We start from the raw sequence: 115,343 nt of genomic DNA on the forward strand, positions 1-115,343 counted from the left end.
ATCAATGTCATTCGACGTCCTACAGATAAAAGCGTTTCAAGCTCTTTGATACTTCTTTCCTGCAACAAATGCCGCTCCCGTTTTAAAACGGATTGTGACATATTAAGAATACTATGAAGCGGATTTTTAAATTCATGAGAAGTATTTGCTAGGAATTGATCTTTATGGTCATTCATCCTTTGCAATGTTGTCGCAAGCTCTTTCGTGTTCGCATGCATAATAAAATAATCTTTAAACCATACAGAGGCTAAACAAGCTATCGCAATAATCATATCGAACGGATAGTAGACAAGACTCAAACCGCTATCCAGCAAGATTAACGACCAAAGAGCATAGTTCATCAACGCAAGAAATGAGATAAGCAGTAAAAGATTGCTCTTTAAATCTTTAATTACTTTTTTAAACATCGTAATCAGCGTTATAACTGCAGCAGTACCACCTAATACATAATAAATAGGGAAGAGCATGATCACCTGAGTTGGATTTAAAAACAACGTGATGCCGGCAGTCCCTAGATTCATTATTTTATAGACAGGGTACATCCTACGCCAATATGGAAGCTCGCGATGATTCGTACACTGGAGCAAAGCATAGGCTGCAATAACGAAAGCAATATTAGTCAGCCTAAAATCCCAATCAATTCCAATGTAAAATAACTGATGGAACAACTTCTCATCCGTACTAAAGACACTCGTGATCGTTACACATAATGCAAGCAAACTAAAATAAAGCAGCTTCTTTTCCTTATTTCCTATTAAATACAAAATAAGTGCATAGACAGCATGCATAATAAAAATAATCGCTGCCAAAAACTGCATAAAAATGGAAGCCTTCATCTCTTTGGCAATGGCTTCTTCTGAACCGAATTTTATGGATCGGACAATGCCCCCGCTTCGACTATCCACATAATTTGCCGCCTGAATCACGAGTTCGATTACACCGTTGTCATCTGCTGTAAAGGTTGTAGAATAAGGTAGGTCCTTCGAAATATATTCATCCTTTGTTGTCGCCACCTGTCCGGATTTAGTAAGTAATCGACCGTTTACATATAATTCTGATGCAGTGCGTACACTGGGTACACGAATACTATAATTAAGATGCTTCGCCGGGTCTACATAAAGAAGCAAACGATAAGAGCCATACCCGTATGGAGATGGCTTGTCAGCATGCAAAACTTCACTCCATCCTCCCGGTACCTGAATGAGCCTTGGCGCATTATCGCCTAACAATTGTTGCCGACTACCATCTATCAACCATTGCGAGGGATAAAACTCCCATTCCCCATCAAGTAAGTGAATGCTGCCATCTTCTGCATTCCAATTGCGTAAATCGAATTGCCCATTATGAATTGACGCCTGTTTGGGATATTGAAACGCTTCCATCCATAAAATGCGAAAACCGGTTAAAATAACTAATATGAAAACTAGCAATAATATTATATAGCTCTTTTTCATTTGATATTTGGATGAGTGAGTTTCCACGAAGTATTTCTCCCCTAGTCATTTTCTTCTAAGACATTTAAATAAGCACTCTCCATAATTTACCACAGTTAATATAGGAGAAACAGACGATAAAGACATCTTGATGTCTATTATATAGAAATACCGACTTGGAATTTCGCGAGTTTGTTGTTCACAAGAAAACTATAGCATGTTCTTTTCAACTAAACTGCCAGTTAGTTGAACAAATAAAAAAACGGCTGCCTAAGCAACCGCTGTTCCACTAACGTACCCCGTGAGCTCAATGATCTGAAGAAATTGTTTCACTCAAGCTATTCCTCAGAAATCTCTACGTACTATCTTAACCCAATTTGACGCTGAAATTAGGCATTAACCTTGCCTAGGGCGAATATCTTAACGGGGAAATACATTAAAAAAAATGAGGCGATACACTTGGGATACTTCGTTACTGTGGAACCGGGCGTAAAAGTATTTATAGAGGACATCAATCCGAAGGGAAATAAAACGATACTTTTTATTCATGGCTGGCCGCTAAACCATAACCAGTTCGAATATCAGTTCAATTTCCTTCCTAAGCTCGGATATCGTTGTATCGGAATGGACTGGAGAGGATATGGAAATTCGGATAAACCATTCGATGGTTACGGTTTCGATAGATTAGCAGATGATCTTCGTATGGTCATCGAAGCGTTACAGCTAAAAAACATAACACTGGCAGGACACTCTACCGGAGGAGCGATCTCAATTCGTTATATGGCTCGTTATAAAGGGTACGGGGTATCTAAACTCGTCCTGATCGACGCTGCGTCTCCATCAAGCGTTCCAAAAGAATTTACGAATAAAATCATCGAAGAGACAAACAATGACCGTCCGAAAATGCTGGAAAACCAAACGGAGATTTTTTTCTTTCAGTACATTTCTGAAGCGAAATCCGAATGGTTCTTTCTAATGGGTTTACAAGCTGCGAATTGGTCGACCTCCGCCATTATGGTCACGCTAAGAGACGAGAATGTTTACAACGATCTTGGACAAATCGATGTGCCCACATTAATTATTCATGGAATTCATGATAAAGTCGTTCCGTTTACCCAAGCTCAGGAAACAAATAAACTGATTAAAAATTCGCAATTAGTTCCATTCCAATACAGCGGCCATTGCCCTTTTTTGGAGGAGCGTGATAGATTCAACCAACTATTATCTTCTTTTGCATAACGCCTCGGATTAGCCGCACCATCGCTCCCCATAAATATAGTCCGATAATGCCCGATGATTAAGCAAACCTGCTCGTTAGCTTAATAAAGCATCGTCAATCTAATACCTAGCTTTCAGTTCATTAATTCATCTTTTGGATACAACTGCTCTGCTGACATCTTCACGCCTGTATTCCCCACATCCCGCGAATCGACTCTGCGTCTTTGACCATCCTGCCGACTAGTTCCGAGACTGTAGGGATATCATGGATCATCCCTGTCACTTGGCCTGCCCAGCCGATGCCCTCTTCTTTGACATCATCATATATCCAGCGCTTGTTGGCTGCACCGCTAATATATTCTTTTAAGGCTTCATAAGTCGGAGTCACACGCTCAATTTCGAGAATCTTATCTATGTACTCACTACGCAACACTCGCGCGGGCGCTCCGATAGAGCGTTTGATTACGACTGTATCTGACTCGGAGCTTTCTACTAGGGCTTTTTTATAAGAAGCAGCCGCATGAACACATTCAACCGTAGCAACGAATCGTGTGCCCATTTCAATTCCCTCAGCCCCCAGTGCATGGGCCGCCATCCATCCGCGGCCATCCCCGATCCCGCCTGAAGCAATCACAGGAATATCAACCGCATCAACTACTTGAGGAACGAGCACCATAGTCCCTACATCATCACGTCCTAAGTGGCCTCCTCCCTCCTGCCCAACAACAATAACTGCGGAAGCGCCTAATTGTTCAGCTTTTTGGGCTTGTCTGCGTGAAGAGACGAGCACGAGCGTTTTAATATCAGTCTGCTGTAGCATTTCCAGTATTGGGGCCGGATTCCCACCGGTGAGACTCACCACGGGAACCTTCTCGTCGATGGCGACCTGTACCCGATCTTCATAACCGATACCATGCACACCGATGGCAAAATTAACGCCAAAAGGCTTGTCGGTCATAGTACGGACCCGTTCGATTTCTGAACGTAACGCCTCTGCGCTCGGAAGACTCATCGCTGTAACCTGACCCAATCCACCAGCATTCGAAACGGCAGCGGCGAGGTCTGCGTAACCTAAATAAGCAAGTCCACCTTGAATAATAGGATACTCTATGTGCAATAACTCCGTAATACGGGTGTTCCATTTCATCTTCATCTACACCTTTCCTATCTTTAACCACAGCAGAATCATAGCAAATAAAAGAGCAATTCCCCCTGCCAGATAATCCATTTTCTGAAATTGCAAAACCCTATAAGAAGTTCTTCCTTTACCATTTCCATAAGCACGCGCATCAATCGCATAGCTAAGCTGTTCAGCACGTTGAATCGTCGTGAAGAGCAAAGGAATAATGATCGGGACATAAGCAAATATCCGTTTAGGCAGTGATAATGCTGTAAGGTCATAACCTCTAGCCTTTTGTGCGAGCAGAATACGATCCAGCTCCTCCTTGATGGTAGGAATAAACCGGATCGCAATCACTATCATTAAGGAGAATTGTTCTACGGGTACCCCCATTTTGGATAGAGGTGCAAGTAGCTTTTCAAGACCATATGCTAAGTCTAGCGGTTTAGTCGTTAACGTTAATACTGAGGCTAATAAGATGAGCAATATAATACGCCAAACAAAACGTAATCCTGTTCGCAGTCCCTCTTCAGTTACCTCAATAAAGGACCAAGACCAGAGGATCGTTCCTTTGGTGAACACAGCATTATACAGAAGGGTAAACAGCAAGACAAATAATAACGGCCGCAGCCCCCGCCAGAAGAAATGAATAGGAACCTTCGACAGCAGCAAAATTCCGAATACAAAAACGGTTGCAACTGCATAGCTAAGCCATGTTCCAAGCATCAGAAAGCTAAGCATGAGAATCACGATACTAACAAGCTTTATACGAGGATCTAAACGATGGAAAATCGAATGTGTCTCCACATATTGACCCACTATTACGGAATCAGCCATGTAGACGCCCCCTCGAATGCCAAATTGGCTGAACAGCATCGAAGATATCCTGCTCTTTACAGCTAGCAACCTCTATTTTTTGGCCAGATAGTTCCTCTACTAGCTTCAAAAGCTGTACGGGTTCAGGCATGGACAAGCCCAGCTCCACCAATAATTCTTCCTTTTCCATAAATAGTGTTCTGGGGTCAAAATGTCCTTCTAGCTGACCTTTATGGAAAACCAAAACCTCATCCGAGTACTCAGCAACATCCTCCATCTGATGAGAAACGAAGAGAATGGTGCGCTGATTTTGTTGCTGCCAAGTCTTCAGTAGCTTCAGCAAAGATACTTGGCTAGCTGGATCTAGCCCCGCTGTCGGTTCATCCAAAATTAGCAGCTTCGGATTCGTCATCAGCACGGAGGCAATGGCCACACGGCGCTTTTCTCCACCGCTTAATTGGAATGGATTTAACGGGAGAATGCCCTCAGACAGACCCACTTGCGGTAAAATCCTTTCAATCGCCTCCGTGATTTGCTGGCGTGAAGCACACTGCAGATTCAGAGCAAAAGCAAGCTCCTTATGCACCGTAGTTTCAAATAGCTGATGCTCTGGATATTGAAACACGAAGCCCAGCTCCGGGACCACCTTTAATTGTCCTTTGGCATCTCTGGGAGCAGGCTGCTGATCAATCCAATAGTCTCCTTTTACGGTGGGAATCAAGCCCTTCAGCACTTTGACAAAGGTAGACTTTCCTGCACCCGTGGGACCGATGATCGAAATCCATTTGCCCGCAGTAATGGTGCAGTTTATATTGTGCAAAGCCACATGATCAGCATAGTTTACACTTAAATTATCTAATTGGTAGACCATTGTGATCGAATTATCCCCTTCCAATCGGCTGTTGGCGGCACTTCTGAATGGAGCAATGCATGTACACGCACGGCAAAAGGCAGTTGTAATTGATAGTCCGCAACAGGCATCGTTTCAAAAAAAGCCAGTGGAGCACCATCATACTCAAGTCGCCCTTGATGCAGGAGTAATAATCGTTCTGCTGAAAGCACTTCCTCCATATGGTGAGTGATCTGAATAATGGTCAGACCTTGACGATGCAGCTCTTGCATAATGGCAAGCACCTGCTGCCTTCCCTGAGGATCAAGCATAGAGGTGGCTTCGTCAAAAATAATGACTTGCGGGCGCATCGCCAATATAGCCGCAATAGCGACACGTTGCTTCTGACCTCCAGAGAGCTGATGTGGCATAGCGTCCAGGTAATCCTCCATATGAACAGCCTGCAAGGCATGCTCCAATCGACTGCGCATTTCCTCCCTTGGCACACGAACGTTCTCCAAACCAAAAAGCACCTCATCCATAACGGTTGTGGTGATAAATTGATCCTCTGGATTCTGAAAAACAAAGCCAATTTGCTGATGAATATCTGCAAGATCAGCTGGCTTTGTGGTGTCTAGGCCCTTAAACTGTACAGCCCCTTTTCGCGGTAGCAGCAGTCCGTCCATGAGCTTTGCAATGGTGGATTTGCCAGAGCCATTCGCGCCAACAATCGCCACAAACTCTCCTGCTTCTATCGTAAAGCTGATATCCTCTAGGACAGGCTGACCCTTTTTATAATAAAAATGAACTTGATCGAAGGTAAGCATTTATTCACTCCCCTTTTGACGATGCCAAGTAGCGAAAAATGCCCCAATGCTGTTCTCGGAAAATGCAGGTGCAGGCTTCTCCCATTTCGTCACTTTTGATCCATTCACAGCAAAGATTTCACCGGTTAAATCCGCGTCAGACTCACTCAATAATGCAGTCACAAAGGAAGCAATATCCTCCGGGCCACCTATTCGCCAAAAGTCTGGGAACGGTTCATTACGACTGGCATGTTTCGCTTTCAAATGATCAATGACAGGTCTGGTCATATCTGTTAAAGCGGCTGGCGAAATCGCATTGACTCTAATTTGATCACGTTTCAGCTCCGCTGCTAGTGTCCACGTCATTCCAAGTATTCCAGCTTTGGCTGCACTATAATTCACCTGACCCACAGAACCTGTTAGTCCAGCCGTAGAGGTCATCAACAGGATATCGCCACCTGTCTGGCGCATATATGGGAGTACGCGTTGAATGCTGTAATAGGTGCCATTTAGATGCACATCCAGTACAGCCTTCCACTCTTCATCCGTCATCCGTAGACATTTCTGATCCTGCAAATTCCCAGCGTTAGCTATCAATACCTCAATACGGCCATACCGTGTAATAACCTCATCCACCATTGCAGTGACCGCAACTGGATCTGCTACATTAGCAGAGTATCCTGATGCCTCACCACCCGCCTGACGAATCTCGTGGACAACCTCATCGATTAAGAATTGTTTTGTACCATTTACAACCACTATATAACCGGACTTGCCGAGCTGCACGGCAATACTACGCCCGATCCCTCTGGTTGCTCCAGTAATTAAGGCTACTTTGTTCATCACTACACCTCTTTCACTGAAAAAGCTCCCGAAGCAATAACATCGCCAGCTTCTGTTGTAAGGGTCACTTTAACCAGGCAGTCATCCTCCGAAAAATCAAAAATCACGACATTATCGACCTCTATAGGCTTATGAAATTTCATATCATATTGAGTGATCCACTGTGCCTGATGCTCCTCGATATATAAGGATTGGGCTAATCCCATTAGATACATCCCATGCGCAATGGGCCGCTTAAATCCAGCCTCAGCTGCAGCATCCTCATCTAGATGAATAGCGGCCAGATCTTGGGAAGCTGCTGCATATTGCCTGATAGCCTCAGCCGTTATGCATTTTCTCATCATGATCATCACCTACCCGAATTAACACCGTTTCTGCGGTGACTATAAGCTCGCCTTCACATTTACAAACCAGCGTATGTGTGTAAAAGGTCAGCTTGCCCTGCCGGCCATCTTTTTGCATCTTGCTCGTTAATGCTAATTCACAATCTAACGACATCCCTGCCGTAATCGGAGCTTGATATGAGAATTTCTGAGTACCGTGAAGCAAAGGCTCTCCCTTGCTAAGCCAAGGAATATCGAAGACCTGCCAAAAAATAATAGGCATCGTAGATGGAGCAATCAGATTGCCATTAGTCGTCTGCACGGGTGCCTCAATACTCTGTGCGTAATCCGATATCCACTCAGCAGTCATAAGAATCTGATGTCGGACACTGTTCATTCCGTAACCTCCACAAGCGTTGCCAGCCCCAACCCGCCGCCAATGCCCAAAGTGGCAAGTCCCCTTTTATAAGGCGTATGCTGCATTTCAGCACATAAACGAGTCATTAAAATAGCTCCGGACGCCCCATATGGATGACCGATAGCTAATGCGCCTCCTCCAAGATTGACCTTTTCCTGTGGGATTTGAAGCTCATTCAGTGAGGCTAGAACTTGCGAAGCAAAGGCTTCATTAAACTCTACGATATCTAAATCGGCTATGGTCAGCTGTTGACGATGTAACACCTTTTGTACAGCTGGAACTGGGCCCATACCTAAATAATTCGGATCTACACCTGCTGCTTGCGCATCTGCGACACGCAGTATAGGCTTAAGCTTGAGTTGCCGACATTTCTCACGGGACATCATTAATAGAAGCGCCGCACCATCATTAATAGGACAGGCATTTCCAGCGGTGACAGTACCCTTTTCTTCAAAGATTGAAGGCAGCTTTCGCAGCTTGTCCAGGCTCGTATTAGCCCTTGGACATTCGTCGGTATTCACCCACTCCCCCTCAACCAGAAGAGGTACAATTTCCTGCTGAAACCTACCACTTTGCTGAGCATGAACGGCCTTCTGATGGCTTTTCAAGGCATATTGATCCTGCTCTTCTCGCGAAATCCCATACTTCCGCGCTACATTTTCCGCAGCAATTCCCATATCTGGATCACCGTAAGCGCTAGGTGTAAAATGAGCACGGGTATATAGCTGCGGAACCCCCATCAAGGTTTGGGGCTTAGCCATTTTCCAAGGGGCACGACTCGTGCTCTCAACACCGCCCGCTAAATAAATCTCACCTGCGCCACTTTGAATAAGCCGTGCTGCTATATTAATGGCCTCTAACCCAGAACCGCACTGCCGATCCACAGTAACGCCCGGAACAGAAACAGGCAGTCCCGCTTCAAGCGCAGCTACCCGGGCAATATTTCCACCCGGACCGACCACATTTCCAATAATCACATCATCGATCATATCGACGGGCAGGTTCGTCTCTGCCACAATATGCTGAATAAGCGGCGCCAGTAATGCTTCCGGCTCAAATGTACTTAATAAGCCGCCCATCCTGCCAATCGGTGTACGTTTTGCCATAACAATTACTGCTTCTATCATACCATCGCTCTTTTCACATAGTCTTTCATCGCTTGCCGGGCAATTTTGCCACTGCTTGTATAGATAAACTCATCAACTGTCAGCAGCTGCTTCGGCGCTTTGTAACTTGCTAAATACTGGCGACAATAATTCTTTATTTCGTCTATAGATAAATGCTTTGCACCATTCCATTTCACGAGGACTGCCAGCTGTTCTCCCCAATAATCGTCAGGGACGCCAAGCACCATTACTTCTTGTATTTCCGGAAGATGCTCCAGTACTCGCTCTATTTCCTCTGGATAAACGTTCAGCCCACCCGAGATGATTCTATTTTTCAAGCGACCCGCCAGATATAAATAACCAGCTTCATCCTGATAAACATAATCCTCCAACACAAGCCATCCCTCTCGAAAAGCTGCTGCGGTCTCCTTCGGCAATTGATGGTAGCCTAGAAATATCATATCACTTCGCACATATAACTGCCCAATCTCCCCCGTAGGGACTTCACGGAACTCTTCATCACGAATGGAAATTTGCACTCCGGGATAGGGCTTGCCTACAGAGTTCGGATTATGCTCTTCCAGAACATCCAAATAACTAATATAACTCGCTTCTGAGGAACCATAGGATTCATAGAGACGCGTTCCAGCGAACACTTCTATACTCTTTTTTTTGGACAACTCCGACCACTTTGCACCTGAGCTAATAATCGCATCAATCTGCGTCTGCCCAGGAACAGCCTGCTGCATCATGGATTCAAGCATTGTCGGTACAACAAACAACACCACACCCGGAATCTGCTTGCACAGCTCTAACACCTGTGTGGCGCTAAATTTTTGCGTAATATGAAAGTTTGCTCCACCATACAGACTCTGCATTACAGCGAACAAGGACAGCGAATGCACAAACGGACCCGGTGCTAAAACATCCTTCATAGAGTCCAATTCAAAGGCAGCACTCGATACCTCAAAGCTCTTTAACCACGATAAATGGGTACGCATATATCCTTTGGGTAGCCCAGTTGTGCCTGAAGTAAAACCGATAAATAATAACTCGTTCGTCTCATCCAATTCAGCTTCTGGCTTCTGAGCCTTCAACCACTGATCATAGGAACCTGTTCGTTCATTTGAAAAAGTCAGCGTTGGGATGGCTTGGTCCTTGAAGACCAAATTCTTTGCAGCTTCCGGCTCGGCAAAAATCATTGTCGGCTGGCACTGCTCTATAATAACCCGCAGTTCATTTGCACTCCACTTGGGATCTAAAGGAATGGGAACACAGCCTGCATAAATAGCCCCCAAGAAAACCTCGACAAATTCAATGCGATTCGTAGATAAAATAGCGATTTTGTCATGCTTAAGGCCCTTTTGCTGTAGACCATTGGCAATTCTCCGCATCGCTTGCACTAATGTTGCATAGGTATGAGTTGCTTGGTCATGGGTTAAGGCAATGCTGTCGGGCTGTTCTGCTGCATGACGCAGTATAGGAACTACTAGATTCATCCTTCACCACACCTATTCGTAATTTCTGTGACTACCGATTATGTACACTCTCTTCGCTCGGGATACAATTAGAATGGCTACGATAGCTTATTTTAGCTTTATATTAATTTTATGTACATATTTATATGGAACGATTGAGCCCTCTTACGACTGGAAAAATCAAACAGCGCGCATCGATTATGATCGGTACGCGCTGGCTGTATTGTTGTTTATTCCTTCTTATGAGCGGATGATGGTATTCCATCTTCAGCAAAAGTAAAAGTTCGGGCGATATATAAGATAGGTGTGCTTACTGCGGTTAGTAAGAATTTCGCTAGATACGTTGTAAGCAAAATTTCAAACCACACACTCCAGTTATACAACCCAGCAAATGCAATGGTGCAGAAGATTAGTGTATCCACAAAGGAGCTAACCATCGTACTGCCATTGGAACGAATCCACAACTGACTTGAGGTGCTGTAATATTTGCGAATCCAGGAGTACAACCGAACGTCTAAGAACTGACTAATGAAGTAAGCAGTTAGACTACCCAACGCTAGTCGAGGCATCAGACCAAAGATCGTCTCCAAAGAAGACTGAGCAATATCGGTCTCTTGCGGCTTAAATACTAGTACCATCTGCATAATGACTGTCGTCATAAGCAAGGTGAAGAAGCCAAACCAAACCGCTTTACGTGCTTCTGCTCTTCCATACTTCTCATTAAGCAAATCGCTGGTCATATATAAAGTGACATACATCGTATTTCCGAGTGTCATCACGATATCAAATGGCATAGCAATCGTCTTAGCTACCTGAATGTTTGCAATTACAGTAGCGATACCTACCCAGGCATACATTCCACTTTTGCCGAACAGGCGGTAACAGAGTAGAAAAAAAGCAAAATTGACAATAACAAATAAAACTCCCCACATCAAATTAAACATATTGCTTAAACTCCTCCTAGTTTTGTTTACGCGGGATGGTTACGAACCGCGGCTTACATTAAGTTTTGGAACAAAACATTAATACTCTATCACACTGTCGTCAAACAATCCATAAAAATAAACAATTTATGAAATGGGTATTTATACCCATTTTTATTAACTAAAAATAAAAGTGTCAGTAATAATTCATCTTTTTCAGAAAAATATGCTATATAAACTAAAACTTTCACTATTCATCCAGAGGTTAATTCTATAGAATAGTATCAAACACTTCATTCCCGATCCATTTAGTTGATATATTACATAACTATGGAATATATTGCAGGTTGCCAGTCACTAGCAGTCGGTAGGGATATAAAGAAATGGGGCTTCGCTGCCCATAAAAAGGGGGAGAACAATATGTTTCGTTTCAAGCAGTCGATCAGTCGCAGATTTACGCGTTTATTATTTGTAGTTCTATTACTCACGTCTCTTTTGTTAAGTACCAGCTTCTACTTTATATCCACCAGTATTTTCAACAGCTATGTCATGCCACAAATCAATCAAATTCTAACTGCAGCTGCTCAGGACGTATATAAGAATATAAATACAATGCATGCTCAGCAAGCACTAAAGAAGAACGAACAAGCAGCCACCAATCTTGAATTCTATTTTCAGGATAAGAGAAAGCAGCATGGGGTTGAGACTATTTTTCTACTCAATCTAAAAGGCAAGGAAGCTGAGGTTCTGTCCGTAGATCATGATGCAAAATTAAAGCCGGAGGAAATTGTTAAGGTAACCTCTGCAATGCAGCAAGCTCTTAAAGGAAAGAGTGGACTAAGCGATACATACAAGGACTCGCATGGTGTACATAAGTCAGCTTATATCGGAATTCCCGGAAGTACGATGGTTATCGGAATCAGCAGTGATGTAAGCTTTATTCAAGAAAAAACAGACAGTATTCTGTGGACCAGCGCCGGGATCACTCTGCTAACGCTGATCATAGGCTCAACTGGTGCCTGGTTTATGAGTATGCGGATTACTCGTCCTATCTCAAAGCTTGCAGCTTACAGTGCCCGTCTTGCAGAGGGAGATTTCACAGAGGAATTAACGGTTAAGGGCAGTGATGAGGTAGCTCAACTGTCCAGAAGCTTCCAAGCGATGACCGTGCGCCTAAAAGAAATGATTGGACATGTACTCGTCACCTCAAATACTGTGGTCACCGATTCCAATTCTTTAAGAGAACGTGTTGAGGTCCTAAATGAAATGGCAGACCACTCTAGTACATCTGTTGTAGAAATTGGCAAAGGTAGTACGACCATCGCGAGCAGCGCTCTAGATAATTCAAAAGCTATGGAAGAAATCAATTTCGGTATTCAGCATATTGCTTCAGCAGCCACCGAAGTCACTGAGCAGATCAGTGAAGCTTCCGCTGAAGCGATTGGCGGTAATGAGATTGCCCAAAGTGCCGTTCTGCAAATGCGCCATGTTGAACGTGCCTCCCTGCAGTCGCTGGAGCAATTACAAGTTATGAATGAACGTTCAGTAATGATCGGAGAAGTCGTTCATAGCATTACTGAAATTACGAAGCAAATCCAAATGCTGTCGCTCAATGCTTCGATCGAAGCAGCACGTGCAGGAGAACATGGACGCGGCTTTGCCGTGGTTGCCGGAGAAGTACGCAAGCTTTCCGAACAATCCCGTAATGCGAATGAGCAGATTCGTGATTTCCTACTCGGACTTCAGGAAGATATGAATCGCTCCGTTACTGAGATGAACCATGTGAATTCTGAGGTAGCCTCCGGGGTAGGCAAGGTGGCAGAAGCGGGCGATGCCTTCAATCACCTTCTGATTCTGATCCAAAGCATCAATCAGAATATTCAATCCGTATCTGCGGCGACGCAGCAAATCTCAGCAAGTACAGAAGAAGTTAGTGCTTCCGTTGAGGAAACCGCACAAATCACTTCAAGATCCCAAGAAAGTGCGGACACACTATCCGAGAACTCCGAGCGCCAACGTATAGAGCTTGAAGGACATGCAGTAACCGTGCAGCATCTATATGAGCAGGCTAAGAAGCTTCAGGAAGCTGTGCAACAATTTAAGATCTAAAGCTTAGGCTTAAATAAAAACAACCCGTTCACACGAAAGTGTTGAACGGGTTGTTTTGTTAGTGTCTTGGCGCCCAAAGAATGACTGAAACGCCGATCACACAAATAACAGCACCAACCCAGTCATATACATCGGGTGTTTTCTTGTCTACTAGCCAGCCCCATAACACAGCGAGCACGATAAACACCCCGCCGTAAGCTGCATACACTCTTCCGAAGGATGGAAACTTCTGCAACGTAGGAATAATGCCATAGCTTATTAGAATCAAAGAACCTACCAAACCGTACCAGAGAGGTCTTGATTCTCTTAGCCATAACCATACTAAGTATCCGCCTCCGATCTCAGCAAGGCCGGCAATTACAAATAGTAGTATGGCAGCAACCATGTCATCCCTCTTTCCTATTGAACTCTAAAAATATCAAATGATTCGCAAAATATGATACAACGTCATCACGGTTAGCAAGTATGTGTACAAGCAAGAATCTAGGCCACAAAACAGCTGGAACCACAGGCATCAAAAGAGGATAAAACCAGATTGAACCAGCTGGCTACTATGCGTCACCCGCAGGAGCCACTCACATGAAATTGTGCTGGAGCAGCACTAATACTAGTAGGAGCACAGCCTCTAGCAGCTCATTCAGCGCGCCATACACATCGCCGGTGAGCCCGCCGAGCCGGCTGCTAATCCGCCGCGCAGCAACGGTGCCGCTGGCCAAGGCCGCAGCCGGCAGCAGTAACGCTGCCGCCAGATGCAGCGGCCACGCGGCTATGCCCGCGCCGAGCGCCAGAGGCGCACCGGCTGCGGCAAGCGAGAGCAGCGCGGCTATCGCCAGCGCGCGCCGCTCATGCGAGGGAGCGAGGCCGGCGAAGCTCGCGGCCAGCCCCTCGTTCCCGCGGGCAATGGGATAACGCACCATTGCCCGCACCATATACCAGCGGCTCCAGATCGCTGGCAGCAAGAGCAGTGGCAGCTCGTAATAGGCGTAGCCTTCGATTAATGCTGCCACTAAAGAGGCCTTTAACAGCAAGAGCAGCACGCAGGCGAGCACACCCATCGCACCCACACGGCTGTCCTTCATAATCTCCAGGATCCGTTCCCTCGGTCGGTAGCTTAGCAGACCATCCGCACTGTCCATCCAGCCATCGAGGTGCAGACCTCCGGTGAGTCCTACCCATAGAATGAGAGTAATGACAGCGGCTGGCCAAGCTGGTAAAATCCAACCCGTCAAAGCTGCTCCAGCAGCTACACAAAGTCCGATAGCTGCACCCACCACGGGATAGAACAGCACACTTCGGTGCAGCAGCTCAGGAGAAAATCCAGGGTCACTCTTTACAGGAAACCGGGACAAAAACTGAAAGGCAGCCGCGGCAGCATCCCTGCGCTCCCTCATAAACGATACTCCCTGCTCTTGAGTTCAATTGGAATGCCTGCAGTCACTAAAAAAACCTGCTCGCATTGCCGAGCAAGCAGCGCGTTCATACGTCCTGCCAGATCACGGTACAATCGGCCAAGCGCATACTCCGGAACAATACCGTCTCCAACCTCATTAGTGACCAAAATGAGGTTTCCTTGAAATGTGCGTACACTGTCTTCAAGTCTTGTAATCTCGCTCTCAATCAACTCTTGCCTATCCGTAAATCCTTCCATGGCTAGCAGTACATTCGATAACCATAACGTTAGACAATCTACGAGAACCGCCTTTTCACCAGATAAACGCTTAAGAAGATCTGGCAAATCATAAGGCTCCTCTAATGTCTCCCAAGCATATCCGCTTTGCGAGCGCTGTTGCTGATGCAGTGCAATCCGTTCATTCATTTCATCATCAAATGCTTGTCCGGTTGCAACATAGAAGGCCTGATCTGCCAGTGACGACATCAATTTTTCTGCAAAACTACTTTTCCCGCTACGCACACCTCCCGTTACAAGAATACTCATTGTTTCCCAGCTCCAGAGATGCCTGCATTTTCAAAGGTGGCCATTTCACTCAAAATGCGGCATATCGCCTCTATTAAATGAAGGGACAATACGCCTCCAGTTCCTTCACCCAAACGAAGACCCAGGTTAAACAACGGTTCAAGACCAAGCTGCTCAAGCATCAGCTTATGTCCTTGTTCTCCTGATAGATGGGAGCCTATCATATAAGCAATGGATTCTGGTGCAAGCGCCTTCGCCACAAGAGCTGCCGCGCCCGAAATAAAACCATCCAAAATGACAGGTACCCTGGCAGCAGCTGCGCCAAGAATCAGACCCGTCAAACCGGCGATTTCCAGTCCCCCTACTTTGGACAATACATCCAGCGGATCTGCCGGATTTGGTTGATTCACCTTTAAAGCGCGTTCCACAACTGCAATCTTATGTAGTAGACGTTCATCATCAATTCCCGTTCCTCTTCCAACGGCTACTTCAGGTGGTATTCCTTTTAGAGCACACAGAATGGCTGCGCTAGCCGTTGTATTCCCAATGCCCATTTCACCTGTAATAAAAATCTCCGTCCCGTTCTCAATCGCTTCTTGTGCGATTCTTATACCTACAAGCACAGCACTCATCGCTTCCTCACGACTCATCGCAGGTCCCACGGCTATATTATCCGTTCCTCGGCGCACTTTACGATCAATCAGATTTTCATGACTAAGATCGCCGTTAACACCAATATCTACGAACTTCACCTCAGCCCCAGCTTGGCGTGCCAGTACATTCACAGCCGCTCCTCCGCTGAGAAAATTATAGGCCATCTGCATTGTGACTTCCTGTGGAAATGCACTAACTCCCTCGCAGCATACACCGTGATCGGCAGCCATCACAACTACCGTTCGTTTGGTGAAACTAGGCTGCTCCGTACCCGAAATTCCGGCGAGCTTAACGGCCAAAGTCTCCAATTGTCCCAGGCTGCCTGGCGGTTTGGTTAGAATGTTCAGGCGGTGCTCCGCTTTTAGGAAAGACTGTTCATCAGCCGGTGTGATTCGTTTAATTACTTCTTGAATAGATGAAATCATATTTTAACCTCCAATTAAAGATATCCGTATAACCTATTCTATCTTATCTACACAGAAAAGCCCCCATCTATGATAGATGGGGACCACTAGAATTACAACTTCACTTTCATAAATCCTTCGATTCTCTCCAGCGCTTCCGTCAATTTTTGTAGGGATGCTGCATAAGAGCAGCGAATATACCCTTCTCCACCCGCTCCAAACACATGCCCAGGAACCGCAGCAACACCAACCTCCTTGAGCAGCTGCAAAGCGAAATCCTCTGACTTCATTCCGGTATTAGCGATGGAAGGAAAGACATAAAATGCACCCTCCGGCTCGTGGCAAGGTAAACCAATAGATCGAAATCCACTAACCAGCAGCCTTCTTCGCTCATCAAAGCATCGTTTCATGTGGTCCTTATGCTCCATACCGTTCCGCAGTGATTCAATGGCAGCGATTTGACCTAGTATCGGAGCACACATCGCAGTATACTGATGGATTTTGAGCATCGCAGCAATTAATTCCTGATCACCACAAGCATAACCCACTCTCCAGCCAGTCATCGCAAAAGCTTTGGAGAAGCCACTAATGACAATCGTTCGTTCCAACATCCCAGGAAGGGAGGCAATACTGACATGCTGACTATCATAGGTTAGCTCGGCATAGATTTCATCTGAAATGACAAGTAAGTTATTCTCTTTGACAATCTGTGCAATCGGTAGCCAATCCTCGTAAGTCATTACTGCTCCTGTAGGATTAGTCGGAAAATTAACCATAAGAATCTTGGAACGCGGGGTAATCACCTGCCGCAACGCTTCAGGAGTAAGCTTAAAACCCTGCTCAGCTGAAGATTCGACCTCTACCGTAACTCCACCGTTCAAATGAGTAATCGGCGAATACGCAATATAGCTCGGAGAAGGGACGATAATCTCATCCCCGGGTGTAATAAAGGCCCGCAGAGCCAAATCCACAGCTTCACTGCTCCCCACTGTAACCATAATCTCGTTAGTTGGCTCATAGCGGAGATTGAAGCTTGCGTGCAGATAAGAGGCGATCTCTTCTCTAAGCTCCAACAAGCCGGAATTTGGTGTGTACATCGTCTCCCCATTATTCAAAGCACGAATACAGGCAGCTCTTACATGCTCCGGTGTAACGAAATCAGGCTCGCCTACACCAAGCGATATAATATCCTGATTCCCTGTACTTAGGTCAAAAAAAGCCCGAATCCCCGAGGGAGCAATCTCCCGTACACGCGGAGTAATCCATTCATTATGCATGACTGAGCACCTCTTCTTTCGGACTCTTTTCTGTAAGGGAAAGGGAAATGATCTCGTCCAGCAGTCCGCTGAAGGTGTAACCTGCCGCTTGCGCGCTTTTTGGTAAAAGACTCGCCTTCGTCATGCCCGGTAATGTGTTCACCTCCAGCACATATGGAATACCATCCTTAATGAGCATATCCACCCTTGCGTACACGCTGCATTTTAGTGTTTTGTAGCAAGTTAAGGCTGCATCACGTACTCGCTCATACACCTCAGCTGGTAGATCAATGACCCGTTCGTCTGCCCCGCCATCTTCGTATTTCGCACTGTAATCGAACCACTCCGCATGCGACGAGGTGATTCCCAAAACGGGCAGCATCTCTCCATTTAGAATAGAGCAAGTGATTTCCTGGCCTTGAATGTAGCTCTCGATCAGAATCGACTGATCACAAGCAAAAGCCTTCTCTACTGCGCTCAACAGCTCCTCGCTACTGCTCACCTTTTCCATACCGATACTCGAACCGCCTGAACATGGCTTCACCATAACAGGATATCCAATCCGCTCTACGGCTTCTTGAGAATAATCCTTCATACTATCCCAGCACAGCCAATCCGCCGTATTGACGCCTGAGCAGCGCATAAGCTTTTTGGAAAGATCTTTATCCATACAAATGCTGCTAGACAAAACGCCACTACCCGTATAAGGAATCCCCATCGTCTCCAGCGTCCCCTGAACCGTACCGTCCTCTCCGTAAGCTCCGTGGAGCGCAAGCAGCGCGATATCGATTCCTTTTGCCTGCTCAATGAGCTCTTCACGCTTGGTGATCACTATTGGAGTAACCTCATATTTATTGGGATCTAGATTCTTCAAAATCTCTCTACCGCTATTCATGGATACCTCATACTCTGAGGACACCCCGCCCATAATTACGCCTACCTTCATCTTCATCTCAAGCACCTCTTTATCCCATTAGTTGTCGTGCTGTTCTGCCAATAATCTCGATCCCCTTGCGGATATCCTCATCCGTCACTCTGGAGAAACCGATCCGTATCGTATTTTGACCTTTACCGTCTGTGAAGAATATATCTCCTGCTGTAAAAATAACCCCTTGTTCATGACAGGCCGCTAGCAGCGTCCTTGTATTAAAACCCTCCGCAAAGGTTACAAAAAGATGCAATCCGCCATCCCCTGATAACGCCGTATAAGGAATAAACTCCTTACAGCATTGCAGGGTTAATTCATATTTTCGTTTATATTCCGCTCTGGCTTTTTTCAAATACTTCTCTAAATGGCCACCTAATAAGTACTGATACAAAATGGATTGATCCAGCGTCGAGGTATGAATGGTACGTGCGCGCTTGACGCTTTCGAGAGAATAGATCAGCTCCTGATCTGCCAGCACCCAGCCTACGCGTAGTCCCGGAAATAATACCTTTGAGAAGCTACCTAGATAGATCACGCTGTTGCCGCTCCCTGCTGCTGCGATAAGTGGAGCCACGTGTGAGCCCGAATAGCGTAACTCCTCGTTAAAACCATCCTCGATCACTGGTATTTGGTACCGATTCATCAGCTTCATTAGCCTCTGTCTTTTCTCGGGAGACATTACAATGCCGGTCGGATTATGATAAGAGGGGACAAAGTAGGCACAGTCAAAAGCTTGCTCCTGCAATGCCTTCTCCAGCTCAACCAGATCAATCCCATCACGCTCCATAGGAATCCCGGTGATCTCAAAGCCATTCAGCTTCAGATTTTTGATCGCCGTATGATGCGTTGGATTCTCACAGATGACCGAACCATTCTTTTTGCTAAGTGCAGACAATACAATATCGAATCCCTCTGTAAAGCCATTGGTGATCAATATATCCTTGCCTTTCATTTCAACGCCTTTGTGCTCCATGTACTGCTTCAAATAGTCTATTAAAGGCTTATACCCTTTGGCATATCCATAATTTAGTAAGACGTTGCCTTCCACCGACATACGATCCATAAAGGAGCGTTTCACATTATCTAGATCAAAAAGACTCTCATCAGGTGCGATGCTCGTGAAGGAGATCGTCCCCTTCTCCGCTCGTATGCCGCGCTTCATGATATCCAGATCCTCCGCCAGCCGCGCATGATCATTGATACGCGTCTTCCAGTCCATCGTCCAGGAAGAGATTGTTTCACTGCCGGGAGGTGTAGGTGCCACATAACTTCCCTGACCCTGCACGGCATACGCGAATCCATCATCCTCAAGCTCTGCATAAGCAGAGATTACGGAGTTGCGGCTAACCTTAAGCAATGTGCTGAGTTCTCGTGTGGAGGGCAGCTTTTGATTGCCTTGCAGACCGCCTTTTATGATTAAGTGCTTCATATAGTCTTTAATTTGTATATACACCGGCCGTCCGGCTATGAGCTTAAAATCCTTAAACATCTCTCAATCGCCCCCATGACTATCATGGCACAATCACTCGCTTAAAAAAAGAACCACAGCCATGGGATTTTAATCCGGCTGTGGTTCTATAAGAGGACAAATGCCCAAAAAATCAAGTTATAGATCTATGCTTCGATCACAAGCTCCCCTTCTCCAGCAGGGATCTCAAAACCATTTAAAAACCGGGTTAGTATGTCCTCAGTAATCGGAAATGCGGCATTTGCGTCAAAACGTTCACTCCGGATAAGCAGTCGCTGACGCAATTCATCTGGCTGAATTTTTAAGTGAATCAGCTCCCAATCGCCGCCATGCTCTTCAATTAACTGCTTATAATCGTTCCGTCTCTGACGTTGCCAGAAGCTGAAATCGATGACAACATGATGTTTTGCCTGAAGCAGATTCACCAGCTCCCCCCGCAGCTTCATCTCCGACTCTTCTTTATAGGACTCATAATTCTGCTCTGGATAATCCACCCCGAAACGTCCGTGCGTGGCCCAAATATCTTCATCTATCGAAAGTCTGGCGAATCCCTCTTTCTCCAGCTTTTTAGCAAAGGTTGTTTTACCCGACCCCGCTACACCGCACATCATCACTACGATGGAAGCAACACTCGTACGCTTTTGCTGAAGCAATTTTTCAATAACCAACTTTTCACTCAGCATTATAAATGCATCTTCCTTCCACTTGATCTAGTAAATATATTTTTAATTACGGCGATGATGATGGTATACTCATCGTTACAAAATACTTTCTCAAAGGATTGTGATAAGGTTATGGTGAAATCAGTCCAGCAGACCTCCTAAAATGAAAAACGAAATAATTTTAGGAGGTCATAATAAATGATTTTTAACCCGATTGTCATTGATAACTGGAATAGAAAACCCTATTTTGAACATTATTTAAACAATGTCAGATGCACCTATAGCATGACCGCAAATATTGATATCACCCTTCTACTGTCAGAGCTTAAGCATAAGGGAATTAAGCTGTACCCAGCACTAATCCACATGATAACTACGGTGGTGAACCGTCATAGTGAATTCCGCACATGCTTTGATTCTGAAGGTAGATTAGGTTATTGGGATAGCTTATCACCTAGTTTTACAATTTTCCATGATGATGATAAGACTTTTTCAAGCATCTGGACTTCGTACAGTGAAAAGTTTAATGATTTCTATAACCGTTATCTGGATGATATGAAAATGTACGGAAGCGTAAAACAATTTATCGCTAAAGCAAACGAACCACCGAACACCTTCCCTATTTCTAGTATTCCGTGGGTCAGCTTCACGAGCTTTAACCTGAACGTGTATAACGAGGGAACCTTCCTGCTTCCCATCTTTACTATAGGAAAATATTTTCATCAAGACAAAAAAATACTATTACCAATATCGGGGCAATTCCACCATGCCGTGTGCGACGGTTACCATGCCAGCATGCTGTATAATGAATTGCAGTCACGTGCAAATACCTATAAGGAATGGTTACCTAACATCTAATTATCCACTTTATTCTGCTGAGGGCGAACGATAGTTTAAACATAAAGAGTTCCACATATTAGGTATGACTAATATGTGGAACCCTTTTTTTTATTTGATTTTCTCATCAATCTCCAGAAATATCTGCCGACCATTGCCCGTTCCGCCAAAATAGCCTGAGTACCATTGCTGTTCCCGGAGAAGGTGCAACTGCGCTGTAGAATGTGACACCAGGAATTAACTGTGCAAGGAAATTCCGAATAACACCACCATGTGTGACTACCAATACCCTGTTTGTTATTACCTCAGCCTTTTTTTCACTAATTGCAGCCTGCACAAATGTATCCTCAGCCCCTCGCCCCAGATCTGACAGGAAGCTACGCAACCGTTCGTCAAACTGCGCCCATGTTTCACCATCCGGTGGTGTAACTGTGGAAGGATTATCAATCCAGCTTCTATACAGTGAGTTATCCTTTAATTCCTCATAAGTACAGCCTTCGAAAGCTCCAAAATTCATTTCGCGCAGACGCGGATCGTAGACAGCCACCTTCTCTAAAGAAGGAGAAATATAAGCTAGAGTCTCCCGACATCTAAGCAAATCGCTGCAAAATACACACCAAAAATCATTCGATACTTCAGACTGCTGCTTAAGCTGAGATAGCTGCTCTACTGTACTAGATAGCAACGGGAGATCCGAATGTCCTAAGTAACGATGCTCAGCATTCCACTGAGTTTGCCCGTGGCGAACAAGTACTAATTCTAGCTCTATAGAAGGAAACGCCATGTCTAGCATTAGCCCCCGATCCATATCCATGCCACAACCGCGCATAAGCCTACAAAAATTGAAGAGGAAAGCATCATCATCCGCGAGGTCTGAATAATATCGTCCGGCTCCATCGCTCGTACCGGATCACCCATATAGGCTCGGAAAGAAGCGACACCATGATAGACGTTCTCTCCTCCGAGACGGATACCAAGTGCGCCCGCAACAGCGGATTCTGGATAGCCGCTATTTGGGCTTGGATGGAGACTCGCATCCCTCTTCACCATTTGCAGACAATTGCGCCAATCCAGACGAAGCAGCCATGCACACAGTGCCAAGAGCAATGCCGTAATCCGTGCTGGAATGAAGTTAGCAACATCATCAAGCCGAGCGGATGCCCAGCCGAGAGCTCGGTATTTATCATTCTTATATCCCACCATGGAATCGAGTGTATTTACTGCTCGATAAGCCATAGCAAGCGGCGCGCCACCGATGAGCGCATAAAACAATGGAGAAATAATCGCATCGACGATATTCTCTGCTACAGTCTCTACTGTGCCGCGCACAACTTCCGGGGAATCTAGCGAAGTCGTATCACGCCCCACGATCATCCCCAACGCCTTGCGGGCAGCAGGGATATCGCCCTTCTGCAATTCCACGTACACCGCCATTCCTGCATCCTTTAGTCCCTTGGAGGCAATCGTGGTTGAAATCAACCAAGCCTCGGCTATCCAGACGAGCCATGGTGAGATATATGACAGCAGCCATAGCAGAATGGCTGTCAGTGCCCAAGCACCACCCGCCACACATAGCGGAAGTAACACCCCTGCTCTGCGCAGGCTTTGCGGGTGGGACCATAAACGACGGATCGCCCGCTCCAGAGCCGTGATTGCTTTGCCCATACCGATTACGGGATGGGGCAAGCTACGCGGATCACCTACGATCCGATCAATTACATAAGCCGCAAGCAGTACTAAAGCGATTGTCACAGGCGATCACCTCTGTACATTCTCCAGCAATTCCAGCTACCTATTCTCATTAGCTGTCCTTCCTTGCCTGAACCGATAGCAAACTCCCTGTCACAGCGCTATATACAAGACGCCCGATTGCGCCCCCAAGATCGGTAGCGGTTCCAGCGTAAACATGCTCTGCCTTGTATCGCCCACTTTGGCTCACAGCGAGCACTATCGCATCCGTAGTTGTTCCGGTAGCGATCAGCCCATTCTCGGGATCGGTAATCCCGAGATCGGCCAGAGCAGCAGCTTTTGCTTCGACAGCTGTCTGTACAGCATTGACCATGGCCGCCGGTGTCAGGCAGCCATCAATACCTAGCATTATGTTAATCGTACCCGGGCGATAAACAGCCAGCACATTGCGTTCCACACCCGCGCGCGCAGCATTTCCTGCGGCGGCAGTAACGCAAACAAAAATACCCGCTGAGCCTGTGTCTTCCTCAGCTACCGCTGCATGCTCTAGCGGTACAGCCGTCATCAGACCGGCACACCCAGACATTGAATAACCCCACTCGCGGAGCTTATTCTCCATATCCTGAACAGGATCACTACATTCATAATTGCGGTCAACATATAAATTGACGGCCCTCTCTAGCCGATTCATTCCTCCACCATAGAACGCACTCGATAAACCATCTGCTTCAGCAGGTAGCTCTAGTAGCAGATGGTTTCCCTTCCACTGTAAAGCAAGCCCTGGCCAGATGGCCGAATGGTACTCTTTTACACCTCCTGCGAGGTTAAATGGAATCTTTACTTGCACCATATATCGATCTTGCTCCTTCCACAGCACATTACTTTTATCCATTCATCCAACCAGCTTCGCGGTCGCGCCTGTACTTCCCCAACAGTCTCACTTAGAAACTACCTAATTCTCTATTTCAGCAAATGACTATCTGCTCTAAAATCTACTCCAACACATGCCCCTAATTTCAGGTCTGAACACATACTCAATATCCGCTCCACAGATACTCGATTTCTACTACAACATATACTCCAATATCCACCTAAAAATCCGTCCCTCACCCATCTATTGCACTTTATACAACAGATTCGGCTTTATTCACTGGCAAAAGCCATTCTGCTGTATTTCTTGCAATAGAATGTCACGTAAAAACCTAATTCACATCATTTTCCAAATTTCTATTGTACACAGCGCTATAGAATCGAATTGCTACGCCAGCAAAGCGAGTTCTGTTGTACGAAATACAACGAATGCACTTTGGAGGATGTCCATCAGAAGCTATCTCACCAAACTTTGCCACAACCCTAAGCATGCGAGCTGAAGCCCGCCATCCGGTATCAAATCGCAACTTCTGCGGTACTTGAGTCACTTATTCATTAGAATCCCTGCCTTCTCTACGCCGCGAGTGTCACTTACAGTAGACTCCCATCCCCCTGCGCTACACCAGACACTTTAACAGCAAACCCGCTGCCCTCTAAGCTACACAGGTCACTTATCCGCCAGAATTTCCTTCATCTGTTTTAGCAGCCGGACATTATCCTCATGTCCCTTAACGGCTACTCGGATATGTTCGCCTCCTAGACCGGGGTACATAGCGCAGCTGCGCACCAGTATACCGACACGCCCAAGACGGGTCTGCATCTCAGCCGCACTCCACGGCGAAGGCAGGCCACAGAGCAGAAAGTTGGCTTCGCCTGGCGGCACATCGCAGCCTAGCTGCATAAGGCCTTGCCGCAGCAGCTCCCGTTCAGTGGCGATCAGTTCGCGTGTGCGATGTCCATACTCGTGCCCACACTCAAGGCAGGCTTCGCCCGCCAGCAGCGCCAAACCATTCACGCTCCAGGTAACCTGCTTTCCGGTCATCGCCTTTGCCAGCTCCGGATGCGAAATGGCAAACCCGAGACGCAGTCCGGGAATCGCATAAAATTTCGTCATCGACCGCACCAAAATCGTATGCGGAAACTGATCCAGATCGGGCAAAAGCGTATTTCGTTCTGCTTCTGGAATAAAATCAATAAAGGCTTCATCCACAGCCAAATACGTCCCGTAGCTTTCAGCCTTCTGCGCTAAACAGCGCAGCTCATCCACAGTATACTGAACGCCATTAGGGTTGTTCGGCTGTCCAAGGAACAGCAGATCAACCTTCTCCAGCAGCCCGGCAATCTCATTCACTCCAGCTCGGAAGTGCTGTTCCTTTGTCCCCTGAACAGATAATACTTCTGCGCCGAATTGCACAGATAGCTGCCGGTACTCAGAAAAACAAGGTTCTACGATACCTACCTTTTGTGGAGCAATCGCAAGCAGCAACAATGCCATAGATTCTGCGGCTCCGTTGCCTACTGTCAACCAACTACTATGTATACCAAGGTCCTTTGCTAGCAGACTTTTGAAGCGTCGATGTCCAGGGTCAGGGTAGGCAACCACCGTAGACATTGCTGTTCTAAGTAGCTCTAAGACGGCTGGCGGAGGCCCGATAGGATTGATGTTTGCACTGAAATCAAGAAATGTGCCACCAGCCTCCTCATAAAGTTCCGCAGCTGTTAGCAGATCACCGCCGTGGCCGTATTTTTCAAGCATATTTACACTCCCTTTATCCACTTTCGCTTGTTCGATATGTATCTCATTGCCACCATTATTGCGTCTTTGCCGGGAATACGTCAATGCTTCACTAAAGGAATCACCTGAATAACCGTTTGCCTCAAATCGACATTAAAATCTACGAGATGTCAAAAGATAATAAAGTTCTAGACTGGCAGCCTCATCAGATCTATGGTCACGCAGTCCCGAACCCGCTTCGGCTTGAAGATGGAAACGGGATATCGTTTACATGATCACCTGTACGAATAAAGAAAGATGCTATGCCGAATACGAAAAAAAGAAGTCGACCATTTCGTTGGTCGACCTCTAATTTTTTCTCTAATTTTTCTATTGCGCGGTCAAAATTTGAGGACCTTCAGCCGTGATGGCGATCGTATGCTCGTATTGCGCGGCGAGCTTGTTATCCATCGTCCGTGCGGTCCAGCCGTCCGGATCGATTGTCATGAAGTAGGTACCTTCGGTGATCATGGGCTCAATCGTGAATACCATACCTTCCTTGATACGGGGGCCTTTTCCAGGCTTGCCGACATGCATATAAGTCGGCTCCTCGTGCAGGTCGCGGCCGATGCCATGAGCGAGAAGGTCGCGCACGACGCCGAAACCGTGTGATTCCGCATGCCGCTGAATCGCGCTCGTCACGTCGCCGAGTCGATTGCCGGGCTGAGCCTGCTCGATGCCCAGGTCAAGACATTCCTTCGTGACACGCATCAACTTCTCGGCCATCGGCGAGATCTGCCCGACCGCATAACTCCAGGCCGAATCGCCGAGCCAGCCATCGAGCTCAGCGACCGTGTCGATCGTCACGATATCACCTTCCTCAAGTGGCTTATTGCTAGGGAAGCCATGCGCGATTACATCGTTGGTGGAGGCACAGGTCGCATATTGATAGCCCCTATAGCCTTTCTGGTATGGCTTTGCGCCGTGCTTCAACATAATGTCCTCGAATATGCGCTCAATCTCGTTGGTGGTAATACCCGGTTTGATAAGCGGGGCGATTGTACGATGACATTCAGCCACCACTTGGCATGCCTTGCGGATAGCCTCAATTTCATGCTTGCTTTTTAAAATGACCATGTTCGTATCAGGACCCCTTCGTAATAGCTTGGATAGCGAGTCGGGCGATTCGATCGACGTTCAGATCAGAATTGCTCGCATAGTAGTGCAGCCCACAGCAACCGACCAGCACGGCAAGCATATGGTCGACGCTGTCGTCTTCGCACTGGGCGATCGATTGGAGTGGAACGTACAGGCGTTCCATAAACCGTCTCTTGGCGTGGTGTCGATCCCTTTCAGACAAGCCTACATAATGTTCCGCCGCCATTTTGTAGACGAGATATGCGCGGGCGTCCGACTGCCACAGCTGGAGCAGCGCTTTACAATACATCAACAACTGCCTGTCATCCGGTGGGCTGCCGCTGATGTTCGCCCATTTGGCGATAACTTGCTCACATCGCTCAAAGCCGCTTTCTAATACATCTTCTATTAATAAATGCCGGTTGGGATAATAATGGTATACTGTGCCGTAACCAAGACCTGCCTCGCGGGCGACGTCGCGAATATCAAAGCTGCCGCCCGTGCGAAAGTAGGAGCGAGCGGCGACGTCCAGGATCTGTTCTTTGCGCTGTATGCGTATGAGCTCATTTTGTTCTTTGGTACGGGGGCACATAGCGTATAACCTCCTTATTTAGACCTGCAAATTTGTCAATATAAAAATAGTAACCCATGGGCTGGAGAAATGCAAAAGATTTGTTGATGTTCGATAATAAGAAGTACTGAACAATAAGACAGGGTGCTGGAAATTCTTCAATTTAAAAATCGCATTCATTCAACGAATCCAGTCTAATACTTTATTTCCACCGAAACACGAAGCGATCTCTTTTGTTAAAAAACTGCTTTTGGTTTAAAATGAGAACTGTAATCAATTTTGCTGCAACGGAGGAATTCACTATGATTTTTATTGATAACACAGGGATTACTGACGCTTCCATCAATTTGGCGATTGAGGAATATGCGCTGAAACACTTGCCGATGGACGAGAGTTACCTGCTTTTTTATATTAACAGCCCATCTATCATCATCGGTAAACATCAAAATACGATTGAAGAAATCAATCAGGAATATGTTAAAGAGAATGATATTAAGGTTGTGCGGCGTTTGTCCGGCGGTGGAGCGGTCTATCACGATCTCGGAAATTTGAACTTCAGCTTCATTACTAAGGACGACGGCCAATCCTTCCATAACTTCCTGAAATTCACCCAGCCGGTGATCGACTACTTACAAAGCATGGGTGTAAACGCTGAGCTTAGTGGACGGAATGATCTTCAAGTCGGCGAACAAAAAATTTCCGGCAACGCTCAATTCTCCACACGTGGACGCATGTTCAGCCATGGCACACTGATGTTTGATCTCAATTTGGACAATGTACAAGCCTCACTAAAAGTAAATCCAGAGAAGTTCAAATCGAAGAGCACCAAATCCGTACGTAGTCGCGTAGCCAACATCAAAGAGCTGCTAGGTACAGACATGACCATTGAAGAGTTCCGCTCGGGTCTCCTACGTTCGATCTTTGGCATGGAGCCATCCGAGGTCCCTCAGTATAAGCTGCAACAAGCCGACTGGGACAAAATCCACGAAATTTCCAAAGAGCACTACCAGAACTGGGACTGGAACTACGGTCTGTCTCCAAAAAGCAACGTCAAACACACACGTAAATTCCCTGCTGGAATTATTGATATTCGTATGGATATTGAGGATTCCCTCATTAAGGACATCAAAATCTATGGTGACTTCTTTGGGGTTGGTGACGTAGTAGATGTTGAAAATGCACTTCGTGGCAAACGTTATAATGAGGCAGAGGTTAGAGAAGCATTAGCTGATCTGGATTTGAAGCATTACTTCGGACGTATTGAGCCGGAGGACTTTATCGGACTGGTTTTCTTAGAGGAATAGTTACACAAAAATAAAGGGGCTTGCTTATCCTATGCGCAATTTGCGTAAAGAATAGACAAGCCCCCTTTCATATTCATTTTAGTTCAAGGAGAAAGTATAAATACATAGACAACGAACGCTAGAGTCAGCATGATGCAGATGTTCTCTACGGCTCCACCTTTTTTCGTGCCTGTACTCATTAGCTTTAGACGCAGCTTAAAGGGTATTGGCGGCAATGGTGTAATTCCTCTTTGAGTAAGGGAGTCTGCCAGTAGATGAAGTGCATACGACATACCGCCAGCTATCCACAGACTGCCACCATCATTTATACCCGCTGAGGCAAAATACAATAAGGCGCTCCAGCCCGCGACTCCATACAAGGTATGTGTCAGTCCACGATGAGGAACAACCGATGAGACTACAAGCACGCACGCTGCAATGTAGTTCCATGGATCATAGGCTTCCCCGAACGCAAAGAGTGCTATGGCAATCAAGATCATGACCAAATGGCGCAGCTTTCGACTAGGCAGGAAAGATACACTTCCGACTAGCAGTGCAAGCACAATATTCCAAGGACCTTCCACGATTCCGGCAAAATAGAGATAGATCGCTGCGCCTATCAAAGCAATTTGCAGCGCTCTTAATAGAAATTCTGGAATCGCCTTGCGCACAAGCAGCGAATTCGGTTCATCGATATCAGGCAGCAAAGAGCTTAACGCTGCGACTGCAATAACTGGAATCGTAATCTCGTGTGACATCAAACTCATTACAGATAGGGTAACCCCAGTGCTGATTATTAAATGGGATCTGCCCATCATGGTGAAACCGCTCCTTTCTAAGATGCAAAAACAAGAACAAATGTGCGGTTATCGAAGTATATCAAGACCCTGTTTTTTTGTCTAGCCTAATCCCTTAAATCCCTTTAAATATAAGCCTTTGAGCGATTCCCATCTTGTCCTCCCCATGAATATACGATACAATTTGGACAACTTGACCTTGTCGTTCTTACAAGGACGGCATTTGCCGAAGAGAGGATGACCTAAGAAGTGAAGCGTTCCCGTATGGCCGATTTCAGCCTGCTACTTGTGGCGATGATGTGGGGATGCACCTTTCTGATTGTTCAAAATGCTGTCAAAGTGCTCCCTCCACTCGCGTTTAACAGCATCCGCTTTACAGGTGCTGCCCTGTTGCTGGCTCTAATCACTTTTATTTTTTACCGCAAGGAGTGGAAACAGCTAAGTTTCCGCATGGTACGTGATTCTCTGCTGCTAGGCCTTTTTTTGTTTATGGGCTATGGTTTCCAGACCATGGGACTTCTATATACAACCACCTCCAATACCGGGTTTATTACCGGTCTATCGGTCGTATTGGTTCCGTTTCTCTCTCTGGCGCTACTAAAGCATGCCATTTCACGTTACACTTGGTTCAGCGCGGCGCTTGCCGCAGTAGGTCTTTATCTGCTAACCTTCACCGGCTCTGCTTTGTCCCTGAATAAAGGCGATGCTTTGATCTTGCTCTGCGCCATAGCTTTTGCGCTACAAGTCGCATTTACTGGCGTTTATGCACCTCATTATCCGGCGTTGCCGCTGGCAACCTTGCAGCTCGCCTTCGTTGGACTGTTGAGCATTGTCGCTTCGCTTATCTTTGAAGGAGCTGCACCGCTGGCACACAGCGCAGAGCTTATCAAGGACCCGGACGTTCTCTGGGCACTTTTAATCTCTATCGGTCCTACCAGCGCTTTTGCTTTCTGGATTCAAACCGCTTGCCAGAAGTACACTACGCCTTCCCGGGTAGCCATTATTTATGCCACAGAACCTGTATTCGCTGTTCTGACAGGCTTAGCCTTTGGCGGAGAAACGCTTGGTATGTCCGCTCTGCTCGGTTGTGGTTGTATTCTGGGAGCTATGCTTATGGCAGAGCTGAGCCCGGAACCGAGTCAGAATCAACATAAGAAGAATTATTTTTCCAAATTACATTTATTTAGAAAGAGATAAGGAGAGAGACAAATGTACAAATTGATCGCGATTGATATTGATGACACTCTAATTAACGATGACAAGGAAGTAACACCCGCTACACAGACTGCGCTTGAAGAGGCTGTAGCCGCTGGCGTTGTTGTAACCCTTGCTACAGGCCGAGCTTATGCTTCTGCACAAGCCATTGCCCGTCAAACTGGACTTAACGTGCCAATCATCACTTACCAAGGCGCACTCGTTAAGAACTTGCTCGATGAAAAGGTACTATATGAGCGTTACGTGCCACAAGATGCGGTACACAAGCTGTTCACTTACTGCGTGGAGCATAATCTGCATTTGCAAACTTACATTGACGACAAGCTGTATGCCCGTGAAGACAACCAGAAGATCAAAGATTATACAGACCTGAACAAAACGCCATATTATATTGAACCAGATTGGGAGAAGCTTGTACCACAAAGAACACCAAAAATGCTGATTATCGATGATCCTGCATTCTTGGATGAGCTGGCTCCAATTCTACGTGAATTGCTCGGCGATTCCGTGCATATTACCAAATCCAAACCACAATTCCTAGAAATCATGCATCATGAAGGAACCAAGGGAATTGCGCTTGAATTCCTAGCCAATCATTTTGGTTGTGATCTCTCCGAGACTATGGCTATGGGTGACTCTTGGAACGACCATGAGATGCTGGAAGCTGCCGGTCTTGGCGTTGCTATGGCGAACGCTATTCCTGCACTGAAAGAAATTGCTGATTTCGTAACCCTGAGCAACAATGAAGATGGCGTAAAATACGCGATTGATAAATTCATTCTCAATAAAGTGAACTAAATCGGCTGAACTTAATAGTTTTAGTGATAAAGTTCAGTTGCAACTACGGTGAATATTTGGACTTACGGTCGCTGTTAGGTTTGAATTTCATGATTTAAACCGTTGTCAACGGTAGAAATTCAAACCTAAAGGCGATCGCTTACGCTCCTACAGTTACAAACTTTCCCCTCCATTGCTCCTTCCTTTACCTCAAGTTCTTAAGTTCAATCTATATAAATTCACTTTTTTAAGAAAAGGGTGTTGCTACGCCATATTTTATGACGTTGCAACACCCTTTTGTTATTTCAGCAAGCTCGGTACTCCTGTAGATGCAAACTCTAATGCCTCTTGCTCACCCTCCCCAGCCTCTTCCTCTTCCAGCTGAGAATAGTACAAATCATGATATCTTCCTTCTGCTGCAAGTAGCTCCTCGTGGGTACCACTCTCCACAATTTCACTGTTCTCCATCACTAGAATGACATCAGCGTTCTGAATCGTTGATAGACGGTGAGCGATAACGAGTGTGGTTTTGTCTCCCATTAATTTACGAATCGCTTGCTGCACCAGCTTCTCCGATTCATTATCAAGCGCAGCAGTAGCTTCATCCAGCAACAAAATTGGAGAGTTCCTAAGAATCGCTCTCGCAATCGATAGTCGCTGGCGTTGTCCACCGGACAGGCGTGAACCTTCCTCACCGATATCTGTATCGAGGCCCTCCGGCAACTCCATTACAAAATCATAAGCGTTCGCTTGTCGCAAAGCTTCCAAAATTTCATGCTCATCTGCATCTGGATTTCCATTTCGGATATTATCACGGATACTTCCTGTATAAAGCCCGGACTCTTGCGGCACATAAGAGAAGTGACTCCTAAGTTTAGCTAAACTCATCTCGCTTGTCTTCTCATTATTTATAAATACTTCACCCTCATCAGGTTCATACAACCCAAGGAGTACCTTAAAAAGTGTAGATTTCCCTCCACCGCTCGGTCCCACAATTGCCATTTGAGCCCCTTTGTGAAGCTCTAAGCTGATTTTGTTCAAACTACGTCTCTCCGCACCCGGATAAGAGAAGGATACTGAGGACATGACCATACGCTCAAATTCAGGCTGCTTCTTAACTGCTTCGGGTAAAGCCTCCACTTCTACAGGGCTATCCAACACTTCAAAGATCCGCCCCGCCGCCCCAAGTGATTGCTGCATCGAATTGATCAGTCCTGGCAATGCCGAGAACGGCATCACTAAATAATTCATGAGCTGGATGAAAGCAATCATCGCACCGACCTCAAGTGATCCTTTTGCCACAAAATAACCAGCCACGACCAGCGCCAGAAGAAACGTAAAGTTTCCCAAAAAAGAGGAGAATGAGCCAGTAGCTCCCTCTATTCTTCCCCGTTTTAATTCTTCGGAAGTGATATTCTCACTATGTTCCTGATATTGCTTCATTAGTCTGCGTTCAATGCTAAAGGATTTAAACACCATACTACTGCCTAGAATGTCATGTAAAAAGGAAGTAATCTTGCTCATATTGGTCTGAATCTTCACACTGTTCTCACGCATCGCTGAACCGAAGATTTTTCCCGTAAGGAACATCAAAGGCCCCATTGCAAAACAGATCAATGCCAGTAGCCAGTTAATATAGAGCAAATAACCAAAAGCCGCGAGAGCAAGCAAAGGGTTACGGATTAAATCAATCATTACCTCGCCGGTAGCATTACCCACAGATTGATTATCATTAGTAAAGCGGGACAACAAATCTCCGGAGTGATTACGGTCAAAATAAGACTGTGGAAGAGCTAAAGCATGTCGCATCATATCTAGCCGCAGTTCATTTCTGATCTTGGCTGAGATTTTATTTTTGAGATAGCGATCGAAAAAACCGTTGATTGCACTCACTAATAAGTAGATTAATCCGAATATAACCAGCCCTTTAAAAGCTTTCACATCAAGTCTAACCGCCGCATCCGTAATTACTGAGAGCAGCCAAGCAATCGTTAAATCCAGAACAATCCCAAATAAAGTCGTAAATAATAAAACCGTATATAAGAGCTTGTGCCTTAACATGTATGTACTTAATCTTGAGAAAACACCTTTCTGCTTCAAAAAAAATCAGCCCTCTCCCCTATTAGCTACTTATTACTCCCTTCCTATCGTTGATAATTATTCTATATATGTAAATATAAGACGGCAATACTTTCTGATTATAAAGTATAAACATGATTCTGAATACCGAATGCAATAGATATCACAAAAGGGACATCAACAGGCTGAGATTTACCCGAGTGATGCCCCATAGCCAAATCGCATATATATTGTTGCTGTCTTTTTCATGTATACTAGAACCAGTTTGACTATCTTAGCAAAAATAGAGGAGTAACTTCACAACATGATCAAAGGACTTACTGCACTATTTTCAATTCCCTCTTATGCCTTACTCTTTTTATGTATGCTACTTCAGGGAATGGGGATTTCACTCAGTTCACCCTTCTTATCCATTTATTTCACGGAACAGCTTGGCGTATCTGTCGGATTGTTTGGTGTTTTTCTAGCCACCACGTTAATTGCCGGAATATGGATCAGTACACTAATCGGAAGACGCTCTGACCTCGGCTTAAATCGAAAAAACATTTACCTTGTTGCCACACTCTGTAATGCGCTGGCTTATAGCGGGTACTTGCTCATTCAGGATTTCACGATCTTGTTCATCTACATGATTGTGTTCACCGCCCTCGGTGCACCAGGGATGCCTCAATTGTTCGCCATTGCTAGAGAAGCAGTGAATAAGAGCAATTTTACGGATACTGCGTTTGCTAATTCTACCTTGCGTTCTGCTTTCTCTCTTGGCTTTATTACAGGTCCTTTAATCGGCACCCTGCTAATCGCTGCTGTTGGGTTTAAGGGGATTTTCACGGGTACGATCGGAGTATTCCTGCTTGTTGCCTTACTCGTTTTCTTCTTTCTCAAATCAAATTCAGATACAGAGCTGAGCAGCAACAAGGCTGAAGTAAAAGTGAAAACTTTCCGGCTCAGTCAGAACCGCAATATTCTGCTTCCTTTTCTGATTCTGATACTCATGTATGTAGCTCACTGGACGAGCAGCATCAATACGGCCCTCTTTATTACAAATAATCTAGGGGGATCGACAAGTGATGTCGGTCTAGTCAGCAGTATATGTGCTGCGCTGGAAATTCCATTTATGATTATGCTCGGTCTACTCAGTGCGAAGTACAGTAACCGAGCCTTGATGATGTGTGGGGCCATTTTAGGAGGAGCATATTATCTCGTTGTCATTTTCTCAGGCGAGATGTGGCAGATGCTTGCAGCCCAAGTTCTACTAGCTGTTTTCGTTGCTGTGATATCAGCGATTGGCATTAGCTACATCCAGGATCTGCTCCCAAACATGCCTGGGTATGCATCCACGCTTTATTCTAATTCATCCACGATCGGTAGATTGATTGGGAGTCTTGTTGGCGGGGGCATAGCCAGTATTGTAGGTTACCGGTATTCATTTGTGCTCTGTTTTATACTCATCATTGTTTCCTTAGTCATGCTCGCGGTAAGCGGACGTCACCCTTTAAATGAACCAGAACAATTAACTGTTTAATCCGTTTATTTCTACTTCCCCATTCTCTTCTACAGTGAAGAGAATGGGTTTTTGTATATTGGAATTCTCATACCTGTCTGGGCTAGAGTAACATTCTCCGGTAAAATATATGCTTCTCTCATATCCACATCATGCGACATATGGGTATACACTGCCTTTTTAGGCTTCACGATTTGCAGTAGCTCCGCTGCCTCCGTCATGTCGTACACAGAACGAGTGGATAGCTCCGCTGCTTCGTAATAGAAGCTTGTACCAAGGACCAGCAGGTCGGCTCCATGCATCAGGCGTGTCTCCTCAGCCCCAAGAGATATGGAATCAGGACAATACACCCATGTATAACCCTCCTTCTCTAGCCGAAAGGCGTACGAATATCCATTCTTACCATGGTTTACTTTCCAGGTATCTATCTTCCAGCCGTCCAGTTCTATCCCTTCATCACAGGGAATCATCTCGATGTGATTTCGCAGCCAAGGGTATTGCCGCTCGATAATAGGAATAACTTCTGCTGGAGTATAAAGTTCACCCTTAATGCCCGTCCATCGACAAGCATCTGCCCATTCCGGTAGCCCACCAATATGATCAAAATGAGCATGCGTCACCAGCAGTCTACGCATTTTCCGAACTCCCTGCGCCTCCATCTGACGTCGCCAATCTGGCCCACAATCAATCACTAGAAAGTCAATGCCATTATCTATAAGTACAGACGAACGCAGCCTTGTATTGCTCCCATACTCCCTTGCTTCTGTGCAGGTCTCGCAGCTGCAATATATCCGTGGAACACCCATGGCATCCCCAGTACCCAAAAACACCAACGTATCCATAATCTATCTCTCCTTCAATTCCCATCAAGGAAGTCTTAAATTATCATATGTCTATCTTAAAGATGCTCACCAAAATATCCCCACAAGTGAAGCTTTGCTTCGATGCGTACCCAGGTACTTTGCGGGGGCCCCAAATATATACTTTCGTCAAAAAAGTCATCCCTTAAGCAGTAGCCCTGCTAGGATGACTCTATTTTTACACCTCTACCTATATTCCTGCAAGTACCTGATACCAAATTCCCCGCTTGGAATAAAGCGTGCTTCGCACCTCATCCCAGCCCCCTAAATAATTGATATCGAAGAGACCCGCTGGATCGGGGTAGCGGCTTTTGTTCTCCGCATAGACCTGTTTATCTACGGGACGAAAGCCATATTTTGCAAAGATCTCTTGTGCCTGTGGGGTCATCAAGAAATCAACTAATGCTTCTGCTGCCGCGCGTGTCCCATGCTTATCCGCATACTTCTCTACGACAGCCGCTGGGTTCTCAATCAGCATTGTATTTTTAGGAATAATGACTTCATATTTAACACCCTGAGCAATCCGGGCCAGCAGTTCATTCTCATAGGTGACAATGACATCACCCACTCCATACTCGAAGGCAGCCATAGATGCACGTCCGCTCTTATCCAAAGACTCCACATTGGCATGTACACTTTCTAAAAAAGCTTTCGCTGCTGCTGGATCCTTAACGCCCTCTTGCTCCTCTGACAGCTTCAGACCAGCCCCATAGATCGCGTTAATATCCCACTGCGCACCACCGGATGTTTTGGGATTTGGGTATAACACTTTAATCCCTGGCTTGGCTAAGTCCGCAAAATCGTGAATTCCTTTGGGGTTTCCCTCACGGGTACCAAGTGCGACTACCGAACGTGTCACCATGCCTTGTTCCCCCTGCTCTTTCCACGTTGGCGCTACGAGTCCAGCCTTAACCAGTTTCTCGACATCACCTTCCATGGCTAGCAGTGTAACATCCGCTTCGAACCCGCCTACGATTGCACGTGCCTGTGTTCCAGAAGCTTCATAAGACTGCTGAAAACTAATCTCCTGTCCAGTATCCGCTTTCCACTGCGCTGCAAATAACGGCAAAATATCTTCCATCGCATCCTTAGCTACACTGTATGCGCCAACGACCAGCGTAACATCCCCTTGCTTCGAAGGATCTGCCATCGTCGTAATCGCCTTCTCATTCCCACAACCGACTGCTGCCAGCGTGAGTATGGCCAGCATTAGGGCAGCAAAACATCCGTGCAGTTGTCTGCTCCTTTTGAAATTCATTGCGGCCCACATCCTTCGAGATAATGATTTTAATATTTCCTTGAAAGTAGCTCTTTGGCTGAACTTAAAATTCAAGTAACCAACGTTCGGTATTTGCCGTAATTACGCAGAATGTTTGGACTTCCACTTCATTACTTCATACCTTCACATCAGTTCCTCTAATCCTTTCTCATCACATTCGCTACTCTTCAAAAAAATTGAAAATCATTTTATTTATTTTTATATTAAATAAATATCGGCATCGGATCTTCTTTCAGGTTGTTCTCCTGGATCCAACTTCGCTCATCATTAAACAAGTAGGCGCGGTGCACAAGGACTGAGATATCCTGTCCCGGCTGCAATGTTTCTTTCTCCAAAGAACGGTAAGTGACCAGTTTATGACCATTAACTTCAACCTCAACGAGCCATTCACTTCCACGGAAATGCAGATGCTTTACGACGCCTTTTTCCGTAGCTGAAGCCATCTTGAACTCATGCAGGTTACCAACTTCAATATACTCAGGACGAATCAGTGCTTTGGTAGGCTTACCGTCTCCAGCGCCTTTAAAGCCTTTCACCTCAGAAGCATCTTCAATCAGTGTCGACTCCCCGATAAAAGTTGCCACAAATGGTGTTTTAGGCTCCTTATAAATATCCCAAGGTGTACCCTTTTGTTCCAACTGCCCTTGGTTGATGATCATAATCTCGTCCGCGACTTCAATCGCTTCGTCTTGGTCATGCGTTACGAAGATGGAAGTGATGCCAACACGCTCAATCAGCTCACGTAGCCAAGCGCGAAGCTCCTGACGGATCTTCGCATCAATAGCTGCGAATGGCTCATCTAAGAGTAATAGCTGTGGTTCAGGCGCGAGTGCACGAGCAAAGGCCACACGCTGGCGTTGTCCACCAGATAGCTGATGCGGATAACGCTTCTCGAAGCCTTTTAATCCCGTAAGCTCCACCAGTTCCATAACACGGTCACGAATGGCAGTTTTGCTGGCCTTTTTAACTTTTAATCCAAAAGCAATATTATCAAAAACAGTCATGTGCTTAAATAATGCATAGTTCTGAAACACGAAGCCGATCCCGCGCTCTTGAGGAGGAAGATTGTTAACTGTCTGACCATGAAAAATGATCTCCCCATTATCCGGTGTCTCCAGCCCTGCGAGCATACGAAGAATCGAAGTTTTACCGCCACCACTCGGGCCGAGCAGTCCGATCAGATGACCTTTTGTAATGGTGAAATTGACGTCCTTGACCGCATGAAAATCTCCAAAATGCTTATTTAATCCCCGCACTTCAACATGCATATTACTGCACTTCCTTTCTTCTCTTGGTCCATTCCATCAATAACAGTAGACCTGCGGAAAATGCAGCCAGAACTAGCGCTATTCCTCCAGCAGCCGTTACATTAAAATTCTCAACATCCTGATAGACTAGCGTCGTCGCCGTCTGGGTTTTGTTCATAATGTTACCCGAGACCACGAGCACTGCCCCGAACTCACCTAGTGAACGAGCCACCGTAAGGATGACCCCATACACAACCGCCCAACGAATCGAAGGCCAAGTCACCTTCCAAAAAATTGTCCAGCCACGAGCGCCCAGTGTAGAAGCAGCTTCCTCCTGCTGTGAACCAATCTCCTGAAGCACCGGCATTACCTCACGCACCATTAAAGGAAAGGTTACGAACAAGGTAGCAATGATCATTCCGGGAATCGCATAGACGATCTTCAGCCCAATCCCTTCAAAAATCGCACCCAAGGCGCTATCCGGACCCAGCAGCAGGACAATCATCAGCCCGCCAATGACAGGGGACACAGCATAAGGCAAATCAACAATACTGTTAAGCAAGCCCTTTAGACGTCTATTTATCCAGTTCGCCCGGACAAGATACAGCGCCATCATAATTCCGAACAACGTATTTAATAACGTAACTACGATCACAACAAGCCCAGTCATCATAAGCGCATGCAGCGCTTCAGGCCTAGTCAGAGCATTCCAGAAACCACCAAATCCTTCACTAAAAGCACCTATAGCCATTTTCCCTAGCGGTGCAGCGATTAGCAGAAAAAATACCAAGTAGGTGAGTACGATCCACAATTTTCTCATGAGCGTCTCCCCCGCATCTGCAGCATATTAATGAGCCAAAGAATGAGAAAAGATAAGGTCAAGAGAATGACAGAAACCGCTGCTGCGGAAACCGGATTATCACTTTCAACTTCACCAAAAATAAAAACAGAAGATACGAGTGTACGACCTGGAATATTGCCTGCTACGAGGACTACAGCGCCGAATTCAGCAAGCGCCCGCGAGAAGGCGAGCATTCCACCGCTGATCATCCCAGGAGCCATAGAGGGGAGAATAACATGCCAGAAGACTTTAGTTCCCTTGGCACCCATTGTATATGCCGCTTCCTCTTCGGAAGGATCAAGTTCCTCCAGCAAGGGCTGAACCGCTCGAATCACGAAGGGAAAGGTTACGAAGACCATAGCAATTACGATTGCCGGTTGATGAAAAACAATTTCAAAACCAAGCGCTTCTGCAGCCTTGCCGATAAGACTACCAGGTCCGAGCAAGAGCAAAATCATCAAACCACCAACTGCCGTCGGTAGTGCAAATGGTAAATCCACAAGACTATTAAGCAATGCTTTACCAATGAATTGATAACGAATAAGAACCCAGGCAATCATTGTTCCTAAAAAGACATTAATTAAAGTAGCGATGATCGCCAGCTTTAAGGTTAACAGCACCGACTTCCAGGCAATCGGGTCGCTTATGCTTTCCACAAAATTACCGAAACCCAGTGAAAAAGAGTTGTAATAGACCCCAAGTATAGGCAACACAATCAATACTACAAAATAGAGCAAAATTGTAGTTCGGAAACCCCAAATCCAACCTTTGTGTCTAAGCAGCGAATTCAATGATTTTGCCCTCCCACCTCCGGATAACCGGTCGGTATACTAACCAACATCTCCATTAATTATTCCTATTTATATACTTGGTTTTATATTATTACTACTTTACCAAATCCTTCTCGTTGTCGTCAATTACTTTCAAGTGAATTTGGGGTAAAATATATATAACAAAGGTTAGGAAAAAGTGGCACATCACAGGAAGGGGAATGATTATGCTGCATACACTGGAGATTACTACAACAAAACGGGATGAATTACGGGATATTACTCGTGAAGTCATTTCTTTTGTGAAAAAAAGCGGGGTGCGTAGCGGGGTGATCGTAGTTTATTGTCCACATACCACCGCAGGAATTGCAATCAATGAGAATGCAGATCCTGATGTGAGGCATGATGTTCTGATGCGTTTGGATGAAGTCTACCCTTGGGAGCATCCGAAGTATCGACATGCTGAAGGCAATACTGCCTCCCACCTTAAGTCTATTACATCCGGACCTTCCCAGAGCATAATCATCCATGATGGCGAACTATTACTTGGACGTTGGCAGGGGATTTATTTTTGTGAGTTTGATGGACCTAGACGTAGACAATGTTTCTTAAAAATTATTGAGGGATAAATGATGAATGGCCGCATCCGTTATTGCTACGGAGCGGCCATTAAAATATAACTAGAATTAAATATTACTTTGACCAAGCAGAGAAGTAGTGTTATACCAATGCACAGCTTTAAAGTGTCAACTTATAAAAAAAACAGCATGTTAAAGGCTGCGACATAAAACCTTGATATGAGCTGATGCTGCCTCTTTTACATCCTCAAATGATACTTTATCTTGGATATAATAAGATATAAATCCGTGAGCGGATAAGAACAAGGTTAGCGGCACGTTCTGCCAATCCTCGGACACATATCCCTCTTCCTTCATATGACGGCGTACAATACTTGAGAATAAATCAAAACATCGTCCCTGCTCTGCTCTACAATAAGCCAGCAGCTCTTCATCACGAATCATAAACATAATTTCATACTGATAAGGATGATCTATTCCAAACCTTATAAACTCCATAATTAGCTGCTCTACTCGAGTCATACCCTCTTCAGGTGGCTTATTCATTACTTGACCAAGCAAAGTAGCCACATGATTAAAATCTTCGACAACAATGGCGTAGAACAATTCCGCCTTCTCTTTGAAATGATAATAGAGAGAGCCGTGGCTGTATCCCAAATGCTGACCGATGCTTCGCATTGAAATCGCTCGATACCCTTTGGTAATAAACAGATGCCTAGCGGCCTCTAATATTCTTTCCCTCGACAACTCCTGCTCCACTGCTCTCCTTGCCATATACCTAATCCCCTTCGCTGTAGTAAATCCGCCGCCCTTCTGTTACCAAGGCTTGCCCTTGGGTTAGATCTGTTATCCATGCCATAAATGCGTCTCCCTCGTCATTTCGCGGTAAGCATAACAACGTTACTTTATCGGTGAACAAAGTCTCGCCGGTCTGAATACCCCTTCCCCGAAGTTCGTTCTCAACCTTGCCTAGCCAAGTGTAATCAATTTCTACGAATACCTCTCGTCTTAGCACACGGGTGATTACTTCTCCTGCTTCAAGCGCAAGCACTGCCCCATCCGTATAAGCTCTAATCAGCCCTCCGGCACCCAGCATAATGCCTCCGAAATAACGGGTAACAACAATTGCGACATTTTTAACTCCCTGGTTGCGAATTACTTCCAAAATCGGTTTGCCGGCTGTTCCACTCGGCTCCCCGTCGTCCGATTGCCTCTGGATTTCGTCTCGCTCCCCAATCACATAAGCAGAACAGTTATGCGTTGCGTCCCGATGTTTCTTCTTGATGTCTTCGATAAACAACAATGCTTCTTCTTCATTCTCAACTGGCATAACATGACCAATGAAGCGAGATTTGCGGATTACGACTTCCTTAGAACCGGAAGATCGCACCGTTCGATATTGTTCTAACATAATTATTCCAGTCCTTATATACATATGATGTCTTCATATAATGTCAGGAGCAGCCCCGGTATTGGATTACCTATGGACTGCTCCTGGTGTCTTACACTAGTATGAATGGTCTCTAAATTACTGCTGCAATACTATTCTGTAAGTCTTGCTTCCAGCTCTGCTTTTTCTTTTTCGTAACCCGGTTTGCCAAGTAGCGCAAACATATTCTTCTTGTATGCTTCAACGCCTGGTTGGTCGAATGGGTTAACACCGAGCAGGTAACCGCTGATGCCGCAAGCTTTTTCAAAGAAGTAAACCAAATAACCAAATGTGTATGGTGTTTGATCAGGAATAGTAACGATAAGGTTAGGTACTTGACCATCTGTATGCGCAAGCATTGTACCTTGGAAAGCCTTCTTATTTACGAAATCCATAGTCTTTCCTGTTAAGAAGTTCAAGCCATCCAGATCATCAGGATCGTTCTCAATGGTCACATGATGAGCCACTTGTTCTACTTGGATTACCGTTTCAAAGATATTACGGTTACCTTCTTGGATAAATTGACCCATGGAGTGTAGATCCGTAGAGAAATCAACGGAAGAAGGATAAATTCCTTTGAAATCCTTACCTTCGCTCTCGCCAAACAATTGTTTCCACCACTCCGATACAAAGTGTAAGGAAGGCTCATAGTTAACGAGGATTTCAGTTGTCTTACCTTTGCGATACAGAGCATTACGAACTGCAGCATATTGATAAGCTTGGTTAGTAGCTACATCTGGATTATTGAACTCATCCGCAGCGGCAGCAGCACCTTGCATCATCTCTTCAATGTTAATACCTGCTACAGCGATTGGAAGCAAGCCTACAGGTGTCAATACGGAGTAACGTCCGCCTACATCGTCTGGAATGATGAAGGATTCATAACCTTCTTCAGTAGCCAATTTCTTAAGGGCACCTTTTTCCTTATCTGTAGTAGCGTAAATACGTTTGCGAGCTTCTTCCTTACCATATTTCTTCTCCAGAGCTGCGCGGAAAATGCGGAAAGCAATGGCTGGCTCAGTCGTAGTTCCTGATTTGGAGATTACGTTCACGGAGAAGTCTTTGCCTTCTACTAAATCAAGCAAATGCGTGATGTATGTAGAACTGATGTTATTACCAGCGAAATAAACTTCTGGAGTTTTGCGCTTATCTTTAGAAAGGTTATTGTAAAAAGAATGCGAGAGCGCTTCAATCGCTGCGCGTGCTCCCAGATAAGAACCACCAATACCAATTACAATCAGTACTTCGGAATCGCTCTGGATCTTCTTTGCGGCTTGCTGAATGCGTGCGAATTCTTCCTTATCATAAGCTGATGGAAGATCAATCCATCCAAGATAGTCGGAACCTACACCAGTCTTATTATGCAACTGTTCGTGCGCTAACTTAACTGGAGCGGCAAGGTTGTCAATTTCTTGTTGGTTGAAGAAAGAAAGGGCTTTGGTGTAGTCAAAATTAATCTTCTTAGACATCGGTAATGGAAACCTCCTGTTTATCTCTTTAAATTTGAAACCGCTTGTTACAACTTTATAATTAGGATACTTTAATTTGCCTTGACTGGCAAGGTCTTAGGGCACATCCCGGGCTTTAGAACCAAGTTTTCGAAAGTTTCATGGAAGCGTTTCCCGCATCATTAGGCATGGCTGAGCTGTGGTGCTAGCCTAAGTGCCGTGATAGAATGAAGAAAACGGAAGGTGGCTAAACAAATGAAACAAATCGGTTTTATCGGACTTGGAACAATGGGCGCGCCAATGGCTTCCAACTTGCTTCGTGGCGGCTTTCAGGTGACGGTGTACAACCGTACAGCAGCTAAATGTAAACCTCTTGAAGCAGAAGGTGCCCTGACTGCCCTTACGCCACGTGCCGCCGCTGAAGGTAAGGATGTTATTATTACCATGATCAGTAATGATGATTCGGTTCGTGAAGTGTTTTATGGTCAGGATGGTATTCTTGATGCACTTAAGCCAGGCGGCTTAATTATTGATTCCAGCACAATTTCTCCAGGACTAGTTCACGAAATTGCCACTGCTGTAGAAGCTCGAGGTGGACATTTCCTTGACGCGCCAGTGACCGGAAGCAAGCCGGCAGCTATTGAAGGAACCTTGGTGTTCATGGTTGGCGGCAGTGCTGAAGTTATAGAACAGCATCGCGATATCTTCGATACTTTGGGCAAAAAGCTGATACATATGGGTGAGAACGGCAGTGGTGCTGTAGCCAAGCTGGCTCATAATGCTATGGTCGGCATTCACAACGTTGCCCTGGCTGAAGGATTCGCTATCGCTGTAAAATCAGGTGTTCCAGCTGACAAGTTCCTTGAACTAGTGCAGCTTGGTTCTGCGGGTAGCAAACAAGCAGAGCTTAAAGGCCGTAAAATCATAGAAAATGATTTCAGCAATCAGTTCTCCCTTGCATTAATGTTAAAGGATTTGAAGTTAGCCTCCGCCCACAGCGATTTCACAGGCGTCCCTTCTCCAATGCTGGGACTAGCCAAAAGTATGTTCCAAGCTGGGTTTACCCAAGGCTATGGCGACGAAGACCTCTCCGCTGTAGTGAAATGCTATGAAGAGTGGATCGGACAAAAAATGGGTTCTACTGTATCCGAATAACATTTCACTTACTCATGACCGTTTCTCACATGATTTCCAATGTGAGAGGCGGTCTTTTTTAACTAATTAATTACTTATGTAGTAAAAATACGCGAACGTTTGTTTGCATTAATAATACTAAATTATTCTTTGTAGTGCAAGAAAAAAAAGAAAAAGCCCTGCTTTTCAGCAGAGCTTTCTAGTTATCTCTTTATAGAACCGGGTAAGAACAGCAATAATCAGTTACTTCAAATACTTCCAACGCAAATTTTGAGTTGCCAGGGACATTGAACGTTGCCGCTCCCTTAATCTCCTGCCATACCTCAGTGCCGGGAAGCAGCACTTTAAGATCGCCGGACAGAATCTCCATAATTTCAGGACCATCCGTACCAAATTCATATACACCAGGCAACATGATACCAAGTGTGACCTTAGTTCCATCCTGCAAAATTACCGTGCGGCTTGTTACTTGTCCGCCATAATATACATTGGCTGCTTTTTCAATCGTTGCGTTGTTAAACTGACTCATTACTTGTTCTCCCCCTAATGATTATTCAGTTAATTACAGAAGTGCTTTCACACGGCTAACTACATTTTCAACAGTAAAGCCGTATTCTTTCATTACTCTGTCTCCAGGTGCGGAAGCTCCAAAAGTAGTAATGCCGAGGATATCGCCTTGGTCACCAGTGTAACGTTCCCAGCCAAAGGTTTGTGCCATTTCGATTGCAAGACGAGCCTTAACTCCTGGAAGAATTACGGAATCACGGTATTCTTTATCTTGTTTTTCGAACAGATCCCAGCTTGGCAAGCTGATTACACGAACATCGATACCTTCTTCAGCCAAAGCAGCTTGTGCTTTAACAGCCAATTGTACCTCAGAACCAGTAGCGATCAGTTGTGCTTGTGGAGTGCCATTCTTGGAATCAGAAACAACATAACCACCACGTTTGATGTTTTCACGAACGCCATCAACTGTTCCAGCAAGAATTGGCAAGTTTTGACGAGTCAGAACCAAAGCAACTGGATTCTCTTTGTTTTCCATAGCATAAGCCCATGCTGCAGAAGTTTCGTTAGCATCAGCCGGACGAATAACAGTCAGACCTGGGATGATACGCAGGGAAGCCAATTGTTCGATTGGTTCATGCGTAGGACCATCTTCACCAACTGCAATACTGTCATGTGTCAGTACATAGGTTACTGGCAATTTCATGATCGAAGCCAAACGGATGGCTGGACGCAGGTAGTCTGTGAACACGAAGAATGTTCCTCCGAATACTTTAAGACCCGTGTGCAGTGCAATACCGTTCATTGCAGCAGCCATACCAAACTCACGTACGCCGAAGTAGATGTTGCGGCCATCATAAGATTCTGGTGTGAACGATGTCAAACCATTCAAATGTGTCATAGTGGAGCTTTCCAAGTCAGCGGAACCACCCACAAGCTGAGGAACGCCAGCAGTCAGACCGTTAAGCGCACTACCGGAAGCTACACGAGTCGATACTGCCTTATCTTCAGTAGTGTAAGTTGGGAGGTTAGCATCCCAGCCTTCTGGAAGATCGCCGTTGATTACTGTTTCGAACTGTGCAGCAAGCTCTGGATATGCTTTTTTGTAAGCTGCGAATTTGTCATCCCAAGCTTTGTTAGCTGCGATTCCGTTTTTCTTCACTTCTGCAAAATGAGCACGCACTTCGTCAGGTACATAGAAATCTTCTTCGTATACCCATTTGTAGAAATCTTTGGTAAGCTTAGCTTCTTCTGCTCCAAGTGGGGAACCGTGAGTACCGCCATGGCCGCCTTTACCTTGTTTGTTAGGGCTACCATAACCAATTACAGTTTTCACTTCGATCAAAGTCGGTTTGCTAGTCTCAGCTTGAGCTTCAGCAATCGCTTTGGCAATAGCCGGAAGATCATTTCCGTCTTCAACGCGAAGTACTTGCCAACCATAAGCATCAAAACGTTGAGCCACGTTCTCGGAGAAGGAAAGGTTCAATTTACCATCAAGGGAAATATCATTTGAATCATACAATACAACCAATTTGCCCAGTTTCAAATGACCAGCGAGTGAAGCGGACTCGGAAGATATCCCTTCCATCAGGTCACCATCACCACAAATAGCGTAAGTATAGTGGTCAACCACTTTATGTTCATCTTTGTTGTAGGTAGCTCCCAATTGAGCTTCAGCCATAGCCATACCAACAGCCATACCAATACCTTGTCCAAGTGGACCTGTTGTTGCATCGACACCAGCGGTGTGACCTACTTCTGGGTGACCCGGAGTCAAGCTGCCCCATTGACGGAAATTTTTCAATTCTTCCATAGGAAGATCATAACCACTAAGGTGCAACAAGCTGTACAGAAGCATAGAACCATGTCCTGCGGACAATACAAAACGGTCACGGTTTACCCATGTTGGATGATCAGGGTTGTGTTTCATTGTTTTTGCAAACAATTGGTAGCCCATTGGTGCAGAACCCATTGGCATACCTGGGTGGCCGGAGTTTGCTTTTTCAATGGCGTCAATCGCCAAAGTACGAATCGTTGTAATGGACAGGTTATCTACAGTTGAGTTTTCTTCCTTTTGAATCACTTGTTCTTGTTCACTCATTTAATAGTTCCTCCTCTGAAATCTCAAGAATGTCATTTTGACTCTTATTGTATCATTAGTGTGGAAGCAATTCCAATTGTTTTTAAAAACTCTTTATTTGAACAGCTTATCTTTTGCAATATCGACGTATTTATATACACACAAGAACTATGAGACAAGCCAGAATTGCACTAGTCTATGGTCTAGTTTTTAATTGCGACTAAAGATTGTTTTACAATGCTCAAATATACAGTAAGATGGAGTTAGTTAAGCATAATTTTCATTCATTACCCAACATTTCCTAGTGGAAAGGAACTTTGAACATGAGTTCGAATAAGGACATCTTTATTGTGCTTACCGGTACAGGTACGGCCTTTAGTGGTTTTATTAAGTGGTTTACAAAAGCCGATCTGAATCATGCTTCGATCGCCTTTGACTGTGAACTGCGGGAGGTATACAGCTTCGGAAGAAAAAAAATGCACAATCCATTTGTGGCAGGACTAATCCAGGAGAACTTTATCGACCCTTTTTATAGCAGTGCTAATTGTTCCATCTATCAGTTGCGTGTTAGCGCTGAGGAATACGATACGATGTACAATCACGTCCAAGGGATGATGCAAAATCAGGAGCGTTATAAATACCATCTTTTAGGATTAATCGGTGTGCTTCTGAATATTAAAATCGATAGAGAAAATGCTTATTTTTGTTCCCATTTCGTTGCCTCTTTATTTGAAGAAACTGCAGTTCAGCCTGTGAATAAGCCTTCCTGCTTCGTTACACCGGAAGATTTCGCGCTTTCACTCTGTGCACATAAGATTTTTACTGGCAAGCTATCCTATTATTTACGTAGAGCTCAGAGAGCCTCTGCGCGCCCATCCTCTTTACCATTACATACTACTTCGGTTGCCGCACGCATGATGCGAATGAATGAAGACCGGACTGAAGGGGTCGTATAAAAGGTTCTATGCTTGTGAAAAAGGACTAAGCGGATTTAAATCCGCTTAGTCCTTTTTCATTAACCATCAAATAACAAATTGGACCATGTACTGTTTGCACATAAGCTCATAACCGATGGATTGATATAGAGAAATTGCGCCTACATTTTCCTCAAGGACATTCAAATAGACGTTAGAGGTAACCCTTCCCCCCGTTCGGGTGAGCTCGGCACAGATTTTTTTTCCGTAGCCTTGCCTTCTCCATCTTACATCCGTTCCGATGTTCCCCAATTCAACGTAATCTTCGCTATAAATATGGTATCCACCTACCGCAATCAGCTCATATTGTTCCATCACACCATAGAACGGATACTGTAATTCTTCTTTTGAGAACGCCATTGTATCTAAATCGGCCATTTTCGACTCAATGAGTTCAAAATAAGGGGGACCCAATTGTAAAACGCTTGTATCCACCGGTGGTAACGCTTCTTGATGGATATGCTTCATTAGAAGCAGTTTTTTGGGTGACTTAACAAGTTCAAGCTGTGAAGCGAGTACAGCCATAACTTCTTCATTCACGATTACATTACCGACAGCATCGTCAGGTAAATTCAGTTGTGCTTTCATAAATGAAAGCACGGACCGGAGACAAAATGACTTCTCCACAGGGAATACGGAAAAAGCATAGAATGGAAGCCCTCTTAAAAAGGCCAATACGCCGAGCAATTCTCCCTGGTCAGTAAAATGTCCATAGTGTACCGAATTATGCTTACGAGCTGTAAGGTATGAATAGTATAAAAAATGCTGTTCCCTATTAATCGAATTCAAAATTGATTTCATTTCCGCTGGTGTTAACTCTCGAATCATGTCCCTACCCCTATCAATGTTTGATACAATGCTTCAACATTAACATGTTCCTGTGAAGTCACGCAAAAAAAGATGGGGTGATATAGGCTCCTACTCTACTTAATTCGATGACTCTGGAAATACTCCGACCAATCCGATGATATAACAACGGTAACTGTATCCGTTTTGGTGTTATACGCATTCTGAGCCGTAAAGGTAAAAGTAACTGGGCCATCTGGTAGCTTTTCAAAAGAGCTATCGTACATTTCACCTGTCCAGAAGGTTTTATCGTCGTTAGTTGGGCTGAGCTGCGTAGTGAACCCTCCGTGCATGGTAACTTGCACAGTATCCGGGAGACCTGTTGCTGTACCTTGCAGAACAAAACGTTCTCCTGCCCAGAATACGTTGTAGCCTCTTGGACTCTCCTCATTGCCACTCTTTTTCAGATTGTAGCCTTTACGATTGTTGTTCCACTCTTCGGTGTGCTTAACGCCTCCTTTAATACTCAGTAAATTCACCATGAAGTATTTACGTGGAGAGATATTGCTCCAGTTGTAACCATCAAAGACTTCCACTTCAACGGCATATTTTTCATTCTCAATCAGTGAACCGACTGGAATCTGCCATTGCTTAGCGCTTGATACTTGCTCACCAGATTGTACCTTGATTGCACCGGTGGCCAAGTTAATAATTCGCACCTTATAATGTTGCTGCAGGTCTCCGTCCTCATCTTGATAATCCCATTTAATGATCGGGGTAAGTGTACTTGCGATTGTCGGGTTGGATGGATCAACACTGGTTGGGTACGTTATTGTAGTCGTCGGAATCCGGTTGACTACTGTGATGTTCTGCGAAAGCTCACGTTGCAGACCCAATGAATCTGTAACGATTTGTCTAAAGGTAAAGACACCGTTACTACTAAACTGCTTCGTGAAGTCCTTTTGAACGCTTGCTAGGGCTTCTGTTCCACTTGATGGTTTTAAGAAATACTTGTGGCTTATTGTATCTCCTTTTGGTTCGTCCGGATCAGTTGCGGTACTCTTAATGTTCAGAACGTCCGTCCGGTAGATCGGTACCTTAGTCGCATCTTTACCAGTATCTGTGATCAGAGTGAATCCCGGCTTAGGTGCGTTATCGATGATGAATGTTTTTTCATTTGATACATCTGACCATGAAAATTTGGAGTATGCCCGACCTTGCACTGTAAAGTATTCAAACCGTTCAAATGTATTATTTGGGATTTGATATTGTCTGAGTAGGCCAGTAGGATCTGGATTTTCTACAGTGGAAACTAATAGATCATCCTTCGTAAAAAACTCTAATCTATATTTCTCCTGTGGATCATTTTCTGGATCTGTGTATGTCCACTTAATTAATGGATCGCCTTGGTCTGAGTCAATCACAGATAGGTTCGAAGCTGTACCTGAAGGACTAGTTAAAGTCATAGAAGGTGCCAAATTCTCTTTCACTTGGACTTGCAATCCAGCGATATTCGACTTATCGCCTATCTGATCGATTGCCCAATGTTCTAACGTATATACTCCCGGATCTGAGAAGGTAAGCGTAATATCGCGAGTAAGATATGATTTCACTTCACCATTACTGTTCGTTACTTTCCAGTAGTATTCTAATGAGCCTTGATCTGATGTATCCTCATCGATATCCCCTGAAGTATATTGTTTCGTATCATACTGATTTACGGATGAAGGTCCGTTAATCTTAGCAACAGGAACATGATTCTTAACCATAAATGTACGCGTCGCATAAGAGCTTAACCTTCCATCAGAGGCTGTGAGCTGCATTTCCCAACCATCAGAAATGGCCTTTTTATGTGAGATACCGTTACGATTTATAAGATCACGAATGGTCATAGATTGATAACGGTTACTTCCCGCCCAGTAGTAAGGAGAATCATTAAACTTTGCATTCCAGGCATAAGATAAAACATCTCCATCTTCATCCGGATCTGGTGTTAAGTTATCCATTGTGATAATCGTATCGCGGTATATTTCGTTAGGCATTGTAAATGCTGCAGCCGGTGGATGATTGACTACCTGTACATTTTGACTGTACCAATCCGACCACAAGCCACGATTATCATGTACTTGTAGATTGAGTTGATAGTTCCCTTCACCGAATGATGCGATATTCGGCGGTGTTGTCGCTCCACCCCAATGTTCCCATACTTTATTCCATCCGTCTTTGATTACAGTCCAGTAATATACATCCAATGGATCATTATCTGGATCGAAAGATTTGTCTGTAATGGTCGTAGATTTACGATAGGAAACGATATTCGGATCAACGGTAAATAACGCAACGGGTGGTAGATTAACAGACGCATTCCCCACAGTACGTTGACACCAATCACTCCATACACCGATTCCATTATCTCCATCCACATCACGGACCCTTAAACGTATGTCGTAACTGTCTTTTTCAAAAACTCCCCCAGGTGGCTGTCCGTCGATCCACATCTCATCAACGGTCTTTTTATATTGCCATTGCCACTGCATAATCCCTTTATCAGAACTTGTAATATGATCTAAATCGTAGGACGAATCTATTAATTGAACATTTCCATTGATAAGCCTTGCTGAAAAAAGCGCTATTGGCTTGCGATGGACTTTAAAACTCATCGTAGATGCGGCATCTTTACTCCACATCTGATATTCAGCAAAGCGAGCATCCTGTTTTGGTATATCCTTAGCTTGATAACTCACTACATATTGTCCGGTATACGGAAATGAAGTGTAAAGGCTTGTCCTCCATAGTCCCGAATCCCCTATAATCCCCATTGAGTTATCAAAGTAATTCGGATCATGATCATATCTCACTCGATCAGCGTACTTAGCATCCCACTCATAATCTTCGTAGGTGGTGCCGCTATTCTCTATAGGACTATTAACGAGAACAAAAGCGTTTCGCTTCAGTCGGTTTGTAACTTTAAAGGTCATACTCGCGGATTCTGACATATTTGAAGGATCTGCTACTTTTACAGTCATCGTATAATCGCCCGGCGGGATCGAATCAGCCACAGCGTCTACGGGGATAGAGAAATACTGATACCCTTTCGTTTGAGATACTACCGTCTTCCTATAAAATATATTTGGTATCTCCGCACTTACGATAAGATCATCATTATCTGGATCGTGAACATATCCCTCGATGTTAAGTATGTTTCGTCCAGGCTCGTTCTGCAGGACTTGATTATTAGGTGTATTTAACGAAATGGTAGGTGGACTATTAGGTATCAAAGGAAATACCCTTTGAAAACTCCAACCAATATACGGCCCTCCATATCCTTTATCTGGACTATATCCACCAAATGGGTCCTGTTGACCTGCACCAAAACTGTAATTAATAACTAATCCTTTTGGAAGTTCACCGTAACTTAAATTCCCTATATAGTTGTAGTAAGGAACATCTGTCACTAGATTAAATGTATGATCGAATGTATTCTGGTCAAACGGTCCATCAAAAAAGCTCCTATACAATGGGGTCCAATTGGTATTTGGATTTGACCAGTGGCTCGGACAATTATATTGGTAGACTGGTAAATCTAATGGTGCCCCCTCTGGTATTGCCGCTACACAGAGATCCGCTCGAACAACACGTCTATCTATAGCACTGTCTGAACGATACAAGTTTACTCCTACAGTCAATGTTGCATCTGAACTAATATCAAATGTTAGTTGCTTAGTGGTACGATTATATTTAATATTCGTTAGCTTTTGGTTATTTATTGTCCCACTCATAGTACCATAATTCCAACCAGCGTCATAAAAATCACCATCAGCAGGTATATTTATATCTTTATACGTGATGAAATTTGGATCACCCGTCGCAGCCTCTGCTGTCTGAAGATACACTCCCTGACTAGGGAAAACTCCGAATAGGATAGTGATTATAATTACTAGTGAAAGTATTTCTTTTGTCTTTTTCATTTAAGCACCTCTCCTACCAGGACCAATCAACTTCTGGCGCTCGATTTTTCACTTCTACAATCCGTGAGCTTAACTTTTGTCCATCTGAATTTGTAGATTTCCGATCAGCTTCTGTCACAAACTCATCAATGGTTGGTTGACCAAACTCTTCAAACACAGTAAGTCGGACTTCATATTTCCCTACCTCGCTCAGTTCTAAATTTAAGCGATCTTTGTTCTCATTACTAAAGGTCACCCATGCTTCTCCGCTAAAACTCCCGTCATTATTTGAATCATAGCGATACTCCCAGAGTCTCCGACCCACTACATCTTTATCAGGCGAATAGGAGATATCATCCAATGAAACCACCGCTTTATTACCGTAATCAGGACTTCGATATACCACTCCAGGCAGAGTAAAATAGTTGTACGGCGCTTCATCTGGCACAATATCAAACGTAATCTCATCACTATCAGAATACCCAAGCGTATTTTCCACATAAATCGTAGCCTTATATTTTCCAGGTTTTTTAAATAAGATGTCTTTGCTTTCAAGTTCAGATAATGTACCACTATATTTAATATCTGCATTCGTACCGCCAGATACAGCAGTGATGGTAACTCGTGTTTTCGATGGTATTAACGGAAAGCGTGTTGGACTCTGGCTTCTATTAAACAATGTCGTTTTACGATTTTGTTTAAGTATTCCTTCTATATCTATAATTGCTGCTGGTTTCGGCTCAATGACGGTAACTTCTGTACTTGTACTACCTATTTGTCCATCATTGTCAACGACTGTGAGAGCTATAGGAAATGTCTCTCCAACTTGCTCTATGGTATACCATACATACCCCCTTGGGACATTTCCGATTTCTCCCTGCGCTCCAGATGTGCTCCAAGCATAATCAGTGATATATCCATCCGGATCATAGGAAGCATTTCCACTAACGAGCATATCAGACCCTGCTTTTATGTATCTAGCTGTTGATATTCTTGCAATAGGTGGCTTTCCTTCAGGTTCTGTTGGAGTAGTTGGATTTGGAGGAAAAGTAACTTGAGGATTGTTTTTATAAACACCTGCTGAAATCTGTAGAGGCTGTTCCAGAGAGGTAATGGTTCCATTCTTTGTGACGATTGGCTTTTTAAAGCGGACGAGAACGGTTAAAGCATATTCCTGAGTAAAATGTTCGCCCGTTACACTCGACTTTTTGATCTCAAAATCAAATAAAGTACTTACGTTAAATGTCTTTGCAGATTCCTTTTTCGTTTTGAGTGTATTATTTCTGTCTTTCTCTTTAGCATAGAACACCCACTCGTCAATATTTGAAGCATCACTGTATCCTTGCAGCTGCCCCATTAATGAAATTTGAACGGGTTCGTCTTTATCTCCCAATTTTGTTGGATTGGGATTAGGTTTATTTAGAGTTACCGTACCGGTAAGTGTTGGTTCTGTAGGAAGAGTGTAGTCGAAGGAGACATTGCCGCTGTATTTGTACGTAGTTACATTAGCCGAACCTGTAAAGTAGTAGCTTAAATCTGTTTTATAACGTCTCCCCAACGCATGACCACTTGGATCAAAATTCGGACTTAATTGTTCAGGATCAAAATTTTGCTTAGCTGCGTTAGTTTTATAATAAATAATAAATTGATTCCCATTTACAACATTATGATTAACATATGTTGTTGGAAGCAATTCTTTAGGTACAACTAATTGGACAGTTGACTCTATGATCTGAGACGAATCAATTACCGAATTTACGTTTTTGTCGTACCATTTAATTCCCGAACGTGATACTGCCGATTGAGTTACCACCGTCATATCAGGGGGATCATTTCTAGGTGTACCATTACCTTGTCCATTTTTATCGTAATGTTTCTGAGCATTAGCGTATGGGTCCCATTCATTAATCTGCCATCTTACACCGTCTGAATATCGCCAAATAGAATTACCGGGATTTGTTAAAAAAAGGGTTTCAAAGGAGGCCTTATACCCGAGTACATTATCTATTCGTTGTTTTGCTTCAACGCCCTTTAAAGTAACCTTTATTTTCCCATTCTCCATTGTAAGGGCAACTTTTTGATTAGTGCCATTATATTTAAGAGAAGAGACATCAATTGCTGAACTGGCAACTCCACTTGGAAGATCTAAGTAGTAAAATTTTTGAGCATTTGAAGACCCATTAAGAATTTCTGAAGGTATTGACACTGTTTTGCTTTGTGAATTAGCTGCCTTAATGTTCTCTGGAATATATGAAAAAATCAGTATAAATGTAAGCAGAACAATCCAAATTTTCTTCATATAAGTTACTCTCCTGGACGTTTAACAATGTATTTTTCTTCAAATTCGCCTCCAAGATTAACGTATATAGAAATAACTGAAGGGTCTTTAATATACCCATACATCTGATAGCTAGATAGCTTTTCACCCGGTTTCAACACCCAATTCCACAACGCTTCTTTATTGTTCAGCTCCAACATTTTATTTCTAGGTGAGGGTGTAATAAGATTATACCCATCCACTTTTAACATCCATTTTGCAATCGAATCTTTAGCACTTACTTGAATGACTTTACTTCCCTTATTTCCAATGGTGATTTTAGTCCATATCATATATTTAGTAGGTGTTTTATAAATATCATCAGTATAACCATACATCTTCATTAGAGATTGTGCTTCTTTAGATTTCACGTCGTAAAACATCAGCTTTTCTAACGTGTACGTTAATCCTCCAGCGCTGATCGTCACAGGCAGCTCCAAGTCTTTCTTCAATCCAAATTTAAATAGATTATCTCTCATGATAGGTGCTGGCGTTGCTATAGGTTTCACGGTTGCTGTGGGTACCGCGGATGTGGTTGGCTTAGCCGTAACTACTGATGTAACCGTTTCCGCTTTTGCAACCACTCCCTGCCCCAAAACCACACTAAATAACATTGCCGCTACCAAAGTCGCCTCTACAACTCTCTTCTTCATCCCAAATCTCTCCCTAGTCTCAATTGGATTTTTCCTACTTATTGAACTTATACTCCTGAACTGCTGGTACTCTGATTGGCTCTTGTGTTTTGGCTCTGGAGATCAGCAGCGGATGTTCCGTCTCAATGACGGCAATAACCGAGGGACCCTCTATGTATTTGGTAATGCCATATTCATTATCCTCGTATAAAAGCGGAAAAGTTACTCCATCGGAATCATCAACAATATCAAACTTCACGATCTTTACTTGATTCTTAAAACGGCTGCCTACTTGGGGAGAAAGGCCATTATCAAGCCCAAGATTCGCCTGCAAGGCATGCTGAAAAGTATCGTAAGCAAGCGCGGGATCGATAATTAGACGACCTCGTGTGAGTTCAGTTTCATCTAATTCCTGCGCGGCATCGTGAACAGCGATATTGTTTGCATCTTTTAGCATGCTGCGCAGCATGTCCCACTCCTGATTCTGGATCTGAAAGAACCAGGAGTAGATAAAGATCAGTAGGACAAATGCCAGCTTAATAATGTAATCCATAAATTAGGCTCATCCCTTAATCAATCGAGATATTCACTCATAATTGACCCATGTCCATAATACCGGGTCGGCTGCGAAACTGTGGAAAAGTTATACGGAAACAAATTTATCCGCGGTGCTGTTACATACACATCAATTCGTTGCTTGCGTTCTTGAATGGTATCTGTACTGCTCGTAATTTCTATAGAACCCTCTGAGAACCCAATCGCCTTCAGATTTGAAATCACTTCGTTCCGCATAGACGCTGTGACCATCCCCTCCGTTGCAGCTTTTTGTGTGATGTAGGACGTATTAGCTTTGACCTGTAAATCTAGCAGATAATCAATATAGGTGAATATGGGTTGCAGGATAATAAACAGGACAAGCCACATGAATAATGCCCGGAGGACGGTCTCCTTCAATAGAAACGCCTCCTTCTAATATTGCTCTACTTGCTTAGTATGTTTGATGATATCGTCTTGACTGCTGCCAATGATATGCGTAGCTACTGTGATAAACATCCCTGCGATTACAAAGCCAATAGCCAGAAACATTGCTATAGAGATAGAGTCTTTTTTCATAATCGAATTAAACCGAAGTATGGGATAAGACCCGAGCAGTTGCAGATTGGCTGGAATCCAGCGGTTGAATAAATGTCACACCCGGAATCGTCGGTTTATTATCATCCGTAGCATCAATTACATCTCGAACTACAGGAATCAAAACGGCAATTACGATGGCCACACATAAAAATCCGATAGCAATAAACAAACCTGTAGAAATAGCGTCCTTTTTCATTGTTAAAATCTCCCTTTTATTTTATATTTTTAAAATAATATTGAATATACAATTTTTCACTGGAACATGCCGACTCCATTAAAATTCCCTTTGATCAGTAAAATGTACTGCATCGCCATCGCGACGATCATCAAAAAAGTAGCAATCGATGGGATAACATTAATGATCGTAGATAGATCACCGATAAAAGACCACTTTTTCAAATACTGATCGCTGGAGATTTTGGAGATAATCTTACCTTGCTCACGCAAATAATTCGCCGCTTCTGTGTCGTCATCCATACCCTCAGTAGCCAGCAAAATGGACCGAATGTCATTAATAAAACTATGATTATCCGGAAACTTTGCACAAAACCATTCAATCGCCCCCTCCACACCCTCATCTACTGCTCGTTCTGACAACTCGTACAGATCCTGACGTATATATTGAAAATGTCCAGCCGTACTCCCGCAAAAAGTGCCAAATTGCGCATATCCGCGCTTGCGTAGCCGATTATTCTCATATAGACGGATGAAAGAGATCAGCTCACCGTCTTTTTTAATAACCGTTTTTTGATGAAGCCATGCAAGCACCCAGCCAAACGGAAGATAGCGCATCGGACTGCTGATTACGAGAATAAGTAGAGCAATTAGAGGGTCATAAATAGAAAAAGAATTAGAACGAATGAAATCACTGACGACTTGAGTTATTAAATAAATCAGCGCTGCAGAGTAACGGAAAAGCGTAATTTTACGGGCCGAAATCGATAAACCAGAATCATTCAATAATTGCTGAAGTCTATCCCCCTGCACCCGTACCCCAAGCTCATTCCACCGTAGTCCTAATCGGACAAGATATCTTTCCTGTTTACTACTACTGCTTACAAAGACAAGTAATGCGACATATACAATCCCGATTACAGTAACTAATAGTAACAATCTGTCCATAGCTCATCACCTTAGTGGTAGTCCAGTTTAGGTCTGGCGAGAATAGTGCTGATCACAAAAGAAATAAAAAGACCGGAGACGATCACCATCAAAAAAGAAAGTCCTACTGTAGTCTCAAACTGCAATTGGAAATAGATATCAGGCTTCAGCATGTACATAAAGGTTCCAACCGTTGATACCAGCACCAAAAGATTCCCGTATAAGCCAAGGCTAATCGCATCTCTACTTCCCGCTTTTACAGTCAAAATGGTTTCCCTCTGTTGCTCCATAGAACGATTTAACAGCATCAGCGAGCTTTTTAAATAACGGGTCCCTTCCTTCTCGGCATAGAGCAGATCCGATATAAATTCTAGGGCGAAGGTAGTGCCAATCGCATTGGAAAATCTCCCGGCTTCCTGGGCAAGCTCCTTCTCATTACTGTAATTGGAAAACGCAGCCCCTAGCAGCTTCAAAGGACCCTTCAGCACATTCTTATCCGTAAGAAAATCCGCTGTCCGATCGAGAACGGAATCTACCGACAAGTGAGTGAATTTGGTGGAGATTTTGACTACATCGAGTAAATCATAGCTTCCATGCACCTTCCTTTGCGCGTAGATGTATCTCATACGAAAATAAGGAATCGTCGCAGAAATCACAGCCATAAAAAGTGGAAATCTCCAAGCCCCCTGAATCGAACGCCCTTCGTTAAAAGTTATCCCTTCCAGAAAAGGATTGTTAAAACTCAATTGTCCAGGAAGCTCGCTTAGCGTCAGTAGACCTGATAGAAAAACCGCGATAAACACTGTTGCTGTACGTGTCATAAAACGCATAACGCTAATTCCCGGCTCATATTTTCGGTGTACGAAATATAAAAGATTATCTAGATGACGGTAGAGCCACAGCCTTTTTTTTACCGAGCTAACTCTTTTGCCAAAAATACTCATTTTATGTTTGATCCGAAAATCGACTTTCTGACCTACCTGTCGTAAATGCCGTTCGATTAGCGGTTTAATGAGCAGCCAAATTCCCCACAAAATTAACAAATGAAGGACAAAACGAAGAATATACAATAATAAATCCACGGTTTCACCTCCTCACTCGTTAAGAATGATCTTAGATTTCAAGCTTTCTTTGATAGGCTGATCCATTGGTTTTGCTGCTGCAAGCTGTCCCAGCTCTTTCTGGAGCAACTGTGTTGCCTGCTCATTTTTCCTAGTCATCTTCAGAATCAGGTTCGTCGTCAGCTTGTCATTATAGGACCAACACATCTTCTGGAGTTCCCAGCGCATCAGATCATTCGCAAATACAGAGTTCTTTTCCTCGTCATAAAAGACTTCCGATATTCGCGTTAACCGCTTCTTCCCGTTCGGAACACTTTCCAAAATAAAGACCAGCTCGCACGATTTCAGTGCAGAGATCAAATGCCCCTTAAGGCTCCCGCCAATCCTTGTCGACACGGCAAAAGCGCCTTGATATGGAATATCCTCCGAATCAACGGTGTGGAAGGTTCCGGTGATACCGTCATACCCTTTTTCCCCACTCCAAAGATAAAATTCCCATTCGTTATAACGCATTTCCGTCATATACAAAATGTTGGGGTCATGCCGCAGCGATTCTACCCCTACCTCCATCAATTCCTCGTTCGCAGCCTGGATTGGAATAATTCGGTGCCCTCTAATCTGGTAAGGTAAAATCGACTCCGGATGCTTTTCTATCATCACTACACCCATACAGGATGAAGATCCGAGCAGTTGCTCGCCGACGATCGTATTTGCAAAGGTTGTTTTTCCCGAGCCTACAGCGCCCGCAATAATGGTATTGCGAAAGGTAGATGATAACGCCCGAATCATTTCAACCGCTTCCGCAGGAATACATTCCGTACCCGCCTGATCTTCCAGACTCAGAAACTCTACAACCTGCCGCCGTAACGATATTGTGGTGAAGCCATCCCATACTCTCGGGGATACCCAAATGGCAAGCCTAATAAATCGACCAGGCCAGAGCGGGTCATCCATTTTAAACTCCACTGAAGGGTTGTCCTTATTCAGCTTTTTGTTGGGATCACTTTTTAATAAGGAGCGCTTTAACTGTTCGACCCGATCTAGTGAAGGCATCTCATATGGATAAGCTACAAACTCACCTTTATGGTTATAAAAGATCTGCTTTCCGATCATCTGTAGCCCGGTTGATTCACTGTATGCACGATCAGTAAACCAACGATACGCCGGACCAAAACCCTTCCATTCATGATAGAGCGCTTCTGCAGCCGTTCTGTATGCTTCTGGAACCTTGCCCGTAAAGGGTGTCTTCCTCAAGTATTTCTCTATCTCATTCATAAAAAAGCTAACCGCCTGCGGATCTCCAATTAGCGCCTTCGCATTTAACTCGAAGTAAGCATCATCCTCACGTTCCAGCCCTTCGTTCATATCGTTTTTCATTTTTTGCAAAAATGCATAAAAGTCTTCCTTGCCCGGTTTGCTCATGCGTAGGATACTTTGTTTTAGAGAGAACAACGGACGATTCAGTTGATTTCCATTCATAGGAATATGCCTTTCTTTTTAGCTTCTGGTGCCAGGCTCATGGACACGAGCAGAGAATGTACCTTATCATCCACATGCTGCAGCTCTTTTTTGCCTAGAGGTAAGCTTTCCTGCAAGGGCTGGTAATACGGTAGCTCCAGCAAGATTTCAGTCCCAAAGCGAAGCGCTAGATTTTTAGGAGAAGATATTTCTTCCACATTACTGCGGTTAATAATCAGTTGGAAATCATGTGGACGTAGATCCATATGCCCAGCAAGCTCTAGAAGAGGTTCGAGTCTGTATTCATGCTTTGGATGAGTGACGATCATACGCAGTGCCGATTTGTGCATTCCGACATACCACGCTGCACTTTCCGGAATAGAGCCAAAGTCAGCAATAACCACATCTGCATTTGCCCCCGCTCTAGCCAAAAAATATTCAATCTCATCCTCCTGATAATCTTGTGCACTCAAGTAATCGTAATTGCCTGGGAGATACGAGTAACCGTCTTGCTTAATCAATTGTTCAAAATCCTCATCATGAATCATCTTCCCTGTGAGCCTTGATCGAAGCCTATCCAGACTAATTGTAGCTTTGCGGTCATATCCGGGATCATATAAATCAAGTCCAAGGACAATAACACGAAGGCCTGCCGCGGCAATTCGTCTTGCGAACAGTTTGGCTACACTAGTGCAGCCGATCCCAGGACCAGATCCAAAAAAACCAACCAGATTACTTCGTTCCTCCCCTTCCTCGTCTAGAATAAAGCGAATCTTCTCTATCACCACTGACGAGGTAGAACGAGGAGGGATAAAATAGATTCCTAAGCTTTCACACAGCATATGTACAGCTTGGTAACCACTGATTCCCTTTTGCAAATATACATATAGGATCATTGAGCTCGGATAATTCCGGCGCAGTTCGCTAAGTGACTGAGCTTGAATCTGGTCACTGGTAACCATTAGCATATGGCCCTCTGCATGAGATGGATCAGGAAGTACGCTTTGTGTAATTACAATAAATCCTGCATTTTTGATATCATTAATGGTTAACTGATCTATGCCTAGACTAAATATTTTCAAGACTCTTCCCTCCTACTCGACCCGTACGATCCACAGCTTCTTTCCCTGCTCCAAAAATTGTCCGAGCCGCTCGCCATCACTTTTCTTCAGCTTCAATTCTGGTGTCGCCACCTTGCCAGTCGAAGTGAACCGATTATTGTTGTTTCCCTTTTCTGAATCCAGCACATCATTATTGTCTTCTGTTCGCACATAATTCACGGTGACTCCAGATATAAACACCTCCTTTGCAGGTTCACTAATTGAGCTCTGCACGATCAGTTCCTCCTCTTCCTTCTTGTTTGGGCTAAGCGATTCACTCCGCCTCTCTCGGTCTCCATCAACAAGATAAATATCTACCTTATCCCGGCTGCGCAGTGAACCATTGATGGCATAGATCGCTTCCTTTGGTATAGGAAAAATCCCTTCATCTTTGAGAGGTTCTAAATCACTAACATCCACTAAGGATGCCGTCAAAATACTTCCGTTGGTCAGATTTACATTCGTAATTTTGTGCTCCACTTGTGCGATTTCTGTAATTACACCTGAAGGTATATCCTTGGTCTGAACAGAATCCAGATATAAATCACTTGCTTTCAGCTCATAGTTTTTTGGAAGAAGCTCCCCGCCTTCCACCTTGATTTTGACCACAGTTCGGGATAGTACGTAGGGCTTGAAGTAGAGATCATAGCCTAGCAATCCGCCGACTCCAGTAATCAAAATGAGACTTGCGAAGAAATAATTGCGTTTCAACAGTTGCCTACGCTGTAGAGCCAAGCCTTCCACCTCCTCAAAAACACAGTTTTGAAAAACGACAAAAAGCAACTTGGCGTAAATAGCCAAGCTGCTGGTAAAATTCTTTTTTACCTGTAGAGATTTAGAGAGCTATTAGATTATAGAGTTCCGGTAAAAGCGCTCAGGTTCATACCATAGGCTCTCACCGGAAAATAACCTTTTATTTAAACACTACGGTCTTATTTTGATGGACGAGGATCCGGTCTTCGATATGCCACTTCACCGCACGAGCCAGAACAACCCGCTCAATGGTGCGTCCAATCCGCTTCAACTCGATGACATCATCACCGTGACTAACCCTCTGTACATCCTGTTCAATAATCGGGCCACCATCAAGCTCTTCTGTAACATAGTGAGCAGTTGCTCCGATAATCTTTACCCCGCGTTGGTACGCTTGAGCGTAAGGATTACCGCCAATAAAGGCTGGCAGGAAGGAGTGATGAATATTAATAATTTGGTGGCGATAATGCTCAATAAACGACGGTGAGATAATCTGCATATACCGAGCCAGAATTATAACATCAATGTCGTCTCCGATGACCTCAAGCTGACGTTTTTCCGCATCAGCCTTAGTATCAGCTGTAACTGGAATATGGTGAAAAGGAATGCCGAAGGACTCGACATACGATTTCATATCCAAATGGTTGCTCACGACGAGAGCGATGTCGGCTTCTAGATCACCAGCTTGCCACTGCCAGAGCAGTTCCACAAGACAATGGTCTTCTTTAGAGACAAATATGGCTAATCTTTTCTTATGACGAACATTGAAAATTTTCCAGTTCATCTTGAAACGCTCAGCCACCCCGCCGAACAAAGAACGTATCTCTTCCAGACGATCTCCTAATTCGGGAAGGTCAAACTCAACTCTCATGAAGAACATTCCGCCATCTGGATCCATTGTGTACTGATCCGATTGCACAATATTCGCGCCATGCTGATACAGAAAGTGTGATACAGCCGCCACGATTCCCGGTCCGTCAGGACAAGAAATGAGCATACGCGCCCGGTTGGAATAAGACTCAACACCTGACGAATTGTTTCTTTTTACGTGTAATTCCATGATCCTCATCCCATCCTCTCATCTACATGTGCAATCTGAAGTCTAACTTATGCGTGAACGAGCACTTACTTGCCTGCTAACCATGCAATCAAGCGATGATTAATGGCTTCCTCACTCAATTGCGGGAACAGCTCGGCAGCGATGACTTCATCAAATAGACGCTCCAGCGGTTCACGTGGATCAGCTTTTTTAGCCTTGGCATCGTTCTTCAGCATCTCCCAGACATTAAGCACAAATTGACGGGAATCGATCTCCTTATTAGCAAAAAAATCACGCAGTTTTTCAACATCCTCTATAAACTCCGGTCCAAATCGTTCCGCTACGTTACCACGGAGCAAAGCAATCTCTACCTCATACATCGGACGCTGTTTCTTCGCATCTTTACCAACCCATGGCGTCTCAAGAATGAATGGCAGACCTGTCAATTTCTCATGATGTACGATTTTGTTAATCGTATCAAAACCGATCCAACCCGAACCAATTGGAGTGTGACGGTCTTTACCTGCTCCACATGGATTTTTGCTATCATTGATATGGATAACCCCAAGACGATTCAAGCCGATAATCTCATCAAACTTGTTAAGAACGCCATCCAAATCATTAACGATATCATAGCCAGCATCATGAATGTGACAAGTATCAAGACATACGGACAAACGCTCGTTATGTTCAACCTTATCAATAATAGAAGCAATCTCCTCGAAGCTGCGCCCGATCTCTGTTCCCTTACCAGCCATTGTTTCTAGGGCGATATGAACTTCCGTTTCATTGGTTCCCCCAAGAACCTCATTAAGTCCATCTGCAATCCGCTGAATACCGTATTCTGCATCCTTATCAGTGAATGCACCCGGATGTAATACGATATGTTTGACCTCAAGCGCGTGCGTACGGCGGATTTCCTCTTGTAAGAAATCAACGGCCAACTGATACGTGTTCTCTTTATAGGAAGCGAGATTAATAATGTAAGGTGCGTGAACGACAATCTCCTCCACACCGTTTTCTTTCATTGCTTGCTTTCCTTCAACTGGATACATGGCATCAATCGGCTTGCGGCGCGTGTTCTGTGGCGCTCCTGTATATATCATAAATGAGCTGGAACCATACTCATTTGCTTCATTTGCTGCGGTCAAAAGACCCTTGTCCGAGCAAGACACGTGTGAACCTATTTTCAGCATACTTCTTCCCTCTTTCCTTCACGAATTACCCCTTATTCTACCGTGATCAGAAAAATAAATCTAGACAAGGTCAATATGCTGGGTTCTGCTTCGCAAAACTTTGGAAATAAGCTATACTTTAATATGAGATTAAATTATGTGAGAATACTCATTGCCAAAAGGTGGTGTATGCATGTTTATCCAATCAGGCCTTGGTTTATTATCCGCAACACCGAGCAATTGGTTCATGAACTCTATCGCTTTCTGGACATTTATGCTGCTGGGTTCCATGTGTATCGGCGGTTTTTTTATGTTCCGGAAATTCCTAAAGGTGTTGCCGAAAGCTGATGGAAAATCAAAGCTGGACTGGCAAAATTACTGGGTAGAACGCAGTCGTTCACTCTGGAGTGATGAATCAAAAGCTTTCTTAGACCAGCTTGTTCAGCCTGTGCCCAGCCCTTTTCGCGATATCGCCAAACATTCCATTGCTGCCGAGATCGGTAAGATCGCTGTGGAAAGTAATGCGAAAGAGGTTACTCGAGATCACTGCATTAAAGGTTACATAGTCGCCACTCCGCGGCGTGACAATCGTTTCCTCGTCAATTTTCTCGAAAAGAATAAAATCGACTACTCTGCTTACCAGCATTTGTTTAAGTGATTGCTAATCAAATGTCGCGTTCAGAACGGAGGCCCACCTTATGAAATATGTGATATGTGGCGGCACCGGTTTTATTGGCAGCGAACTAGCAAAATACTGGCTACTAGCAGGCAATGAAGTTGCAATCGTCGGTCGCAATCTACCTAAAGCTGCGCCATATCATCCTAAGCTGAGTTACCACACATGGGACAGCCTACACGCTGATTCAACACCCGTGGAAAATGCGGATGCTTTGGTCAATCTTGCTGGAGCCTCTCTCAGCCAACGTTGGAGTCAGAGCGGCAAAAAAGCAATTATGCAATCCCGTCTTTGGGCCGTTTCCGCTGCTGCTAAGCTACTCGCCCGTTTGAAACACAAACCTTCTGTAGTCATTCAGGCATCAGCAGTGGCTATTTACGGAACCTCTTTGCAAGATACCTTTAATGAATCATCACCAGCCCATGTCATGGATTTCCCTTCTGACGTGGTTAAGACATGGGAAGAAGCTTCAGATGGAGTATACAAGAATATCCGTATGATCAAGTTGCGTACTGGGGTTGTGCTCGGTAACCGAAACGGAGCATTCCCCAAGATGAAGCTTCCCTATTTACTGGGCTTTGGTGGTAACATCGGCGCGGGAAACCAGTGGGTATCCTGGATTCACCTGACCGATATCGTACGTCTAATCGATTTTTGCATTCAAAATCCCACCATCTCCGGACCTGTTAATGCGACTGCTCCACATCCGGTTACGAACGAAGAGTTCGGTAGAACGATTGGAAAAGTATACAACCGGCCGCATTGGTTCCCACTGCCGTCCATCCTGTTAAAAACAGCAGTAGGTGAATTGTCTGAGATCTTGCTCAAAGGACAACGCGTCCTACCATCGGCGGCATTAGAGCAGGGCTTTAACTTTACCTTCCCTACACTTCAAACCGCTTTAGAAGATTTGAAAAGCCAAAAATAGCAGAATCAACACTCTTTACTTGCACTCTTCATCCCATGTGGAATGTGTAACTTCCTTTTACAATCTTGAATACGGTCCCCTCTGACAGCGGGTACTCTTTGTAAGGGATCATGGCTTCGCCTTGAAAAAGCGTTCCGTTTCTGGAGTCGAGATCCTTTAGTACGTATCCGCCCGGGCTCCTAGATATCTCCGCATGTACTCTAGAAGCTCCTTCCGATCTTTCTACATACTGAGCTACTTCTGCCGATCTGCCAATGATAAAGCTAGTTCGGTTTAACGCTATGGTTTCCGACTCTGCCTCTTCCTCATCGCTTCTTTTGAGATAAGGAACATTTCGAGCTAGCTTCTCATTTCGTTTGCCTTGCTGAGGTGTTTCCTCCCGTGATAATAAAGCGGTTGGGGCTATTGGACCTGGTGGTATTACAGAACTATCCTCCTCTTTCCTTGATTCAGATCGCACAGACGGAATGTTAGATAAAGGGTCGGATGGATGCTGATCTCCCTTTGGAATCGATGCTGCAGGACGCACAGTGGTCACAGGGTTCCTACCGAAATCCCACTCCAGTTCTCTTCGATTCGGACTCCGGTTTGTATCTTCAGAATCCTCACTCGTATGTTCCTTTTCTTCGTCACTTCCAAACCTTATCCTTTCGCTCCATACCATCCAGCTAAAAGTAGCCAAGGCAATCGTTGCGATCCCACAAACGGCTAGCCATAACGGTTTTGGGTTATTCAAATATAGGAATTTCCATAATAATGCATCAACCAATAAGCAACCTAGAATAATATAAGTTCTTGAGCTTGAGGGTTGTGAATTCGTCAACTTATTATCGTCTGTAGACCGAAGAGACCTTTCCTCTTCTTTCACCCTAAGATTCGGACTGGAATAGCTGTTTAACCACGGAGCTGAATTCTGCTGCGTACGCAGACCCTTATCCTCGTTCCGCTCACTCATTTTTTTCTGGGGAGCAGCTACCTCATTCACAAACAGTTCCCTTACTCTCTCTTGCATTCGTCTTTCAGGCTCTGCCGGACGTACTTCTGTCAACTTAGGAGATGTGTATGCCATTTCTGCGTTACTACTGAATTGTCCTCTACAAGAGTCGCACTCTGTCAACAGCTCTGAGAGAAGACCCTTTAAGCCAGCTGGTGTAAATTCTTCTTCCCCACAGTATTGCAGCACTCTTTGAACACCACTCCCAGTAAGCTCTGTGATAGAAGCCATCATCACCATGATCAGCGATTTGAGAGACTCTCCCAGCCTAGAAACAGGCTCATTCCCCTGAACAGGGATATAGGTGAGATATACCTTACCACTCTGCAATGATCCTTCAATAAAAATATAATCTTCATGCAAAGCATACTGATCCGCCCGAAGCATATATAACCTGCCATCTTCCATCCCTTGCGCAATTTGTAGAAGTAATCCAAAAAATGAGGTCATGCTCAACTTCTCACTTTTGAGCAAATGACTGAGCATTTTTTTACGCAGAACAGCATATTCCATCGTAACCTTTAAATCAATTTCCCTAAGTAACAACCTTAAATGATGAGGAATGTCAGTGTTCATCAGCATACGAGCTTGAACCATATTAAGCTTACCCACCGGCATTCCTTCTGGTTCGCCAAGCATCATATATATACCGTCCTGCTGCATAAAGTCACGGGATAATCCGTACAACAAGCATCACCACCTCCTATTTTAAAAATAAAGATAAGCGCAAATGGTACCAGGGACTACAGCCAGCATAAAGGGAAATCTCAACAGCTCACTATCTTTATTTCTTAATAGGAATGAACTCTTCAATAATATAAATCCGGAAATTGTGTTAAAGATCTTGCGCGTACGCCTGCCTGTCTCCCGTCTCTTTAAGACAATTAGCCAGCCTATCAATGCCCCAAACAGTACGGAGTACATCACGACCTGCAATGTAAATAGCATTCCTGTCCACGCCCCGATCCCGGCAAATAGCTTAACATCCCCTGCACCAACCGCCCCTATCAAATGCATGATTAGAAGCACTGCAAATCCTGAAGCGGCACCCACACCAGCCTTCAGCAGTCCATCCCAGCCGTTCATCAGCGCTTGAGCAAGCAGACCAGCAAGCAAGGCTGAGACAGTGATCCAGTTTGGTATTCTCATCGACTTTATATCCGTAATAAATGCAGCTGCCAGAAACGGCAGACATCCCCAGAAGGCCCACTCCGCCATGGATTACACTCCTTTCCCTTTCACTCATTTCACTACTATGAACATCACCTCAATAGATCTACCGTCATCGAGTTGAATTACAAATGGCCACGAGCCCGGTGTGGTATTCACACCAATTTTCCACTCCCACTCGATATATCCGTCCGCATCCGCTTGTTTCCAGCCTAAATATTTAGCTGTGCTTCCCCCGCTTTTATAAAAAACGGATAAGCTAGCGGAAGCATTCGGCGGAATTTTAGCACGAACTTTGCCTTGCTTATTGGCTACAGCTGGATTCGGTTTCTCCAAAATCTTAATAAAATCCTCTGGTTGACCAGTGCCGTCATTGCCCTTATTTGTACCCTCTCCTGTATCTCCGATCCAAAGACGTTCAACAGCACTTGCCTCAAGTACAATGCGTTGGTTTAGAAAGGGAACCTTCATCGGCAGCTCATAGCTAACCACCAATCCAAAGTAAGGTCGGATACCCTTCTTTAACTCAGGCACGATAATGTTGGATACATGAATTCGATCATAATCCAGTAAGTCTGATGACAGATACGGCTTTAATAGGGGTTTTATCGCTAGATCCAGTACACTTTCAGAGGTCTCAGCCTGTAGCTTCTGCAGAGGTCCCTCGCCCTTCTCTAAAGCTGACATGACCCACTCATTCAGCGGCTTAGGTAATGACATTGCATAACTGCTGCCCCAATCTGTAAGTGACAAGCGAGGAATCGTCCAATTCGATTCGGCTTGATTGCCAGCGGATAGGTCGGTGCCATCCTTCACTGGATTAGCGCCAGCTTCGCTTGTTGCTCCCCATTTCTGCACAGCCAAAGCTGCCGGGTACATATGCGTTGAAATAGATTTCACAGTATCAGATGCTGTGCTTTGTAAGGCTGTTGAATACAAGGTCATCTGTACGATAGAAATTAGGAACAAAACAAACAGTAGGAAGATCGGAAGTACCATCGCCGCTTCTACTACCATGCTGCCTTCTTCCTGCGTCTTCCTCCTAATCCGGTACCCGTCCCCCATATCCTTACCAACCTCCTGCTAGTATGAAAAATCAGCCTGCACTGCTCTCATATATGTACTGCCTTGCACTTCTCCAGAATACCCAGCGCTATAATCCAATAGCTTCACAACACCCGGTAGAAACCATAGTCGCATTCCAAGCTTAATATTCGATGAGACATACGTACTTCTATCATCTGGATTTATTCCTGTGTTCAGTCGAATGAGAGCCAGCATCCGAGATAATTGAACATTCCCGCCTCCATGCAGCATCATGAACAGACGCAAATGATCACGATAAGTCAGCTGGGCCGGTAAATATTTAGACAGTGGTATGGAATCTTTCTCACAGAGTAACAGCATGTCCTGAATAGCTTGCTGGATCCCATACAACAGTGCTGCGGCCAGAACAGCCAATGGGTTTCCTAAACTTGCCTTCTCAATAAAACCTTCCATCGTTCGAATAGACAGCCGCATAGCAAATATTTCAGCATACGCTGCGGCTACATTTCCAGCGGGATTATGAAATCCATAAAGAATGTATTCCAGCTCTTGCGCTTGAGGATTAAGCTGGTCTGTAAGTTCGGCTGTGCCCTCAGAACCTTGTGCTAGAGTAGCTAACTTGGAAACATCAAAATGTTGAAAATAGAGAGCAGAATACTCCGTTTGAAAAAGTCTATCTCTAGCTCCTCCCATAATGCCACCCATCGCTGCATAGATTCCGTCCATATCCTCCATCGCCGAACTCCCAGCAGTATACGGGTTAGTGCTTACTTCAGATTTAACAAGTGGATCTGATACTAATTCCTTATTAAAAGCAATATTCTCCTCGTAATATTGACGAAGTGTTTGATAGCTTTTCAGAGAATCTGTCCCTCCGTTACCCATCATTCGAATCTTATCAAGCAATGCTTTCGCTTCACCCAGCTTCGATTTTGCTTCTCTCTCCAATTGCTTACGCTCTTTATCTGAGCTACGGTGCTGTTCGATTAAAGCCAAATCACTAACGATAATACTTCCCTTCTTACCGTAATTCTGTAGATAGTTATTCACTACGCGTGAAGCTTCAAGAACAGAAGAGATCATTTGATAGGAGTCACCATATTCACTCAAAGCTTCATACAGCACACCCGACATTCCTGTTACGATAGGTTCAATGGCCTCGTAAGAACTTTGCTGCATAGATATACTATTCTCCATCTGACTTAGATCAGTTGAGGAGAGAATCAGTGCATCTTCCTGCTCACGCAGCTTTTTAAGCGGGTCTGAGCTTATCTCTCCTGAGCTCGCCGGAATATCCCAGTCATTAGCAGGATCATTTGATAGATCCACCCCCTCCATTCGTGACTGTTCCAATATATTTCTCATCTCGTCATTCAATTGCTCTGCCTTCTTTAACGCTTCATTCACTCCCTCCATTGATCTTTCATGATCTTCACGAAAAGCTGTTAATAAGGCAGGAAGCCGCGATAACATTTCAGTAGTTCGACTCCGGTAGAGAGACAATTGATAAGTGTACTTTGCAGGCTTTTTACTATCACGATAAAGATCATCATAATATTTCCCAAGATAGTCACTATACTGTGCGGGAATATCCGCCGCCGATTGCATATTTCCGAGTGAACTGGCAGAAATGGACTCTGCAGGCGGATTCATAATCCATTGAAGTAACCTTCTTCCACTCTCCGCAGCCTGGCTTCTCTGCTCTAACATAAGATCCAAAGCCTCTTCTCGCTCGTCATATAACGGCTGCAGCTTACTGAGTAGTTCAGTAGCCCGTGAGGCCTCTGCCATTACTCCTGACATCGGCTTGAATTTACCTGCCAATTCCAAAGCAAAATCCACCGGAGCCTTATACTTCATTTCCTCCAGTATTTGTCGACTCACAACATCATAGCTACCCAGCGGTCTGCTCCATTTCAAAGATGACGATTCCAAAGCGAAGGGTACAAGATTGAATGCGTCACTCCTACCACTTTTATGCATATTATCATTGAGTACCTGAGACAGCAGCATATCCCCGTCACTCTCTCCAAAGGCGAATAAACCATACTTTTCTCGTAGCTCAACATCGTAAGATGACATTACAGAGCGAACGCTAGCCCTCGCTAGACGTTCCTCCTGAACATTGAAGGCAGCAATCCGCGCATAGTCAATCAGCACAGCGGTAAATAAAAAGACGAAAGCCAGTACCATAATTAAAAAAATTGAGACTGAACCTTCCGTTTTGCCCTTACCCTGCCTCTGTTTCCTTCGACTCTTACCGCTAACAAGGCAACTGGTATAGATGCTCCTCATCAAAACCTCCCTCCTTATCCCTACCTTCAATAGATACAAGATCCATTAGCAAGGAAATATTCACTTATCCTGAAGCTTGGTCATCATCGCGGATGCATCCTTCTTCTCCATGTGGACTCCAGACCCACTAGTACCCTCTGAGCCTCCCTTGAACTTAGCCCCGAAGTAACGCATCAGGTCGACCGTACGGATAAACTCAACAGGCTCAGCGATGATAGATTGAGTTTTTACAGTTGGCTTTGCCTCATCAGACAAAACCTCATCAAGTACAGGTAAGTGCAGTAGACGATTTAATTCAGCACTTACTTTCCGTCCTGCAAGTGAATATGCGTAGTTCAAATTTCCCGGCATATTATTCGGAATCATAGAGGACGAATGTCTGAGTTTAAGCACTGGTAGATCACTTTCCTCTGACACTTCACCAGGTAGCTCTATTGTCGCGCCATCACTTCCAGCTTCTCCGCCGAATAAAGAGGCTAGCAAAGCATCGTCTCCAATTCTCCAATAAAGGGAGTCATACTCACCAGCAGCATAGGAGCCAGAAACCTCTTTATGGCTGTTGTCCCAATTGTAAGCCGCACGCTCAGTAGCCCCTGAGGCCACTTGCAGAAGCATAGACTTCTGGTAGCTATACAAACAGAAGAACAGAAGAAGCATTGTAATACACATGACCATTGGTAGTAGAATTGAAGCTTCAATAGTAAAGCTGCCTCGATCGTCCTTAAGCTTTTTCACTCGAATACTTCCTGGCTCTTTTCTCCCGCAGTTTTAATCAAAGCCTCCACTACTTCCTGAATTTTGTCCTTAAACAAAAGAACGACCGCAATCAGCACTGCAATAATCAGAATCATTTCCAGTGTCCCCAGGCCTTCCTCGTCCTTCCAAAGATTCTTCACGCTACCCAACATTGTCGTCATCATTAGTTTCACCCTCCTACATTTTTAACATCATGAATGCTGGCGTTCCCACCAGTACAATTACTATTAAAAAGATAACTACCATCGGAAAGACTAGTTTAGAGGAAGCTTGCTCCCCTCGCGTTCGGCTGATAGCTTTCCGTTTATCCCACAGCATCCGCGAGAGATCGCGTAGCGATAACACAAAATCCGCTCCACCTCTGCGATAATTCAGAAGAACCGTCGTCGTGAACAACGATACCTCCTGCACTGCACACCTCTTGCTAAAATTCTCGAATGCCTGCTGAAATGAATACCCTCCTTCCCATTCACTGGTCATGATCCTAAGCTCCTTATACAATGGGTGATTAACATCACCTCGATGGCTCTCCACACAGCGGATAATCGCCCGTTGCACAGTCTCACCTGCTCCTACCAGCAATACAATGCTGTTCAGAAGTTCTGGTAGCTCGAGCATAATATTCTGCTCTCTCACCCTCACCTTTTTATGTAAATCACTCACCATAGCAGCTGGTAGAGCTACCGCCAAGAAAAAACCTAGAATCAGACCTGTCTGATCGCCGCTAAAGCCTGTGATCAAACTTCCACCCACAAGCAGCAACCAACTGTAGCTAAGCATCTCACCCATGAACAACAGGGTTCGTTCTGCACTGTAACGCATCCCATAACTTCGCTGCAGGGAACGTTGAATCCTGAACATCAATGATGGAAAACGACTGACAATGCCGGTTTTCTCAATGAGCAGCAGCAGCGGTTCACCCAGCTTCCGAAGTCGTAATCCTTCCATAGGAAGTTCTCTTAATCCGTCATATCTTTTTCCGCATTTAATTCGTAACAGAGCCCAGACAACAAGTAAAAATATAGTGACTACTGCACATAGCCATCGCATGATTTCATCCCCTTCACAGCGGAATGTCCATTATTTTAGTAGTCCAGAGATAACATAAAAACAAAGCTACTAATGCAAGCGTCGATATGGCTATACCCGCTCCTGTGTACATGGGCTGCATATAGTCTCCTGCAGTCAAACTCATAAAGATCACCATAATTAGTGGAGATATTAACAGCGCTTTCGCTTCGAATTTCTTCTGTGAAATGCTTACAGTAATATCTTGCTGAATATCCAGCTTCTCTCCAATAATCGTAGACGTACGGCGCACTACTTCTACCAGATCGCCGCCTGTACGTTTACATACAGTGAACACGTCAGCGAACCGCTCAATATCTTCCATTCCTGCTCTTTCACTGAAATCCCGAAGCGCTTCCTCCACTGGCTGACCGTATTCCATGCGTGTACAGATAATATTTAACTCCGAGATCATATCGCCGCCCCCCTCCGGGTCCAGCATACGTAAGTCTTGGACCGCTTCCCGGAAAGCATTCTCGACCGATCGCCCTGCTGAGAGTGAGGAAGACAATGAAAATAACGTCTGTTTAAACTGTAAATTAAGCATACTCCGGCGTCTTTTCAGCAAATAATTACGCAGCATACGAGGTGCATACAGCCCACCTGGCATAAGTAGTAACGACATTATCCAATGATGATAAAAAAGATATCCCACTCCAAACAGCAGCAAACCACCTACTGCAATAGCCAGAGTTTTCTGTATCAAGGTCAACTCGTATACCGTATAATCCGGCAATAATGAATGGCCTCTGAAATCAGCTCTCTTAGGTTTTTCAGCAGCAAACTTAATCTTAAACACTACCTCTTCCCCCTTTTAGAATTCAGAACCCAGCCTGTGATAACGGATAGGAGGTTACACCAGCCATTCTAAGCTTTGCTGTATGCATAAGCGGGTTTGCGCAAGAAACCAGCCCTCCTTGTACCCGGCCCTCTCGTTCACCGGACTCTTGAAATTCATAAAGAGGGTTCAAGACCACTTCTCCATCTTTCAGGCCTGCAACCTCACTAATCTCCATCACTCGCCTAGAACGATCACGGAACCTGGACAAATGTACGAAAATATCAATCGCCGATGAAATTTGCTGACGAACAACCGTTACTGGCAGGTCCGCAGCACTTAACACCATCGTCTCCAGTCGACTGACCATATCGTGCGCGCTGTTACTATGCCCTGTGGACAAGCTTCCATCGTGTCCAGTGTTCATCGCCTGTAGCATATCGAGGCATTCCGCTCCCCGTACCTCACCCACAACAATTCGATTGGGTCTCATCCGCAGCGAAGAACGAATCAAATCTCGAATGGAAATCTCCCCTCTGCCTTCCGTATTCGCGTTCCTAGTCTCCAGGGAAACAAGATTTGGCACCGTTACAATCTGTAGCTCAGCAGAATCTTCTATTGTGATGACCCTCTCCTGTGAAGGGATAAACTGAGATAATGCATTTAGAAAGGTTGTCTTCCCCGAGCCCGTTCCCCCGCTTATAAAAATGTTGTATTTAGCAGCTACTAAGATTTGCAGTAGCTCTGCTGCTTCCAGGCTTAAAGCTTCACGGCTCACCAATTCATTCATCGTCATCGGCTTCTCCGGGAATTTACGTATGGTCATCGCTGGTCCCTTCAGTGAGACTGGCGGAAGTACAATATTCACACGGGATCCATCCTTCAACCGGGCATCAACGATAGGAGAGGAGTCATTTACTACCCTGTTAACACCGGATACTACCGTTTGGATAATGTCTTCCAGCCTGCTGCTGGACTCAAATTCCAAAGGAAGACGACGAATCTGACCCTCCTCTTCTATAAAAATCTCAGTATGACTATTGATCATAATCTCCGTGATCGCCGGATTATCCACTAATGGCTGAAGCACATCCAATCCTCGGAAGGAGTCAAATAGTCTCTTAACTAACTCATGCTTCTCCTGTGCTGTTAAGTAACGGAGGCTTTCACTTTCTAGAATCGTTCGTTCGATAAACCCAGTAAGTTCACGGTTTCCTACTGCAGAAGTCACATCAAGCCCTGCACGAATCTCACTACGCAGCGCCCTGAACATCTCCTCATTCATGGATATTCTTCCCTGTAAAAACTAATGGGAGTGCTGGCTCTACAATCCGCTTGCACAACTGCAAGATCTCCTGCTGAAATTGTGGAGAGTTCAAAAAGAGCTCCTCACGGTGTTGCAGCGCCCATGATGGGATAAAGGGACATACGCCTTCAATGATAATTCCTTCAGGAGGCACCCACTCTTCCAAACGATCCACTGCAAAATTCACTACAAATTTACTCTTGTCCATCACATGGGGGGACATGCCAGAGTTAGGAGCGGTGCAATGCGACAGCCATCTCATAGTCTTATACATGCTTACATCATCATTTTTCAGGACCCAAAGTAGAACCCCACTTCGCTGCAGCACAGCTTTCGCACGCTCTTCCTCGATGCTGCCGGTGTCCACAATAACAACATCAAAGTTTCTCTCCGCAACCAGCCGCTCTAACAAATCCAGCGTATCTTGCAAAGTCATCTGCAGCATTTCCTTCACATTAATAACCGGTCTGAAAGCAGCAGTTCGGAGGTAATCATATCTAATGAAGTATTGTCCTAATTCGATCGTATCCGCTTCATCCTTGTCTCGGTTGGCCTTTATTTCATATAGCAGCCGCTCTAGTCCAGGCGTATAACCTGCAGGGATTCTGAGAAACAACCCACTGCTGTCTACACTCTCAAGGTTCAGATAGAACACCGAAAGGCCCATTTCACCAAGCTGCTTCGCCATATTCAATGCTATCGTTGTTTTGCCCATGTTGCCGCTAGCAGAGACAACCCCCAGCAACAACGTTTCATCTAGCACAGAAGATCCTCTACTTCTCTGGATTTCACATAACTGGAGAAATGCTCCCAGGAGGGAAGGAAGCGCCTGATATTTGGCAATCATTACTCCCCCTCCCAGACTTTTAGCACTCTTACCGAGATAACCTCCATCCTCACTCAAAACTGCCCATGGAACCGTGCTTTTCCCCTCTACTAGCCAAGCCTCAATAAAAGAAGAGTCCCCCACAACAGCATCCGGGATGTCTTCTCCCCTCATAAATTCGATAAATGCATCCATTCGGCTAAAAGCCGTAATACGCAGCATTTCTCCGTACTCACTGTGATGAAGATAGTGCAATAATGGTTCGATATATTGACTTTCACGCACTGCGAGCACAATCCTTGCCGCCATGAAACCACGCTCCTTTCGATAAGAAGAAATCCATTATTTCCTCAAAAAAAGACAGCAAAAAAAGCACCGACAATAACCGTGGATACGGTAATTGAACGGTGCTTCCGTTACTATTCCTTTAATTTACAGCTATAGTAGCATATATATAAGAAGGCAGCAATAAGTTTTTTCGCACACTAGCTGGATACTATACTCTCATCTTATCTTCGCGCCAGTTCTTAATGGCAGAGCGAATATCGGCAGGGTTGAGCTTCTCCTTCACCGCCCGCTGACACAGTGCTGAAAACTCATCATCACCCGCATAACGTAGCGCTATAATTTGGGCTATTTCAAGCTCTGGGCTCAAAGCTTCGCCTGTCAGACGGAAATAGCGAAACTGCTCTTCCACTCTCACCACGCGGTCCTGATTTTTTGTCGCATATATACGAATTCTTGTAATCGCAAAAAGTAAGCATAAGGACATACCGAATAACAGCAATGGCACCGTTAAAGCACCATCATCACGTATCTCTTGAACAGCATAAATCGCCGACCACACAAACGAAATTAGCGCAAGCGGCATCGTCACAAAATGAAAAGGCCAATCAAAACGCATAAATCCCTTGGGCTTCCCTTTATTCATAATTCATCTCCATATTTTATATGACTTGTATAGCGCTTAAAGCTTGGTCTCGCCGGGAATTGCCACAATAAAGGGTTTGTTGTTCTCCCAGTTCAGCGACTTCCCTGATACTTTAGTCGTTCCATCCGCATTAACGATTCCGCAAATAATCTGACTTCCCCATACACTCGTATAATAATAGGCATAGGATGGGGCTAAAACAGGGGCTTTACCATATTCCTTCGCAATGGGGTGTCCGAATATCGCGGTAAAATCTTTTTTATCAGCCTCTTTCGAATTGTCCAGATCTGCTTCCCATACGACTGTTCTAATGTTGTCTTTAATCTCATAATACGATACAAAATGCCCATAGATTATGAAATATCCATCAGATCTGCCTTCAGGAAAATAATACGACATAGACAACGATTCATTATCACCCGTTAATTGGGACGGTTCTCTTTCTTCAACCGGGAATTGTAAAGCAGCAATGCGGGAAACTACCAAGTCCCTACTATTATAATTCTGCACAAGCTTCGCATTTGCACGTTCCTGAACCCAGATAGTATTCGTAGTAGCATCTACCGTTACTCTTGCTCCAAGAGCTTCCGTAATAAATCTCAGCGGCACCGTAACTCTTCCATCCATGATGCTAGCAGGTGCATCCAGTTGTACAGATTCGGAGTTCTTCCACGCCGTTCGAGAACCCACAGCAAGCTTAATCTTCATGGAGTCTCTAACGATCGTTACTTGCTTTGTACGGGCTTCCCACTGAATAGAAGTATTCTTGAAGCTCTCAAAAGCCTTCAGCGGAACCATCGTCTGTCCAGAGACGATTTGCACGCCGTAATTCACGCTCGAATGATTCACCATTACCTTGAGCTTAGCATCTGCGGATACCGTTCCCATCGTACCTAAAGAAGCTAGCATAACTATTAATAGATAAAGTCCTGCCTTTCGCAACATCCCTTCACCCCTCGCTAAATGTCCTTAGATATACCAAATTATGGTTACATTATAACATCTAGCCAAATCCCAGATTACAAAAATCTTTGTTTGATCTCCGGTGTTGGGAGCAGACATTGCTCATCGCGCCCGAACCAACGGTAACGATTCCTTGCAACATAGCGGTAAAGGATATTCCGTATTGGGCGCGGCACTATAATGAAGATATACGCAGCAGGCCAAGGCCATCTCAATCTACGTGCAATCCGCAGTACAGCAGCCGACTCTGTATAATACACACCGTTCTCCAGCAATACAACTGTGTTCAACTGCCCAGGTTGAAGTCCAGCCTCACTCATTAGCTTAGCGGCAATTTCACTTTGTAAAGGGGCGAATAAAAATTTAGCCTTGGGATCACGCGGGATGATGAAACGAATCAAACCTTGGCAAAGATGACACACCCCATCAATCAACACAATGGACTTATTTTGCATAATGTTCAGTTCCTCTTTCATAGCTCCCCCTCCCTATAAAGATAAGTGTATCGCATATTTTGGGTAAACAAAAACGCGGGATAGAATCCCGCGCCAACATGTACCGTTCTTTAATTATTCAGCAATTGCCTTTTCAATCCATTGATCACCGATCATTTGTCCTTCGAAATCAGCAGTGAATGCCTCCATGCATTTACAGATGAAATCTTTGCGGCAAATTGGACATGGAGTTTTAAGCAGGCGGCTGATGTTCGTCATTTTCCATTCCGGAAACCGATTATAAAACGCACGGCACTCCGTTCCATCAGCAAGCTTGATAATGAACTCGTACAATCCTTCCTTATCGTTGCTGCTGGCTTTGGTCACATTCGTAATATTCGGTCTGTAAGACATCTTCATCACCCATTATTTAAATTTTTGGTTGTAAATTGCACACGCAACATATTCTCAGATACTTAGACATATTAAAGAATTTTAAGAGTGATGTCAACCAAAGACGCCTAACACGGAGGCTATTTATTGCTCTTTTCTGATCAACGCCTTTATTCAGTCATTATTTCCATAAAATATATACAGATACATTTAATTTATGATCATTCATTTTGCTGTGATTTGATAAACCGAATGGGCGTTAATGGTTCATAGAATTTTCTTATTTGGCTCACCCTCATAAATGGTGTACAATTAAATTGCGATAAATTAAAATTAGGAGTTACAAAGGAGGTGGCATCCATGAGTATTTATGATTTTGAGGTCAACACTCTTCGGGGTGCAGAAGAATCATTGTCCAAGTACAAAGGTAAAGTACTCCTTGTTGTGAATACAGCTAGCAAATGCGGGTTTACGCCTCAGTATAAAGGGCTTCAGGAAGTGTACGAGAAATTTAAGGATCGTGGATTCGAAGTACTTGGTTTCCCAAGCAATCAGTTTGCTGGCCAAGAGCCTGGCGAAAGTGATGAAATTGCAGAATACTGCGAGATTAACTATGGAGTAACTTTCCCAATGTTTGAGAAGATTGATGTAAAAGGTGATGATGCACACCCATTATTCAAATACTTATCAAAGGAAGCACCTGGTGTTCTAGGCTCAAAAAGCGTGAAATGGAACTTCACCAAGTTCCTCGTGGATCAAGAAGGCCGTGTCCTTAAGCGTTTTGCTCCTAAAACTACTCCTCAGCAGATCGAATCCTATATCTCCAAGCTTCTGAAATAATCCATTCAATAAGAAATTTCAAAAAAGGATACTGGCCACATCACTCAGCCCACTAGGTGATATGCGGTCAGTATCCCTTTTGTCATTAATCATGATATCGTGATAAATCCCCCTCCTAACCCCTTTGGAATAATTTATAATATTGATGAAAAAAATTACTGGGAGGGTCAAGCAATGGTTGAACTGCGTGATTTGCCAGAACTTCATGTTATCGGTTGGACAAATGTTAATGCCTCTGGAGAGCCTTATCCGAATCTTTGGGAATTTGTTTTTGGCGAGTTAGATATTGATGCTAAATTTGACTCCATCCCCTCAAAAGTTCAAGACAGCGGTTGTTATCTGGGTCTATTTCAGAATCGTACATCCGTACCCCGATTGTGGGAACAAGCTGCTTGGGATCATGAGTTCTTCCTTGCGGTCGAAGTGAAACAGCTCGGCTTCATTCCTGAAGGGCTTGTGCAGAAGACCTTTCCAGCATCAACCTATGCTATATTTACGGCAAACGGGGTGCCTCACTCGGCTTTTCAGGCCACTTGGAATCATATAAATAATGAATGGCTACCGCATTCCGAATATAATTTCAATCCTGATGGTGTCTTCTTCGTACAATATACGGAAAATTCCGGACCGGATGATGAGCGATTCGAAGCCTATTTATGCGTCCCTATCGCGAAAAAGCAGGATTTTCCGAAAGCTCGTTAAACACACAAAAAAGAAGCCTTGCATCGCAAGGCTTCTTTCGTCTTTCTGTATGCGGTAGAGAGGACTCGAACCTCCACGGGTATACACCCACTACCCCCTCAAGATAGCGTGTCTGCCATTCCACCACTACCGCGCGGTGAGATAAAACATAAAACTTTGTTTGAGGTCAACATTCATTATTATAAATGTACTTCCCCGAAATGTAAAGGCGTTGATTTAAGAATTTTCGTCGGCCCATTTCTGCTTACGATATTCAGTGAATGCTAGGTATTCTTTAATGAATTCCTTTTCCTCTGGAAGCAATTCATTCGTTCGATCTTCATTCAACTTCGCTTCTCCGAAATCATAGTCCTCATTGCTCTCTTTCAATATTTCAGATGTATTTCTACCTAAAATAAGCCAGTCCAGACTTACATGAAAAAAAGCGCCGATCTCAATTAATTTATGTGTTCCCGGAGTAGATTTGCCCCGCTTCCAATCTCCCATATTTCCTGTGCTTATATTTAACTGCTCGCAGAATGATTTCTTGGTGAGACCTTTTTGCTTAATTAAGTACTCTATACGTTCGTATATGGTCTGCATCCGTAAACCGCCCTTCACAAAAAAATAAAAAAGACTTATTTAAGTAATTACCTATTGCAAAATAACGCAAAAAAGTATATAATTGGTGTTACTATGTATTATCCGATTATATCATATGGCTAGAGTGACGATAAGAGGCGCTCAGGTGACAAGTGTCTGATGTAATGCCGTCTGACCCCCTTAATTAACATATCATCCCGAAGGATCTCTAGGAGGGAGCGGTGACTTTTGTCAAAATGCTTATCATCTTCCATTATCCATTCACTTGAATATCTGCCGCACAATGCAGTGGTCATCAACAGCCAAGGAGTTATCCATTTCACCAACAGGAAGTGGAAAGCATTTAGTCATGAATATGGCCTCTCCCCTCACAAACAATGGATTGGAGCTTATTATTCGGAGCTTCTGCAAGATGTGATTATCGATTCCGATCAATGGGCCAAGCTTTATGATTCGGTGAAAATTATACTCCGCAGAGAGCAACAGATTTATACCTCTGAGTTCATCATACAAACCGCCTATAAAGGGACGCGAATCTTTCGTTTGGAAATTTATCCGCTGCTCTCTGATTATTACCTAGAAGCTGCTTTTATAATTTCTCTATATGATTTGGGTGTATTTATAGAAGGAACTAAGATGTCGGGGATCACAAGCATCTGTTCGACATGTCAGCCAACACAAGAGTTAATCCCCATCTGCGCTTCCTGCAAATCCATTCGAAATTCTAAGGATGAATGGATCAACATTGAACATTTTTTAAAACATCAGCTTTCTTTGCAATTCACCCATGATATTTGCCCAGACTGTGTCAGACAGCTCTATCCCCAATATGCAAGAGCCTTCAAGAACTAATCAACTTGTCTAACCCTATAAAAAAAAGTAAGAAAACCTCTGCGAAGCAAAGGATTTCTTACTTTTTATTTGTATGCGGTAGAGAGGACTCGAACCTCCACGGGTATACACCCACTACCCCCTCAAGATAGCGTGTCTGCCATTCCACCACTACCGCATAATATGACCCGTATGGGATTCGAACCCATGTTACCTCCGTGAAAGGGAGGTGTCTTAACCCCTTGACCAACGGGCCTTAGCAAGGTTGTCTAACGTGACAACAAAAATTATGATACCAGAAATAATAAGACATGGCAAGCACTTTTTTTCCACACCACTTCAGCCTGTAGCATTCTTCGATTCTTCAATCATCTCTATATCCCAATCACGTCTAATCCTTGCCTTGATCTCCTCATATTGTTCCCTGGAGTCGCTGTGTATCTCATGAACATAAAGAAGCTTCCTTCTAGGACCATGATCCTCGTAACGAATAAGTTCAATAGAAAGATTCACGCCGCAAGACTGTTATAATAAGACATATCCCCTTGATGTGTAAACGAAAGTATAGCTGTCTGTGTAAGAACGAGGGATATTTAAGAGGCTGCTAGATTGGATATAACATTTGTGTCTCATTGTTACATACAAAAAAAGCTTATTCTCAACCGATAAACGGAAGGAGAATAGGCTGTAGGCTGTTCACATTTTCCCTTTTAATTCTAATTCTTTAATCTGCATCATATGGTGCCGGTCATGCGATATAAAATCCTTTAAATAGGACTCAAAGGAAAACCTTCCGTCAACATATTTTCCCGAGTATTTCCCCTCTTCAAGGCTACTTATACAATCTAATAGTAAGTTACGATACTTCATAGTCAATTCTATTAATTCATCTTTGGTTTTTGTCTTACCATATGTAACAGCATCATTATTGAATTGATCGTAATCAATAAGTTGAAGTGTTATCGCTTTATCACATGCTATCGGTTCTATCGTCGATTCATAGAAGTATTTATCCCATAACATAATATGACTAACAACATCATGAATTGTCCATTTTCCTTCAGCGATGGGTGTTTTCCAATCTAAATCAATAATTTCTAGAACAAATCCATTCCATTCCTTAAACTGATTTAGCAAGTCTGATCTGTTATTCATTGGCGTATCTCCTTTTTTTATCATCATAATCCCAGTATAACTCTTTGAAGATATTCCGTTCTGCCAATTAGCTTCCGGGACCAAGGCATCTTGTCTGTCGGTACATTAACACATTGTTATATAACGACTTCTTGAAAGTATCCACATTTAATTACGGGCAATATTCCTGATGATCAGCTCTGGCGAAGACTTCGTAGAGTTCCAATCAAAATGAGAATGGCCTGAATATGAAGTAGCAAGATAACAACAACAATGAACTAACATCTCAAAACCAAGTCGCGAACAATTTATTATTGCTATATCTTTATCTGATCTTATTCTAAGTTGTTCATTATACTTCCAATCCTCCCATGTATCCCAAAACTTTTCGTCATGAGTATTTAGCAAAGGAAGTTTAAACATATCAAATCTCGAAAAGCCTAATGAAGACTTAATTTTCCTTAAATCTTTCTGTGAAAAAGGGTTACTCGCTCCATTGAATATAAATAAATCGGTATATCTCGAGTCTTCCCGTTCTAAAAAGATTACATCATTTGACGTCATTGAATGTTGCAACAAACTTGCCAATAAGAACATCTCTTCACTATCAGCTGCGTCCACTAATAGAATATGTCCAAGTTCATCTCTGACAGTAATGTTAATTTCGTTTTGCTTTAAGACAATTGTTCCAACCTCTTTGGAACTCAACTTACTTGTAACTCGCTTTACAAGAGATGATTTATACATTATCAGATCTCCATCGCACTTATTAATTTACGCTAATTCCCCGTAGCATCGCACATTCCTGACGTTCGATCAGCGTAGATAAACGAAGCTGTCAATCCAAGAGCTTATGGTCTGCATTGTGAATGCATTGTTTGCTATTTTTCATATATGTAATCGATAAATCCTTGTCGTATCCATTCGCCTTCAAACTTTCTTTCAAGCACCCGATCTTCTTTATATATTAATTGCATATCATCAAACATAGCATCCGCCTCATGATAATCATAATAAGAGTGGATCACTAATTCATCATCTTCCATTTGCTCATACTGATGTTCTCCTAAATCAACTCCGTCACCGACTCGAAAATCCTTGATAGATAAAAAATTTACAAATAATAAGCCACCAGGTTTTAGCACCCGTTTCAATTCATTTATCGCTTCTTTCACATCTTGTTTTTTCATATGAAAAATAGAATTATAAGAATACACAAAACTCATCGACTCATCGTTTAATGCCAACTGTCTCATGTCACCCTGATGTATGGTTAAATTCTGCCCTCTTTCTGCTCCGAACTGATTAGCTCTGTTCATTTGTTCAACATTCATCTCTATTCCATATGTAGCGTATCCATAATTCGCAAACAAACTTAGTGGAGGAGTATCCCCTCCTGCCCCACAATCTAATATGGTCTTTTCCATGCCACTTTCATTACATAAAGCCAAAAATCTGTACAAGGGTATTTGTTTAAAAAGCTCCATGTTGATTCCACTCCTTTGACTTATATGGTTTCCCGTCTTCCTTGATATAAACTAATATATTATTAAATGTTTTTTATAGATTGTTAATACAAATTCTTTCTCTACAAAACTATCATCATATCCTTCTATTGGTAGGCCATTATGAAACGGTGAATTTATAAAATCTTCTAAAACTTCTCTTTTATCTCCCGTATATTGAATCGAGCAAGCAAATGGTAGTTCTTTGTTTACATCTGATATTAAGTTGAATCTCAACTGGCTAGCCATTAGATCAAACCACAGGTAAAAGATCATACCATTAGATGAATTTGATCTACCGATCTGTTCTTGTCTATTTTCAATTACTTTATTTATAAAATTGTCGAAATCATCAATTAAATTTTCTTTCGCCAAGTCAGGTTGAATTGTAATTCTCCACATATTTGTCTCAATTTCTTTTTGAATATCAGATTCTGATGACCCAATGTATATTTGATCTGTAATTATTTCTTCTAGATTTTCAAAGTACTCATCTTTGTTCATGTAATGTACTCCTTATATTCACGGATTCTCATCAATGAGATCCCATCTTGGCAAACACAGAGCAATAGCAACGAGCAGAAATGTTATAATGTCTCTTTTATAACTTTCTCGTACTCATCCCATTTAAAATAAAAAGGCCCAACATCAATAGCTTTATTGCTGGGTTCCAGTTTGAAATCTCTCCATATGATAAGATCCTCTTCTTTCTCAATAAATACGGATATAAAGCCACACTCTTCATCTCCACACCAAGGGCAGACTAATATTGGGTATCTGTAGTACATATATTCATGCATTTGGTTTAATAAAAAATAGTTAATCATTTTCCTTTGATGCTCTTCACTCCCCCACCCGAGGGATGGAACCATGTCATGTCTTTTCAGCATTTGATAAAGAGACCTGCCATCAATTATTATGTCAGCAAATTTGGTATTTTTATTTCCTTCTTGATCCGGATCAAAACTATCATATCTACTTGAAGGTTTAGTTTGTAATTGATTTATAGTTTTCATGTTCCCTCCGTTAAATTTCTTTCAGTAATATGAATGTTGCGTTAGCTGATATAGCTGGATTCATGAAACTTAACAAGTAAACATTCGCCTTTTCCACTCTATTCACCTTCCAAAATATTGAATTTGATCACTGATAATTCAGATTAAAAAAGACAAATCACACATTCGTGTGATCTGTCCCGGTACTTCCTCAATTCCATATATATCACATTTAGCAACCGAAAATAATTTTACGTAACAAAAAAAGAGCCCCCATAATGGAAGCTCTTCTTATGTAATTCAGAACGGAGAGAGTGGGATTCGAACCCACGCACCGCTTACGCAGTCTAACCCCTTAGCAGAGGGTCCCCTTATAGCCACTTGGGTATCTCTCCATAAAAATGGCTCCCCGAACAGGACTCGAACCTGTGACAACTCGATTAACAGTCGAGTGCTCTACCAACTGAGCTATCAGGGAACATTAGAAGTAAATTAGAAGTGAACATGAATTAATTTATCATGATTTCAAGGTCTAGTCAAGCAGGTAAAATAATTTTTGTGATCGTTTTCAAATTCATGCATTATTTCTGCCATTAGCTAGATTTAAGAGGGGATCACTCCCCCCCCCTTTAGTTTATACGTAGCACCATTCCCCGTCTTGCGGAAGCTGTACTCGATCCTGTAGCTCCTCCTTCTCCAAGTGAGCTTTTAGCTTATCCCGGGTAACAAGGCAATGGTTGATGGCGTTCATGTGTACAGCGATGACCTTAGAAGAAGGGGCATATTCGCATAAGTCTACGACATCCTGCTCATTCATTGTGATATGTCCTCCGGTTAAAAACTGCGCTCCACCAGCATTAACGATCGTCACCTCAGGTTTAAAGGCATCGAGTGCAACCTTCACCTCATCACACCAAATCGTGTCTCCTGCCAAATACACAACTGGTTCGTTTTCCGCCTGAAAGACAAACCCGGATACCTTCCCCATCAGCTTGCCAATCTCTCCGGTTCCATGCTGTCCACCGGTACGTGATATAGTTACTCCTTGGAATGTCAGCTTATCGGTGATTTCCGAGACGTTCTCAAATCCCTGCTCTACTAGGGTATCCCTGTCCCCCTCCTGACAAAATAACGGTAGATTATGCGGCAGCAAGGAAACGGCAGCGGCATCCCAATGATCTGGATGAAGATGCGTGACTATTATTGCATTAGGATTCAGCCATTTGTCTACTGATCCCGGTAACGATACAAGCGGATTCCGACGGTCATTTTCCGTATTAAAAATGGGAGGATTAGCGCCCTGCTCACTCAACATAGGATCGATCAGAAATGTACTTCCCCCATACTCCATCCATAGGGTCGCGTTGCGAATATGCTGTATTTTCATCGTAAGCCCTTCTTTCTTTCAGATATCTTCTGCTACAATTAATTATAGTTGGACCTTGAAACAGAATACATTGAGATTGGAAAGAGATTGGCCTGTTCTACTTTCACGCAGAAAGGATTTTAAATAATGACGAGTTCTTATTCCATAGATGATGTGGATTTTCGCATCTTACAGCTTCTAATTGATGATTCCACGATCAGTCACAGAGACATTGGGCAGCAAGTGCATATGACAGGCCAAGCTGTGGGCGCACGTATTCGCAAAATGCAGGACACCGGAGTGATTGAAGGCTACACCGTCCGCTGGAATCCAGATAAAGTTGGTGAGGCGATCAATGCCTTTATAACGGTCTTTCTAGGTTCGAATACGGTACATCCAGCCTTTCAGACATTCGCAAAGCAGCATGACAGCGTAAAAGAAATGCATCGCGTCAGTGGAGAAGGCTGCTATTGGATACGTGTTCGTACGGGAAGCCAAGAGGATTTGAATAACTTTCTCGACGAGCTGCTAAAGTTCGGAAATTACAGAGTCAATTTGTCGATGGGGAAGCTTAAATAAGGCTGTATCGCCTATGAGGCCGCTATCGGAGCCAGTTGACCTTTTACGCAGCATAATCGAATATTTGGCATACTAACGGACCTTCTAGTCGCTATTGGCATGAAAATAACCAAATATGTTCTGGCAGACAGCCTTCGTCCAAAAAAACGCAGAGCAGCGATTCTCCAATTACCGGAGAATCGCTGCTCTTTTAGTAGAAAATTAATTCAATAATCCGGTAGCTTTAAGTAATCTTGCTAGGATCACGGCTGCCTCTGCACGGCTAGTATCACTGCCAGGCGCAAAGCTATCTGCCGATTGGCCTTTCATGATCCCTTTTGCTGTTAAGACATTCACAGCCTCTTTAGCCCAAGAAGAAATAGCAGATGAATCTGTAAATGCATTTGTCGCAGGGTTAGCTCCAGATTCTCCAGCTCCAAGGTTCAACAGCTTCAGTGCTCTAGCTGCCATAACAGCCATTTGCTCCCGTGTAATAGGGGCGTTCGGACGGAAGGTGCCATCCTCATAGCCTTGAACCATTCCTAAGGCTGCTGCGGCTCTAGCATCCGCTGCATACCATGATAAATCAGACACATCACTGAAGGTCTTCGTTGTGTTCGCAGCGGCTAGGCCTAAAGAGCGAATTAGCATAGCTGCGAACTCAGCACGACTAACAGACTTCTGAGGTGCAAAGTTATCTGTGGATTGTCCGGTCAAGATCAGTCGACTGGCAAGCGTTTCGATGTCGTTCTTTGCCCAGTGTGAAGAAATATCTCCAAAAGTTACAGGGTGTTGTGCAACGACGAATATCCCGCTAGCACTGCTGCTCTTAACAGTAACCTTGGTCATCCCACCTACGAGCTCGAATAATGCAGGTACATAACGGAAAGAACCCGTCTGCTCATCGTAAATAAGGACTACTCCCGTCTTTGCAACCAGTGCTCCCTCCATCATAAATGTACGATCTACATACGTAGTGCCGAACCCATTAGCAGGTACAGTGTTTTTGCCATCTGTGACCTTTAAGGTGACACTTGCCGGAGTTCCTTGCACATTAAAACCTTGCTGCTTAGCCTTGGCAAGCAGTTGTTCCAATCCTTTTCCGCTTAGCGGATTTAGTTGGAACTCTAAAGTGCCTGCCGGCATTTGTGCAGCTTTCAGCACGCTCTCCACGAGTCCTAACGGGAAGCGATAGCTCATATCGCCACTGGCAATGACAAGCACCGCATTCGGGCTAAGTGCTGCTGCATTGCGTAGAGCTTCTGCGCTAAAGCGAGCTATACCATCTCCGTTAGCTGAAATCTCGATAAGAGCTTGCCCAGCAGTCGCCTTAGCTTTTAGCTGCGCATCATGATTAGCAGCTGGTGTTGGCGTTGGTGTAGCGACAGGTGCAACAGGATTTACTGACCCCGCCGGATCAGGAGTACTCGTTGGTTCAGTCGGATCCACAGGATCCGTCCCACCATTAGGTAACACCACCTCAACTGTATACACCCTCTTATCGTTGCCAACAGTTACCGTGAAGTCTGTGCTTCCCGCTTTAACTCCATGAATACTGTTGTTTGCAAAAGTAGCAATGTCACTGCTCATAAAATTAAGTGTAGCTTGTGTAGTAATCTCCGCTCCTTCTTTGTCCAACACCTGAAGAATAGCTGACTTTCCTTGTTCTAGTACAACAGGTCCGCTCTGTCCATCTGCTAGCTTGATGGAGAAAGGTTTAACAGCTGTGGCTATCCCTTGATTCTGTTCAATGATGTTAAAGTCAGGAGATGCATTGGACAGGAGGTTCATCCGTTCACCACGAATAATCAAGTTGTCGACGAGCAGGTTACCTTTCAGATTTTTCGTTACTTCTATACCGCTCGTACCTGCACCGTCTAATACATTATTCGTCAGAACAACTCCATCAATCGTCGTGAGAGCACTTCCCTCCAGATTACCGTGGGCAATCAGGCCAGAATAGGTGCTGTCGAGCGCCGTATTGTTACGGATGAGTACTTTTCCTTTTAGGTCGCTCTCACCAGCGTACAGCCATAACGCACCGAGGTTTACCCCGTAGCCCGAATCATAACTACCAGTGCGAAGCAATGTATTCCGCTCAACGATTGTCGTTCCTTGGAACGGCTCTGCGGAGAAACGGGTAGATACAGCGATCCCGGCTCCGTTAGTTACAGTGTCTTTTACCACGTTATCTTGAACTTTGTTATCTTTACCACCGAAGACCACAATGTTATCGGCCAACCATGGCAGTGAGACGTTATTAAAACGTGCCGTATTGTTATAGCTAAATGTCCGTTCCGCGCCATTCACTTCATTCAATTTGGCATCTGTGAACGACCACATCGCAATACCATCATCCCCTGGATAACGGATGTCACTTTGTTCCATCATGCTGTTGCCCGTGCCTACGGCAAAGTTAATTCCATCTGCCATAAGGTTACGGATTCGAAGACCTGCCATGTACAGACCATTTGTGCGAGCTTTCTCACCAATAGGTTGTGTTAACCACAAGCCTGCTTTGGTATGTTCAATCCATACGTTCTGAATGACCGAGCCTTGCCCAAAAGCACCATGGAAGGCGTTGGTGAATGCTTCATCATCTCGTACGTTTATACCACCATCAATTAATAGGTCGTATACACCGACTTTGCCGCCATGACCATAAAATTTAGCTCCATTCAGAACTGTATACCACATGCCTGCACCACGAATTTCAGCCGTATCCAGATCCAGCAAACCCTCTCCGACATTGAAGGTACCTGCTGGGAACCAAACCCCAGTACCTGTTGCCTCCGCTTCGGCAAGCGCTGCCTTAAAGGCTGCGGTATCATCTCCCTCATCATTGGCTACCGCTCCAAAATCCGTTACAGAAATAAAGCCGTCAGGGCGAGTCAACTCAGGGGCTACCTGCTCCATATCCACCAAGTCGATGACGTATGAAGTGGCTTGGTCTCCTGTTCCCTTCTCTAAACGAATGGTTGCTCCGGCAGGAGCGTTCCCAATCAGAGCATGAATTTCATCAAAGTAGCGATGTCCACTACCTTGACGAGGATCATTTGACCATGGGTAGCTACCATATTCCCAAGCATATTTTGAAGTCAAATTAAGCTGTTTCTTAACTCCATTTACATATAGAGTCAATGTTTCTTCAGCACCAGCACCATCCGAACTGTCCGGAATGGAATAGCGCAGAACAATAGAATTAGCTGCTTCTGCAAGCTTGAACTCTATATAGTCCCCAGTATTCTTCAAGGCGACGGCTTGTCGTCCAGAAGCCTCAGAAGCCATAGTGCGATATTTCCGTGAAGGACCGATTAGTGTTCCGTTAGTCACTGCATCCTCAGCTTCATAGCTAATATAAGGAACTGTTGCCCCACGGTAAACTTTGTTCACGCTATTTTTTACTGTCAGGCTATCAATGCTTACGTTATTCCAATCGATATTGTCGTTGCTTAGAGAAACGATGTTGATTCCTGCACGTAGCTGCAGCTTCACCTGTACAGTCTTCCAAGAGGAAGTCTTGACCACGTTAACTTTATCTGATTCCTTCAGGCCGTTCACCTCAAGCAACAGATCCGTTACATCACTGGAAGTATTCTTGTAACGAATAACGGCATCATATTCACCGGCTTGCTGAGCATTGACTGCATACCGTATAACATGATCTCCTTGGAATGCTTCTCCTCCTGCATAAATTGCATCTGAAGGAATGGGCAAGAAGCTCCAAAGAGTGCTATCGGTTCCCACAGCAGAGCCGAGTTGAACAGCTGATGCGTCGTGAGTAAGATAGGCTGTTTTATCCGCACTTAGCAGGAGCTTGTAGCCTAATTTCCCTTCCAGCGTCCACTGGGAACGTTCAGTTTCCCCAGAAGCTAACAAGACGGCTTGGTCTGCTTCATTTAAAGAAAGATAATGTTTGGTCTGAACGTTCATTATGCGTTTATGTCCATTTACATCCTGAACGATCCACTGGGAGTGAGCAGCTGTATCGGAAGGTTTCGCATATACGAGCGCCCCTTCTTGTTCAGCCAATACTTTGCCAGTCAGCCCTTTTGGTACGATCGTTATAATATTGGTATCGTTCTGAACTGGAGTAGTTGTGTTGTTATTGCGCAGTTCTCTAGACGGAGTAGTAAACTCCTGTTGAGCCGCTTCAAGTGTCCATTGAGCTAAGCCGTCACTCTCTAATAGGAGCGCACGTTCAGCATATCCTGTCTTATTCGCAATGTTTATTAATTCATCGTCGTATTCTCCATAGAGACTACGAATGGTGTAATGCGTATAATCGGAAGCCAAGCTTACTTCCCAAGCAGATGCTCCGTCTATAGCCGGTTCCGCGCTACTGCTCTCCAAGTATGAATAATCTCCATTCAATGTTAAATAATGGCCTGTTGCTCGATTGATAATCGTCTGTTTGCCGTCCTGCACAGATATATTCCAATGCGAGAATCCATTCTCTGCCGACGGCTGCCCGTACAGAACAACTCCGTGCTCATTCTCGTATAAATACTCCCCACTGCTTGCATTCTTAAATCTTACAGGGTAAGCAGGGATCGGTGGCGCAATCGCTTCAACGGCTTCAGCGGCAAAATGAGCACTGTTTCTATCCGCTGCATCGGGAGCCTTACTGATCTTTATAATCGGATTCCCATTCTCATCAGAAGCCCCATACATATAGTGGCCAGCCCATCCACTCTTGAAAGTAGTCAGACCTGAAGGCTGCATATCCACAATCCACTTAATGCTGCCCCATACATCATAGATGGTTTGCAGTGTCTGAACGGCAACATTAGGCTCAATCTCATCTACTGCACCACCTATATGCTCCAGGGAAAGGTAACGTCCAGTACCTTTATTTTTAATCTTCACAGATCCATTGCTACCAGCTATTTCTTGCAGCTGCCAGACAAAGGTATCGTCATTCATATCAAGTGAACCATAAGTAGCCTGACCTACTGTTACATCCTCGTTCGCAGCAGCTGAAGCTACAGGATTTGGATCAGCGGTTGCAGATTCCGACTTATCCAGCGGCACCAGTGCTTCAGCGGACTGCGAATCATAAACAGCTTCGGTGACAGTCTTAGATTCTAGCAATTTCTCTAGTACATCTGGAGAAGTCAGCAAAGGACCGTCCTTAAGATATTGATCTTCACCATTTACAGCGTCTAGCTTGAAGCGGAACAAGTCCTGCTTTTTCTCGGTTACAGGAACGAATCTCCACTGCGGACTGCCCCAACCTGGATTGATCACACCATACTCGGCGTATTTAGTGAGATTCTGAAGTGAGATGAATTTTTCAGGGAATTTATTAGGTTCCTTGTCGAGGACACTACTGATTACGTAGGTACTATTCCCAATATTTTTTCCTGTCCAGATGTATGCCTGCTGCACAATATTCCTGTCCGGAAGCTCGGTGACCTGAATATGGCCATCTGGCATATTCACTGTGTTAATGTAGTGACCTGTTTTCTTGTTCTTGAATAACTTACGGCCATTATATTTCTCAATCAGCCATTGATCGGAGCCATCCTTCTGCATATTTCCGTACTTCAAAAGGCCGTCAGCAGATTCATACCAATAAAAAGACTTCCAGCCATTTTGAATACGATAATATGGAATGGTGCCATCTGTTGGTGTGTTAGGGTCTAGAAGCTGCCACTGGGCGCTTAATGAAGTCGCATCCCCACTTGCTCCAGCACTGTCTCCACCCAAGGTAGATAGATAGATGCCTTTGCTCTCTACATTTTCTAGTGTCAGATAATCATCATAATCATCAGAATCTTTAAAATTCCATTGATCCGATGGTTGGCTTCCGCTGATCTGCTCAGCCTTGGCTGTGCCATCACTATACGAAAGATAATGATTAGTTGCTGCATTACGGATACGTTTATTACCGTCATAATCCTCTATATACCATTGATAATCGGATGAATCAGCAGTATCTGGAGCAATTAATCCGTGCTTAAGTGCACCGTTTGCGGATTCATACAAGAAATCTGTAGCTACTTGTGCATCTGTATAAGTTGCCAAGCGGACCGGCTGCAACTCGGAAATAGGGACAACTTTCCACTGGGCATTATGACTGGTTGCTTCACCCGGCCAGCTGTTAGAGCGCACGTTGTTATCTTCCTCAAACTGAGGATTCAGCCATAAAGGCTTAACTCCGTCGGTTAATCCTTTATTACTTAAGGTAATAAAACCCGCTCCATCCGCGCCTGGTGCATCTTCTTTCACCCATTCACTTAGCATCACCTTGTCCGGATCGATTTCTTGCGAAAAGACTCCAGCCCAAGTCACTTCATTTTGCTTAATATAATGACCCGTCTCACGGTTTCGAATCATCAGTGTTCCGTCGTCCGTTCCCGGCTCAAGAAACCACTGGGCAGCCTCATTCTTCAAAGGTTGTTTACCGTAAAGTACATTTCCTTTCTCCTCATACATCACCTGACCGGGACGCATCCGGCTTTCCAACCGTACAGGTACTGTTCCTGCGTTAGGATCGATAAAAGCCCACTGCGGACTCTCAAACGTAATATTGATATCCGAGCTTACTTGCGCATAACCAAGCTGATTCTCCTCGTGGATAACCAGCTTACTCTCAGGCACGCTCGCGCTTCGGATGATCATGTATCCGTTTCTATTGGAAGTATCGATCAACCATTGATCCGTAACACTTCCAGCTCCTTGGAGATCTGCCGCCTTAAGTGTATCCTCTTTGCCGTTATTACCAGCCATTGTAATGTAGTGGCCCGTCTTCATATTCTTAATTCGTGACAGACCATTTACCGTCTCCACTGTCCAATGCGATGATGTGTCCGCTGGATTGGTCATGCCATAACGCACGATACCATCAGACGTTTCATATAAGAAATTATTTTTCCACTTATTCTTGATGAGTACTGTCCCTGATGGAATTAGCCCTGCGCCTGTTCCGTTGGCCCCTTCTGCTCCTACGGAACCGCTACCGATTCCCATCACAGGCAAGCTTGAAAAAATCAGCAGCATCGCGAGCAGACCCGCCATCGCGGACCTGAATCGTTTCATAAATGTGCCCCCTCTACCTAATATGGACTTCCCTTCCATCTTAAGTTGGCAACGCTTACAAAACGATGTGTGATTTTATCCAGAAAAAGGTGTATTTGTACGTATCTCCCGAAAGGTCTGAGCGCTACTCAAATTGACAAATCTGCTGAACCCTAAGATAGTTAATTTAATTAGAAACGAGCATTCATTAAATGGAGGTACATATGAAATTCAAAATGGATTCACCAAAAATATCAGATCCAGACGCCCTACTCCCTGAGCAAATATACTCGCTGCAAACCAAAGATGAATTCAGTCGTTGCAGCATAAGCGATACAGTTATTGATAATCAAGAGGCGAATAAAGTCAGCTTTGATCAAGTGGTTTTTAAAAATGTTACGATTATCGAGTCGTCCTTAACTGGGATTGAACTGATGGATGTAATTTTTGAGCGATGCGATCTATCCAATGTGGATTTTACGAATGCAATTATTCATCGAACCGAATTCAGGAACTGCAAGCTCATCGGTACGGACTTCACAAGAGGCAGATTCCAGAATGTTCGATTGGTAGATTGTATCGGGGATTTCGCAACATTTCGAATGGCTAATCTGAAGCAGGTTGCTTTTGAGAATAGTTCATTGATGAGCTCTGATTACTACCAATCGAATTTCCAGAAAGTCAGCTTCAGCGAATGTAATATTGATCAAGCCACATTGTCAGGATCAAAGCTTAACGGGATCGATCTTAGTGACTGCGAGTTTAGTGGCTTGATCGTGGATATACAAGATTTGGAGGGATGTGTCATTTCGCCTCAGCAAGCTGTTTCCTTTGTTGGATTGATGGGTCTGGTTATAAAATAACGTGCTGTTCGACTTACTGGACTTCCAGCGCTAGCAGCTTCAGCTTACCCGAACATTTGCCGCAGCGGTAGCGCTTGGGGTCTACTTTTCGCTTACGCGGATACTCCATAGCACATGCTGTACAGATCAGCTTGTACCGGTAAGGTAGTGACTTTCGAGCTTTCGCACCCGGCAATGTCTGACAATAGCGACTCCCGCCGACTTGTGCCAGCAGTCTTTTGAAATCAGTGTCACGATGCATATACCCTCGCTTCGCCAAATGCAGATGATAATGGCAGAGCTCGTGTTTTATAATCTTCTCCGTCTCTTCTCTACCGAACATAGCAAGCTGATGGGGATTAATCTCTATATTATGGCTCTTGGTAAAATATCGACCGCCTGTTGAAGATAATCGGCTGTTAAAGCTTGCCTTGTGCCTAAAGGGTACGCCAAAGCTGTCCCGTGATACCTGCTCAATCCACAGCTGCAGCTCTTCGTTGCTCATCGTTTCCATAGCGTTCTATCACAAGTCCTTTCCACGGGAATTAAGATCTCTACTTGAATTGTAACTTGTGCATAGGCTAAACTGTCAAGAAGGAAGACAAGTACGGAGGGAGAATGACCAATGCCGAAAATGCGGTATGTAATTTTGCAGCAACATCAAGAATTGCAATTCGTGGAAATGCCCGAGGAATATGCGTACCAGCTAAGTGCGCTCAATTTACGTCTAAACAAAGAAATCGACAAGCTGACAGCCGATAATGTACCGGATCTGCCCTTAGCTATTGCTGAGTGTGATTCATTGGATCTGCTACGCGAAGATTACTCCCTGGAGTCCGGTCTGGATTATATCAATAGATTGGAACAGGCCTTTGCCTCTGTTCAGGAGCAAAAGAACTATCCACTCATCTCCCTGCTGACCGAGATTCGGGCGCTGCAAGCTCAATTAGAGCAGTGGTACGAAGAGGAAGCAGAAAGCATTCTGTAAATCGTCACCTTTAGGCTCATTTCTCCATATGCTAACTTACGTAAGCAGTTAGAGGAGTGATACCCTTGCCACAGTGGCTCTGCCATCAACTGATGAAAGCCTATTACAAAAAAGACCGCCGTCAGATCAAGCTGCTGAACGAGTGCTGGTTCTTTTATCGTAATTCTGCGGAATCACCGGATTCCATCCAGAGAAATTTATAGGATTCGTTAAATTCAAAAATCCATCCCGCTACTTACAGGGGATGGATTTTTGTATAGGATTCGTTGGAATCCGAATTAGAACATAGGGAATACATATCTGACCAAGAAGAAAAGTGCTCCGAAAAAAATAATAATATAAGCAGCATATTTAATAAAGGTAGATGCGACAACACTGGAATCCGATTTCCGTTGCACCTCTGTATGCTCCACTTCAACGCTTCTATCTTTATAGCCCGGTTCCATCATCAATCTCTCCTTTCGAATATAGGCTGGTAGATAGTCTCCATTAACCCGGGGCTTTCAGAGTTGAAACACAATTCCAAATCAAACCAGTTATTTTCCGGCATCATGAAACTGCTTTATTTCTTTTATGATTCCAAGCACATCGCCTTGTGAATTCGAGCTCCCTGATGGTTAGGCTCCAAGTGCAACGCTTCTTCAAATCGTTCTTTCGCTTCTGCCATTTTCCCTAAGCCTAATAAACCTAAACCCATCATGAACAAGCAATGAATTTGATTGCGTCTATTCAGATCATCCTCAAATACGAGGAAATCAGGTAAGGATACGGCAAAATAATCAATCTTCACCTCATCAAAGAGATGTCTTTCTGCGAAATCGATCAGCTTATTAAAACGCCGGTTCGCTTCCTTCGGATGATTCAGCTGTACCCATGCTAAGCCCTGATAGAAGATCATTTCTGGCGGCTGATCGTTGTAATACATCGCGCTGGCTGGTTCTTTCAAGCCTTGAGACGCAATCGCCCAGTGTCGTGCAGCTTCTTGCATCTTGCCTAATCCGTTATAAGCCACACCAAGCTCGTAATACACATTATTCTCTTGCGCACCATCGAGCTTACCCTCACCTAAATTCTCTGGATAATGAAGCGCACGTGTTAATAATGAGATAGCCTCTTCATATTGGCCTACCTGATTCGCCTGCTTGCTCAGTTCAACAAGCGCCAAAACATATTGCCCCGTAGCTTTCCCTTCGCCACCTTCCCATGGATGGAATTGGCGTCGTAATAGAACTGACAAAGCATCTTCATACTTGCTAAGCAAATTCAGTAGAGTCACATATTCAAGGTATAGATCATCCCGCTTCTCCACCAGCTCCATATGCTGCTGCAGTCTTGCCATCCGCTCCTGAGCAGAAACACCCATCTTCTTATACAATTGGTCCAGCTCGTAGAATACTCTCGCATCATTCGTATTGCACTGGAAAGCTTGTTCAAGTGACTGCAAGGAAGCCTCAGCATCATTACGCTTATTGTAATAAGCAAGCGCAAGGTTACGATGAACCGTCGGGAAACGATCATCAAGCGCGACGGATTGCTCCCAATGGCGAATGGCATCGTCGGTACGTTTTTTATCATAGAATAGATTTCCTAGATAATAATGAGCCTTACTATCTAGCGGATTGCAGGCAATCGCGCTTTCTAATACCTGCAGCTCAAACAAGCTGTTCGGGAAGCAATAATCAGAAGATGCTGCTTGAGCAAGCTGAAGCTGCGCTGTCGCATCTTCCTCATGACCCATTTTCTCGTGTACATAAGCCAGTGTGTAATGCACCATCGGGTAATTGGGTTCATTCGATGTCTTACGAATTTGCTCTAACACCTGTGCAGCTTCCGCGAACAATCCACTACCTGCATAATCGGAAGCTAGATTTAAATAGTTATGCACATCGTTTCGCATGAACCGTGCAAGCTTCATCTGAGCCTCAGCTGCTTCCTCTTGTCGCCCGAGCAATGTAAGCGTAAGCACTCTCTCATACGCTGCCCCGAAGTCCGCGATATCTAGTTTCAATGTCTCCTCTGCGAATGTAATCGCCTCAGAGTAACGTCCAAGCTTGCGTAAAAGTGCTGTTTTTACATGTCTTGATTTATAGTTTCTTGTGTTACGTGCCAAAGCTCTAGTTGCGAGCTCCAACGCTTCTTCATACGTCCCACGTTCACAAGCAATTTGACTCAATGCATAGTATCCACTGTCTTGAAATGCTGCAGACCATACCGCCTTGTAGAAGGCAGCAAATGCTTCTTCCTTGCGATCCTGCAGTCTGAGAACTACACCAAGCTGATAGTATGCTTCACTATCATATGGATTCGGATTGCGCCAAGTCAGCGATCGTATAGCCGTACGGAAATGATTTTCCGCTTGCTTGAACAATCCTCGACGAAGCAGCAGCGTCCCATAAGCCACATTAAGCCGAATATCGGATGCATCTCTTCTTAAGCCTTCTTCATAATAATGCTCTGGCTCGAACGTGGCATGACGGTATTGCTCCAGGTGAACTCCAGCCAAATACAACTGCTCTGTGCTTTTTAATTCTTCCGGTAGTGGAAGTGGCTTAGCTGCATCTGGAACCTGTTCAATGCTAGGCTTCGCTGGACGATAAGATATGAGGCTGTTTCCGCTCACATCAAACACCGTTAGGATTAAGTGATGCGGCTGATCCACTTTATCTAACGTAATGAAAGATTTATAGGTTAATTCTGGAGAGAGCGTAACGGTATCCTTCACGTACGTTCTATGCTGACCTCTAAGTTCAATAACCGCTCCCACGAATACCGAAGTTCCATAGGCCATCACAGTGGCAGTCTGTAAAGTCTCATCCACCTCAAGATTAACGGCGGCATCAATAGAAGCATTTTTCACAACACCGATGTTCTTATATGGCATGAAATATTGTGTAAATGACTTCTCTTCATACGGCTGGAGCCAAGTGAAATCCGGTTGATTATCCGTAAATACCCCTGTCATTAATTCAATATAGGGTCCGTCCTCATCGGTTAAATTACGGTCCCACGCTTGACCAAATTTGCCGTTGCCCCAAGTCCACTGCTTTTTACCCGGAGAAACATGGTGATTCGCTACGTGAAGCAGACCCGCTTCAACCCCATGATCATAGCCACCCACGAAATTATAATCCGATTTATACGCCATGTATGACGTAGGAACAGGAATATTTTTATAGCGCGAAATATCTACACCTTCGGAATAGTCCATCTTGTAATACGTTCCTGTTGCAATAGGAAATCTGGACACATCACGCTTACCATGGTCGAATACGGCTGTGACATCCGGTGGAAACACCGATTGCGTATGGTCATTGACTGCAACCGCAGGGTTTGCCCACCATAAGAAGGTTTGTGGCTCCGAAGTTCGGTTATATAGCTGTGCTGTAACTTCGAGATAGGCTTTTCCAGGATGCAGCGTGAAGCCCGTTGTGACCTTCGTTCCATACATCCGGTCAATTTCACTCACCCATACGGTTGCACTGCCATCTTCATTCTCCGTAATTACATGCTCCACAGGGCCAAACGTGTTCGGACGATGATGCTGCGGCCAGTTAAACTCAATTCCACCTGAAATCCATGGTCCTGTCAGACCAACAAGCGCAGGTTTAATCACGCGATTATAATAAACAAAATCATAATTGTTCGTCTTATCCAGAGCACGATAGATACGGCCGCCAATTTCAGGCATGATCTCGATGCGTACATATTCATTTTCGAGCATTACCATCTGATACGATTTCATTTCTTTCTCATCCATAATTTTATCAACCACAGGATGTGGATATACTCGCCCCGAGCTGCCTTGATAGACTCGCTTCTCGAGGAACATTGGATTTTTATCGGGTTCACCTGTTTCATAGGTAGGAATTTCAACCATTTCCTCCCATATGCGGACGCTGTTCGTTAAGATTGTAGAAGGCTCTTTCATACTCATTTCGTTCTCTCCTCCTTCGTGATATAGCTCTAATTTATCGTTGCAAGCGCTTTTAAACAATTGACGATAATCTGTAACTGATGGACAATATTCTTATCCTAAAAATAATATTTTCCTTATGAATAGGTTGTTATTTCAAATAAATAAATTATGTTCTTAAAAAGGAGGGTTATCATGACAGATATCTCATTAAAGTCGGATGGCTTCGATGAGCAGAAGCTTTTTGTGCTGCCCGATTTCATGATGAATGAATTATATGAGAATCCGTTAACAAATTCCTTCTATGTAAGTGACATTGGCTGCTTCCCAAGAGCGAAGTTTCATTATCGAGAGCGTCCACAAGGATGTGACTCGCATATTCTTATGTATTGCGTAGAGGGTGAAGGGTGGATGGAGCGTCATCACAATAAGCTGATCCAAATAAAAGAACGGCAATTAGCTGTCATTCCTGCCGGAACACCCCATCGATATGGTGCTTCAGATGTGAATCCCTGGACGATCTACTGGATGCATCTAAAAGGAACGCATGCCGCTGCGTTGATTCAAACTTATGCCATGGACGTAGAGCCGCTAACCTTTACACTGAACCTTCATACCCAATGGATCGAAGATTTCGAGCAATGTTATGCCCTGTTATCGGATAAGCCTTATGCCATGCGTAATCATATCTATGTGTCTCAGTGCATTCGTCATCTGATCAGCCACGTGGGATTGAGTACCATGAACTCTGAGCAAGATAAAAAGAACGAACGTTATCTTGAGCAAGCCATTCGCTACATGACAGATCGAATTAACAGCTCCATTTCACTCCCGGATGTAGCGAAGTATATGGGGTTATCGAAGCAGCATCTAATTTATCTATTTAATCAAGAAACCGGGGTTCCCCCGATTGAATTCTATCTGCGCCTCAAAATGCAGCGTGCCAGTCAACTGCTGGCATTAACCGATCTACATATTAAAGAAATCTCTAGTGCTATCGGGATGCAGGACCCCTACTACTTTTCTAGATTGTTCAAAAAAATAATGGGATGCTCGCCGACTCAATATCGAAGCACCCCAAAAGGTTAAAATAAAGAAAAGCCACACGACCGCTGCACCAGGTAAACCAGTATAGTGGAGTGTGGCTTATATTTTTATTGTAGAGGTTCTAATTAAAACTACGGTTGGAAACCCAGGAGCCTTGCAGTTTACGAAGCATAATAATTTGTCCGGTGTGGTATGAATCATGCAGGATAAGACTCATTACCTCTTCCCCTGGAGCATGACCCGAACCACCCCAATCATATGCGCCTTCTTCCAACGCCTCAATGATTTCTCTAAGAGCAGCGTGCACGTCCTTCAGGTCTGCAACGGCCTTCGCCCATGCTTCTTCCCCTTCCGTTGTTACAGTGAAGGTATCATCGTTGCTTTCAGCATCAGGTTGTTTGGGCAACCCTTTTAACTTTCGCAGCAAACGCACCTTATAATATGTTAGATGGTTAACCGTCTCCCAGATGGAATTGACTGTACTCCCCTCTGGCTTCCAAAGTGCCTGTTTACTGTCCACACCTTCCAGTGCATCACTTAACGGCGGGGCCCAATCCTCGATATCCATGCAATAATCCCAATTTTGCAGCAGAACCTCACTGATTTTATTTTGCATGTTCAACCTCCTAATACTAACTAAATTATGTAACTACTTAAACCATCATATAGTGGTTACATTAGAAATGTAGCATATTTCCATGGTTCAATCAAGTAACTAGCTAATCTTATTTTTAACTGTTACAATCGTTGTAATTGAGAGTTGTGCGGAAAGGATGAACAGGACGTGTTGTGGGAGGATTTCATTAATAGTTACTGGCGGGATTGGCGAACAGGAGATAAGAATAAGGATCGGGATGAACTCGAAGATCCGGAGTGGATTGCGAAATGGCTGAAGAAGCATGTTCTGCTAGAAACACAGCTGCCGAATACGATAGAACTGGAACAGCTAATGAAGCTTCGATCCCTACTATGGGACTGGGTACAGGCTATTGTACAAGGAAAATCGATGGATGGAGAAATGCTGAAGCAGCTCAATATCTATATGGACAAGGGTCCTGTTACGCGGCGAATGATATGGAAAAGTGCCGAGCAAGCGGAGATTTCATTATTGCCACTACATAGCGGTTGGGAGCAGGTGATGGCGGAGATAGCGGCGTCTTTTGCGGAGGCTTTGCTTGAAAAAGAACCCTCAAGATTCCGTATCTGCGAGAATCCTGATTGTCTCTGGGTGTACTATGATGATACACGTAACCGTTCTAAGCGTTACTGCGATGACAAGGCTTGTGGCAACCTCATGAAGGTGCGGCGGTTCCGGGCGCGGAAGAAGGCTGAAAAAGGTTCGGAGTGACTATTAAAGGAACTCATGCGGGATGACGAATTTCGATCAACATTTATCCCCCCCAAACTTTTCAACACTCCTAATACGTCTTGCTAGTAAGTGCGCTAATAACACACTTATTACAACGAAATGGAGCGTGAACAAACAATGAAAAAGAGCCCTTTTAACGTATTGAAGCTTGGTGTAGTCGGATTAACGGTTGTGGGAATAAGCGCTGGCATGTTACCAATGAATGGCACTGCTTTTGCTGATGCAGTGAACACGACTAAGCCTGCCATCAATGCCCCGATTTCAGCTGTACCGATTTCCACCATCAATAACACTGGGATCCAAATCAAAGAAGTAATTCTCACATCTTCAACGGAGCTTCTGAATACAAATATTAAAGTGCCACAGATCGTAGGTATGTTGGACACTAAGGCTCAGGAAGAAATCAACAGTATCATTCTCTCTAATGCGCAGAAAGACCTTGCTCTTTGGGAAAAGGATGCAACTGAAGCAGCAGCAGACGCTAAAAAGGCTGGTTTCGAGTATCGTCCATATGAGCTATACATTATTTATGAATTAAAAGAAAATGGATCGGATAACCCTTCTGGAATGATCTCACTTGTTGTTACTTCTCAAGGAGACACTGGTGGAACGGGCATGCCTCGTGTAGATACATACAATGTATTTAATACGAAACAAGCGAAGCGGATTGCCTTGTCAGATTTCTTTGGAAACGACTTTAAGGAAAAGTTGAATGCCGGTATCCTTGCGAAGATCAATGAGGAACCTGAGAACTATTTTATTGAGGATTTCAAAGGAATCGACGAAGAACAAGGTTTTTATATTGAAAATGGTGAGGTTGTCATCCTCTTCCCTAAATATAGTATCGCTCCAGGCGCCATGGGAACTCCTGAATTTCGTTTCAGTACCCATATTACGAACAACCCGAAGCTCGATTTAAGTACAATAGCTACATTTAAGAATGCTAATGGGGTTTCAATGGTGTCATTACGAGATGTGGCGAATCGTTTAGGATTTGAAATCAAGTGGAATCAAACGTCGCGCTCAGCTGAGTTGAAGAAAGGTGCACAGTGGACAAATGTTACCTTAGGTAAAGATTCTTACTTTTTTGCCAAAATGGCACCTGTCACTTTAGGTACTGCTCCTATCCTAAAGAACGATACGATATACGTTCCGGTTAAAATGGTTACGGATATTTTACGTGTGGAAATTAAGAACGGCTAATTAGGCTAATGGCATTCCAGAATGATTTTTTGTTCTAGAATGCCTTTTTAAATTCATAGGCAATTGTGTACCGATTTCTGATCCATTCATGGTCACTCCTTTATTTACCAAGAGAAGTTAAGAACTTTTTTAAGTTAGTCATACGTCTTGCTGACATAAGACAACTCATGACGAAGGAATGAACTACCATGAAAGAAATCAAGGTTACACCACCGACTAACTCTTTAGAACCTGACAATTCCACGACTAGAAGGCGTTATATGCCGGGACTAGATGGACTTCGCGCACTCTCTGTGATCGCAGTTATCGCGTATCATCTCGACCTCAATTGGGCTCCAGGAGGACTTATAGGGGTCGGAATATTCTTCGTTCTGTCTGGATATCTGATCACGGATCAAATCATCCAAAGGTGGAAGCAAGACCGACGGTTCGACCTTAAAGATTTCTGGATCAGACGAGCGCGACGGCTATTGCCTGCTATGTTTGTCATGCTTTTTGTCACTGCTATGTGGCTTCTGGTGTTCGATCGTTCACGATTAGCAGCATTACAAGGGGACTTTCTATCTTCAACGTTATACTTCAATAACTGGTGGCTTATTTTTCACGATGTATCTTATTTCGAGAGCTTTGGACCTCCTTCTCCTATAGGTCATTTGTGGTCGCTCGCTATTGAGGAACAGTTCTACTTCATTTGGCCATTGGTTATTATTGTAGGGTTACGCCTTGCACCTCAGCGAGGTAAACTCATTGTGATGTGTCTAACAGGGGCATTCCTCTCGGCACTTGCTATGGCGCTAATCTATCAACCTGGAGTTGACCCAAGCCGAGTCTATTATGGTACTGATACCCGAGCTTTTGCTCTACTGATTGGAGCCGCTCTCGCTCTAGCATGGCCGAGTCAAAATTTGACCGATAAGATTTCACGCAGATCTCGCTATATCCTTGACTTCAGTGGTGCAATCGGATTAATCACCCTCATTCTTATGATTTGGCGGACGAATGAGTACGGACAATTTCTTTATTATGGCGGCTTGGTTCTAGTGTCGATCCTTTCCGCAATTGTAATAGCTGTACTCGCACATCCTGCGAGCCGACTAGCTAAAATCATGGGTTGCAAGCCCTTGCGTTGGATTGGCGTACGTTCCTATAGTATTTACATATGGCATTATCCAGTCATCATTCTAACTAATCCTACAGTAGATACAGGTGGGTTCGATGGTTTCCGTGTTCTTTTTCAGCTGGGAGTTAGCCTCCTATTAGCCTCACTATCGTGGAAATATATCGAAGAACCTATTCGTCAAGGTTTATTAGGAAGATGGTGTACGAAATTAAGCATTCGTCTGCAATTCAAGATTCGACCCTTATTCATCTTTATTGCAGTCCCGTTAATCATATTGTCCATATCCTGCAGTAGCAACTTGGATACTAAGATATCCGCAGATCCGAATACAGGCACTATTACTAATCCCGATAAGAATGAACATAATGTCACACTAGTGCCCCCTCAAAATGTACCAACACCTGCGCCTGTACCAGTAGATCCACCGAAGAAGCCAGAACCTCAGCCTCAGGTAGAAGAAGCAGGTAAAGGTGTTACTGCGATAGGTGATTCCGTAATCCTCGATGCTGCTCCTTATCTACAAGAACTTCTGCCAGGCATTGTTATCGATGGTAAGGTAGGCAGGCAGATGTCACAGGCACAAGAAGTGGTCGATAAACTTAGGACGAAGGGGAAACTTGGCACTCGAGTGATCATTAATCTAGGTACGAACGGAGCTTTTAACTCCAATCAATTGCGGAAATTACTTATTTCACTTGAAGATGTTCAGCAAGTCGTACTAGTAAACACACGTGTACCGAAAAAATGGCAAAATACTGTGAATACTTTGCTTAAGAAAGTGGCTTTAGAATTCCCCAACGCTATGGTTGTAGACTGGCATTCCTCAAGCGAAGGAAAGGACTCTTACTTCTATGAGGATGGCGTTCATCTAAAACGAGAAGGTGCCAAATCCTATGCAGCACTTGTAGCTAAAGCCATACAAAAGGAGAATCAATGAGAATAGTAATCTAACAAACTAAAGCTACGCAATATAAAAAGAGAAGGGTTTTACGAATATGCTTAAGAGGAATAAAGAGAAATTACTCACTCTTTGTATTACAGATAACAAGGAGAACATATACCGTCTAGCTTACAGCTATGTGAAGAACAAAGAGGATGCATTAGATGTTGTTCAGGATTCGATTTATAAAGCTCTCTCCTCTATAGGGTTGCTAAAGAACCCAGAATCCGTAAAGAGTTGGTTGTTTAGAATCGTAGTAACTACCTCTCTGGATTTTCTGAGGAAACATAAAAGAGTTCAACTAGTAGATGATGAAGCACTCGACTTTTTTATCCCTGGTGCGGTAGACGTGTATCCAGATATTGATTTAGAAAGATCGCTTGATGATCTACCCCTTAAGTATCGAAATGTCATCGTCCTTAGATATATCGAAGATTTAAAGATCGAGGAAGTTGCGGAAGTATTAAATGAAAACGTCAATACAGTAAAGACTAGACTATATCAAGCACTCCAGTTATTAAGAGTCAACATGCAGGAAGAATCCTCAAAGGAGATCAATTAGAATGGATAACCAAATCAAAAAAATTATAGAAGATTATAACAAACTCCCTATTCCTGAGGAATTAGATTTCGTTGTAAGTAAAGCATTAAAGAAAAGGAAGATAAGAAGAATACGTTACCAGTGGATATCTGGAGTTTGTGCGGCAGCCTTATTTTTCGTGATTGGGATTAATGTCAATGTTAACATTGCCAACGCCTTCTCCGCTATACCTGGTGTAGACAGTATTGTTAAAGTGCTAACTTTTAGAGAATACAAAGTGGATGAGCAGACCTATAATGCAGACATAAAGGTTCCCATCATTACTAACCTAGAGAATAAAGAGCTGGAATCGACTCTGAATGAAAAATATCTCGAAGAAAACAAAAAACTATATGATGAGTTTCAAGCAGAGATGGAGTCTTTAAAGCAATCCGGAGAGGGTCATTTAGGGGTCGATACAGGCTTTGAGGTTAAAACGGACAATGCTGAGCTATTTGCTATTAGCAGATACGTGGTAAATACCGTAGGTTCATCGTCAACAACAATGCAGCACGATACGATAGACAAGAAGAATCAAATCCTGCTAAGTCTGCCTATGTTATTTAAGGATGATCGATATATCAGTATCATAAGTGAAAATATTAAGGAACAGATGCGCTCCCAAATGAAAGCAGATAAAGATATGTTCTACTGGATTTCAACAGATGAACCCAATGAGGACCTTTTTTATCAATTTGAAAATATAGCTAAAGATCAAGATTTCTATATCAACGATAAGTACCAGCTGGTTATTTCCTTTAACAAATATGATGTGGCTCCTGGCTACATGGGCGTTAGAGAATTCATCATTCCAACAGATGTAATTGCAGATGTTCTGGTTAGCCGTACGTACATTAAATAAATCATTATGAGACTCATAAGGGGTATGCGTTTTGTATCCCTTATGAGTCTTTTTTTGCGTGAAAAGTCATTAATCAATCCCTATGCCTCTAATGTCTTGCCATCCTATTTTTATTTCTTCTAATAATTCATTCCCTATCTTAACTTCTATACTTGAGATAGACTCTCCCCCAACGCTGTGGTAGAAATGAATCGCCGGATTGCCCACCAGCACCCAAGTCATGAACGAGCTATAATTTTTCTTCAATAAATTCTGTGCTACACTTCTTATGAGCTGCTTCCCTAGACCTTTTCCTTGGTGTTCCTTAAGCAAATAAAGTGCGTAAAGCTCCGCATCGTAGAGATCCGGCTCTCTTCGCGCCCCTCCATTTGCAAAGCCAATGATCATCCCAGACTCATCTTCAGCAACATACATTACCTCGTCTTTATTGGGATTTTCAAAATTCTGAATCCAGCGCTTCCTTCTAGCTTCTACTGTGAAATTATCAAGAAACTCGTCTGATATTAGTCCTTTATACGTGGTTTTCCAACTCGTAGCGTGGACGAAAGCGATCCCGTCTATATCACTAGCTGTTGCTTCTCTGATCTTCATTTTATCTCACCCCTGCAGCGCCTTTCGTACGCTTAATATATATTTAGCTTGATCTAATGGATTCACACCCCGGCGGGTACGCTCTGCGGATACATCTAGAGGACATTCTTCATAGCCGGCAAAAAAAGAAGTGAACGTGCTACGCCCCTTCGTGTAGGAGCTTAAAATAACCGGATAATCGAGCGACGTTGCCAGTGGCAGACGGCCTTCGATGATCATCCGCTCGCCTTGCAGCACAGGTGGCTCGAAGGTGCCGCGCATCTGAACCAGGTCGTTCATCACTCGGCCGCCATTCTCCTCAGGAACAACGATACGAACCTGAAGAATCGGCTCCAGTAGTTTAGTGCCTACCCGCGCGAGTCCATCCATAATCCCCATAGGAGTGGCTACGGCAAAATCCAGCGGATGGGTATGCCATACATGATGCTGTCCCTCGATTAAGGTCACTTTAAGATCGGTAACCTCCCAGCCGTACAAGCCCTGTTGCAAGGCTTCTGGTACACGCCGTGCGGTCTCGCTCTGATATTGCGGCAGCAGATCGGAACTCCGCACTATCGAATCATAAACTAAACCACTCCCAGGAGGTCCGGGCTCAATCTGAAACCGTAGAATCGCCCAGCACGGCTTCGGCATCGTATAAGCGATAAAGCCTTCCCCAGCAGAGGCTGGCGTTTCTTTATAGATAACAGAAGGCTGACCGAAGGTAACCTTCAGCGCATACCGCTCCTCCAGAACACTATTCAGAATCTCCAGCTGAATAGGTCCCATTACTTTGATATGCAGCTCTCGCTCATCCTGCAGCCACTGCGCATCCAAGAGCGGATCTTCATCCGCCAGCTCCTGCAATGCTCCGATAACCTTATGGTCATCCATATCGATTCCCCAGAATACGCGCACCGTTAGCAGCGGTACAGCCAGCTTCGCTTCCTCCGGAATCGCCTCCGGATGGCCGAGTACATCTCCGATCCGTACCCCTGAAAGACCATAGATTACAGCGATATCCCCCGCTTCAAGCGATCCGACATCCTCAGTACGACCACCCTCGACCTTGCGGATCTGGGTCACTTTTCCCTGAATATCCTGCGTGTAGTTCATTACCGTATCGCGGTTACGGATCGTTCCTTCATAAAGGCGGACAAACGCCATTCGCCCCATGCTTTTATCACGCTGAATATTGTAGACAATGCCGGACACCGGCCCCTCAACATTGCCACCAGCTCGCGGAAAATACTCAACCATCGCGTCCAGCAATGCAGTAATGCCAAGCCCCTTGGCGGCAACACCATAAACCATTGGGAAGAAGCGTCCTGAAGCGGAAGCTGTCTTCATATATTTTTTCCAAGCTGCAAGATCAATCGAACTACCTGACATATACGTCTCTAGTAGGTCTTCATCCCGCTCAGCCAATGCCTCAAATAATTCTGTCTGTGCAGCTGGATCAGTATCACTTCCCCATAAATCAATAGCTTCTATGTACTCCTGCTCTTTGCCTATCGGTTGCTGAACAGGAATGATATCACTAGATAAATAATTTCTCGCTTGGGCCAGCACAGCCTCAGGGTCTGCACCTACACGATCCATTTTGTTCATAAAAATAAGCGTCGGTATTCCCAGCTTCCTCAGCGCGTTCCAGATCATCTCACTTTGAGCCTGCACACCCTCTACCGCCGACAAAATTAGCACCGCACAATCCATCACTCGCAAAGACCGTTCAACCTCTGACAGAAAATCGACGTGTCCTGGTGTATCAACGAGGTTGATCTGCACACCTTTCCATTCAAAAGAAGCTAATGCCGCCCGAACGGATATTCCTCGTTGCCGCTCCACATCCATAGAATCCGTCAATGCTGTCCCACTGTCTACACTGCCGAGCGCTCGAATGCGACCGCTTTCATACAAAATATGCTCTGTTGTTGTTGTCTTGCCGGCATCCACATGGGCAAATATCCCCACATTAATCCGTTCTGCTCCCTGCTGCTGAATCATCTATAGTACCCCTATCATGAGCTAGATTGATCTAAATTTATATTGTACACATCCTTATGTCTCATAGTAATACATCCCTCCTTGTTGTTCCACCCTCCTACTAAATTGGTTAAATTCAGCTATGCCGGGTATGTAATTACTAAGTAAGAAGTCTAACGCCAAGGAGGAAATTCATCATGTTAGATCAACGTTTGCAAAATAAAGTTGCAGTAGTCACAGGCGCAGGGTCCGGTATTGGAAAAGCTACAGCCATAAGGTTTGCTCAGCACGGAGCTAAGGTATATATGCTTGATCGCACCCCTGAGGAATCCTATGAAACTAAACGTGAAATTGAATCCATTGGAGGAACAGCTACAGTTATCGAATGCGATGTTTCCAATCCGGGTCTTGTCGAAGAAAGTATTCGTAAGGTTGCGGATGAGGCTCGGAAGATTGATATTATTTTTGCGAATGCTGGCATTAATGGTACATGGGCTCCAATAGAAACACTAGAAATCGAAGATTGGGACCAGACGCTAGATACCAACCTACGCAGTACCTTTGCCACAGTAAAATATGCTATCCCCCATATGAAAGAAAATGGCGGAAGCATCATTATCACTAGCTCTATTAACGGAAATCGAGTGTTCTCGAACATCGGCGCTGCTGCGTACTCCTCTTCCAAGGCTGGACAAGTCGCTTTTATGAAAATGGCTGCGCTAGAGCTGGCGCAATACGGTATCCGCGTAAATGCGGTCTGTCCTGGATCGATCGACACTCAAATTGGAGATAATACGGATAAGAGCGATGATCTTCAAGAAGTGAAGATTCCTGTAGAATTTCCGAAAGGCAATCATCCTCTGGAAGATGCGCCCGGTAAACCTGAACAAGTAGCCAATCTAGTATTATTTCTCGCCTCGGATGAGTCTTTCCATGTCACAGGAACTGAGATCTATGTAGATGGTGCCGAGTCACTCCTTCGCGGATAACGTTTTACTTGAATCTTTATAATATTTTAAATTGCCTGCAACATTTTGGTCTAATCTACCATCTAAGAGTATGGAGGTGACGCATAATGAAGAAATCATTATTCATAAGTAATGTCAAAACAATGACGATAGCCTGCGGTATTCTAGCAGCAAGCCTGTCATTTGGAGCATCCGCTTTTGCTTTTTCGGATTTGAAAGGTGATCCTGCGGAAGCAAAAATTAACTCCCTGCATAAAGAGGGGATTATAAATGGAGTAGACAAAGATAAGTTCGCGCCTAAATCTAAAGTAAGCTTTGCCCAAGGGATTCAGTTCATCGTTGGGGGTCTGAATCTGTCTCCGAAGCCAGAGGCGGGTAACAGCTCATCCAAAGCTAGTGATTATTTTGATAAGGTGAACGACAAATCCTGGTATGCTTCAGCCTTCCTGACTGCCAAGCAAAATGGTCTTTCACTTGATCGAACAGTAGATCCTAACGGAACCATCACCCGTGCTCAGTTCGCTCACTTATTGACGCAAGCACTGCAAAGTAAAGGTAACTTCCCGGTTACACTGATGTATGTAGACATTAAGGATGGCGATAAACTTTCTACAGAGGTTATAAATAGTCTCCAGATCCTGCTGAATACACATATCGCCACACTCGATAAGAACGGTAATTTCCGGCCAAATGATGCCATTACCCGTTCGGAAGCAGCCGCTATGACCTACGATGCAGCTGCTTTTGCCAAACGCGTAATTGTGTCTAATGGCAGCCCTACTACTCCAACCTATGAGACTGAGGTTACACTAACCAAAGCGGGTGAAGGAGTAAACAAGGCTACGTTGACCGTTAACAACTTACCGCATTCTGGATATGGACTAGTGATTGAGCGAATCGAATTTGGCAAAGACAAGACCGCAGTGATTTATTTTAATGTGACTGCTCCTGATCCAGGAAAAATGTACGCACAGGTGATCTCAAAAGCATCTGTTGTCACTTATCTGCCAGAGGGATATAAAGCGATCGCTAAATCGGTATCCGGATCTACATCTTATTCTTCTAGTGCTACGCAATAAAAGCTCCGGACTCGACTTTTATGGAACGAATCAAACGAAGGTGCCCCAAAAGCCGTGAAATGGCAAATGAGGCACCTTCGTTTTTTGAGGTCTTTCCTATGTTCTAAATCATACTTTGTTTGATAACGTAGTTTTTGCGCGAATGTGGTAGATTCGGTGAATGTAGCAGATGGGACTAATAAAAACCTCTACTTCTCAGGGCGTCCATTGATCATGAATAATGCCCACTAGAGCATGATCCTCTCCAATCTTCTCAAAAACTAGGCGCAAGCTGCGCCAGTCCATCCCTTCCACAGAAGGATCGATTCCCTCAATATGATATTCAACGAAATCATATTGATCCTTTGGATACACTTCGTTTAAGTTATTAATCATTGTGCCTTGACCAAGCCCCTTGTTCACAGCAATCTCGGCTGTCTGAATGAAGTCAGCATCATAAACAAACCGTTTGTAGTAATCTGCGAATGTCAGCTCGATTAAATCACCCGAGCCAGCGAACGTTCGCCAGATTCTTTTGGTGGAGTCTTTCATTAATCCTTCTACTTCATCCTTATTGAACACAAGATCATTCTTCGTATCCACGTGAGCATAGGGAGAGAAACGAAGTCCTTTCTCCGAATGGACCCATGCAGCCAGTTGGTTCATATCCTTGTTCCTAAGCGCGTTCATCACCGTAGATGCCGCTTCCTCAACTAATGGCGGCAAACCCTCTAGATCCTGGGGCTGCTCCGTGCTTGGTGGCGCCGTCTCCTGTGGTGGTTCCTTCGTAGCGACTGGCTGTGCCGTTTGTGACTGCTCTGGCGTCTGGGTCTGCGTCTGTTTCGGCTCCGTTCCCGCTTCTGGCGTTCCTCTGCATGCTGTAAGCCATAACATAGCTGCTATCAGCGCCAAACCACCGATATTTCTTGCGAAGTACATAAGATCCCTCCTCGTCTTTGATCCCTCGCTCTTTAGACTGATTTGAACAAATGAAGGTTGCAAGCTTATACTAAAACTATCAATCATACAACTTTTATGAGAGGGCGGGGTTACTATCGATTTATCAGAGAAACTAAAGAGCCTTCCCCTGACTCCCGGCGTGTATCTCATGAAGGATGGCCTCGGCCATATTATATATGTTGGTAAGGCGAAACAGCTGAAACGGAGAGTAAAATCTTATTTTCAAAACTCGAAGTCTCATTCCCCAAAGGTAAAACAGCTCGTTCGACATATTAAAGATTTGGATATTATCCTTACAGATACCGAACTTGAAGCTTTTATGCTGGAGTGCAAATTAATTAAAGAAATAAAACCCATGTACAATAGAAAAATGAAAAATCCACAGGCCTATACGTATATCGTAATAGGAACGGATGATAAAATGCATTCGTTAGAGATTACCTATGATCCTGCTGTTCAGGAAGGCAATCAGATTTGGGGTCCCTACACGAGCAGAAGTACTGTGGAACGCGCCGTACAAGGTATCAAGGAAAGCTCAAGAATCCTTTGCAGCAATCCTAGCTTCAAAAATTCCTTATGCCTAAACCATTCGCTTGGCTTATGCATAGGGATGTGTGCAGGCGGAGAAGCCGCCGTTCAATATAATACAATCATTGATAGAGTCATAGCCCTACTAAACGGAACGGATGCCAGCCTTCTTGTACAGATGGAACAACAGATGACAGAGGCCGCAGAGCAATATGACTTCGAAACCGCCGCCAAATATAGGGATTACATCGGAGCCATCAGCTTCCTGAATCACAAAGAGAAGGTTATCGAATTCGCTGCAGAGAATCAGAATATCGCGATCCTTGAAGCCATGGATGAACAGACGCTTAAACTCATATTGCTCAAAGGCAATCGTATCCTGGCGCATACTAAGCTCGAATACGCTCAACCCGATATTACCCACCTGCAAGCCGTTATAGCATCAGCGATTGTGGACACTTTCCGCGGTGAACTTAACCAGGCCCCGGCAGCAATTACTCGCCATGAAATTGACGAAGCACAAATTATATACAGCTATTTAAAAAGCAGCTCCTGCAGCTATATCATCGTGCAAGAGGATTGGCTTGCAGCCGAAAGTCCTTCCCGTCTAGACACTGCGGTGGACGAGCTGTTGCGTATCTTTTTAAATGCTGCTCCCGCCCATTCGTATAATTTTTAATTCTAGGTATGGGTCGTGAATACGACAAAGGCAGGCGCTATCGCTCCTACAGTTCATTTTATACAAGTTAACGACAGCCTGCCTTTGCAGGCTTCGTTTTTCGGTTTCGGTTCAACAATCTTTTATAGGCCATTCACACTATTCTTTCATTCCTTCAATGGATTTCCCACATCTATCTCCTCCTAGTAATAAGCCATTATTTTAACTGTTACTCTAAACTTACCCAAAGAGAGCAGGTCCTTCACTCCTTAAACGACAAAAAAGGTTTCTCCCCCTATGTACGGAGCGGAAGAAACCTGTTTTGAAGCTTGCCTATCTCTCAACTATATTTACACAATCCTTCATCCAGAAGATTAACAGCAAAAGTTAATTGCTCTTCAGATACAATAAGCGGAGGATGCCAAGTGATGCAGTTCCCTCCTGCCAATTTAAAAGAAAGACCCTTTTCCAAGCAATAATACAGTACTCGCTCAGCTAATTCCTCATTCTTCTCTCTAGTCCCTATGGACTTCACAAGTTCAATAGAAATCAGTAGTCCAGCAATACGGACATCTCCCATGCAAAGATGTTTAGCCGACAGAGTCTCAAGCTTTTCTCTTACAAATTCAGACCTGCTGATACATTGTTCCTGCAGATTTAAGTCATCGATATAATCGATAGTGGCACAGATCGCTGCACTTCCTAACGCCGGTTTTTCATGGGTATAGTGCCCCAAAGAAATATCCCCCGCACAATCATATAGCGTTCTGGTAAGCACCGCTGCTTGCGGGATCACCCCTCCACCTAACCCTTTTCCAAGCACG

Annotated in this window: 110 protein-coding genes, 5 tRNA genes and 1 riboswitch (2 of these 116 only partly in view); of the genes, 28 read left to right on the forward strand and 87 right to left on the reverse strand. The window is 44.2% G+C overall.

What is annotated here, in order from left to right:
- Positions 1 to 1,454, reverse strand: partial view of an ATP-binding protein gene (locus MKY52_RS02880; RefSeq protein WP_445671009.1) — the 5' portion only. The gene continues 1,672 nt to the left of window position 1, outside the view; 1,454 of the gene's 3,126 nt are visible here — the first part of the coding sequence; its start codon is at positions 1,452 to 1,454; its stop codon lies beyond the left edge, outside the window.
- A gap of 438 nt (positions 1,455 to 1,892) precedes the next feature.
- On the opposite strand from MKY52_RS02880, the gene MKY52_RS02885 reads away from it, so the two are divergent.
- Positions 1,893 to 2,672, forward strand: coding sequence for an alpha/beta fold hydrolase (locus tag MKY52_RS02885; protein WP_341049715.1), 780 nt, complete (start codon positions 1,893 to 1,895; stop codon positions 2,670 to 2,672).
- Between the two features lie 160 nt (positions 2,673 to 2,832).
- On the opposite strand, the gene MKY52_RS02890 is transcribed toward MKY52_RS02885, so the two are convergent.
- The 10 genes from MKY52_RS02890 to MKY52_RS02935 form a co-directional block, all read right to left on the reverse strand.
- Positions 2,833 to 3,798, reverse strand: a complete 966-nt coding sequence (locus MKY52_RS02890; protein WP_341053330.1) for an NAD(P)H-dependent flavin oxidoreductase — start codon at positions 3,796 to 3,798, stop codon at positions 2,833 to 2,835.
- Between the two features lie 6 nt (positions 3,799 to 3,804).
- Entirely contained in the window at positions 3,805 to 4,608 is an 804-nt protein-coding gene (locus tag MKY52_RS02895) for an energy-coupling factor transporter transmembrane component T family protein (RefSeq protein WP_341049717.1), read from the reverse strand.
- Entirely contained in the window at positions 4,601 to 5,458 is an 858-nt protein-coding gene (locus MKY52_RS02900; RefSeq protein ID WP_341049719.1) for an ATP-binding cassette domain-containing protein, read from the reverse strand. Before MKY52_RS02900 ends, MKY52_RS02895 begins: the two co-directional genes overlap by 8 nt.
- Positions 5,443 to 6,243, reverse strand: a complete 801-nt coding sequence (locus MKY52_RS02905) for an energy-coupling factor transporter ATPase (protein ID WP_076298261.1) — start codon at positions 6,241 to 6,243, stop codon at positions 5,443 to 5,445. The genes MKY52_RS02900 and MKY52_RS02905 overlap by 16 nt, the downstream gene beginning before the upstream one ends.
- A complete protein-coding gene (locus MKY52_RS02910; RefSeq protein ID WP_341049721.1) occupies positions 6,244 to 7,065 on the reverse strand; it encodes an SDR family NAD(P)-dependent oxidoreductase in 822 nt (273 codons plus the stop codon).
- Positions 7,066 to 7,067: 2 nt separating this feature from the next.
- The gene (locus MKY52_RS02915) at positions 7,068 to 7,409 is read right to left on the reverse strand and encodes a MaoC family dehydratase (RefSeq protein WP_341049722.1); all 342 of its coding nucleotides are present in this window, start codon (positions 7,407 to 7,409) and stop codon (positions 7,068 to 7,070) included.
- Positions 7,384 to 7,785 (reverse strand): FAS1-like dehydratase domain-containing protein, encoded by a 402-nt coding sequence (locus MKY52_RS02920; RefSeq protein WP_341049723.1) that lies wholly within the window; start codon positions 7,783 to 7,785, stop codon positions 7,384 to 7,386. Before MKY52_RS02920 ends, MKY52_RS02915 begins: the two co-directional genes overlap by 26 nt.
- Positions 7,782 to 8,933, reverse strand: coding sequence for a thiolase family protein (locus MKY52_RS02925; RefSeq protein WP_341049724.1), 1,152 nt, complete (start codon positions 8,931 to 8,933; stop codon positions 7,782 to 7,784). The genes MKY52_RS02920 and MKY52_RS02925 overlap by 4 nt, the downstream gene beginning before the upstream one ends.
- The gene (locus MKY52_RS02930; RefSeq protein ID WP_341049725.1) at positions 8,930 to 10,411 is read right to left on the reverse strand and encodes an AMP-binding protein; all 1,482 of its coding nucleotides are present in this window, start codon (positions 10,409 to 10,411) and stop codon (positions 8,930 to 8,932) included. Before MKY52_RS02930 ends, MKY52_RS02925 begins: the two co-directional genes overlap by 4 nt.
- A gap of 209 nt (positions 10,412 to 10,620) precedes the next feature.
- Positions 10,621 to 11,334 carry a queuosine precursor transporter gene (locus MKY52_RS02935; protein WP_042185630.1) on the reverse strand — a complete coding sequence of 238 codons (714 nt, stop codon included), beginning with the start codon at positions 11,332 to 11,334 and terminating at the stop codon, positions 10,621 to 10,623.
- A gap of 10 nt (positions 11,335 to 11,344) precedes the next feature.
- A riboswitch (PreQ1 riboswitch) is annotated at positions 11,345 to 11,390 on the reverse strand.
- A gap of 343 nt (positions 11,391 to 11,733) precedes the next feature.
- Between MKY52_RS02935 and MKY52_RS02940 the strand changes: the two genes are divergently transcribed.
- Entirely contained in the window at positions 11,734 to 13,422 is a 1,689-nt protein-coding gene (locus MKY52_RS02940) for a methyl-accepting chemotaxis protein (RefSeq protein WP_341049726.1), read from the forward strand.
- A 58-nt stretch (positions 13,423 to 13,480) separates the two neighbouring features.
- Here MKY52_RS02940 and MKY52_RS02945 read toward each other — a convergent pair whose 3' ends face one another.
- The 8 genes from MKY52_RS02945 to MKY52_RS02980 all read right to left on the reverse strand — a co-directional run bounded on the left by MKY52_RS02945 (position 13,481) and on the right by MKY52_RS02980 (position 20,730).
- Entirely contained in the window at positions 13,481 to 13,807 is a 327-nt protein-coding gene (locus MKY52_RS02945) for a YnfA family protein (RefSeq protein ID WP_042185628.1), read from the reverse strand.
- A gap of 190 nt (positions 13,808 to 13,997) precedes the next feature.
- Positions 13,998 to 14,813, reverse strand: a complete 816-nt coding sequence (cobS, locus tag MKY52_RS02950) for an adenosylcobinamide-GDP ribazoletransferase (protein ID WP_341049727.1) — start codon at positions 14,811 to 14,813, stop codon at positions 13,998 to 14,000.
- Positions 14,810 to 15,358 (reverse strand): bifunctional adenosylcobinamide kinase/adenosylcobinamide-phosphate guanylyltransferase, encoded by a 549-nt coding sequence (gene cobU, locus MKY52_RS02955; RefSeq protein ID WP_341049728.1) that lies wholly within the window; start codon positions 15,356 to 15,358, stop codon positions 14,810 to 14,812. Before cobU ends, cobS begins: the two co-directional genes overlap by 4 nt.
- Positions 15,355 to 16,416 (reverse strand): nicotinate-nucleotide--dimethylbenzimidazole phosphoribosyltransferase, encoded by a 1,062-nt coding sequence (gene cobT, locus MKY52_RS02960; RefSeq protein WP_341049730.1) that lies wholly within the window; start codon positions 16,414 to 16,416, stop codon positions 15,355 to 15,357. The genes cobU and cobT overlap by 4 nt, the downstream gene beginning before the upstream one ends.
- Positions 16,417 to 16,508: 92 nt before the next feature.
- Positions 16,509 to 17,672: an aminotransferase class I/II-fold pyridoxal phosphate-dependent enzyme gene (locus tag MKY52_RS02965; RefSeq protein WP_341049731.1), complete on the reverse strand. Its 1,164-nt coding sequence runs from the start codon at positions 17,670 to 17,672 to the stop codon at positions 16,509 to 16,511.
- Positions 17,665 to 18,597, reverse strand: a complete 933-nt coding sequence (locus MKY52_RS02970; protein WP_341053331.1) for a D-alanine--D-alanine ligase — start codon at positions 18,595 to 18,597, stop codon at positions 17,665 to 17,667. Before MKY52_RS02970 ends, MKY52_RS02965 begins: the two co-directional genes overlap by 8 nt.
- A gap of 19 nt (positions 18,598 to 18,616) precedes the next feature.
- Positions 18,617 to 20,068: a MocR-like pyridoxine biosynthesis transcription factor PdxR gene (gene pdxR / locus MKY52_RS02975; protein WP_042185623.1), complete on the reverse strand. Its 1,452-nt coding sequence runs from the start codon at positions 20,066 to 20,068 to the stop codon at positions 18,617 to 18,619.
- Positions 20,069 to 20,193: 125 nt separating this feature from the next.
- Positions 20,194 to 20,730, reverse strand: coding sequence for an AAA family ATPase (locus MKY52_RS02980; RefSeq protein WP_341049732.1), 537 nt, complete (start codon positions 20,728 to 20,730; stop codon positions 20,194 to 20,196).
- Positions 20,731 to 20,907: 177 nt separating this feature from the next.
- Here MKY52_RS02980 and catA point away from each other — a divergent pair, with 177 nt between their 5' ends.
- Positions 20,908 to 21,567, forward strand: a complete 660-nt coding sequence (gene catA, locus MKY52_RS02985) for a type A chloramphenicol O-acetyltransferase (protein ID WP_341049733.1) — start codon at positions 20,908 to 20,910, stop codon at positions 21,565 to 21,567.
- 106 nt (positions 21,568 to 21,673) lie between these two features.
- On the opposite strand, the gene MKY52_RS02990 is transcribed toward catA, so the two are convergent.
- From MKY52_RS02990 to MKY52_RS03015, 6 genes are all read right to left on the reverse strand, one after another.
- Positions 21,674 to 22,360, reverse strand: coding sequence for a histidine phosphatase family protein (locus MKY52_RS02990; RefSeq protein ID WP_341049734.1), 687 nt, complete (start codon positions 22,358 to 22,360; stop codon positions 21,674 to 21,676).
- On the reverse strand, positions 22,339 to 23,298 hold the full coding sequence (gene cbiB, locus MKY52_RS02995) for an adenosylcobinamide-phosphate synthase CbiB (RefSeq protein WP_341049735.1): 960 nt from the start codon (positions 23,296 to 23,298) through the stop codon (positions 22,339 to 22,341). The genes MKY52_RS02990 and cbiB overlap by 22 nt, the downstream gene beginning before the upstream one ends.
- Positions 23,299 to 23,347: 49 nt before the next feature.
- On the reverse strand, positions 23,348 to 24,127 hold the full coding sequence (locus MKY52_RS03000) for an adenosylcobinamide amidohydrolase (protein ID WP_262495571.1): 780 nt from the start codon (positions 24,125 to 24,127) through the stop codon (positions 23,348 to 23,350).
- Between the two features lie 645 nt (positions 24,128 to 24,772).
- Positions 24,773 to 25,861, reverse strand: a complete 1,089-nt coding sequence (locus MKY52_RS03005; RefSeq protein WP_341049736.1) for a pyridoxal phosphate-dependent aminotransferase — start codon at positions 25,859 to 25,861, stop codon at positions 24,773 to 24,775.
- Positions 25,862 to 26,209: 348 nt separating this feature from the next.
- The gene (map, locus tag MKY52_RS03010; protein ID WP_341049737.1) at positions 26,210 to 26,956 is read right to left on the reverse strand and encodes a type I methionyl aminopeptidase; all 747 of its coding nucleotides are present in this window, start codon (positions 26,954 to 26,956) and stop codon (positions 26,210 to 26,212) included.
- 7 nt (positions 26,957 to 26,963) lie between these two features.
- Positions 26,964 to 27,548 (reverse strand): TetR/AcrR family transcriptional regulator, encoded by a 585-nt coding sequence (locus tag MKY52_RS03015; RefSeq protein ID WP_339269333.1) that lies wholly within the window; start codon positions 27,546 to 27,548, stop codon positions 26,964 to 26,966.
- 281 nt (positions 27,549 to 27,829) lie between these two features.
- On the opposite strand from MKY52_RS03015, the gene MKY52_RS03020 reads away from it, so the two are divergent.
- Positions 27,830 to 28,831, forward strand: coding sequence for a lipoate--protein ligase (locus MKY52_RS03020; RefSeq protein ID WP_149645164.1), 1,002 nt, complete (start codon positions 27,830 to 27,832; stop codon positions 28,829 to 28,831).
- Positions 28,832 to 28,914: 83 nt separating this feature from the next.
- On the opposite strand, the gene MKY52_RS03025 is transcribed toward MKY52_RS03020, so the two are convergent.
- Positions 28,915 to 29,628 (reverse strand): metal-dependent hydrolase, encoded by a 714-nt coding sequence (locus MKY52_RS03025; RefSeq protein ID WP_341049739.1) that lies wholly within the window; start codon positions 29,626 to 29,628, stop codon positions 28,915 to 28,917.
- Positions 29,629 to 29,856: 228 nt separating this feature from the next.
- Here MKY52_RS03025 and MKY52_RS03030 point away from each other — a divergent pair, with 228 nt between their 5' ends.
- The gene (locus MKY52_RS03030) at positions 29,857 to 30,804 is read left to right on the forward strand and encodes a DMT family transporter (protein ID WP_341049741.1); all 948 of its coding nucleotides are present in this window, start codon (positions 29,857 to 29,859) and stop codon (positions 30,802 to 30,804) included.
- Positions 30,805 to 30,816: 12 nt separating this feature from the next.
- Entirely contained in the window at positions 30,817 to 31,620 is an 804-nt protein-coding gene (locus MKY52_RS03035) for a Cof-type HAD-IIB family hydrolase (protein ID WP_341049743.1), read from the forward strand.
- 279 nt (positions 31,621 to 31,899) lie between these two features.
- On the opposite strand, the gene MKY52_RS03040 is transcribed toward MKY52_RS03035, so the two are convergent.
- A complete protein-coding gene (locus MKY52_RS03040) occupies positions 31,900 to 33,699 on the reverse strand; it encodes an ABC transporter ATP-binding protein (RefSeq protein ID WP_341049745.1) in 1,800 nt (599 codons plus the stop codon).
- A 283-nt stretch (positions 33,700 to 33,982) separates the two neighbouring features.
- Between MKY52_RS03040 and MKY52_RS03045 the strand changes: the two genes are divergently transcribed.
- On the forward strand, positions 33,983 to 35,200 hold the full coding sequence (locus tag MKY52_RS03045; RefSeq protein ID WP_341049746.1) for a sugar efflux transporter: 1,218 nt from the start codon (positions 33,983 to 33,985) through the stop codon (positions 35,198 to 35,200).
- Positions 35,201 to 35,229: 29 nt separating this feature from the next.
- Here the strand turns inward: MKY52_RS03045 and MKY52_RS03050 are convergent, their stop codons facing one another.
- The 5 genes from MKY52_RS03050 to cysT form a co-directional block, all read right to left on the reverse strand.
- Positions 35,230 to 36,021 (reverse strand): MBL fold metallo-hydrolase, encoded by a 792-nt coding sequence (locus tag MKY52_RS03050; protein ID WP_341049747.1) that lies wholly within the window; start codon positions 36,019 to 36,021, stop codon positions 35,230 to 35,232.
- 208 nt (positions 36,022 to 36,229) lie between these two features.
- Positions 36,230 to 37,297: a sulfate ABC transporter substrate-binding protein gene (locus MKY52_RS03055; RefSeq protein ID WP_149645169.1), complete on the reverse strand. Its 1,068-nt coding sequence runs from the start codon at positions 37,295 to 37,297 to the stop codon at positions 36,230 to 36,232.
- A gap of 224 nt (positions 37,298 to 37,521) precedes the next feature.
- Positions 37,522 to 38,586: a sulfate/molybdate ABC transporter ATP-binding protein gene (locus MKY52_RS03060; protein ID WP_042124940.1), complete on the reverse strand. Its 1,065-nt coding sequence runs from the start codon at positions 38,584 to 38,586 to the stop codon at positions 37,522 to 37,524.
- Position 38,587: 1 nt separating this feature from the next.
- On the reverse strand, positions 38,588 to 39,385 hold the full coding sequence (locus MKY52_RS03065) for a sulfate ABC transporter permease subunit (RefSeq protein WP_076284087.1): 798 nt from the start codon (positions 39,383 to 39,385) through the stop codon (positions 38,588 to 38,590).
- Positions 39,382 to 40,197 (reverse strand): sulfate ABC transporter permease subunit CysT, encoded by an 816-nt coding sequence (gene cysT, locus MKY52_RS03070; protein WP_341049751.1) that lies wholly within the window; start codon positions 40,195 to 40,197, stop codon positions 39,382 to 39,384. Before cysT ends, MKY52_RS03065 begins: the two co-directional genes overlap by 4 nt.
- Positions 40,198 to 40,403: 206 nt before the next feature.
- Here cysT and MKY52_RS03075 point away from each other — a divergent pair, with 206 nt between their 5' ends.
- Entirely contained in the window at positions 40,404 to 40,805 is a 402-nt protein-coding gene (locus tag MKY52_RS03075; RefSeq protein ID WP_042185590.1) for a secondary thiamine-phosphate synthase enzyme YjbQ, read from the forward strand.
- 141 nt (positions 40,806 to 40,946) lie between these two features.
- Here the strand turns inward: MKY52_RS03075 and MKY52_RS03080 are convergent, their stop codons facing one another.
- From MKY52_RS03080 to MKY52_RS03090, 3 genes are all read right to left on the reverse strand, one after another.
- Complete coding sequence (locus tag MKY52_RS03080; protein WP_076284085.1) at positions 40,947 to 41,528, reverse strand: TetR/AcrR family transcriptional regulator; 582 nt, start codon at positions 41,526 to 41,528, stop codon at positions 40,947 to 40,949.
- Positions 41,529 to 41,532: 4 nt separating this feature from the next.
- Positions 41,533 to 42,165 carry a YigZ family protein gene (locus tag MKY52_RS03085; protein ID WP_076284084.1) on the reverse strand — a complete coding sequence of 211 codons (633 nt, stop codon included), beginning with the start codon at positions 42,163 to 42,165 and terminating at the stop codon, positions 41,533 to 41,535.
- Positions 42,166 to 42,296: 131 nt separating this feature from the next.
- Positions 42,297 to 43,652, reverse strand: a complete 1,356-nt coding sequence (locus MKY52_RS03090) for a glucose-6-phosphate isomerase (RefSeq protein WP_076284083.1) — start codon at positions 43,650 to 43,652, stop codon at positions 42,297 to 42,299.
- A gap of 234 nt (positions 43,653 to 43,886) precedes the next feature.
- Here MKY52_RS03090 and MKY52_RS03095 point away from each other — a divergent pair, with 234 nt between their 5' ends.
- On the forward strand, positions 43,887 to 44,786 hold the full coding sequence (locus MKY52_RS03095; protein WP_339801228.1) for an NAD(P)-dependent oxidoreductase: 900 nt from the start codon (positions 43,887 to 43,889) through the stop codon (positions 44,784 to 44,786).
- 190 nt (positions 44,787 to 44,976) lie between these two features.
- Here MKY52_RS03095 and ppnP read toward each other — a convergent pair whose 3' ends face one another.
- Both ppnP and tkt read right to left on the reverse strand, forming a co-directional pair.
- Positions 44,977 to 45,294, reverse strand: coding sequence for a pyrimidine/purine nucleoside phosphorylase (ppnP, locus tag MKY52_RS03100; RefSeq protein WP_042185578.1), 318 nt, complete (start codon positions 45,292 to 45,294; stop codon positions 44,977 to 44,979).
- 33 nt (positions 45,295 to 45,327) lie between these two features.
- A complete protein-coding gene (gene tkt / locus MKY52_RS03105) occupies positions 45,328 to 47,370 on the reverse strand; it encodes a transketolase (protein WP_076298280.1) in 2,043 nt (680 codons plus the stop codon).
- A gap of 302 nt (positions 47,371 to 47,672) precedes the next feature.
- On the opposite strand from tkt, the gene MKY52_RS03110 reads away from it, so the two are divergent.
- The gene (locus tag MKY52_RS03110; protein WP_042124922.1) at positions 47,673 to 48,305 is read left to right on the forward strand and encodes a hypothetical protein; all 633 of its coding nucleotides are present in this window, start codon (positions 47,673 to 47,675) and stop codon (positions 48,303 to 48,305) included.
- Between the two features lie 66 nt (positions 48,306 to 48,371).
- Here MKY52_RS03110 and MKY52_RS03115 read toward each other — a convergent pair whose 3' ends face one another.
- From MKY52_RS03115 to MKY52_RS03185, 15 genes are all read right to left on the reverse strand, one after another.
- Complete coding sequence (locus tag MKY52_RS03115) at positions 48,372 to 49,151, reverse strand: GNAT family N-acetyltransferase (protein WP_341049752.1); 780 nt, start codon at positions 49,149 to 49,151, stop codon at positions 48,372 to 48,374.
- A 95-nt stretch (positions 49,152 to 49,246) separates the two neighbouring features.
- On the reverse strand, positions 49,247 to 53,077 hold the full coding sequence (locus MKY52_RS03120) for a hypothetical protein (protein WP_341049754.1): 3,831 nt from the start codon (positions 53,075 to 53,077) through the stop codon (positions 49,247 to 49,249).
- A 13-nt stretch (positions 53,078 to 53,090) separates the two neighbouring features.
- Entirely contained in the window at positions 53,091 to 55,355 is a 2,265-nt protein-coding gene (locus MKY52_RS03125) for a PKD domain-containing protein (protein ID WP_341049756.1), read from the reverse strand.
- A gap of 5 nt (positions 55,356 to 55,360) precedes the next feature.
- Entirely contained in the window at positions 55,361 to 56,026 is a 666-nt protein-coding gene (locus MKY52_RS03130; RefSeq protein ID WP_341049759.1) for a hypothetical protein, read from the reverse strand.
- Between the two features lie 34 nt (positions 56,027 to 56,060).
- Complete coding sequence (locus tag MKY52_RS03135) at positions 56,061 to 56,558, reverse strand: hypothetical protein (protein ID WP_341049761.1); 498 nt, start codon at positions 56,556 to 56,558, stop codon at positions 56,061 to 56,063.
- A 20-nt stretch (positions 56,559 to 56,578) separates the two neighbouring features.
- On the reverse strand, positions 56,579 to 56,959 hold the full coding sequence (locus MKY52_RS03140) for a hypothetical protein (protein ID WP_076284074.1): 381 nt from the start codon (positions 56,957 to 56,959) through the stop codon (positions 56,579 to 56,581).
- A 15-nt stretch (positions 56,960 to 56,974) separates the two neighbouring features.
- A complete protein-coding gene (locus MKY52_RS03145; RefSeq protein ID WP_341049763.1) occupies positions 56,975 to 57,118 on the reverse strand; it encodes a hypothetical protein in 144 nt (47 codons plus the stop codon).
- A gap of 7 nt (positions 57,119 to 57,125) precedes the next feature.
- Positions 57,126 to 57,335 carry a hypothetical protein gene (locus tag MKY52_RS03150; RefSeq protein ID WP_341049765.1) on the reverse strand — a complete coding sequence of 70 codons (210 nt, stop codon included), beginning with the start codon at positions 57,333 to 57,335 and terminating at the stop codon, positions 57,126 to 57,128.
- Positions 57,336 to 57,391: 56 nt separating this feature from the next.
- Positions 57,392 to 58,261, reverse strand: a complete 870-nt coding sequence (locus MKY52_RS03155) for a hypothetical protein (RefSeq protein WP_341049767.1) — start codon at positions 58,259 to 58,261, stop codon at positions 57,392 to 57,394.
- Between the two features lie 11 nt (positions 58,262 to 58,272).
- Positions 58,273 to 59,322 (reverse strand): hypothetical protein, encoded by a 1,050-nt coding sequence (locus tag MKY52_RS03160; protein WP_341049770.1) that lies wholly within the window; start codon positions 59,320 to 59,322, stop codon positions 58,273 to 58,275.
- 12 nt (positions 59,323 to 59,334) lie between these two features.
- Positions 59,335 to 60,780 carry an ATPase, T2SS/T4P/T4SS family gene (locus MKY52_RS03165; protein ID WP_341049773.1) on the reverse strand — a complete coding sequence of 482 codons (1,446 nt, stop codon included), beginning with the start codon at positions 60,778 to 60,780 and terminating at the stop codon, positions 59,335 to 59,337.
- Positions 60,777 to 61,841 carry a hypothetical protein gene (locus tag MKY52_RS03170; protein WP_341049775.1) on the reverse strand — a complete coding sequence of 355 codons (1,065 nt, stop codon included), beginning with the start codon at positions 61,839 to 61,841 and terminating at the stop codon, positions 60,777 to 60,779. The genes MKY52_RS03165 and MKY52_RS03170 overlap by 4 nt, the downstream gene beginning before the upstream one ends.
- 12 nt (positions 61,842 to 61,853) lie before the next feature.
- Positions 61,854 to 62,594 (reverse strand): SAF domain-containing protein, encoded by a 741-nt coding sequence (locus MKY52_RS03175; protein ID WP_042185555.1) that lies wholly within the window; start codon positions 62,592 to 62,594, stop codon positions 61,854 to 61,856.
- A gap of 178 nt (positions 62,595 to 62,772) precedes the next feature.
- A complete protein-coding gene (gene purU / locus MKY52_RS03180) occupies positions 62,773 to 63,672 on the reverse strand; it encodes a formyltetrahydrofolate deformylase (protein ID WP_341049777.1) in 900 nt (299 codons plus the stop codon).
- 65 nt (positions 63,673 to 63,737) lie between these two features.
- Entirely contained in the window at positions 63,738 to 64,847 is a 1,110-nt protein-coding gene (locus tag MKY52_RS03185) for a deoxyribonuclease IV (RefSeq protein ID WP_341049779.1), read from the reverse strand.
- 172 nt (positions 64,848 to 65,019) lie between these two features.
- On the opposite strand from MKY52_RS03185, the gene MKY52_RS03190 reads away from it, so the two are divergent.
- Together MKY52_RS03190 and MKY52_RS03195 are read left to right on the forward strand one after the other, a co-directional pair.
- Complete coding sequence (locus MKY52_RS03190; RefSeq protein ID WP_341049780.1) at positions 65,020 to 65,484, forward strand: DUF2621 domain-containing protein; 465 nt, start codon at positions 65,020 to 65,022, stop codon at positions 65,482 to 65,484.
- A gap of 40 nt (positions 65,485 to 65,524) precedes the next feature.
- Positions 65,525 to 66,430 carry a TIGR01777 family oxidoreductase gene (locus MKY52_RS03195; protein ID WP_341049782.1) on the forward strand — a complete coding sequence of 302 codons (906 nt, stop codon included), beginning with the start codon at positions 65,525 to 65,527 and terminating at the stop codon, positions 66,428 to 66,430.
- 28 nt (positions 66,431 to 66,458) lie between these two features.
- On the opposite strand, the gene MKY52_RS03200 is transcribed toward MKY52_RS03195, so the two are convergent.
- The 14 genes from MKY52_RS03200 to MKY52_RS03265 all read right to left on the reverse strand — a co-directional run bounded on the left by MKY52_RS03200 (position 66,459) and on the right by MKY52_RS03265 (position 79,412).
- Positions 66,459 to 68,114: a DUF6382 domain-containing protein gene (locus MKY52_RS03200; protein ID WP_341049784.1), complete on the reverse strand. Its 1,656-nt coding sequence runs from the start codon at positions 68,112 to 68,114 to the stop codon at positions 66,459 to 66,461.
- 18 nt (positions 68,115 to 68,132) lie between these two features.
- Positions 68,133 to 68,642 (reverse strand): A24 family peptidase, encoded by a 510-nt coding sequence (locus MKY52_RS03205; RefSeq protein WP_341049785.1) that lies wholly within the window; start codon positions 68,640 to 68,642, stop codon positions 68,133 to 68,135.
- Between the two features lie 24 nt (positions 68,643 to 68,666).
- On the reverse strand, positions 68,667 to 69,659 hold the full coding sequence (locus MKY52_RS03210) for a TadE/TadG family type IV pilus assembly protein (protein WP_341049787.1): 993 nt from the start codon (positions 69,657 to 69,659) through the stop codon (positions 68,667 to 68,669).
- 18 nt (positions 69,660 to 69,677) lie between these two features.
- Entirely contained in the window at positions 69,678 to 71,936 is a 2,259-nt protein-coding gene (locus MKY52_RS03215; RefSeq protein ID WP_341049788.1) for a hypothetical protein, read from the reverse strand.
- 60 nt (positions 71,937 to 71,996) lie between these two features.
- The gene (locus tag MKY52_RS03220; protein ID WP_339245629.1) at positions 71,997 to 72,671 is read right to left on the reverse strand and encodes a TadE family protein; all 675 of its coding nucleotides are present in this window, start codon (positions 72,669 to 72,671) and stop codon (positions 71,997 to 71,999) included.
- On the reverse strand, positions 72,668 to 72,856 hold the full coding sequence (locus MKY52_RS03225; RefSeq protein WP_341049789.1) for a Flp1 family type IVb pilin: 189 nt from the start codon (positions 72,854 to 72,856) through the stop codon (positions 72,668 to 72,670). The genes MKY52_RS03220 and MKY52_RS03225 overlap by 4 nt, the downstream gene beginning before the upstream one ends.
- Before the next feature lie 13 nt (positions 72,857 to 72,869).
- On the reverse strand, positions 72,870 to 73,745 hold the full coding sequence (locus tag MKY52_RS03230) for a type II secretion system F family protein (protein WP_042185538.1): 876 nt from the start codon (positions 73,743 to 73,745) through the stop codon (positions 72,870 to 72,872).
- Between the two features lie 10 nt (positions 73,746 to 73,755).
- The gene (locus MKY52_RS03235) at positions 73,756 to 74,550 is read right to left on the reverse strand and encodes a type II secretion system F family protein (RefSeq protein ID WP_341053332.1); all 795 of its coding nucleotides are present in this window, start codon (positions 74,548 to 74,550) and stop codon (positions 73,756 to 73,758) included.
- Positions 74,551 to 74,581: 31 nt separating this feature from the next.
- Positions 74,582 to 75,823 carry a CpaF family protein gene (locus tag MKY52_RS03240; RefSeq protein WP_341049790.1) on the reverse strand — a complete coding sequence of 414 codons (1,242 nt, stop codon included), beginning with the start codon at positions 75,821 to 75,823 and terminating at the stop codon, positions 74,582 to 74,584.
- A complete protein-coding gene (locus MKY52_RS03245) occupies positions 75,816 to 76,979 on the reverse strand; it encodes a hypothetical protein (protein WP_341049791.1) in 1,164 nt (387 codons plus the stop codon). Before MKY52_RS03245 ends, MKY52_RS03240 begins: the two co-directional genes overlap by 8 nt.
- 187 nt (positions 76,980 to 77,166) lie before the next feature.
- Positions 77,167 to 77,601 carry a DUF6526 family protein gene (locus MKY52_RS03250; RefSeq protein ID WP_341049792.1) on the reverse strand — a complete coding sequence of 145 codons (435 nt, stop codon included), beginning with the start codon at positions 77,599 to 77,601 and terminating at the stop codon, positions 77,167 to 77,169.
- Positions 77,602 to 77,637: 36 nt separating this feature from the next.
- Positions 77,638 to 78,546: a copper amine oxidase N-terminal domain-containing protein gene (locus MKY52_RS03255; protein WP_341049794.1), complete on the reverse strand. Its 909-nt coding sequence runs from the start codon at positions 78,544 to 78,546 to the stop codon at positions 77,638 to 77,640.
- 74 nt (positions 78,547 to 78,620) lie between these two features.
- A complete protein-coding gene (locus MKY52_RS03260) occupies positions 78,621 to 79,040 on the reverse strand; it encodes a thiol-disulfide oxidoreductase DCC family protein (protein ID WP_341049797.1) in 420 nt (139 codons plus the stop codon).
- A 93-nt stretch (positions 79,041 to 79,133) separates the two neighbouring features.
- Complete coding sequence (locus MKY52_RS03265) at positions 79,134 to 79,412, reverse strand: hypothetical protein (protein ID WP_042124803.1); 279 nt, start codon at positions 79,410 to 79,412, stop codon at positions 79,134 to 79,136.
- A 339-nt stretch (positions 79,413 to 79,751) separates the two neighbouring features.
- Between MKY52_RS03265 and MKY52_RS03270 the strand changes: the two genes are divergently transcribed.
- Together MKY52_RS03270 and MKY52_RS03275 are read left to right on the forward strand one after the other, a co-directional pair.
- Positions 79,752 to 80,231 (forward strand): glutathione peroxidase, encoded by a 480-nt coding sequence (locus MKY52_RS03270; protein WP_341049799.1) that lies wholly within the window; start codon positions 79,752 to 79,754, stop codon positions 80,229 to 80,231.
- 174 nt (positions 80,232 to 80,405) lie between these two features.
- On the forward strand, positions 80,406 to 80,933 hold the full coding sequence (locus MKY52_RS03275) for a GyrI-like domain-containing protein (RefSeq protein ID WP_341049800.1): 528 nt from the start codon (positions 80,406 to 80,408) through the stop codon (positions 80,931 to 80,933).
- Positions 80,934 to 80,983: 50 nt separating this feature from the next.
- Here MKY52_RS03275 and MKY52_RS03280 read toward each other — a convergent pair.
- A tRNA-Leu gene (locus tag MKY52_RS03280) sits at positions 80,984 to 81,066 on the reverse strand.
- Positions 81,067 to 81,149: 83 nt separating this feature from the next.
- On the reverse strand, positions 81,150 to 81,515 hold the full coding sequence (locus MKY52_RS03285) for a helix-turn-helix domain-containing protein (RefSeq protein WP_149645200.1): 366 nt from the start codon (positions 81,513 to 81,515) through the stop codon (positions 81,150 to 81,152).
- A 228-nt stretch (positions 81,516 to 81,743) separates the two neighbouring features.
- On the opposite strand from MKY52_RS03285, the gene MKY52_RS03290 reads away from it, so the two are divergent.
- Positions 81,744 to 82,367, forward strand: coding sequence for a hypothetical protein (locus MKY52_RS03290; protein ID WP_341049802.1), 624 nt, complete (start codon positions 81,744 to 81,746; stop codon positions 82,365 to 82,367).
- A 74-nt stretch (positions 82,368 to 82,441) separates the two neighbouring features.
- Here MKY52_RS03290 and MKY52_RS03295 read toward each other — a convergent pair.
- The 10 genes from MKY52_RS03295 to MKY52_RS03340 form a co-directional block, all read right to left on the reverse strand.
- A tRNA-Leu gene (locus tag MKY52_RS03295) sits at positions 82,442 to 82,524 on the reverse strand.
- A 6-nt stretch (positions 82,525 to 82,530) separates the two neighbouring features.
- Positions 82,531 to 82,602: transfer RNA gene (locus MKY52_RS03300), tRNA-Glu, on the reverse strand.
- 440 nt (positions 82,603 to 83,042) lie between these two features.
- Positions 83,043 to 83,501, reverse strand: coding sequence for a DinB family protein (locus MKY52_RS03305; RefSeq protein WP_341049804.1), 459 nt, complete (start codon positions 83,499 to 83,501; stop codon positions 83,043 to 83,045).
- Between the two features lie 147 nt (positions 83,502 to 83,648).
- Complete coding sequence (locus MKY52_RS03310; RefSeq protein WP_341049807.1) at positions 83,649 to 84,227, reverse strand: hypothetical protein; 579 nt, start codon at positions 84,225 to 84,227, stop codon at positions 83,649 to 83,651.
- 134 nt (positions 84,228 to 84,361) lie between these two features.
- Positions 84,362 to 84,967 (reverse strand): class I SAM-dependent methyltransferase, encoded by a 606-nt coding sequence (locus MKY52_RS03315; protein WP_341049810.1) that lies wholly within the window; start codon positions 84,965 to 84,967, stop codon positions 84,362 to 84,364.
- 51 nt (positions 84,968 to 85,018) lie between these two features.
- Positions 85,019 to 85,489 carry a hypothetical protein gene (locus MKY52_RS03320; RefSeq protein ID WP_341049812.1) on the reverse strand — a complete coding sequence of 157 codons (471 nt, stop codon included), beginning with the start codon at positions 85,487 to 85,489 and terminating at the stop codon, positions 85,019 to 85,021.
- An 83-nt stretch (positions 85,490 to 85,572) separates the two neighbouring features.
- A complete protein-coding gene (locus tag MKY52_RS03325; RefSeq protein ID WP_341049815.1) occupies positions 85,573 to 86,001 on the reverse strand; it encodes an oxidoreductase in 429 nt (142 codons plus the stop codon).
- A gap of 285 nt (positions 86,002 to 86,286) precedes the next feature.
- Positions 86,287 to 86,375 (reverse strand) — tRNA-Ser (locus MKY52_RS03330).
- 7 nt (positions 86,376 to 86,382) lie between these two features.
- Positions 86,383 to 86,458, reverse strand: a tRNA-Asn gene (locus MKY52_RS03335).
- A gap of 156 nt (positions 86,459 to 86,614) precedes the next feature.
- Entirely contained in the window at positions 86,615 to 87,367 is a 753-nt protein-coding gene (locus MKY52_RS03340) for an MBL fold metallo-hydrolase (protein ID WP_341049818.1), read from the reverse strand.
- A 126-nt stretch (positions 87,368 to 87,493) separates the two neighbouring features.
- Between MKY52_RS03340 and MKY52_RS03345 the strand changes: the two genes are divergently transcribed.
- Positions 87,494 to 87,925 carry an Lrp/AsnC family transcriptional regulator gene (locus MKY52_RS03345; RefSeq protein ID WP_149645207.1) on the forward strand — a complete coding sequence of 144 codons (432 nt, stop codon included), beginning with the start codon at positions 87,494 to 87,496 and terminating at the stop codon, positions 87,923 to 87,925.
- A gap of 201 nt (positions 87,926 to 88,126) precedes the next feature.
- Here MKY52_RS03345 and MKY52_RS03350 read toward each other — a convergent pair whose 3' ends face one another.
- A complete protein-coding gene (locus tag MKY52_RS03350) occupies positions 88,127 to 94,948 on the reverse strand; it encodes an S-layer homology domain-containing protein (RefSeq protein WP_341049821.1) in 6,822 nt (2,273 codons plus the stop codon).
- Between the two features lie 203 nt (positions 94,949 to 95,151).
- On the opposite strand from MKY52_RS03350, the gene MKY52_RS03355 reads away from it, so the two are divergent.
- Complete coding sequence (locus MKY52_RS03355) at positions 95,152 to 95,790, forward strand: pentapeptide repeat-containing protein (protein WP_341049824.1); 639 nt, start codon at positions 95,152 to 95,154, stop codon at positions 95,788 to 95,790.
- A 13-nt stretch (positions 95,791 to 95,803) separates the two neighbouring features.
- On the opposite strand, the gene MKY52_RS03360 is transcribed toward MKY52_RS03355, so the two are convergent.
- Positions 95,804 to 96,274, reverse strand: coding sequence for a SprT family protein (locus MKY52_RS03360; RefSeq protein ID WP_081382729.1), 471 nt, complete (start codon positions 96,272 to 96,274; stop codon positions 95,804 to 95,806).
- Between the two features lie 120 nt (positions 96,275 to 96,394).
- Between MKY52_RS03360 and MKY52_RS03365 the strand changes: the two genes are divergently transcribed.
- Positions 96,395 to 96,757 (forward strand): hypothetical protein, encoded by a 363-nt coding sequence (locus MKY52_RS03365; RefSeq protein ID WP_042124766.1) that lies wholly within the window; start codon positions 96,395 to 96,397, stop codon positions 96,755 to 96,757.
- 65 nt (positions 96,758 to 96,822) lie between these two features.
- Positions 96,823 to 96,960 carry a cortex morphogenetic protein CmpA gene (gene cmpA / locus MKY52_RS03370; protein ID WP_094874036.1) on the forward strand — a complete coding sequence of 46 codons (138 nt, stop codon included), beginning with the start codon at positions 96,823 to 96,825 and terminating at the stop codon, positions 96,958 to 96,960.
- Between the two features lie 75 nt (positions 96,961 to 97,035).
- Here the strand turns inward: cmpA and MKY52_RS03375 are convergent, their stop codons facing one another.
- Positions 97,036 to 97,206, reverse strand: a complete 171-nt coding sequence (locus MKY52_RS03375; RefSeq protein ID WP_156113060.1) for a hypothetical protein — start codon at positions 97,204 to 97,206, stop codon at positions 97,036 to 97,038.
- A 122-nt stretch (positions 97,207 to 97,328) separates the two neighbouring features.
- Positions 97,329 to 100,691 (reverse strand): tetratricopeptide repeat protein, encoded by a 3,363-nt coding sequence (locus MKY52_RS03380; RefSeq protein ID WP_341049826.1) that lies wholly within the window; start codon positions 100,689 to 100,691, stop codon positions 97,329 to 97,331.
- A 174-nt stretch (positions 100,692 to 100,865) separates the two neighbouring features.
- Between MKY52_RS03380 and MKY52_RS03385 the strand changes: the two genes are divergently transcribed.
- On the forward strand, positions 100,866 to 101,759 hold the full coding sequence (locus tag MKY52_RS03385; protein ID WP_341049828.1) for an AraC family transcriptional regulator: 894 nt from the start codon (positions 100,866 to 100,868) through the stop codon (positions 101,757 to 101,759).
- A 79-nt stretch (positions 101,760 to 101,838) separates the two neighbouring features.
- On the opposite strand, the gene MKY52_RS03390 is transcribed toward MKY52_RS03385, so the two are convergent.
- Complete coding sequence (locus MKY52_RS03390) at positions 101,839 to 102,333, reverse strand: DinB family protein (RefSeq protein WP_188114522.1); 495 nt, start codon at positions 102,331 to 102,333, stop codon at positions 101,839 to 101,841.
- A gap of 168 nt (positions 102,334 to 102,501) precedes the next feature.
- Here MKY52_RS03390 and MKY52_RS03395 point away from each other — a divergent pair, with 168 nt between their 5' ends.
- The 5 genes from MKY52_RS03395 (at position 102,502) to MKY52_RS03415 (ending at position 107,791) form a co-directional block, all read left to right on the forward strand.
- A complete protein-coding gene (locus MKY52_RS03395) occupies positions 102,502 to 103,065 on the forward strand; it encodes a CGNR zinc finger domain-containing protein (RefSeq protein WP_341049830.1) in 564 nt (187 codons plus the stop codon).
- 138 nt (positions 103,066 to 103,203) lie between these two features.
- Positions 103,204 to 104,289, forward strand: a complete 1,086-nt coding sequence (locus MKY52_RS03400; protein WP_341049833.1) for a stalk domain-containing protein — start codon at positions 103,204 to 103,206, stop codon at positions 104,287 to 104,289.
- A 188-nt stretch (positions 104,290 to 104,477) separates the two neighbouring features.
- Positions 104,478 to 106,346: an acyltransferase family protein gene (locus MKY52_RS03405; RefSeq protein WP_341049837.1), complete on the forward strand. Its 1,869-nt coding sequence runs from the start codon at positions 104,478 to 104,480 to the stop codon at positions 106,344 to 106,346.
- Positions 106,347 to 106,404: 58 nt separating this feature from the next.
- Positions 106,405 to 106,911, forward strand: coding sequence for an RNA polymerase sigma factor (locus tag MKY52_RS03410; RefSeq protein WP_341049839.1), 507 nt, complete (start codon positions 106,405 to 106,407; stop codon positions 106,909 to 106,911).
- A gap of 1 nt (position 106,912) precedes the next feature.
- On the forward strand, positions 106,913 to 107,791 hold the full coding sequence (locus MKY52_RS03415) for a DUF3298 and DUF4163 domain-containing protein (protein ID WP_042124758.1): 879 nt from the start codon (positions 106,913 to 106,915) through the stop codon (positions 107,789 to 107,791).
- A gap of 69 nt (positions 107,792 to 107,860) precedes the next feature.
- Here the strand turns inward: MKY52_RS03415 and MKY52_RS03420 are convergent, their stop codons facing one another.
- Together MKY52_RS03420 and MKY52_RS03425 are read right to left on the reverse strand one after the other, a co-directional pair.
- Positions 107,861 to 108,382: a GNAT family N-acetyltransferase gene (locus tag MKY52_RS03420; protein WP_076298377.1), complete on the reverse strand. Its 522-nt coding sequence runs from the start codon at positions 108,380 to 108,382 to the stop codon at positions 107,861 to 107,863.
- A gap of 6 nt (positions 108,383 to 108,388) precedes the next feature.
- Positions 108,389 to 110,368, reverse strand: coding sequence for a translation factor GTPase family protein (locus MKY52_RS03425; protein WP_341049842.1), 1,980 nt, complete (start codon positions 110,366 to 110,368; stop codon positions 108,389 to 108,391).
- 176 nt (positions 110,369 to 110,544) lie between these two features.
- On the opposite strand from MKY52_RS03425, the gene MKY52_RS03430 reads away from it, so the two are divergent.
- Together MKY52_RS03430 and MKY52_RS03435 are read left to right on the forward strand one after the other, a co-directional pair.
- Positions 110,545 to 111,336, forward strand: a complete 792-nt coding sequence (locus MKY52_RS03430) for an SDR family oxidoreductase (RefSeq protein WP_042185493.1) — start codon at positions 110,545 to 110,547, stop codon at positions 111,334 to 111,336.
- Between the two features lie 86 nt (positions 111,337 to 111,422).
- On the forward strand, positions 111,423 to 112,394 hold the full coding sequence (locus MKY52_RS03435; RefSeq protein ID WP_076298380.1) for an S-layer homology domain-containing protein: 972 nt from the start codon (positions 111,423 to 111,425) through the stop codon (positions 112,392 to 112,394).
- Between the two features lie 195 nt (positions 112,395 to 112,589).
- On the opposite strand, the gene MKY52_RS03440 is transcribed toward MKY52_RS03435, so the two are convergent.
- Positions 112,590 to 113,312, reverse strand: coding sequence for a hypothetical protein (locus MKY52_RS03440; protein ID WP_341049844.1), 723 nt, complete (start codon positions 113,310 to 113,312; stop codon positions 112,590 to 112,592).
- A gap of 169 nt (positions 113,313 to 113,481) precedes the next feature.
- Here MKY52_RS03440 and MKY52_RS03445 point away from each other — a divergent pair, with 169 nt between their 5' ends.
- Positions 113,482 to 114,540 carry a UvrB/UvrC motif-containing protein gene (locus MKY52_RS03445; protein WP_341049846.1) on the forward strand — a complete coding sequence of 353 codons (1,059 nt, stop codon included), beginning with the start codon at positions 113,482 to 113,484 and terminating at the stop codon, positions 114,538 to 114,540.
- 319 nt (positions 114,541 to 114,859) lie between these two features.
- Here the strand turns inward: MKY52_RS03445 and pbfA are convergent, their stop codons facing one another.
- On the reverse strand, positions 114,860 to 115,343 hold the end of the coding sequence (gene pbfA, locus MKY52_RS03450; RefSeq protein ID WP_341049848.1) for a (R)-1-hydroxy-2-aminoethylphosphonate ammonia-lyase. Its footprint extends 872 nt past the window's final position; 484 of the gene's 1,356 nt are visible here — the last part of the coding sequence; the start codon falls outside the window, past its right edge; it ends in the stop codon at positions 114,860 to 114,862.

The organism is Paenibacillus sp. FSL P4-0184 (assembly GCF_038004625.1).
Taxonomy (GTDB): Bacteria; Bacillota; Bacilli; order Paenibacillales; family Paenibacillaceae; genus Paenibacillus_AQ.

Bases quoted from the DNA above. Each gene is read 5' to 3' on its own strand.
- MKY52_RS03145 (WP_341049763.1), bottom strand. From the start codon at position 57,118: ATGAAAAAAGACTCTATCTCTATAGCAATGTTTCTGGCTATTGGCTTT.
- MKY52_RS03005 (WP_341049736.1), bottom strand. From the start codon at position 25,861: ATGCTTGAAAAATACGGCCACGGCGGTGATCTGCTAACAGCTGCGGAA.
- cobS (WP_341049727.1), bottom strand. From the start codon at position 14,813: ATGAGGGAGCGCAGGGATGCTGCCGCGGCTGCCTTTCAGTTTTTGTCC.
- MKY52_RS03080 (WP_076284085.1), bottom strand. From the start codon at position 41,528: ATGGCAAGGAGAGCAGTGGAGCAGGAGTTGTCGAGGGAAAGAATATTA.
- MKY52_RS03085 (WP_076284084.1), bottom strand. From the start codon at position 42,165: ATGTTAGAACAATATCGAACGGTGCGATCTTCCGGTTCTAAGGAAGTC.
- tkt (WP_076298280.1), bottom strand. From the start codon at position 47,370: ATGAGTGAACAAGAACAAGTGATTCAAAAGGAAGAAAACTCAACTGTA.
- MKY52_RS03065 (WP_076284087.1), bottom strand. From the start codon at position 39,385: ATGAGAAAATTGTGGATCGTACTCACCTACTTGGTATTTTTTCTGCTA.
- MKY52_RS03015 (WP_339269333.1), bottom strand. From the start codon at position 27,548: ATGTGCCCCCGTACCAAAGAACAAAATGAGCTCATACGCATACAGCGC.
- MKY52_RS03095 (WP_339801228.1), top strand. From the start codon at position 43,887: ATGAAACAAATCGGTTTTATCGGACTTGGAACAATGGGCGCGCCAATG.
- MKY52_RS03240 (WP_341049790.1), bottom strand. From the start codon at position 75,823: ATGAATGAGGAGATGTTCAGGGCGCTGCGTAGTGAGATTCGTGCAGGG.
- MKY52_RS02980 (WP_341049732.1), bottom strand. From the start codon at position 20,730: ATGCTGAGTGAAAAGTTGGTTATTGAAAAATTGCTTCAGCAAAAGCGT.
- MKY52_RS02970 (WP_341053331.1), bottom strand. From the start codon at position 18,597: ATGAAGGTAGGCGTAATTATGGGCGGGGTGTCCTCAGAGTATGAGGTA.
- MKY52_RS03025 (WP_341049739.1), bottom strand. From the start codon at position 29,628: ATGATGGGCAGATCCCATTTAATAATCAGCACTGGGGTTACCCTATCT.
- ppnP (WP_042185578.1), bottom strand. From the start codon at position 45,294: ATGAGTCAGTTTAACAACGCAACGATTGAAAAAGCAGCCAATGTATAT.
- MKY52_RS03150 (WP_341049765.1), bottom strand. From the start codon at position 57,335: ATGAAAAAGGACGCTATTTCTACAGGTTTGTTTATTGCTATCGGATTT.
- MKY52_RS02925 (WP_341049724.1), bottom strand. From the start codon at position 8,933: ATGATAGAAGCAGTAATTGTTATGGCAAAACGTACACCGATTGGCAGG.
- MKY52_RS02915 (WP_341049722.1), bottom strand. From the start codon at position 7,409: ATGATGAGAAAATGCATAACGGCTGAGGCTATCAGGCAATATGCAGCA.
- MKY52_RS02920 (WP_341049723.1), bottom strand. From the start codon at position 7,785: ATGAACAGTGTCCGACATCAGATTCTTATGACTGCTGAGTGGATATCG.
- map (WP_341049737.1), bottom strand. From the start codon at position 26,956: ATGGTCATTTTAAAAAGCAAGCATGAAATTGAGGCTATCCGCAAGGCA.
- MKY52_RS03420 (WP_076298377.1), bottom strand. From the start codon at position 108,382: ATGAAGATCAGAGAAGCAACAGCTAGTGATATAGACGGGATCGCTTTC.
- MKY52_RS03345 (WP_149645207.1), top strand. From the start codon at position 87,494: ATGACGAGTTCTTATTCCATAGATGATGTGGATTTTCGCATCTTACAG.
- MKY52_RS02890 (WP_341053330.1), bottom strand. From the start codon at position 3,798: ATGAAATGGAACACCCGTATTACGGAGTTATTGCACATAGAGTATCCT.
- MKY52_RS03360 (WP_081382729.1), bottom strand. From the start codon at position 96,274: ATGAGCAACGAAGAGCTGCAGCTGTGGATTGAGCAGGTATCACGGGAC.
- MKY52_RS03225 (WP_341049789.1), bottom strand. From the start codon at position 72,856: ATGATGACGACAATGTTGGGTAGCGTGAAGAATCTTTGGAAGGACGAG.
- pdxR (WP_042185623.1), bottom strand. From the start codon at position 20,068: ATGTTTAAGGATTTTAAGCTCATAGCCGGACGGCCGGTGTATATACAA.
- MKY52_RS03260 (WP_341049797.1), bottom strand. From the start codon at position 79,040: ATGAAAGAGGAACTGAACATTATGCAAAATAAGTCCATTGTGTTGATT.
- MKY52_RS03205 (WP_341049785.1), bottom strand. From the start codon at position 68,642: ATGGCGGAGTGGGCCTTCTGGGGATGTCTGCCGTTTCTGGCAGCTGCA.
- MKY52_RS03400 (WP_341049833.1), top strand. From the start codon at position 103,204: ATGAAAAAGAGCCCTTTTAACGTATTGAAGCTTGGTGTAGTCGGATTA.
- MKY52_RS03385 (WP_341049828.1), top strand. From the start codon at position 100,866: ATGACAGATATCTCATTAAAGTCGGATGGCTTCGATGAGCAGAAGCTT.
- MKY52_RS03355 (WP_341049824.1), top strand. From the start codon at position 95,152: ATGAAATTCAAAATGGATTCACCAAAAATATCAGATCCAGACGCCCTA.
- MKY52_RS03075 (WP_042185590.1), top strand. From the start codon at position 40,404: ATGCTGCATACACTGGAGATTACTACAACAAAACGGGATGAATTACGG.
- MKY52_RS03165 (WP_341049773.1), bottom strand. From the start codon at position 60,780: ATGAATGGAAATCAACTGAATCGTCCGTTGTTCTCTCTAAAACAAAGT.
- MKY52_RS03365 (WP_042124766.1), top strand. From the start codon at position 96,395: ATGCCGAAAATGCGGTATGTAATTTTGCAGCAACATCAAGAATTGCAA.
- MKY52_RS03350 (WP_341049821.1), bottom strand. From the start codon at position 94,948: ATGAAACGATTCAGGTCCGCGATGGCGGGTCTGCTCGCGATGCTGCTG.
- MKY52_RS03320 (WP_341049812.1), bottom strand. From the start codon at position 85,489: ATGAACAAAGATGAGTACTTTGAAAATCTAGAAGAAATAATTACAGAT.
- MKY52_RS03020 (WP_149645164.1), top strand. From the start codon at position 27,830: ATGATTTTTATTGATAACACAGGGATTACTGACGCTTCCATCAATTTG.
- MKY52_RS03435 (WP_076298380.1), top strand. From the start codon at position 111,423: ATGAAGAAATCATTATTCATAAGTAATGTCAAAACAATGACGATAGCC.
- MKY52_RS03310 (WP_341049807.1), bottom strand. From the start codon at position 84,227: ATGTATAAATCATCTCTTGTAAAGCGAGTTACAAGTAAGTTGAGTTCC.
- MKY52_RS03120 (WP_341049754.1), bottom strand. From the start codon at position 53,077: ATGAAAAAGACAAAAGAAATACTTTCACTAGTAATTATAATCACTATC.
- MKY52_RS03415 (WP_042124758.1), top strand. From the start codon at position 106,913: ATGGATAACCAAATCAAAAAAATTATAGAAGATTATAACAAACTCCCT.
- MKY52_RS03325 (WP_341049815.1), bottom strand. From the start codon at position 86,001: ATGAAAACTATAAATCAATTACAAACTAAACCTTCAAGTAGATATGAT.
- MKY52_RS03130 (WP_341049759.1), bottom strand. From the start codon at position 56,026: ATGAAGAAGAGAGTTGTAGAGGCGACTTTGGTAGCGGCAATGTTATTT.
- MKY52_RS03315 (WP_341049810.1), bottom strand. From the start codon at position 84,967: ATGGAGCTTTTTAAACAAATACCCTTGTACAGATTTTTGGCTTTATGT.
- MKY52_RS03215 (WP_341049788.1), bottom strand. From the start codon at position 71,936: ATGAGGAGCATCTATACCAGTTGCCTTGTTAGCGGTAAGAGTCGAAGG.
- MKY52_RS03045 (WP_341049746.1), top strand. From the start codon at position 33,983: ATGATCAAAGGACTTACTGCACTATTTTCAATTCCCTCTTATGCCTTA.
- MKY52_RS03270 (WP_341049799.1), top strand. From the start codon at position 79,752: ATGAGTATTTATGATTTTGAGGTCAACACTCTTCGGGGTGCAGAAGAA.
- MKY52_RS02895 (WP_341049717.1), bottom strand. From the start codon at position 4,608: ATGGCTGATTCCGTAATAGTGGGTCAATATGTGGAGACACATTCGATT.
- MKY52_RS03185 (WP_341049779.1), bottom strand. From the start codon at position 64,847: ATGCTGAAAATAGGTTCACACGTGTCTTGCTCGGACAAGGGTCTTTTG.
- MKY52_RS03055 (WP_149645169.1), bottom strand. From the start codon at position 37,297: ATGAATTTCAAAAGGAGCAGACAACTGCACGGATGTTTTGCTGCCCTA.
- MKY52_RS03250 (WP_341049792.1), bottom strand. From the start codon at position 77,601: ATGAATAAAGGGAAGCCCAAGGGATTTATGCGTTTTGATTGGCCTTTT.
- MKY52_RS03135 (WP_341049761.1), bottom strand. From the start codon at position 56,558: ATGGATTACATTATTAAGCTGGCATTTGTCCTACTGATCTTTATCTAC.
- MKY52_RS03380 (WP_341049826.1), bottom strand. From the start codon at position 100,691: ATGAGTATGAAAGAGCCTTCTACAATCTTAACGAACAGCGTCCGCATA.
- cobT (WP_341049730.1), bottom strand. From the start codon at position 16,416: ATGATTTCATCTATTCAAGAAGTAATTAAACGAATCACACCGGCTGAT.
- MKY52_RS03195 (WP_341049782.1), top strand. From the start codon at position 65,525: ATGAAATATGTGATATGTGGCGGCACCGGTTTTATTGGCAGCGAACTA.
- MKY52_RS03410 (WP_341049839.1), top strand. From the start codon at position 106,405: ATGCTTAAGAGGAATAAAGAGAAATTACTCACTCTTTGTATTACAGAT.
- MKY52_RS03125 (WP_341049756.1), bottom strand. From the start codon at position 55,355: ATGAAGAAAATTTGGATTGTTCTGCTTACATTTATACTGATTTTTTCA.
- MKY52_RS03000 (WP_262495571.1), bottom strand. From the start codon at position 24,127: ATGGATAAAAGTAATGTGCTGTGGAAGGAGCAAGATCGATATATGGTG.
- MKY52_RS02935 (WP_042185630.1), bottom strand. From the start codon at position 11,334: ATGTTTAATTTGATGTGGGGAGTTTTATTTGTTATTGTCAATTTTGCT.
- MKY52_RS03060 (WP_042124940.1), bottom strand. From the start codon at position 38,586: ATGCATGTTGAAGTGCGGGGATTAAATAAGCATTTTGGAGATTTTCAT.
- catA (WP_341049733.1), top strand. From the start codon at position 20,908: ATGATTTTTAACCCGATTGTCATTGATAACTGGAATAGAAAACCCTAT.
- MKY52_RS03440 (WP_341049844.1), bottom strand. From the start codon at position 113,312: ATGTACTTCGCAAGAAATATCGGTGGTTTGGCGCTGATAGCAGCTATG.
- MKY52_RS02990 (WP_341049734.1), bottom strand. From the start codon at position 22,360: ATGGATATGGATCGGGGGCTAATGCTAGACATGGCGTTTCCTTCTATA.
- MKY52_RS02945 (WP_042185628.1), bottom strand. From the start codon at position 13,807: ATGGTTGCTGCCATACTACTATTTGTAATTGCCGGCCTTGCTGAGATC.
- MKY52_RS03445 (WP_341049846.1), top strand. From the start codon at position 113,482: ATGAAGGATGGCCTCGGCCATATTATATATGTTGGTAAGGCGAAACAG.
- MKY52_RS02965 (WP_341049731.1), bottom strand. From the start codon at position 17,672: ATGCATAATGAATGGATTACTCCGCGTGTACGGGAGATTGCTCCCTCG.
- MKY52_RS02900 (WP_341049719.1), bottom strand. From the start codon at position 5,458: ATGGTCTACCAATTAGATAATTTAAGTGTAAACTATGCTGATCATGTG.
- MKY52_RS02905 (WP_076298261.1), bottom strand. From the start codon at position 6,243: ATGCTTACCTTCGATCAAGTTCATTTTTATTATAAAAAGGGTCAGCCT.
- MKY52_RS03190 (WP_341049780.1), top strand. From the start codon at position 65,020: ATGTTTATCCAATCAGGCCTTGGTTTATTATCCGCAACACCGAGCAAT.
- MKY52_RS03275 (WP_341049800.1), top strand. From the start codon at position 80,406: ATGGTTGAACTGCGTGATTTGCCAGAACTTCATGTTATCGGTTGGACA.
- MKY52_RS03265 (WP_042124803.1), bottom strand. From the start codon at position 79,412: ATGTCTTACAGACCGAATATTACGAATGTGACCAAAGCCAGCAGCAAC.
- MKY52_RS03305 (WP_341049804.1), bottom strand. From the start codon at position 83,501: ATGAATAACAGATCAGACTTGCTAAATCAGTTTAAGGAATGGAATGGA.
- MKY52_RS03425 (WP_341049842.1), bottom strand. From the start codon at position 110,368: ATGATTCAGCAGCAGGGAGCAGAACGGATTAATGTGGGGATATTTGCC.
- MKY52_RS03035 (WP_341049743.1), top strand. From the start codon at position 30,817: ATGTACAAATTGATCGCGATTGATATTGATGACACTCTAATTAACGAT.
- MKY52_RS02940 (WP_341049726.1), top strand. From the start codon at position 11,734: ATGTTTCGTTTCAAGCAGTCGATCAGTCGCAGATTTACGCGTTTATTA.
- MKY52_RS03430 (WP_042185493.1), top strand. From the start codon at position 110,545: ATGTTAGATCAACGTTTGCAAAATAAAGTTGCAGTAGTCACAGGCGCA.
- MKY52_RS03245 (WP_341049791.1), bottom strand. From the start codon at position 76,979: ATGGCGGCAAGGATTGTGCTCGCAGTGCGTGAAAGTCAATATATCGAA.
- MKY52_RS03285 (WP_149645200.1), bottom strand. From the start codon at position 81,515: ATGCAGACCATATACGAACGTATAGAGTACTTAATTAAGCAAAAAGGT.
- MKY52_RS03375 (WP_156113060.1), bottom strand. From the start codon at position 97,206: ATGATGGAACCGGGCTATAAAGATAGAAGCGTTGAAGTGGAGCATACA.
- cobU (WP_341049728.1), bottom strand. From the start codon at position 15,358: ATGAGTATTCTTGTAACGGGAGGTGTGCGTAGCGGGAAAAGTAGTTTT.
- MKY52_RS02910 (WP_341049721.1), bottom strand. From the start codon at position 7,065: ATGAACAAAGTAGCCTTAATTACTGGAGCAACCAGAGGGATCGGGCGT.
- MKY52_RS03405 (WP_341049837.1), top strand. From the start codon at position 104,478: ATGAAAGAAATCAAGGTTACACCACCGACTAACTCTTTAGAACCTGAC.
- MKY52_RS03390 (WP_188114522.1), bottom strand. From the start codon at position 102,333: ATGCAAAATAAAATCAGTGAGGTTCTGCTGCAAAATTGGGATTATTGC.
- MKY52_RS03210 (WP_341049787.1), bottom strand. From the start codon at position 69,659: ATGGGGGACGGGTACCGGATTAGGAGGAAGACGCAGGAAGAAGGCAGC.
- MKY52_RS03340 (WP_341049818.1), bottom strand. From the start codon at position 87,367: ATGAAAATACAGCATATTCGCAACGCGACCCTATGGATGGAGTATGGG.
- MKY52_RS03155 (WP_341049767.1), bottom strand. From the start codon at position 58,261: ATGGACAGATTGTTACTATTAGTTACTGTAATCGGGATTGTATATGTC.
- MKY52_RS03090 (WP_076284083.1), bottom strand. From the start codon at position 43,652: ATGTCTAAGAAGATTAATTTTGACTACACCAAAGCCCTTTCTTTCTTC.
- MKY52_RS03115 (WP_341049752.1), bottom strand. From the start codon at position 49,151: ATGATTCGAGAGTTAACACCAGCGGAAATGAAATCAATTTTGAATTCG.
- purU (WP_341049777.1), bottom strand. From the start codon at position 63,672: ATGGAATTACACGTAAAAAGAAACAATTCGTCAGGTGTTGAGTCTTAT.
- MKY52_RS03255 (WP_341049794.1), bottom strand. From the start codon at position 78,546: ATGTTGCGAAAGGCAGGACTTTATCTATTAATAGTTATGCTAGCTTCT.
- MKY52_RS02930 (WP_341049725.1), bottom strand. From the start codon at position 10,411: ATGAATCTAGTAGTTCCTATACTGCGTCATGCAGCAGAACAGCCCGAC.
- MKY52_RS03110 (WP_042124922.1), top strand. From the start codon at position 47,673: ATGAGTTCGAATAAGGACATCTTTATTGTGCTTACCGGTACAGGTACG.
- MKY52_RS03050 (WP_341049747.1), bottom strand. From the start codon at position 36,021: ATGGATACGTTGGTGTTTTTGGGTACTGGGGATGCCATGGGTGTTCCA.